The 112,194-nt window shown below is 63.0% G+C and carries 117 protein-coding genes, 1 tRNA gene and 1 riboswitch (1 of these 119 only partly in view); of the genes, 62 read left to right on the top strand and 56 right to left on the bottom strand.

The features are described from left to right. Positions 1–330, top strand: partial view of a glutamate synthase-related protein gene (locus tag P0D87_RS23830; protein WP_053858816.1) — the end only. The gene continues 4,374 nt to the left of window position 1, outside the view; 330 of the gene's 4,704 nt are visible here — the last part of the coding sequence; the start codon falls outside the window, past its left edge; the stop codon is at positions 328–330. A gap of 159 nt (positions 331–489) precedes the next feature. After that, positions 490–1,959, top strand: coding sequence for a glutamate synthase subunit beta (locus tag P0D87_RS23825; protein WP_006052252.1), 1,470 nt, complete (start codon positions 490–492; stop codon positions 1,957–1,959). A gap of 185 nt (positions 1,960–2,144) precedes the next feature. Here P0D87_RS23825 and P0D87_RS23820 read toward each other — a convergent pair whose 3' ends face one another. Together P0D87_RS23820 and P0D87_RS23815 are read right to left on the bottom strand one after the other, a co-directional pair. Beyond that, positions 2,145–3,410, bottom strand: coding sequence for a D-amino acid dehydrogenase (locus tag P0D87_RS23820; protein ID WP_053858815.1), 1,266 nt, complete (start codon positions 3,408–3,410; stop codon positions 2,145–2,147). Positions 3,411–3,478: 68 nt separating this feature from the next. Beyond that, positions 3,479–4,738, bottom strand: a complete 1,260-nt coding sequence (locus P0D87_RS23815) for an MFS transporter (RefSeq protein ID WP_006052254.1) — start codon at positions 4,736–4,738, stop codon at positions 3,479–3,481. A 417-nt stretch (positions 4,739–5,155) separates the two neighbouring features. Here P0D87_RS23815 and P0D87_RS23810 point away from each other — a divergent pair, with 417 nt between their 5' ends. Next, positions 5,156–6,040 (top strand): tyrosine-protein phosphatase, encoded by an 885-nt coding sequence (locus tag P0D87_RS23810; protein WP_053858814.1) that lies wholly within the window; start codon positions 5,156–5,158, stop codon positions 6,038–6,040. 355 nt (positions 6,041–6,395) lie between these two features. Here P0D87_RS23810 and P0D87_RS23805 read toward each other — a convergent pair whose 3' ends face one another. Then, positions 6,396–7,742, bottom strand: a complete 1,347-nt coding sequence (locus tag P0D87_RS23805; RefSeq protein ID WP_053858813.1) for an ATP-binding protein — start codon at positions 7,740–7,742, stop codon at positions 6,396–6,398. Further along, a complete protein-coding gene (locus P0D87_RS23800) occupies positions 7,739–8,479 on the bottom strand; it encodes a response regulator (protein WP_053858812.1) in 741 nt (246 codons plus the stop codon). The genes P0D87_RS23805 and P0D87_RS23800 overlap by 4 nt, the downstream gene beginning before the upstream one ends. A gap of 462 nt (positions 8,480–8,941) precedes the next feature. Between P0D87_RS23800 and P0D87_RS23795 the strand changes: the two genes are divergently transcribed. The 4 genes from P0D87_RS23795 to P0D87_RS23780 are packed head-to-tail and all read left to right on the top strand — an operon-like array spanning position 8,942 to position 10,808. Further along, positions 8,942–9,151: a hypothetical protein gene (locus P0D87_RS23795; protein ID WP_006052258.1), complete on the top strand. Its 210-nt coding sequence runs from the start codon at positions 8,942–8,944 to the stop codon at positions 9,149–9,151. A 45-nt stretch (positions 9,152–9,196) separates the two neighbouring features. Then, entirely contained in the window at positions 9,197–9,364 is a 168-nt protein-coding gene (locus P0D87_RS23790) for a DUF6726 family protein (protein WP_321175810.1), read from the top strand. A 3-nt stretch (positions 9,365–9,367) separates the two neighbouring features. Then, the gene (locus tag P0D87_RS23785; protein ID WP_171800583.1) at positions 9,368–10,087 is read left to right on the top strand and encodes a hypothetical protein; all 720 of its coding nucleotides are present in this window, start codon (positions 9,368–9,370) and stop codon (positions 10,085–10,087) included. Positions 10,088–10,139: 52 nt separating this feature from the next. After that, positions 10,140–10,808 carry a flagellar basal body L-ring protein FlgH gene (locus P0D87_RS23780; RefSeq protein ID WP_029971270.1) on the top strand — a complete coding sequence of 223 codons (669 nt, stop codon included), beginning with the start codon at positions 10,140–10,142 and terminating at the stop codon, positions 10,806–10,808. 20 nt (positions 10,809–10,828) lie between these two features. On the opposite strand, the gene P0D87_RS23775 is transcribed toward P0D87_RS23780, so the two are convergent. The 5 genes from P0D87_RS23775 to P0D87_RS23755 all read right to left on the bottom strand — a co-directional run bounded on the left by P0D87_RS23775 (position 10,829) and on the right by P0D87_RS23755 (position 15,632). Next, positions 10,829–11,572 carry a response regulator gene (locus P0D87_RS23775; RefSeq protein WP_053858810.1) on the bottom strand — a complete coding sequence of 248 codons (744 nt, stop codon included), beginning with the start codon at positions 11,570–11,572 and terminating at the stop codon, positions 10,829–10,831. Positions 11,573–11,662: 90 nt separating this feature from the next. Next, the gene (locus P0D87_RS23770; RefSeq protein ID WP_029971271.1) at positions 11,663–12,304 is read right to left on the bottom strand and encodes a hypothetical protein; all 642 of its coding nucleotides are present in this window, start codon (positions 12,302–12,304) and stop codon (positions 11,663–11,665) included. Between the two features lie 92 nt (positions 12,305–12,396). Further along, a complete protein-coding gene (locus tag P0D87_RS23765) occupies positions 12,397–12,867 on the bottom strand; it encodes a hypothetical protein (RefSeq protein ID WP_006052265.1) in 471 nt (156 codons plus the stop codon). 216 nt (positions 12,868–13,083) lie between these two features. Beyond that, complete coding sequence (locus P0D87_RS23760) at positions 13,084–13,884, bottom strand: SDR family NAD(P)-dependent oxidoreductase (protein ID WP_053858809.1); 801 nt, start codon at positions 13,882–13,884, stop codon at positions 13,084–13,086. After that, positions 13,881–15,632, bottom strand: coding sequence for an ABC transporter ATP-binding protein/permease (locus P0D87_RS23755; protein WP_006052267.1), 1,752 nt, complete (start codon positions 15,630–15,632; stop codon positions 13,881–13,883). Before P0D87_RS23755 ends, P0D87_RS23760 begins: the two co-directional genes overlap by 4 nt. 416 nt (positions 15,633–16,048) lie before the next feature. Further along, positions 16,049–16,172: riboswitch (TPP riboswitch) on the top strand. 219 nt (positions 16,173–16,391) lie between these two features. On the opposite strand from P0D87_RS23755, the gene P0D87_RS23750 reads away from it, so the two are divergent. The 29 genes from P0D87_RS23750 to tatC all read left to right on the top strand — a co-directional run bounded on the left by P0D87_RS23750 (position 16,392) and on the right by tatC (position 38,955). Continuing rightward, positions 16,392–17,522: an FAD-dependent oxidoreductase gene (locus tag P0D87_RS23750; RefSeq protein ID WP_029971275.1), complete on the top strand. Its 1,131-nt coding sequence runs from the start codon at positions 16,392–16,394 to the stop codon at positions 17,520–17,522. 69 nt (positions 17,523–17,591) lie between these two features. Next, entirely contained in the window at positions 17,592–17,789 is a 198-nt protein-coding gene (gene thiS, locus P0D87_RS23745; RefSeq protein WP_006052269.1) for a sulfur carrier protein ThiS, read from the top strand. 128 nt (positions 17,790–17,917) lie between these two features. Further along, complete coding sequence (locus P0D87_RS23740) at positions 17,918–18,733, top strand: thiazole synthase (protein WP_029971276.1); 816 nt, start codon at positions 17,918–17,920, stop codon at positions 18,731–18,733. Next, positions 18,730–19,842, top strand: coding sequence for a thiamine phosphate synthase (gene thiE, locus P0D87_RS23735; protein ID WP_082367035.1), 1,113 nt, complete (start codon positions 18,730–18,732; stop codon positions 19,840–19,842). Before P0D87_RS23740 ends, thiE begins: the two co-directional genes overlap by 4 nt. 93 nt (positions 19,843–19,935) lie before the next feature. After that, positions 19,936–20,757, top strand: coding sequence for an ABC transporter ATP-binding protein (locus tag P0D87_RS23730; RefSeq protein ID WP_053858807.1), 822 nt, complete (start codon positions 19,936–19,938; stop codon positions 20,755–20,757). A gap of 8 nt (positions 20,758–20,765) precedes the next feature. Then, the gene (gene mlaE, locus P0D87_RS23725) at positions 20,766–21,533 is read left to right on the top strand and encodes a lipid asymmetry maintenance ABC transporter permease subunit MlaE (RefSeq protein WP_053859096.1); all 768 of its coding nucleotides are present in this window, start codon (positions 20,766–20,768) and stop codon (positions 21,531–21,533) included. An 88-nt stretch (positions 21,534–21,621) separates the two neighbouring features. Continuing rightward, complete coding sequence (mlaD, locus tag P0D87_RS23720) at positions 21,622–22,176, top strand: outer membrane lipid asymmetry maintenance protein MlaD (protein ID WP_006052274.1); 555 nt, start codon at positions 21,622–21,624, stop codon at positions 22,174–22,176. Between the two features lie 11 nt (positions 22,177–22,187). Continuing rightward, complete coding sequence (locus tag P0D87_RS23715; protein ID WP_006052275.1) at positions 22,188–23,249, top strand: MlaA family lipoprotein; 1,062 nt, start codon at positions 22,188–22,190, stop codon at positions 23,247–23,249. A gap of 120 nt (positions 23,250–23,369) precedes the next feature. After that, entirely contained in the window at positions 23,370–24,002 is a 633-nt protein-coding gene (locus P0D87_RS23710; protein WP_006052276.1) for an MlaC/ttg2D family ABC transporter substrate-binding protein, read from the top strand. Then, positions 23,999–24,310: an STAS domain-containing protein gene (locus P0D87_RS23705; RefSeq protein WP_053858806.1), complete on the top strand. Its 312-nt coding sequence runs from the start codon at positions 23,999–24,001 to the stop codon at positions 24,308–24,310. The genes P0D87_RS23710 and P0D87_RS23705 overlap by 4 nt, the downstream gene beginning before the upstream one ends. Before the next feature lie 270 nt (positions 24,311–24,580). After that, positions 24,581–25,513, top strand: a complete 933-nt coding sequence (locus P0D87_RS23700; RefSeq protein ID WP_006052278.1) for an ABC transporter ATP-binding protein — start codon at positions 24,581–24,583, stop codon at positions 25,511–25,513. Further along, complete coding sequence (locus P0D87_RS23695) at positions 25,510–26,274, top strand: ABC transporter permease (RefSeq protein WP_006052279.1); 765 nt, start codon at positions 25,510–25,512, stop codon at positions 26,272–26,274. Before P0D87_RS23700 ends, P0D87_RS23695 begins: the two co-directional genes overlap by 4 nt. Positions 26,275–26,289: 15 nt before the next feature. Beyond that, positions 26,290–26,529 carry a BolA family protein gene (locus P0D87_RS23690; RefSeq protein WP_006052280.1) on the top strand — a complete coding sequence of 80 codons (240 nt, stop codon included), beginning with the start codon at positions 26,290–26,292 and terminating at the stop codon, positions 26,527–26,529. Positions 26,530–26,640: 111 nt separating this feature from the next. After that, a complete protein-coding gene (gene murA / locus P0D87_RS23685) occupies positions 26,641–27,903 on the top strand; it encodes a UDP-N-acetylglucosamine 1-carboxyvinyltransferase (RefSeq protein ID WP_006052281.1) in 1,263 nt (420 codons plus the stop codon). Beyond that, entirely contained in the window at positions 27,900–28,598 is a 699-nt protein-coding gene (gene hisG, locus P0D87_RS23680) for an ATP phosphoribosyltransferase (protein WP_053858805.1), read from the top strand. Before murA ends, hisG begins: the two co-directional genes overlap by 4 nt. Before the next feature lie 61 nt (positions 28,599–28,659). Then, a complete protein-coding gene (gene hisD / locus P0D87_RS23675; RefSeq protein WP_006052283.1) occupies positions 28,660–29,982 on the top strand; it encodes a histidinol dehydrogenase in 1,323 nt (440 codons plus the stop codon). A gap of 200 nt (positions 29,983–30,182) precedes the next feature. Then, on the top strand, positions 30,183–31,253 hold the full coding sequence (gene hisC, locus P0D87_RS23670; RefSeq protein ID WP_029971281.1) for a histidinol-phosphate transaminase: 1,071 nt from the start codon (positions 30,183–30,185) through the stop codon (positions 31,251–31,253). Between the two features lie 85 nt (positions 31,254–31,338). Then, on the top strand, positions 31,339–31,926 hold the full coding sequence (gene hisB, locus P0D87_RS23665) for an imidazoleglycerol-phosphate dehydratase HisB (RefSeq protein WP_006052285.1): 588 nt from the start codon (positions 31,339–31,341) through the stop codon (positions 31,924–31,926). A gap of 51 nt (positions 31,927–31,977) precedes the next feature. Continuing rightward, positions 31,978–32,598, top strand: a complete 621-nt coding sequence (locus P0D87_RS23660) for a YchE family NAAT transporter (protein WP_006052286.1) — start codon at positions 31,978–31,980, stop codon at positions 32,596–32,598. Next, a complete protein-coding gene (gene hisH, locus P0D87_RS23655) occupies positions 32,595–33,236 on the top strand; it encodes an imidazole glycerol phosphate synthase subunit HisH (RefSeq protein WP_006052287.1) in 642 nt (213 codons plus the stop codon). The genes P0D87_RS23660 and hisH overlap by 4 nt, the downstream gene beginning before the upstream one ends. Positions 33,237–33,450: 214 nt before the next feature. Next, complete coding sequence (gene hisA / locus P0D87_RS23650) at positions 33,451–34,203, top strand: 1-(5-phosphoribosyl)-5-[(5-phosphoribosylamino)methylideneamino]imidazole-4-carboxamide isomerase (protein WP_006052288.1); 753 nt, start codon at positions 33,451–33,453, stop codon at positions 34,201–34,203. A 306-nt stretch (positions 34,204–34,509) separates the two neighbouring features. Further along, positions 34,510–35,283, top strand: coding sequence for an imidazole glycerol phosphate synthase subunit HisF (gene hisF, locus P0D87_RS23645; protein ID WP_006052289.1), 774 nt, complete (start codon positions 34,510–34,512; stop codon positions 35,281–35,283). A gap of 1 nt (position 35,284) precedes the next feature. Beyond that, entirely contained in the window at positions 35,285–35,695 is a 411-nt protein-coding gene (hisI, locus tag P0D87_RS23640) for a phosphoribosyl-AMP cyclohydrolase (protein ID WP_006052290.1), read from the top strand. Further along, positions 35,692–36,084 carry a phosphoribosyl-ATP diphosphatase gene (locus P0D87_RS23635; RefSeq protein ID WP_006052291.1) on the top strand — a complete coding sequence of 131 codons (393 nt, stop codon included), beginning with the start codon at positions 35,692–35,694 and terminating at the stop codon, positions 36,082–36,084. Before hisI ends, P0D87_RS23635 begins: the two co-directional genes overlap by 4 nt. Positions 36,085–36,205: 121 nt before the next feature. Continuing rightward, the gene (locus tag P0D87_RS23630) at positions 36,206–36,601 is read left to right on the top strand and encodes a DUF4870 family protein (protein WP_006052292.1); all 396 of its coding nucleotides are present in this window, start codon (positions 36,206–36,208) and stop codon (positions 36,599–36,601) included. A gap of 90 nt (positions 36,602–36,691) precedes the next feature. Next, positions 36,692–37,057, top strand: coding sequence for a histidine triad nucleotide-binding protein (locus P0D87_RS23625; RefSeq protein ID WP_006052293.1), 366 nt, complete (start codon positions 36,692–36,694; stop codon positions 37,055–37,057). Between the two features lie 274 nt (positions 37,058–37,331). Then, entirely contained in the window at positions 37,332–37,574 is a 243-nt protein-coding gene (gene tatA, locus P0D87_RS23620; RefSeq protein WP_006052294.1) for a Sec-independent protein translocase subunit TatA, read from the top strand. Positions 37,575–37,613: 39 nt separating this feature from the next. Continuing rightward, entirely contained in the window at positions 37,614–38,141 is a 528-nt protein-coding gene (tatB, locus tag P0D87_RS23615) for a Sec-independent protein translocase protein TatB (RefSeq protein ID WP_006052295.1), read from the top strand. 34 nt (positions 38,142–38,175) lie between these two features. Then, positions 38,176–38,955 carry a twin-arginine translocase subunit TatC gene (gene tatC / locus P0D87_RS23610; protein ID WP_053858804.1) on the top strand — a complete coding sequence of 260 codons (780 nt, stop codon included), beginning with the start codon at positions 38,176–38,178 and terminating at the stop codon, positions 38,953–38,955. Between the two features lie 142 nt (positions 38,956–39,097). Here tatC and P0D87_RS23605 read toward each other — a convergent pair whose 3' ends face one another. Beyond that, the gene (locus P0D87_RS23605) at positions 39,098–40,312 is read right to left on the bottom strand and encodes a Do family serine endopeptidase (RefSeq protein ID WP_029971284.1); all 1,215 of its coding nucleotides are present in this window, start codon (positions 40,310–40,312) and stop codon (positions 39,098–39,100) included. Positions 40,313–40,331: 19 nt separating this feature from the next. On the opposite strand from P0D87_RS23605, the gene P0D87_RS23600 reads away from it, so the two are divergent. The 8 genes from P0D87_RS23600 to P0D87_RS23565 all read left to right on the top strand — a co-directional run bounded on the left by P0D87_RS23600 (position 40,332) and on the right by P0D87_RS23565 (position 46,439). Beyond that, positions 40,332–41,078 (top strand): Nif3-like dinuclear metal center hexameric protein, encoded by a 747-nt coding sequence (locus tag P0D87_RS23600; protein ID WP_006052298.1) that lies wholly within the window; start codon positions 40,332–40,334, stop codon positions 41,076–41,078. A gap of 230 nt (positions 41,079–41,308) precedes the next feature. Continuing rightward, entirely contained in the window at positions 41,309–41,929 is a 621-nt protein-coding gene (gene petA, locus P0D87_RS23595; RefSeq protein WP_029971285.1) for a ubiquinol-cytochrome c reductase iron-sulfur subunit, read from the top strand. Then, entirely contained in the window at positions 41,929–43,308 is a 1,380-nt protein-coding gene (locus tag P0D87_RS23590; RefSeq protein WP_006052300.1) for a cytochrome b, read from the top strand. The genes petA and P0D87_RS23590 overlap by 1 nt, the downstream gene beginning before the upstream one ends. A gap of 23 nt (positions 43,309–43,331) precedes the next feature. Beyond that, a complete protein-coding gene (locus tag P0D87_RS23585) occupies positions 43,332–44,087 on the top strand; it encodes a cytochrome c1 (protein ID WP_029971286.1) in 756 nt (251 codons plus the stop codon). A gap of 96 nt (positions 44,088–44,183) precedes the next feature. Next, complete coding sequence (locus P0D87_RS23580) at positions 44,184–44,795, top strand: glutathione S-transferase N-terminal domain-containing protein (RefSeq protein ID WP_006052302.1); 612 nt, start codon at positions 44,184–44,186, stop codon at positions 44,793–44,795. 70 nt (positions 44,796–44,865) lie between these two features. Beyond that, positions 44,866–45,414, top strand: coding sequence for a ClpXP protease specificity-enhancing factor (locus tag P0D87_RS23575; RefSeq protein ID WP_053858803.1), 549 nt, complete (start codon positions 44,866–44,868; stop codon positions 45,412–45,414). A 19-nt stretch (positions 45,415–45,433) separates the two neighbouring features. Then, a tRNA-Thr gene (locus P0D87_RS23570) sits at positions 45,434–45,509 on the top strand. 72 nt (positions 45,510–45,581) lie between these two features. Further along, positions 45,582–46,439, top strand: a complete 858-nt coding sequence (locus P0D87_RS23565) for a GIY-YIG nuclease family protein (protein ID WP_408637066.1) — start codon at positions 45,582–45,584, stop codon at positions 46,437–46,439. Positions 46,440–46,442: 3 nt separating this feature from the next. On the opposite strand, the gene P0D87_RS23560 is transcribed toward P0D87_RS23565, so the two are convergent. The 11 genes from P0D87_RS23560 to P0D87_RS23510 form a co-directional block, all read right to left on the bottom strand. After that, positions 46,443–47,618: a DNA cytosine methyltransferase gene (locus P0D87_RS23560; RefSeq protein WP_408637065.1), complete on the bottom strand. Its 1,176-nt coding sequence runs from the start codon at positions 47,616–47,618 to the stop codon at positions 46,443–46,445. A gap of 54 nt (positions 47,619–47,672) precedes the next feature. Beyond that, positions 47,673–48,083 (bottom strand): very short patch repair endonuclease, encoded by a 411-nt coding sequence (locus P0D87_RS23555; protein WP_408637064.1) that lies wholly within the window; start codon positions 48,081–48,083, stop codon positions 47,673–47,675. Positions 48,084–48,111: 28 nt separating this feature from the next. Beyond that, complete coding sequence (locus P0D87_RS23550) at positions 48,112–49,176, bottom strand: tyrosine-type recombinase/integrase (protein ID WP_408637063.1); 1,065 nt, start codon at positions 49,174–49,176, stop codon at positions 48,112–48,114. Beyond that, the gene (locus P0D87_RS23545; protein ID WP_408637062.1) at positions 49,133–49,342 is read right to left on the bottom strand and encodes a DUF4224 domain-containing protein; all 210 of its coding nucleotides are present in this window, start codon (positions 49,340–49,342) and stop codon (positions 49,133–49,135) included. Before P0D87_RS23545 ends, P0D87_RS23550 begins: the two co-directional genes overlap by 44 nt. 2 nt (positions 49,343–49,344) lie before the next feature. Further along, a complete protein-coding gene (locus P0D87_RS23540; protein ID WP_408637060.1) occupies positions 49,345–50,124 on the bottom strand; it encodes a rolling circle replication-associated protein in 780 nt (259 codons plus the stop codon). 632 nt (positions 50,125–50,756) lie between these two features. Further along, positions 50,757–51,905: a type II secretion system protein GspD gene (locus P0D87_RS23535; protein WP_408637059.1), complete on the bottom strand. Its 1,149-nt coding sequence runs from the start codon at positions 51,903–51,905 to the stop codon at positions 50,757–50,759. Between the two features lie 191 nt (positions 51,906–52,096). Then, a complete protein-coding gene (locus tag P0D87_RS23530) occupies positions 52,097–53,212 on the bottom strand; it encodes a zonular occludens toxin domain-containing protein (RefSeq protein WP_408637058.1) in 1,116 nt (371 codons plus the stop codon). Between the two features lie 3 nt (positions 53,213–53,215). Then, positions 53,216–53,509, bottom strand: a complete 294-nt coding sequence (locus tag P0D87_RS23525) for a DUF2523 family protein (protein ID WP_408637057.1) — start codon at positions 53,507–53,509, stop codon at positions 53,216–53,218. An 8-nt stretch (positions 53,510–53,517) separates the two neighbouring features. Beyond that, positions 53,518–54,567 (bottom strand): hypothetical protein, encoded by a 1,050-nt coding sequence (locus P0D87_RS23520; RefSeq protein WP_408637056.1) that lies wholly within the window; start codon positions 54,565–54,567, stop codon positions 53,518–53,520. 809 nt (positions 54,568–55,376) lie between these two features. Continuing rightward, the gene (locus P0D87_RS23515) at positions 55,377–55,616 is read right to left on the bottom strand and encodes a hypothetical protein (RefSeq protein WP_408637055.1); all 240 of its coding nucleotides are present in this window, start codon (positions 55,614–55,616) and stop codon (positions 55,377–55,379) included. 345 nt (positions 55,617–55,961) lie between these two features. After that, a complete protein-coding gene (locus tag P0D87_RS23510; RefSeq protein ID WP_408637054.1) occupies positions 55,962–56,276 on the bottom strand; it encodes a cellulose synthase in 315 nt (104 codons plus the stop codon). A 267-nt stretch (positions 56,277–56,543) separates the two neighbouring features. Here P0D87_RS23510 and P0D87_RS23505 point away from each other — a divergent pair, with 267 nt between their 5' ends. Continuing rightward, positions 56,544–57,134: a hypothetical protein gene (locus P0D87_RS23505; protein ID WP_408637053.1), complete on the top strand. Its 591-nt coding sequence runs from the start codon at positions 56,544–56,546 to the stop codon at positions 57,132–57,134. Positions 57,135–57,762: 628 nt separating this feature from the next. After that, positions 57,763–58,890, top strand: coding sequence for a methyltransferase (locus tag P0D87_RS23500; RefSeq protein ID WP_006052304.1), 1,128 nt, complete (start codon positions 57,763–57,765; stop codon positions 58,888–58,890). A 291-nt stretch (positions 58,891–59,181) separates the two neighbouring features. On the opposite strand, the gene P0D87_RS23495 is transcribed toward P0D87_RS23500, so the two are convergent. Continuing rightward, on the bottom strand, positions 59,182–60,474 hold the full coding sequence (locus P0D87_RS23495; RefSeq protein ID WP_053858802.1) for a TIGR03862 family flavoprotein: 1,293 nt from the start codon (positions 60,472–60,474) through the stop codon (positions 59,182–59,184). 413 nt (positions 60,475–60,887) lie between these two features. Here P0D87_RS23495 and P0D87_RS23490 point away from each other — a divergent pair, with 413 nt between their 5' ends. Then, positions 60,888–61,097, top strand: a complete 210-nt coding sequence (locus P0D87_RS23490) for a DUF1059 domain-containing protein (RefSeq protein ID WP_053859095.1) — start codon at positions 60,888–60,890, stop codon at positions 61,095–61,097. 152 nt (positions 61,098–61,249) lie between these two features. On the opposite strand, the gene P0D87_RS23485 is transcribed toward P0D87_RS23490, so the two are convergent. Next, positions 61,250–61,570: a type II toxin-antitoxin system HicA family toxin gene (locus P0D87_RS23485; RefSeq protein ID WP_006052307.1), complete on the bottom strand. Its 321-nt coding sequence runs from the start codon at positions 61,568–61,570 to the stop codon at positions 61,250–61,252. A 394-nt stretch (positions 61,571–61,964) separates the two neighbouring features. Between P0D87_RS23485 and P0D87_RS23480 the strand changes: the two genes are divergently transcribed. Beyond that, the gene (locus tag P0D87_RS23480; protein ID WP_053858801.1) at positions 61,965–62,807 is read left to right on the top strand and encodes a class I SAM-dependent methyltransferase; all 843 of its coding nucleotides are present in this window, start codon (positions 61,965–61,967) and stop codon (positions 62,805–62,807) included. A 1-nt stretch (position 62,808) separates the two neighbouring features. Here P0D87_RS23480 and P0D87_RS23475 read toward each other — a convergent pair whose 3' ends face one another. Together P0D87_RS23475 and P0D87_RS23470 are read right to left on the bottom strand one after the other, a co-directional pair. Beyond that, complete coding sequence (locus tag P0D87_RS23475) at positions 62,809–63,363, bottom strand: DUF1415 domain-containing protein (RefSeq protein ID WP_053858800.1); 555 nt, start codon at positions 63,361–63,363, stop codon at positions 62,809–62,811. Between the two features lie 101 nt (positions 63,364–63,464). Next, on the bottom strand, positions 63,465–64,136 hold the full coding sequence (locus P0D87_RS23470; RefSeq protein WP_053858799.1) for a TetR/AcrR family transcriptional regulator: 672 nt from the start codon (positions 64,134–64,136) through the stop codon (positions 63,465–63,467). A 160-nt stretch (positions 64,137–64,296) separates the two neighbouring features. Between P0D87_RS23470 and P0D87_RS23465 the strand changes: the two genes are divergently transcribed. Together P0D87_RS23465 and P0D87_RS23460 are read left to right on the top strand one after the other, a co-directional pair. Then, on the top strand, positions 64,297–65,580 hold the full coding sequence (locus P0D87_RS23465; RefSeq protein ID WP_053858798.1) for an MFS transporter: 1,284 nt from the start codon (positions 64,297–64,299) through the stop codon (positions 65,578–65,580). A 162-nt stretch (positions 65,581–65,742) separates the two neighbouring features. Beyond that, the gene (locus P0D87_RS23460; RefSeq protein WP_006052312.1) at positions 65,743–66,336 is read left to right on the top strand and encodes a nitroreductase family protein; all 594 of its coding nucleotides are present in this window, start codon (positions 65,743–65,745) and stop codon (positions 66,334–66,336) included. A 97-nt stretch (positions 66,337–66,433) separates the two neighbouring features. Here the strand turns inward: P0D87_RS23460 and P0D87_RS23455 are convergent, their stop codons facing one another. Continuing rightward, positions 66,434–67,912, bottom strand: a complete 1,479-nt coding sequence (locus P0D87_RS23455) for an MFS transporter (protein ID WP_029971294.1) — start codon at positions 67,910–67,912, stop codon at positions 66,434–66,436. Positions 67,913–68,097: 185 nt separating this feature from the next. On the opposite strand from P0D87_RS23455, the gene P0D87_RS23450 reads away from it, so the two are divergent. Beyond that, on the top strand, positions 68,098–69,348 hold the full coding sequence (locus P0D87_RS23450) for an Hsp70 family protein (RefSeq protein ID WP_006052314.1): 1,251 nt from the start codon (positions 68,098–68,100) through the stop codon (positions 69,346–69,348). 123 nt (positions 69,349–69,471) lie between these two features. Here P0D87_RS23450 and P0D87_RS23445 read toward each other — a convergent pair whose 3' ends face one another. Next, complete coding sequence (locus tag P0D87_RS23445) at positions 69,472–69,675, bottom strand: cold-shock protein (RefSeq protein ID WP_007180251.1); 204 nt, start codon at positions 69,673–69,675, stop codon at positions 69,472–69,474. A gap of 428 nt (positions 69,676–70,103) precedes the next feature. On the opposite strand from P0D87_RS23445, the gene P0D87_RS23440 reads away from it, so the two are divergent. After that, a complete protein-coding gene (locus P0D87_RS23440; protein WP_082367033.1) occupies positions 70,104–71,699 on the top strand; it encodes an APC family permease in 1,596 nt (531 codons plus the stop codon). Positions 71,700–71,839: 140 nt separating this feature from the next. Here the strand turns inward: P0D87_RS23440 and P0D87_RS23435 are convergent, their stop codons facing one another. From P0D87_RS23435 to P0D87_RS23405, 7 genes are all read right to left on the bottom strand, one after another. Further along, positions 71,840–72,625 carry a DODA-type extradiol aromatic ring-opening family dioxygenase gene (locus P0D87_RS23435; protein ID WP_053858796.1) on the bottom strand — a complete coding sequence of 262 codons (786 nt, stop codon included), beginning with the start codon at positions 72,623–72,625 and terminating at the stop codon, positions 71,840–71,842. Positions 72,626–72,759: 134 nt separating this feature from the next. Further along, positions 72,760–73,362, bottom strand: coding sequence for a UbiX family flavin prenyltransferase (locus P0D87_RS23430; protein WP_006052756.1), 603 nt, complete (start codon positions 73,360–73,362; stop codon positions 72,760–72,762). Between the two features lie 40 nt (positions 73,363–73,402). After that, entirely contained in the window at positions 73,403–73,714 is a 312-nt protein-coding gene (gene grxD / locus P0D87_RS23425) for a Grx4 family monothiol glutaredoxin (RefSeq protein WP_006052757.1), read from the bottom strand. A gap of 157 nt (positions 73,715–73,871) precedes the next feature. After that, positions 73,872–74,741, bottom strand: coding sequence for a peptide chain release factor N(5)-glutamine methyltransferase (gene prmC, locus P0D87_RS23420; protein ID WP_053858795.1), 870 nt, complete (start codon positions 74,739–74,741; stop codon positions 73,872–73,874). 6 nt (positions 74,742–74,747) lie between these two features. Then, positions 74,748–75,830, bottom strand: coding sequence for a peptide chain release factor 1 (prfA, locus tag P0D87_RS23415; RefSeq protein ID WP_053858794.1), 1,083 nt, complete (start codon positions 75,828–75,830; stop codon positions 74,748–74,750). Between the two features lie 128 nt (positions 75,831–75,958). Beyond that, the gene (hemA, locus tag P0D87_RS23410; protein ID WP_006052760.1) at positions 75,959–77,245 is read right to left on the bottom strand and encodes a glutamyl-tRNA reductase; all 1,287 of its coding nucleotides are present in this window, start codon (positions 77,243–77,245) and stop codon (positions 75,959–75,961) included. An 88-nt stretch (positions 77,246–77,333) separates the two neighbouring features. After that, positions 77,334–78,044, bottom strand: coding sequence for a response regulator transcription factor (locus P0D87_RS23405; RefSeq protein WP_053858793.1), 711 nt, complete (start codon positions 78,042–78,044; stop codon positions 77,334–77,336). Between the two features lie 199 nt (positions 78,045–78,243). Between P0D87_RS23405 and P0D87_RS23400 the strand changes: the two genes are divergently transcribed. Genes P0D87_RS23400 through P0D87_RS23390 form a run of 3 tightly spaced genes read left to right on the top strand, consistent with a single transcriptional unit; the run spans position 78,244 to position 81,041 of the window. Further along, positions 78,244–78,525: a hypothetical protein gene (locus tag P0D87_RS23400; protein ID WP_029971298.1), complete on the top strand. Its 282-nt coding sequence runs from the start codon at positions 78,244–78,246 to the stop codon at positions 78,523–78,525. Positions 78,526–78,544: 19 nt separating this feature from the next. After that, positions 78,545–80,359, top strand: a complete 1,815-nt coding sequence (locus P0D87_RS23395) for an aminopeptidase P family protein (RefSeq protein ID WP_053858792.1) — start codon at positions 78,545–78,547, stop codon at positions 80,357–80,359. A 58-nt stretch (positions 80,360–80,417) separates the two neighbouring features. After that, positions 80,418–81,041 (top strand): HAD family hydrolase, encoded by a 624-nt coding sequence (locus P0D87_RS23390; RefSeq protein ID WP_053858791.1) that lies wholly within the window; start codon positions 80,418–80,420, stop codon positions 81,039–81,041. Between the two features lie 76 nt (positions 81,042–81,117). On the opposite strand, the gene P0D87_RS23385 is transcribed toward P0D87_RS23390, so the two are convergent. The 8 genes from P0D87_RS23385 to ychF form a co-directional block, all read right to left on the bottom strand. Then, on the bottom strand, positions 81,118–82,242 hold the full coding sequence (locus tag P0D87_RS23385) for a DUF748 domain-containing protein (RefSeq protein WP_053858790.1): 1,125 nt from the start codon (positions 82,240–82,242) through the stop codon (positions 81,118–81,120). A gap of 336 nt (positions 82,243–82,578) precedes the next feature. After that, positions 82,579–84,246, bottom strand: a complete 1,668-nt coding sequence (gene ettA, locus P0D87_RS23380; protein WP_053858789.1) for an energy-dependent translational throttle protein EttA — start codon at positions 84,244–84,246, stop codon at positions 82,579–82,581. Positions 84,247–84,463: 217 nt separating this feature from the next. Then, positions 84,464–84,766, bottom strand: coding sequence for a DUF3761 domain-containing protein (locus P0D87_RS23375; RefSeq protein WP_006052767.1), 303 nt, complete (start codon positions 84,764–84,766; stop codon positions 84,464–84,466). A gap of 51 nt (positions 84,767–84,817) precedes the next feature. Then, positions 84,818–85,906, bottom strand: coding sequence for a sn-glycerol-3-phosphate import ATP-binding protein UgpC (locus P0D87_RS23370; RefSeq protein WP_053858788.1), 1,089 nt, complete (start codon positions 85,904–85,906; stop codon positions 84,818–84,820). Positions 85,907–85,982: 76 nt separating this feature from the next. Beyond that, positions 85,983–86,828 carry a sn-glycerol-3-phosphate ABC transporter permease UgpE gene (gene ugpE, locus P0D87_RS23365; protein WP_029971302.1) on the bottom strand — a complete coding sequence of 282 codons (846 nt, stop codon included), beginning with the start codon at positions 86,826–86,828 and terminating at the stop codon, positions 85,983–85,985. Beyond that, the gene (gene ugpA / locus P0D87_RS23360; RefSeq protein ID WP_006052770.1) at positions 86,825–87,709 is read right to left on the bottom strand and encodes a sn-glycerol-3-phosphate ABC transporter permease UgpA; all 885 of its coding nucleotides are present in this window, start codon (positions 87,707–87,709) and stop codon (positions 86,825–86,827) included. Before ugpA ends, ugpE begins: the two co-directional genes overlap by 4 nt. Before the next feature lie 75 nt (positions 87,710–87,784). Further along, positions 87,785–89,119, bottom strand: a complete 1,335-nt coding sequence (gene ugpB / locus P0D87_RS23355; RefSeq protein WP_053858787.1) for a sn-glycerol-3-phosphate ABC transporter substrate-binding protein UgpB — start codon at positions 89,117–89,119, stop codon at positions 87,785–87,787. A 223-nt stretch (positions 89,120–89,342) separates the two neighbouring features. Further along, the gene (gene ychF, locus P0D87_RS23350; protein WP_006052772.1) at positions 89,343–90,437 is read right to left on the bottom strand and encodes a redox-regulated ATPase YchF; all 1,095 of its coding nucleotides are present in this window, start codon (positions 90,435–90,437) and stop codon (positions 89,343–89,345) included. Positions 90,438–90,706: 269 nt separating this feature from the next. Here ychF and P0D87_RS23345 point away from each other — a divergent pair, with 269 nt between their 5' ends. From P0D87_RS23345 to P0D87_RS23330, 4 genes are all read left to right on the top strand, one after another. Then, positions 90,707–91,879 carry a UbiH/UbiF family hydroxylase gene (locus P0D87_RS23345; RefSeq protein ID WP_029971305.1) on the top strand — a complete coding sequence of 391 codons (1,173 nt, stop codon included), beginning with the start codon at positions 90,707–90,709 and terminating at the stop codon, positions 91,877–91,879. Between the two features lie 175 nt (positions 91,880–92,054). After that, positions 92,055–92,780 carry a DsbC family protein gene (locus P0D87_RS23340; RefSeq protein WP_006052774.1) on the top strand — a complete coding sequence of 242 codons (726 nt, stop codon included), beginning with the start codon at positions 92,055–92,057 and terminating at the stop codon, positions 92,778–92,780. A 94-nt stretch (positions 92,781–92,874) separates the two neighbouring features. Next, positions 92,875–94,665: a M61 family metallopeptidase gene (locus tag P0D87_RS23335; RefSeq protein ID WP_053858786.1), complete on the top strand. Its 1,791-nt coding sequence runs from the start codon at positions 92,875–92,877 to the stop codon at positions 94,663–94,665. Positions 94,666–94,818: 153 nt separating this feature from the next. Next, the gene (locus P0D87_RS23330) at positions 94,819–95,415 is read left to right on the top strand and encodes an FMN-dependent NADH-azoreductase (protein WP_006052776.1); all 597 of its coding nucleotides are present in this window, start codon (positions 94,819–94,821) and stop codon (positions 95,413–95,415) included. A gap of 172 nt (positions 95,416–95,587) precedes the next feature. On the opposite strand, the gene P0D87_RS23325 is transcribed toward P0D87_RS23330, so the two are convergent. From P0D87_RS23325 to rpe, 8 genes are all read right to left on the bottom strand, one after another. Then, positions 95,588–96,442: a uracil-DNA glycosylase gene (locus tag P0D87_RS23325; RefSeq protein ID WP_053858785.1), complete on the bottom strand. Its 855-nt coding sequence runs from the start codon at positions 96,440–96,442 to the stop codon at positions 95,588–95,590. 100 nt (positions 96,443–96,542) lie between these two features. Further along, positions 96,543–97,169, bottom strand: coding sequence for a CYTH domain-containing protein (locus P0D87_RS23320; protein WP_053858784.1), 627 nt, complete (start codon positions 97,167–97,169; stop codon positions 96,543–96,545). A gap of 51 nt (positions 97,170–97,220) precedes the next feature. Further along, positions 97,221–98,018, bottom strand: a complete 798-nt coding sequence (trpC, locus tag P0D87_RS23315; RefSeq protein ID WP_053858783.1) for an indole-3-glycerol phosphate synthase TrpC — start codon at positions 98,016–98,018, stop codon at positions 97,221–97,223. Between the two features lie 42 nt (positions 98,019–98,060). Beyond that, positions 98,061–99,092: an anthranilate phosphoribosyltransferase gene (gene trpD, locus P0D87_RS23310; protein ID WP_044022011.1), complete on the bottom strand. Its 1,032-nt coding sequence runs from the start codon at positions 99,090–99,092 to the stop codon at positions 98,061–98,063. 17 nt (positions 99,093–99,109) lie between these two features. Next, a complete protein-coding gene (locus P0D87_RS23305) occupies positions 99,110–99,703 on the bottom strand; it encodes an aminodeoxychorismate/anthranilate synthase component II (protein WP_006052781.1) in 594 nt (197 codons plus the stop codon). A 13-nt stretch (positions 99,704–99,716) separates the two neighbouring features. Beyond that, the gene (gene trpE, locus P0D87_RS23300; protein WP_006052782.1) at positions 99,717–101,210 is read right to left on the bottom strand and encodes an anthranilate synthase component I; all 1,494 of its coding nucleotides are present in this window, start codon (positions 101,208–101,210) and stop codon (positions 99,717–99,719) included. A gap of 366 nt (positions 101,211–101,576) precedes the next feature. Further along, positions 101,577–102,293 (bottom strand): phosphoglycolate phosphatase, encoded by a 717-nt coding sequence (locus P0D87_RS23295; RefSeq protein WP_006052783.1) that lies wholly within the window; start codon positions 102,291–102,293, stop codon positions 101,577–101,579. Between the two features lie 11 nt (positions 102,294–102,304). Then, on the bottom strand, positions 102,305–102,988 hold the full coding sequence (gene rpe / locus P0D87_RS23290) for a ribulose-phosphate 3-epimerase (protein WP_053859094.1): 684 nt from the start codon (positions 102,986–102,988) through the stop codon (positions 102,305–102,307). A gap of 351 nt (positions 102,989–103,339) precedes the next feature. Between rpe and apaG the strand changes: the two genes are divergently transcribed. Next, positions 103,340–103,714 carry a Co2+/Mg2+ efflux facilitator ApaG/CorD gene (apaG, locus tag P0D87_RS23285; RefSeq protein ID WP_006052785.1) on the top strand — a complete coding sequence of 125 codons (375 nt, stop codon included), beginning with the start codon at positions 103,340–103,342 and terminating at the stop codon, positions 103,712–103,714. Between the two features lie 104 nt (positions 103,715–103,818). On the opposite strand, the gene P0D87_RS23280 is transcribed toward apaG, so the two are convergent. After that, positions 103,819–104,064, bottom strand: a complete 246-nt coding sequence (locus tag P0D87_RS23280; protein ID WP_165919889.1) for a hypothetical protein — start codon at positions 104,062–104,064, stop codon at positions 103,819–103,821. Here P0D87_RS23280 and mltA point away from each other — a divergent pair. Continuing rightward, positions 104,009–105,133 carry a murein transglycosylase A gene (gene mltA / locus P0D87_RS23275; RefSeq protein ID WP_053858782.1) on the top strand — a complete coding sequence of 375 codons (1,125 nt, stop codon included), beginning with the start codon at positions 104,009–104,011 and terminating at the stop codon, positions 105,131–105,133. The genes P0D87_RS23280 and mltA overlap by 56 nt on opposite strands. 259 nt (positions 105,134–105,392) lie before the next feature. Here the strand turns inward: mltA and paaK are convergent, their stop codons facing one another. The 5 genes from paaK to paaN form a co-directional block, all read right to left on the bottom strand. Then, a complete protein-coding gene (paaK, locus tag P0D87_RS23270) occupies positions 105,393–106,697 on the bottom strand; it encodes a phenylacetate--CoA ligase PaaK (protein ID WP_006052788.1) in 1,305 nt (434 codons plus the stop codon). Between the two features lie 231 nt (positions 106,698–106,928). Then, the gene (paaI, locus tag P0D87_RS23265) at positions 106,929–107,408 is read right to left on the bottom strand and encodes a hydroxyphenylacetyl-CoA thioesterase PaaI (RefSeq protein ID WP_006052789.1); all 480 of its coding nucleotides are present in this window, start codon (positions 107,406–107,408) and stop codon (positions 106,929–106,931) included. Between the two features lies 1 nt (position 107,409). Beyond that, complete coding sequence (gene paaG, locus P0D87_RS23260) at positions 107,410–108,201, bottom strand: 2-(1,2-epoxy-1,2-dihydrophenyl)acetyl-CoA isomerase PaaG (protein ID WP_053858781.1); 792 nt, start codon at positions 108,199–108,201, stop codon at positions 107,410–107,412. A 45-nt stretch (positions 108,202–108,246) separates the two neighbouring features. Beyond that, complete coding sequence (gene pcaF / locus P0D87_RS23255; RefSeq protein WP_053858780.1) at positions 108,247–109,449, bottom strand: 3-oxoadipyl-CoA thiolase; 1,203 nt, start codon at positions 109,447–109,449, stop codon at positions 108,247–108,249. 124 nt (positions 109,450–109,573) lie between these two features. Next, the gene (paaN, locus tag P0D87_RS23250) at positions 109,574–111,274 is read right to left on the bottom strand and encodes a phenylacetic acid degradation protein PaaN (RefSeq protein WP_053858779.1); all 1,701 of its coding nucleotides are present in this window, start codon (positions 111,272–111,274) and stop codon (positions 109,574–109,576) included. A gap of 132 nt (positions 111,275–111,406) precedes the next feature. On the opposite strand from paaN, the gene P0D87_RS23245 reads away from it, so the two are divergent. Beyond that, a complete protein-coding gene (locus P0D87_RS23245; RefSeq protein WP_006052793.1) occupies positions 111,407–112,183 on the top strand; it encodes an enoyl-CoA hydratase in 777 nt (258 codons plus the stop codon). Positions 112,184–112,194: the final 11 nt, after the last annotated feature.

Below are 112,194 nucleotides of genomic sequence, written 5' to 3'. Positions count from 1 at the left end.
GGCGGCATCGCTTATGTGTACGACCCGGACAACACGTTCGCGGGCAAGTGCAACAAGTCGATGGTTGCGCTCGATCCGGTTCTGCAGCAGGCCGAACAGGAACGCACGGTCGACCGCGGCCTGTGGCACGCCGGCACCACCGACGAAGCGCTGCTGAAGGGTCTCGTCGAGCGTCACTTCCAGTTCACGGGCTCGCCGCGTGCAAAGGCGCTGCTCGAAAACTGGGACGCGTCGCGCCGTCAATTCGTGAAGGTGTTCCCGACCGAATACAAGCGCGCGCTCGGCGAAATGGCAGCGAAGAAAGCGAACAAGGAAGTGCTCGCCGCCTGAGCGCGGATTGAGCACTGACTGAACGCTGACTAAGCGCTGACTAAGCGCCGACCGCTCCCGCACAGTAGACGTCACCTTTAGCCGTACCCGCCGCCGCTCGACAATCCGATGCGCGGCGGGTCCAGATTACCCCTAGATACAGATAGAGAAGAGAACCACATGGGCAAGGCAACCGGTTTTCTCGAGTTCGAGCGCCGCCACGAGGCGTACGAAGCTCCGCTCACGCGTGTGAAGCACTACAAGGAATTCGTCGCGGCACTCACCGACGACGAAGCGAAGATTCAAGGCGCACGTTGCATGGACTGTGGCATCCCGTTTTGCAACAACGGCTGCCCGGTGAACAACATCATTCCGGACTTCAACGACCTGGTGTTCCATCAGGACTGGAAGACCGCGATTGAAGTGCTGCACTCCACGAACAACTTCCCGGAATTCACGGGCCGCATCTGCCCGGCGCCGTGCGAAGCAGCGTGCACGCTCGGCATCAACGACGACCCGGTCGGCATCAAGTCGCTCGAACACGCGATCATCGACAAAGCGTGGGCCGAAGGCTGGGTCGCGCCGCAGCCGCCGAAGCACAAGACCGGCAAGAAGGTCGCCGTGGTCGGTTCGGGCCCTGCTGGCCTGGCCGTCGCGCAGCAACTCGCGCGCGCGGGCCACGAGGTCACCGTGTTCGAGAAGAACGACCGCATCGGCGGCCTGCTGCGTTACGGCATTCCCGACTTCAAGCTGGAGAAGTGGCTGATCGACCGCCGCATGCGCCAGATGGAAGCGGAAGGCGTGACGTTCCGCGCCAACGTGTTCGTCGGCAAGGCGGACTCGCTGCCGCCGTACATCGGCAACACGGCGAAGGAAACCATCACGCCCGAGCAGTTGAAGGAAGACTTCGACGCGGTCGTGATCGCCGGCGGTTCGGAAACGCCGCGCGATCTGCCGGTGCCAGGACGCGAGCTGGAAGGCATTCACTATGCAATGGAATTCCTGCCGCAGCAGAACAAGGTCAACGCCGGCGACAAGGTCGCGAACCAGTTGCTCGCGAAGGGCAAGCATGTGGTCGTGATCGGCGGCGGCGATACGGGCTCGGACTGCGTGGGCACGTCGAATCGTCATGGCGCGAAGAGCGTCACGCAATTCGAACTGCTGCCGCAACCGCCGGAAGAAGAGAACAAGCCGCTCGTGTGGCCGTACTGGCCGATCAAGCTGCGCACGTCGTCGTCGCATGACGAAGGCTGCTCGCGCGATTGGGCGGTCGCCACGAAGCGCCTCGAAGGCAAGAACGGCAAGGTCGAAAAGCTGATCGCGGCACGCGTCGAATGGAAGGACGGCAAGATGGTCGAAGTGCCGGGTTCGGAGTTCGAAATGAAGGCCGACCTCGTGCTGCTCGCGATGGGCTTCACGCAGCCGGTGTCGCCGGTGCTCGAGGCGTTCGGCGTCGACAAGGATGCGCGCGGCAACGTGCGTGCTTCCACTGAGGGCGACAAGGCGTATTACACGTCGGTGGACAAGGTGTTCACGGCGGGCGACATGCGTCGCGGCCAGTCGCTCGTGGTGTGGGCGATCCGCGAAGGTCGTCAGTGCGCGCGTTCGGTCGATGCGTTCCTGATGGGTCATTCGGAACTGCCGCGTTAAACGTCTGTCTCGCCGCCAGCCAGGGTTTGCAGGAAGAGGTGGAGACGACGACGGTGCTTGCCTCGTGTTAAGCGGGCGGCACCGCCGAGAGCAGTGAGAACAAAGCCGGGCACCTGAGAAGGTGACCCGGCTTTTTAACGTGCGGTTTCTGCGTGCCTTAGTGCCTTAAATTGCGCAGAGACTAGCTACTTCCGATAACGCGCCAACGTCAGCCCGTCCAGATCGATCTCCGGTTCGCGCTGCGTGATCAGATCCGCAACCACACGCGCCGAGCCCATCGACATCGCCCAGCCCGTCGAGCCGTGGCCGAGGTTGAGCCACAGGTTGCCGATGCCCGAAGGTCCGAGCAACGGTGCGCCGTCGGGCGTCATCGGGCGGCGGCCGACCCAGAAATGCGCGGACGTCGGCGCCGCGGCGTGCGGAAACCAGTCGGCCAGCACTTTCATCAGCGTCTGCAACGCCTGCTCGCGCAGCGTCGCGTCGCGGTTGCCGAGTTCCGCCGTGCCGGCCACCCGCAGGTTGTCGCCGAAACGCGTGATCGCCGTCTTCAGCGATTCGTCCATGAGCGCGGCGCGCGGGGCCTTTTCGTCGTCGATCACAGGCAGCGTCGCCGAATAGCCTTTCACCGGATAGAGCGGCACCTTCACGCCAAGCGGCGCGAGCAACGCCGCACTGTCGACACCAAGCGCCACCACCACGCCGTCGGCCGGCACCGCCTCCGTGCCGCGCTCGCTTTCGACACGCACCGCGCGCACGACGCCGCCTTCCACGTCGAGCGATGTCACGCGCGTGTCGAAGCGAAAGCGCACGCCATGACGTTCGCAGATGGCGCGGAGTTCACGCGTGAAGCGCGCGCAGTCGCCGGCTTCGTCGTCGGGAAGATGGACGCCCGACACCGGCGTCGCGCGTGCCCAGCGCAGGCCCGGCTCGATGTCGACGCATTGCGCGGCGCTCACTTCCCGATAGGCGATGCCCGCGTCGCGCAGCACCGCGAGCGCCGGCTGCGCGAGTTCGACGTCGTACTCGCTGCGAAAGAGTTGCAGGTAGCCTTGGCTGCGGCCGTAATCGAACGGATGACGGCTGCGGAATTCGCGCAGACACTCGCGGCTGTAGTAAGCGATGCGCTGCATCCGCTGCTTGTTGACGCGAAAGCGCTCGAGCTCGCATTCGCGCAGCCAGCGCGCGATCCAGCGCCATTGAGCCGGGTCCAGCGTCGGCCGGAAAATCAGTGGCGAAGCGGGCTTGAACAGGTATTTGAGAATCTTGGCCGGCATGCCGGGCGCGGCCCACGGCGTCACATAGCCGGGCGCGATCACGCCCGCGTTGCCGAAGCTCGTGGCGAGCGCGACGTCCGGCTCGCGTTCGAGCAGCGTCACCTCGCAGCCTTGCTGGCGCAGGTAGAAGGCGGTGGCGACGCCGATCACGCCGCCTCCGAGAACAATCGTTTTCATGTGCTGTTATCAGGCAAATCAGCGGCGACGTCGGGTCGCGATCTCAGGTCGCAACTCAGGCCGCCATGTCATGCAGCAGGATGCGCCGCGCCGAGCACCTTGCCCTTCGTCTCAGGCAGGCACAAAGCGGCGACGATCACGAGCAGATAACCCGAACCGGCGACAATCCCCATTGCCTTCACGAGCGACATGCCCTGCGAAAGCGTGCCGACGAGAATCGGAAAGAACGAGCCGAAGCCGCGCCCCAGGTTGTAGCAGAAGCCCTGGCCCGATCCGCGAATCGCGTTCGGATACAGCTCCGACAGATACGCGCCCACGCCGGCGAAAATCCCTTGCACGACGATGCCGAGCGGAAAGCCGAGCGCGAGCATCATGCCGTCGGTGATCGGCAGCATCGTGTAGATCATGCCGAGCACGAACGAGCCGATCGCGAACAGGATGAACGACGCGCGCCGGCCGATCTTGTCGCACAGAATCGCGCCGACGATATAACCGGTGAACGAGCCGACGATCAGCACGATCAGATAGCCGCTCGTGTTGAACACCGACAGATGGCGCACAGTCTTCAGATAGGTCGGCAGCCAGGTGGTAATCGCGTAATAGCCGCCGAGCATGCCGGTGCATAAGGCGCTGCCGAGCAGCGTGGTGCGCAGATGAGGCAGCGAGAAAATCTGCAGGAAATGCGCGGTCTCCAGGCCGCTGTCGCGCGCGCGGCGCGTCTCGAGATAAATGTCCGGGTCGCTGACGTTGCGGCGAATGTAGATGATCCACGCCGCGGGCAGGAGGCCGATCCAGAAACAGGCGCGCCACGCGACTTGCTCCGGCAGCAACGCAAAGAACGCCCAATAGACGATGGCCGCGGCCGCCCAGCCGAACGACCAGCTGCTCTGCACGGTCCCGACGGCTTTCGCTCGATGCTGCGGCGAGCGTATCGTCTCGGCCATCATGATCGTCACGACCGACCACTCACCGCCGAAGCCGATGCCTTGCAGCGTGCGTGTCGCGAGCAGTTGCCAGAACGAATGCGTGAAGCCGGACAGAAACGTGAAGAGCGCGAAGGTCGCGATGGTCCATTGCAGCACGCGGATGCGGCCGTAGCGGTCGGCCAGAATGCCGGCGAGCCATCCGCCGAGCGCCGATGAAATCAGCGAACTCGTCGCGATCATGCCCGCTTCGCTTTTGCTCATGCCCCACGTCGCGATCAGCGTTGGAATCAGGAACGAGTAGATCATGAAGTCGAACGCGTCGACCGCGTAGCCGCCGAAACCCGCGTAGAGCGTGCGGCGTTCCCGCTGCGTCAATTCGGTGAACCATTGGAGAGAAGGCATGTTTGTTGTGTTCTCCTGGGCTTTTCTTGTGTGCGTGCGGCTCGAGGGGAGGTCTTTGTATTCTACGGGGCGAGGCGTCGTGCGGCCACTTGTGGTCAAAATTGGCAGCAGACGGTAAGCAGGGAGTAAGCAGCCGACAGGAGACGAAATGCCTAAGAGAATGGCTTAAGAAGCGCTTTTTCGCGCGTGATTGCAGCGGGCATATCGGAAGCGCGCGCGGCACGGGCAAAGACCAAGCTGACCGTTGCTTACGAACTAATACGTCGTAACCAAAAAAATATTGGAAACGTTAAACTGCGCCCGCAGCGCTCAGGCTGCACTTTTTTTACTCACCTCGCGCATGACACATCAGATCGCCTAATGCCCGCCACCGCGAAAAACTGTCCGGCAACTCGCCGCCACCTTGTTCCCCCGGCCATGCCCGCGCACTCGCTGGCGGCATGCGCGTCGCGACGGACGTTCCTGAAGCGCTCCGCCAGCGTGCTGCTGGTGTCCGGCGTGGGCAGCTCGCTGCTCTCCGCATGCGGCGGCGGCCTCGGCGACGAGCAGGGCGACACGCCGCGGCTTGCATCGGTGGACAATTTCCGCGATGTCGCGGGCGCTGCGGCCGGCTATCCGACCGTCGACGGCAAGAAGATGCGGCGCGGCCTCTTTTTCCGCGCGAATGTGCTGACGCTGAGCGTGGCCGATCAGACGGAAATGGAGCGGCTCGGCATTGCGAGCGTCTACGATTTGCGCACGCCGGGCGAGGTCGAACGAACCGCCGACATCGTTCCTCGCGGCGCGGTTTCGCAAACGCTCGATGTGCTCGGTGTGCGCGACTTCACGCCGCCGCCTTTCGATTCAGCCGCTGGCGCGACCGCGTTCATGGAGTCGCAGGCGCGCGGCTATGTGACCGGCGCGGCGCAGCGGGCGAACTTCGGCGCGCTGCTGCGCCAGCTCGCGGACGGCACGGGCCCGCAGCTCTTTCATTCCAACGCGGGTAAGGATCGCGCCGGCTGGGTTGCGGCGCTGCTGCAGAGCATCGCGAATGTGCCGCTCGATGTGATCATGCAGGACTATCTGCTGAGCAACGTCTACCGCGCGCAGGCCATCAGGTCGCTGAAGGAAACATTGCGCGCGCAGGACGGCGACGCGCTCGCCGCGATTCAGGAACCGTTGCTCGGCGTGCGGGAGAGTTTTCTGCAGGCTGGCTTCGATCAGGTGCAGACGAGCTACGGCACGATGACGCGCTATCTGACTGACGGGCTTGGCGTATCGGAGGCGGCTATCGAGAGCTTGCGGAGCCGGTTGGTTGTTTGATGTGGCGGCGAGGGAGCGGGTTAGGCGCGTGGGCTGAACGGGCTAGCTGAAAACAGCGGCTGAAGATGCGCGCCAAACGCGCGGGCCGAACACGCAGGCCGAACGCGCAGGCCGAACACGCAGGTCAAACACGCAGGCCGAACACGCAGGCCGAACACGCAGGCCGAACACGCAGTCAAAAAAAATCCGCCCCGGATACGCGGGCGGACTGAGAAGGGCGGCATCGAGGTTGCCGGGGTCGACTATAAGGCCCGCGGTCATGCGTTAGCCGATGCGGTAAGGCAGCGTAAGCGCGTGCCTTGCGCCGCGCCGCGCAGTGCGATCACGACCGCTACCGCTACCACGAGCCCACCTGTCATGTCGATGTCGACGCAGGCGCCGCCACCACCCCCACCGGCAACTCAATACACACTTCCAGACCGCCCTCGGCGTGATTGCGCACGTGGCAACGTCCGCCGCGATCGTGCGCGAGCCGTGCGACGATCGCGAGACCGAGACCGCAATGGCCTTCGCCGCCGCGCGCGGCGTCGAGCCTCACGAACGGCTTCATCGCGGCTGCGATGCGGTCGTCGGAAATGCCCGCGCCGTGGTCCCGCACGCTGATGACCCAATGTCCGTCGCTGCGTGCGGTGCGGATATCGACGGGCGGCGCGCCATGCTCGAGTGCGTTATCGACGAGGTTGGTCGCCAGCCGGTCGAGCAGCGTGCGCGGCAGCGTGAACGACGCGCCGGCACGCAGATCCAGCGCGAACAGCCGGGCTTCGCCGGCCGCGTCCTGCGAGCCCGAGCCATCGACGGCGCTGTCAATCACACTGTCACCCACACCATCACTATCCGAAAACTGCTCGCGCAGGAATTCATCGACCTGAACCGGCGGACCGGCATCGGCGGATTGACCGGCGAACTCCAGAAACTGCTGGACGATGTTAGTCAGCGAATCGACATCGCGAATCAGGCCGGCACGTTCGCTTTCCGCCACCAGCACGCTCGCGCGCAGCTTCAGGCGCGTGAGCGGCGCTTTCAGGTCGTGCGCGACGCCGGCGAGCATGACCGCCTGGTCGTCGCCGGCCTCGTTCAGGCGCCGCATCATGTCGTTGAACGAGCCGATCAGCTCGCGCAGTTCGCGCGGGCCTTGCACCGTCACCGGTTCCGGCCGGCCGCCCGAACCGAAGACGCGCGCGGCGTCGGCGACGCGCGACAGCGGACGCTGCATCTGCCACACCGCGAACAGCGACAGGATCAGCGCGGCGGCCAGCATCGAAATGGCTTCGATCAGAAAGCGCGGCGGCGGCGGCAGATCGACCGGCAGCACGACCCAGTTCGACTTGCCCGGAAACAGCACCCACAGTTGCGGCGGACGCAGATCGTCGACGGCAATCTGGGTGCCTGGCGGAAGCGTCTCACGCAGATGCTGCGTCAACTGAACAACCAGGTGCTCGGTGGGTTCGCGCAGATGGACGCTCGGCGGCATGTTCCAGGTCGGAACCAGATGCACGCGCATGGCCGGCGCGAGCGCGGCGCCCTTGATCGGCTCGCCGTTGATGGCCTGAAGCGCCAGCACGACGCCGCGCGCAAAGCCGTCGATCTCATGGCGCGGCGGCTGCATCACCACCAGCACGAACCAGCCGGCCTGAATCGCCAACAGCACCGCCGTCGAAAGCAACGCCATTCTGCCGAACAGCGTGTTCAGCGGGTTTCTCATGCGTTCGAGGCGGCCTCGTCGGAGAAAGGTGTGCCGTCGGCGTCGGGGACGAAAACATAGCCCTTGCCGCGCACCGTTTGCACGTAGCACGGATTGGACGGATCGTCCTCGATCACGCGCCGCAGACGCCAGATCGGCACGTCGAGGCTGCGATCGCGGAAGGCGAGGTTGTCGCGATGCACGAGGTCGTGAATCAGCACACGCGACAACACCTTGTACGGGTTGTTGACGAAGATCTTCAGTAGCGCGAACTCACTGTCGCGCAACGGCAGCTTCGTATCGGCGCGCGACAGCGAGCGTGTGGCGAAGTCCAGTTCGAACGGGCCGAACCTGTACGGCTTGCGGGCTTCCGGCGCGCTCGTGGTCGACGGCCCGCGACGGCGCAGCACCGTGTGGATGCGCGCGAGCAGTTCGCGCGGATCGAAGGGCTTGGTCAGATAGTCGTCCGCGCCGAGCGACAGCCCGACGATGCGGTCGGCCACCGTGCCGCGCGCCGTCACGAAGATCACCGGAATGTCGTCGCCGGCGGCGCGCAGCGCGGTGAGCGCGCGCAGGCCGTCGGTGTTCGGCATCATGATGTCGAGCACGACGACCGACGGCCGTTCGCGCTCGAGCCGGCGCTGGAGATGGGTGCCGTCATGCAGCACCGACACATCGAAGCCGTTCGACTGCAAGAACTTGCAAAGCAGATCGCGTACGACCGGATCGTCGTCGACGATAAGGACCTGTGGATTCATGGCGAAATTCTAGACCGGCGCGCGCGACGCGCGGCCGACTGTTTTCTTACCAATGCTTACCCGATGCGGTGCGAGTTTTTCGGCGCGATTCTGGCGCAATTGGGCGCAATGTTCGCACACGCGAGCGTAAGGCCCGTCAACCAAGGTTCACAGCATATTTCAGCACTGCCGCTTCTGGCAACGCGGGCGCGCGTGCGGGCCTCGCATTCGATGTGCGCACGCGGTATTTCTCGAAACAGTTTGCGCACAACGGGAAGTGCCGGAAAGCACTCGCAACGCGTCGTAAGCACCGTCGAAAAGCGCGCTTTTCTTCGTGCATCGGCGAGGCGTGGGCGGCGAGATGATTCGTCCTGCGATACGTCGCGCCGCATGCGGCAGAGCTTCGGGCTCTGATCCGGCGCACGCGGTGCGCGACCGACATCTTGCCAAACCCAGCCCAACCAGCGCCATGCGAGGCTCATCATGACTGTTCCCAGTAACCTCAATTCCACCCATTTTTCTTCGATTGCGCCCACCAAGGCGACGGAAAAACCGGCGTCCAACGGCAGTTCCGCAGCGACAAGCGGGAGCGGCAGCGGCAACGCGCAAGCCAAGGGCTCGGCGACTCAGCCGCAGCCGCAGCCGTCGGTGCCCGCGGGCCTCGTCGGCCATCACGTCAACACGACCGCCTGACGTACCGAGGCGCGCGTGTCGACATCAATAATTTCCGGGCGCCTCGTGCGCGCCGCTGCGTGGCTCGCGCTCGGCGCGGCGCTGTTGCCGCTCGACGGCTGCGCCGTTGCGGCGCTGCCTTGCCGGCTCACGTCGGCGACGCTGAAGATCATCCCGGTCGTCGGCCATGCGGCGGCCACGCCGTTCGACATCTGTTCATCCGCGATCGATTGAAACATGAGACCACAACGGATTGCCTGCGCGCTGGCGCTGCTGTGCGGCACATTCTCCCTGACCGTGCCGGCGCAGCCGGCGGCGCGCGACGCGGGCGCCGCAGCTTCGGCGCCGGCATCGAAGGACGCATTCGCCGACGCCCGCCGACGCGCGCAGGACACGCCATTCGCTTTCCGCGGCATCGCGCTCGGCATCACGCTCGATGAATTCCGCGCCGGTTCGAAAGTGCGTGCGACGCCGGTCGGCAGCGTGCCGGTCTGCGAGACGGACGTGCAGGCGGGCGCGCTCGGCATGCGGCTGAAGTCGCACGAGAGTCTGACCGTCGCGTGCCGGTGGGCGCATCGCGACGACAACGGTTGGGCGCTGTCGCAAGCGGTCGTCGACGGTGCGCCGGCGGCCGAGCATGTGCTGCGTTTCGCGCGCATCGAAGGGCAAAGCGCGCTGCGGCTCTACGAGATTTCCTTCGTGATCGACGAAGTCACCGCCGAAGATCTGCGCGACGCGCTCGCGGACCGCTACGGCCCGCCGCGTCATGCGACGCGGAACGTGTCGTCGCCGGGCGCGTTGCCGGTCTACGTGTGGGAAAACGCGGTCAGTTCGATCACGTTGTGTTTCCTGCCGGGCACGCGCAACGGCACGCTCACTTATCTGCTGAAGGGTTCGGACGCGTGGGTGAAGTCCGTCGTGCGGCAGTGGCAGGCGAGCGATGCAGAAGCCGGTTGATGCAGCGGCGCCGATGCGCGGATCAGCACCATTCAGCGAGGGAGTAAACCCGATGCCTACGCTACGTTTTTCCGTCGCGCTATGCGCGGCGGCATGTGTGTCCGCTTGCGCGAGCGGACAGAGGTCGATTGTCGAAACACCGATGGCGCCGCCGCTCGTGTCCGCGCCGCTGAACGTCAACACGCAGGGCGCGATCTATCAGGCGGGCACGCTGATGGTGCTGTACGAGACGCCGCGCGCGCAACACATCGGCGACGTGCTGACGATCCGTCTGTCCGAGTCGTATAGCGGGAACAACAGTTCGACGGCGGCCGCGAGCCGGGCGAGCAGCATCACCGCCGATGCCGCCGATAAATCGACGGGCGCCGCCGCGCGGCTCGCGAGGCTCTTCAACATCGGCTCGGCCAGCACGGAATTCAAAGGACAAGGCAGTCTCACCGACGCGAGCGCGATGACCGGCACGCTCGCCGTGACCGTGATCGGCACGATGCCGACCGGCAACCTGGTCGTGTCGGGCGAAAAGGTGATTTCGATGGGCGGCAACCGCGACCGCTTGCGGTTGTCAGGCGTGGTGAATCCTAAGGATATCGAAACAGGCAACTACGTCGCGTCGAGCAAGGTCGCGAATGCGCGCATCGAGCAGGCCGGCTCCGGCATGATCTCCGACGCGACGACGATGGGCTGGCTGCAGAGAATGTTTTTGAGCGTGCTGACTTTCTGAGGCGGCGTCAACGAACGCGCTCACTGCGCAGCCGCGCCCGCTCCGCGCTCGGCCGCGCCGATCTCGCCGTCCGGCACGAACACATAGCCGCGTCCCCACACCGTTTGCACATAGCGCGGCTCGGACGGATCGACTTCGATCAGCCGACGCAAACGCCAGATCGACACATCGAGACTGCGGTTGCGATGCGTCTCGCTATTGCCGTGCAGTTTTTCGAGCAGTTGCGCGCGAGTGAGGACGGTCATCGCGTGAGTGACGAACACTTTCAGCATTGCGAATTCGCTTGAGCGCAGCGTGATGCGTTCGCCGTCGCGGCGCAATTCACGCGCCGGGAAATTCACCTCGAAGCGGCCGAAGCGATACGGCGCGCGTTGCTCGGGCGCGCTCGGCGCAATCGAGCCGCGCCGGCGCAGCACCGTGCGAATCCGCGCGACGAGTTCACTCGGTTCGAAGGGCTTGCCGAGATAATCGTCCGCGCCGAGTTCGAGACCGATCACACGGTCGATCGGATCGGCGCGCGCGGTCAGCAGAATCACGGGAATGTCGTCGCCCGCCACGCGCAGCGCGCGCAGCGCACTGATGCCGTCGAGCTCGGGCATCATGATGTCGAGCACGACCAGCGCGGGACGCTCGTCCTGAAGTTTGCGCTGCAGCGCCATGCCATGTTCGAGCGTGGCAACCTTGAAGCCGCGCCCTTCGAGATACTGGCTGACGAGCTCACGTACGACGGGGTCGTCGTCGACGACCAGAATGGATTGGTTCATTCAGGTCATCTTAGTGATCCGCGCGCGCGCAGCAAAGCGGCTAACGCTTTCCAATCCTTTCTCGCGTAAGAGAAAGCAACCGGCATGCGGCTAGTTGACCTGCGAGGTCTGAATGGTCTGCCGTGTTTCGCGGCCGAAATCGGTCCGGTCGATCACCATCTTGTCGATCAACCCATTGAGCTTGGTCGACGCCGACGAGAAGCGGTCGCTGTTCAGGCCGCCCGTCTGGTAGCGCGCGGTGACGAGAATGCGGCCACTCTGCACGAGCGTCAGGTCGATGACCGACAGATACTGGATCGCGTCGTCGCTGAACGAGCGGCGGCCGTAGTCGATCGCCGCGTTGTAGACGAGGCGCGCCTCGCAGCCGGCGGGCGAGGTGCCGGGATTGTAGACATCCGAACGAATGCCGCGGCGATCGAGCGCGAGTTGCAGCGCCGGCACGAAATCGCCGACCGACACAGCAGTGTTCACTTCGATGCAAACGTGCCGCACATCCGCGGGACGGCCGCTCACGAAGGTCGGCGACGAATAGTTCGCGGCGATCGCGTAGCCGGCCTGGATCACGGAGCCAGTGGCGTCGGCTGCCTGGATCAGCGTCCACGCGCAGCCGTTCAGTCCGACCGTCAGCGTCGTACAGGCGACGAACCGCGCGCTCGGCCGCCGCAACCTGACCCAGGCCGCGCGAGGGGCTCGCGTCAAAGCGTTAGCGCGTGTGGTGGTCAGGAAGGTCATGAGGCGGAGCCAGGGCGATTAAGTCGATCATGGAGATCGACCGAGCGAAGCGAAATGCGGCGGAACGCGCATCGTCCTCGACGCGTCTGCATTCAGCGCGCGACGCGCAGCCGCAACTCGTTTTGCCCTTGCACGCTCGCAGTGACATTCACGCGCCGCTCGGCGGTCGTCACGATGAAATGCTGGCGCGTCGGCGTGTTCACGTCATGCACGACGTTCGGAAAGCACGCGGCGATGTCGGCGCCGATTTCCTCGAGCGGATCGTTGACGACACCGTCGGCTTGCCAGTGCGCGCGCCAGTGGCAGTCGTACGCGTGCGCGTTGGCGCGGCAGTCTTCGGCGCTCGCGACGCCCGGCAGTTGCGCGGCCGGTTGCGTGTGCAATTGCTTGTAGTCGGATGCTTCGACGATGTGCCTGAGCGCGGGGCACACGTCGGCGGGTTCGTTCGGCGGCGTGGTTTGCGCGGCGTGAGCAAGATGAGCGGCACTTCCGAGCAGCACCGCTGCGGAGAGAGCGAGGCCGAGCCGGTGAATCGAAGGATAAGAGCGGCGATCGAATGACATGAGCGAGAGTCCGTTAGCAGTGGATGGCGTGCGGGCCGCAGGGGACGGCGCGCACGACTATCGTCGCTGTTTCGGGCTCGTTTCAAAGGGCTGAAAAGCTTGCCCGCTTCGCAAATGCTTTCGAGGTGTTCTCGCGCGTTTCGGGATCTTGCCGCGGCTCGCGCGAATGTGAGTACGGGTGCGAGTGCGTTGGCGAATTGCGCGCGGCGGTGTGAATCAGCCGAGCGTCAGTCCGCCGTCGACGTGGATCACCTGGCCGGTGATGTGACGCGCCTCGTCGGAAAGCAGGAAGGCGATCAGCGCGGCAATGTCGGCGGGCTCGGCGATGTGGCCGAGCGGTGTCGATTCCGCGGCACGCGTCCACACGGCGGCGTTATCGGCGCTCGGTCCGCGGTCCTTGCGCGTATAGCCGGGCGCGACGCAATTCACGGTCACGCCATGCGGCGCGAGTTCGGCGGCTGCGGTTTTCGCGAGCGACTCGAGCGCCGCCTTGGCCGCGGCGGTCGCGGCAAACGGCGTATCCGCGCGATAACGATGCGCGACGAACGAACTCAACGCGATCACTCGGCCTCGCTTCGAGGTTTCCAACGCAGGCGTTGCGCGCTTCACGAGCGCCGCGAAGGCGGCGGGCATCGCGGCGAATGCGGCGCCGAGCACATCGGAATCGAGCGCCTGGAGCGTCTGGCGCTGCGCATGGCCCGCGTTCGCGACCAGTTGATCGAGTGCGCCGAAGTTCGCGAGCGTTTGATGCACCACGTGTTCCGCGGCGCCGCGCTCGGCGAGGTCGCCCGTCACCGTTGCGCAGGCCGCGCCGTTCGCGCTGCAGTCGGCGGCAACCTGCGTGAGACGCTCGCGCGACTCGCGCTCGGCGCCGCGTGCGTGCAGCATCAGCGCGGTGCGCGGCGCGGCGATCCGCCGGGCCAGCGCCGCGCCGATGCCGGAGCCCGCGCCGGTGATCAGCACGACGCGGTCAAAGCCCGCACTGGCTTCGCTCGCTGCGGCGCTCTCCGGGTTCATGCCGCGACCGCTTCGCCGGCGCGCTCGACTTCGAGCGTTTCGTCATGGAACGCCGCCAGCGATTCGCGATGCGCGACGCTGACGATGGCCGCCTTCGGCAGCCGCTCGGTGAAGAGGCGATAGAGACGCGCTTCGTTCTCGGCGTCGAGCGCGCTCGTCGCTTCGTCGAGGAACAGATAGTCGGGCTTGTGCAGCAGCACGCGCGCGGCGGCGAGGCGCTGTTGCTCGCCCGGCGAGAGCACGCGCGTCCAGTGCGCGGATTCCTGCAAACGGTCCGCGTATTGCGACAAGTGGCAAACGACGAGCGCCTCGCGGCATTCCTCGTCGGTATACGTGTCGGCCGCCGACGGATACGCGAGCGCCGCCTTCAGCGTGCCGATCGGCATGTAGCTCACTTGCGGAATGAACATCATGCGGGCGTTGACCGGCGCGTCGATCGCGCCATCGCCGAACGGCCACAAGCCGGCGAGCGCGCGCATCAGCGTGCTCTTGCCCGAGCCGGACGGCCCGCGCACGAGCCAGCGCGAGCCCGGATGAATCACGATGTCGCGGATGCGCGAGAGCGGGCTGCCGTTCGGAAGCGCGAGCTGGAGGCCGTCGGTGGAGAGCTTGTCGGCGTCGACGAAATGCAGGTTGATGCCGCCGTGCGCGGTGGCCGGCGAGACGGATTCCTTCAGACGCGGCGCATGCACGACCCGCTTGAATTCGCGCAGACGGTTGACCGTGGCGCGCCATTCGACCAGCGTCGAGTAACTGTTGATGAACCACGAGAACGAATCGCTGACCGTGTTGAATGCGCTGGAGATTTGCATCAGCACACCGAACGTGAAGGCGCCCGCGAAATAACGCGGCGCGGCGACGACGAGCGGAAAGATGATCGCGATCTGACCGTAGAAGCTCAGCACGAAGGTGAGCCGCTTCGTGTACTTCATGACCTGCCACCAGTTATCGCGGATGCGGCCGAACAGCGAATGGGCGTTGGTCTTCTCCGTGTCCATGCCGTTGTAGAACGCGATCTGCTCGGCGTTCTCGCGCAGACGGATCAGGCCGAAACGGAAATCGGCCTCGACTTTCTGCGCCTGATAGTTGATCGGCACGAGCGGATGACCGACTTTCTGGATCACGAGCGAGCCGACCACTGCGTACAGCGCGGCTGCCCACACCATATAGCCGGGAATGTGCAGCGGCACGCCGCCGAGCGTGATGGTCAGCGCGCCGGCCAGCGCCCACAGGATCGTGATGAACGAGACGAGCGTGACGACCGTGGACAGCAGATCGAGTGTTAGCGACAGCGTGGTGGTGGCGAACGACTGCAGGTCGTCGCTGATCCGCTGGTCGGGGTTGTCGGCGAGGCGGTCGCGCTCGATCCGGTAAAACGCGCTGTCGTGCAGCCACTCGTTCAGATAGCGCGTGGTCAGCCACTGACGCCAGCGAAAGCCGAGCATCTGGCGCATATAGCGTCCGTACACCGCGAGGATGATGTAGCCGAACGCGAGCCCGGAAAAGATCATCAGCAGATGCGGGAAGTCGCGTACGTTCTTGGTTTGCAGCGCGTTATAGAAGTCGGCGCTCCAGCGGTTCAGGCGGACGTTGATCCACACCACCGCGAGGTTCATCGCAATGATCGCGATGAGCATGCCCCACGCCGTCTTTTTTTCTTCCGACACCCAGTAAGGCTTGATGAGGCTCCATGCGGAGACTTTCTCGTCGGGCGGCAGCGCGGGGCTGACAGAAGTATTCGTTGTCATGAGCGTCCTGGGAGTGCTGTTCGATTCGGGCCGGTCCACGCGGGCCGACCCCTCGCGGGTCTTCGTATCTGTCGTGTCTTGTCTGTGCGTATCTGCGCGGTCACGGCGGCTGACGGCCGGGCGCCGCGGCGACTGCCGATTCTGGCGCGAAGCCCTTAAGCGAAAATTAATTCGCGGCGCCGGCGCGAAGCCGGCAGTCATTGCTGCCGCCTCTGCGCGAGCGCCGCCGCGACATAACCGCCGACCGTTCGCGCGATGCCGCGTTTTCCGCGTCATCTCTCGTGGCATTGTGCCAGAGCGGTGGGCCGCTCATCCGGCTAAAGCGTAAGGCGCAAAAGGTGGTGCCGGATCAAGCCGCGCGCGGCGCGATGCGCCGCTCGTTTGCGAGCGCCGCGCCTTTTATGGTCTAATGACCTTCGACGAAACAGGGGTGCTTTGCACTTGAGCGGCGTGATTCTCACGCTGCGGCTGCGAGGCTGAGAGAGACCCTTTGCACCCGATCCGGGTAATACCGGCGCGGGAAGTTTCCGGAAGCAGCCAGTCTTCCATTCCCCGCCGGGCGGCGTACTTCATTGGAGTACGCATGTTGCCTGGCCGGCCTTGCCCGCCGGTTTCGTCCTGGGTACGCGCTTTTTGTCGGCCGTACGGAAAGGACTCGATGACCGCCTATTGTTCAGTTATGTGTTTTGCTCCTTGTCGCGCCGTTCTTGACGCGCGCTGCATTGCTTTTGTCCGTCGTATCGAAGCGGAGCGCGCACGATGAGCCGCGCCGCACAACCCGATTTCGCTGTGCTCGGCGGCGGTCTGTGCGGGCGCCTCGTCGCGTGGCGGCTCGCCGGAGAAGGACATCGCGTGGCGCTTTATGAGCGCGGCGACGCCGACGGCTCGCAGGCTGCCGCGTGGGTCGCGGCCGCCATGCTCGCGCCGCTTGCCGAAGCCGCCAGCGCCGAACTTCTGATTACGCGTCTCGGCGCCGCATCGCTCGAAACCTGGCCGCAAGTGCTGGCCGGGCTGCCCGAGCCGGTGTTTTTCCAGCGCAATGGCACGCTCGTCGTCTGGCATCACGCGGATCGGACCGAGGCGCCGTTGTTCGAAAGACGGGTGCGCTCGAACGCGCCGGCCGAACTGCTGGACGGCGGCTTCGTCACGCTGGCCGGCGCGCAACTCGGTGCCGCCGAACCTGCGCTCGCGGGGCGCTTCAATCAGGGCTGGCTGCTGCCGCGCGAAGGTCAACTGGACAATCGCCAGGTGCTGCGCGCGTTGGCGGCGGGTCTCGGGCAACGCGGCGTACAAACGCATTGGAATACGCCCGTGCTCGATGGGGCGCTGCCGCCTGCGCGCATCACCATCGACTGCCGCGGTCTCGGCGCGAAACCCGTGCTGCCGACGCTGCGCGGCATCCGCGGCGAAGTCGCGCGCGTGCACGCGCCCGGCATTAATCTGACGCGGCCGGTGCGGCTGCTGCATCCGCGCTATCCGCTCTACATCGCGCCGAAGCAGGACGATTTGTATGTGATCGGCGCCACCGAGGTGGAAGGCGAGGACATGTCGCCCGTCAGCGTGCGATCCGCGCTGGAGCTGCTGAGCGCGGCGTTTTCCGTGCATCCGGGCTTCGGCGAGGCGCGCATTCTCGAACTGAATTCGCAGTGCCGTCCGACCTTGCCCGATCATCGGCCGGCGCTATTGTGGGACGGCGCGCAGACGCTGCGCGTGAACGGGCTGTACCGGCATGGCTACATGATCGTGCCCGAGGTCGCCGACGAAGCCGCGCGCTTCGCGGCGGCGCTGCTGGACGGACGCATCGGCGACGCCGACGCGTTCGCGGACTGGCGGCGCGCCGCGCGCTGGAGCGAACTGTTCCACGAGCAGCGCGCGCGGGAGCCCGCGTGAGCACCGGTTGCCGGCGCGACGCTGCGAACGCCTGCGCAATTGCCATCGACTGAACCGTATTCGAACACCATGGACATTCATATCAATCAGAAGCCGTTGTCGCTGCCCGAGGGCGCGACTGTCGCCGATGCGCTCGCCGCGTACGGCGCGCGGCCGCCGTTCGCCGTCGCGCTGAACGGCGATTTCGTCGCGCGCACGCAGCATGCGGCGCGTGCATTGCAGCCGGGCGACAAGCTGGACGTCGTGCAGCCCGTGGCCGGCGGTTGAGCGCGTTGCCGCGCCAAGCCAAGCCAGCCGTTCACGCAATCGCAGACGAGCGAACACGACCACGCACGACCACGCACGATCACGAGAATCGCCGCCCGCCCCGCCTTGCCGGAGACCAGATGATGCAAATGACTTCCCCCCAAACCGCCGACGCGCTCACGCTCTACGGCCAACCCTTCGCGAGCCGGGTGCTACTTGGCACGTCGCGCTATCCGTCGCTGCAATCGCTGTCCGATTCGATCGACGCCGCGCGCCCCGGCATGGTGACCGTCGCGCTGCGCCGGCAGATGAACGAAGGCGGCGCCGAAGCCGGCTTCTTCGATCTGCTCAAGCGCCACGGCGTGCCGCTTTTGCCGAACACGGCCGGTTGCCTGACCGTCGGCGAGGCGGTAGCGACCGCGCACATGGCGCGCGAAATCTTCGAAACCGAGTGGATCAAGCTCGAACTGATCGGCGACGACTACACGCTGCAGCCCGATCCGGTCGGCCTGATCGAGGCGGCGGCGAAGCTCGTCAAGGACGGCTTCAAGGTGCTGCCGTATTGCACCGAAGACCTGGTGATCGGCCGCCGTCTGCTGGACGCCGGCTGTGAGGCGCTGATGCCGTGGGGCGCGCCGATCGGCACCGGCAAGGGCGTGATCAATCCGTATGGCTTGCGAGTGTTGCGCGAGCGGCTGCCTGACGTGCCGCTGATCGTCGACGCAGGGCTCGGCGTGCCGTCGCACGCGGCCCAGGTGATGGAGTGGGGTTTCGACGGCGTGCTGCTGAACACGGCGGTGTCGCAGGCCACGCATCCCGACGCGATGGCGCGCGCGTTTGCGCTGGGCGTCGAAGCGGGCCGTCAGGCGTTTCTCGCCGGACCGATGGCAGAGCGCGAAAGTGCGCACGCGAGCACGCCGGTGGTCGGCATGCCGTTCTGGCATCAGGACGGGAGCGCCGCATGACGCAGACCCTGGCCCTGAAAGACCGCGACCTGTTCTGGCCGCCCGCCGACGAACTCACCGAAGCGACCGAACGCATCCGCGCCCGTCTCGGCGACTGGCCGCCGACGCACGCGCCGTGGCGCATCTGCCTGACCGCGCCGGATCAGCCGAATGGCGGCGATCTGATCGTGCTCGCCGATGCCGCGCGGCACGGCGAACAGATGGCGCGCTGGCTCGTGCAGGGCGCCGCGGTGGTCGAGGCCGCCGAGAACAAGGCGACGCTGCATCTCGGCGGTGAAAAGTACCGTCTGGAAGGTCATCTCGCGGAAGACTGGATTCCCGCGCTCGCCGCGTTCCTCGACTGCGGTTTCGATCCGCACGACGCGCTCGTGCTGGCGCTCGCGTGGCGCGACGGCGACGAAACGCGGACCAACGCCGCGGGCGACTCCTTCCCCTGCGATCTGGCTGCCTTTCCGCGTCTTGCCGGTTTGCCGCAAGCGCCGGCGCAGCCGTTCCTGCGCTGCCCCGAGCGGCTCGGACTCTATCCGGTGCTGCCGAGCGCCGAGTGGGTCGAACGCGTGGTCGGCTACGGCGTGAAAACGGTGCAACTGCGCCGCAAGTCCGCCCATCCCGCCGACGAGCTTCAGCGCGAGATTGCCCGCTGCGTGGCGGCGGGAAAGCGGCACGACGCGCAGGTTTTCATCAACGATCACTGGCAGGCCGCGCTCGATGCGGGCGCCTACGGCGTGCACCTCGGCCAGGAAGACGTGCACACGGCGGATCTGGCGGCGCTGGCCGCGGCTGGCATCCGGCTCGGTCTGTCGACGCACGGTTTCTACGAAATCCTGAAGGCGCTGCACTTCCGTCCGAGCTACATCGCGCTCGGCGCGGTGTTCCCGACCACGACGAAAGTGATGCCGACCGCGCCGCAGGGTCTGAAGCGCCTCGCGCGCTACGTCCGGCTGCTGGACGGCGTCGTGCCGCTGGTGGCGATCGGCGGAATCGATTTGCAGGTGCTGCCCGAGGTTCTCGCGACGGGCGTCGGGTGCGCGGCCGTGGTGCGCGCAGTCACCGAAGCGTCTGATCCGGCGGCCGCCGTTGCCGCACTGCAACAAGCTTTTACGCAATAATCGTCATGATTGGTTAAGGGACAGGGCGCCTCACGGCAACATTTGCATGATGGCCCTATAATTCGGCCTTCCGTGCAAAAGGATTGTCACTCAGTGTCTTCCCCATCCGAGACCTTACTCGAGCTGCGCGACGTCGACTTCGGTTACGGCGACCGGCTCGTCCTGTCGAACCTGAACCTGCGCTTTCCGCGCGGCCAGGTCGTCGCGGTCATGGGCGGTTCGGGTTGCGGCAAAACAACGGTGCTGCGGCTGATCGGCGGTCTGGTTCGCGCGCAGCGCGGCGAGATTCTGTTCCACGGCGAAAACGTCGGCGCGCAAACGCGCGACGGCCTGTACGCGCTGCGCCGCAAGATGGGCATGCTGTTCCAGTTCGGCGCGCTGTTCACGGACATGTCGGTGTTCGAAAACGTGGCGTTTGCGCTGCGCGAGCACACCGATCTCCCGGAGGAACTGATCCGCGACCTCGTGCTGATGAAGCTCAACGCGGTCGGCCTGCGCGGCGCGCGCGACCTGCTGCCGTCGGAGATTTCCGGCGGCATGGCGCGGCGCGTGGCGCTCGCGCGCGCCATCGCCCTCGACCCCGAACTGATGATGTACGACGAGCCGTTCGCCGGCCTCGACCCGATCTCGCTCGGCATCACCGCGAACCTGATTCGCGCGCTCAACCGGGCGCTCGGCGCGACGTCGATTCTGGTCACGCACGACGTGCCGGAGTCGTTCGCGATCGCGGACTACGTGTATTTCCTCGCCAACGGCGGCGTTCATGCCGAGGGCACGCCGGCGCAACTGCGCGCGTCGACTGATCCGACGGTGCGGCAGTTCATCGACGGCGCGCCGGACGGTCCGTTCAAATTCCACTATCCGAGCAGAACGCCGCTCGCGGCGGACTTCGGCGTCGGCGGAGGGCGGTCATGATCGGCACATTGATCTCCTCGGTCGGCCGCGTGGTGCTCGACGGGCTCGGCACGGCCGGCTACGCGACGCGTTTTTTTCTCCGGCTGCTGGTTGAATTCTTCCCGCTGCTGCGCCGTCCGCGGCTTGTCACGAAGCAGATCCACTTCGTAGGTAATTATTCGCTGGTGATCATTGCAGTGTCGGGGCTGTTCGTCGGCTTCGTGCTGGGCTTGCAGGGCTATTACACGCTCAATCGCTATGGTTCCGAGCAGGCGCTCGGGCTGCTGGTCGCGCTCTCGCTCGTGCGCGAACTCGGGCCGGTCGTCACGGCGCTGCTGTTCGCCGGCCGCGCGGGCACCTCGCTCACCGCCGAAATCGGCTTGATGAAAGCGGGCGAGCAGCTCACCGCGATGGAAATGATGGCGGTCGACCCGGTCAAGGTCGTGGTCGCGCCGCGTCTGTGGGCCGGCATTATCGCGATGCCGATTCTCGCGGCGATTTTCAGCGCGGTCGGTATCGCGGGCGGCTATGTGGTCGGCGTGCTGCTGATCGGCGTCGATGCCGGCGCGTTCTGGTCGCAGATGCAAGGCGGCGTGGACGTCTGGCGCGATGTCGGCGCGGGCGTCGTCAAAAGCGTGGTGTTCGGCCTTGCGGTGACGTTCGTGGCGCTCTTCCAGGGCTACGAAGCGCGGCCGACGCCCGAGGGCGTGTCGCGCGCCACGACGAAGACGGTCGTGTATGCGTCGCTCGCGGTGCTCGGCCTCGATTTTCTGCTGACCGCGCTGATGTTCAGTTAAGACTGCGTTGCCTGTTTTGCCGCTGCGGCGCGTCACTGAGCGCGCGCGGCGGCGCGACGGCGGCGCGGCGATTCACTTTGGGATGACGATGAAAAAGACTGCTCTCGACTTCTGGGTCGGCCTGTTCGTGGTGTTGGGTTTCGTGGCGCTGCTGTTTCTCGCGCTGAAGGCCGGCAACATGAGCTCGCTGTCGTTCCAGGCGACCTATCCGGTCAAGCTGAAGTTCGACAATATCGGCGGATTGAAGGCGCGCGCGCCCGTCAAAAGCGCGGGCGTGACGGTGGGCCGGGTCGCGTCGATCGGCTTCGACAGCAACGCCTATCAGGCGCAGGTGACGATCGACATCGACAAGCAGTATCAGTTTCCGAAAGACACGTCGGCGAAAATCCTGACGTCGGGGCTGCTCGGCGAGCAATACATCGGCCTCGAACCGGGCGGCGATACCGAGATGCTCAAAGCCGGCGACACCATTTCGATGACGCAATCGGCAATCGTGCTTGAAAACCTGATCGGACAGTTCCTCTACAGCAAAGCGGCCGATTCGGGCGCATCGAAGCCGGGCGCCGCATCGGTGGCACCGGCGGCAGCACCCGCTCCGGCACCCGCGGCGGCGGTGCCCGCTTCCGGCTCGGCCGGTCAATAAGGAGAACAACAATGCAGACCTTACAGGCCGGGGGCGCGCGCGTCTTCCGGATGGGTAGACTGGCGGTTGCGGCCGCGATCCTGGCCGGTTGCACGACGGTGCAGACGCCGACCAAGGGCGATCCGCTCGAAGGCCTGAACCGCACCATCTTCACGGTCAACGACAAGCTCGACCAGTACGCGCTGAAGCCCGTCGCGAAGGGCTATGTGTTCATCACGCCGCAGCCGGTGCGCGACAGCGTGACGAACTTCTTCTCGAACATCGGCGACGTCTACATTGCGGCGAACAACCTGCTGCAACTGAAGATCACCGACGGCGTGCAGGACATCATGCGGATCGTGATCAATACGATCTTCGGTGTCGGCGGATTGTTCGACGTGGCGACGCTCGCGAAGCTGCCCAAGCACGACAACGACCTCGGCCTGACGCTCGGCCACTACGGCGTGCCTGCCGGTCCGTATCTGGTGCTGCCGCTGTTCGGGCCGAGCACCGCGCGCGACGCGGTCGGCTCGATCGGCAATTACTATATCAACCCGCTCAGCTACGTCGATCCGGCGGGCTTGAGCTGGGCGCTGTACGGTCTGAACATCGTCAATACGCGTGCGAATCTGCTGAATGCGAGCGACGTGCTGGAAGGCGCCGCGCTCGACAAGTATTCGTTCGTGCGCAACGCATATCTGCAACGCCGCGAGTATCTGCTGTCGGACGGCAAGCAGTCGCAGGCGCTGCCGAACTATGGCGATGAAGCGCCGCTGCCGAAGTACGAAGACGTCGACGGCACGCCCGCCGGCGCGCCGGCCGGTGCAGTGACCGGAACCGCGGGCGCGGCGGGAACGAGCGGTGCTGCCGCCAAGGCGTCGGCTGCATCCGGTGCATCCGGTGTGAGCGCCGTGACGCCGCCGCAAGCCGCGTCAGCCGCTGCAACGGCGAACGGCGCCTCGGCGCCCGAAGCGGCTTCGGGCGCGGAAACGCCGCCGCTCGACCTCAACGGCGGTCCGGAAACCACGCAGATTCCGGCGGGTCAACTGGTGCCGCCCACGCGCTTCAACTTGCCGTCGTTCAAGTTGCGTTGAGCGTGCGGGCGCGGCCGTAACAGATCGATACGACTCTCGCAGTTTGCGCATGGATTGCCGCTGAACTCGCGTGTTAATGTCGCCTCAAACGGTTGCACTATTTTTTAAGCAAGGCTCGATATGAAAAAATTCTTTCTGATTCCGTTGTTTGCTGCGTTGTTCTCTTTCGTGAGTGTTGGAGCATCGGCGCAAGCCGTCGACAGCAGCGCGCCCGACGTGCTCGTCAAGACCGTCACCCAGCAGGTGATCGACGCGGTGCGCGCCGACAAGTCGATCCAGCAGGGCGACATTTCGCACATCACGCGTCTCGTCAACGAAAAGATCCTGCCGTACACGGACTTCCGCCGCACCACGCAACTGGCGATGGGCCGCAACTGGCGCACGGCGACGCCCGAGCAGCAGAGCCAGGTCGTCGAACAGTTCAAGATGCTGCTGATCCGCACGTATTCGGGCGCGCTCGCGCAGGTGCGCGACCAGCAGATCCAGTACAAGCCGTTCCGCATGAATCCCGACGACACGGACACGGTGGTCCGTTCGGTCGTGATGAACAACGGTTCGCCGATCGAGCTCGACTACCGTCTGTACAAGACGCCGCAAGGCTGGCGCGTGTATGACATCAACGTGCTCGGCGCGTGGCTGATCCAGGCTTATCAGCAGCAGTTCAGCGAGCAGATCCAGCAGAAGGGCGTCGACGGACTGATCCAGTTCCTCACGCAGCGCAATCAGCAACTCGCCGCGGGCAAGCAGTCGTGAGCGAAGTGCTGAGCCCCGTCGCTCAACGGTTCGCGAGCGGCGCGACGCTGACCCACGCGAGCGCAAAGGCCGCGCTCGCGGCGGGTCTCGAGCGAATCGCAGCGGGCGCGGGCGGCGTCGATTGCGCGCCGCTCACGCACTTCGATTCATCGGCGCTGGCCGTGCTTCTCGCATGGCGGCGGGCCGCTCAGGCGCGCGGCGGCGCATTCGAAGTTCTCAATCTGCCGGCCGGGCTCGCGAGTCTCGCGCAAGCCTACGGCGTCGATACGCTGATCGCCGGTTCCATCGAAGGCGGTCGTCCCGCGTGAGCGGTCCGGCGCGTTTCAGCGCCGGCTTCACGCGATTCTGCTCACGTCGTTCGCCAGCTTGCCGTCAGCGCCACACGCGCGCGCACCTGACGCGTTCATCACGCTTCCCGCTATCCCCCGACTGAGATAGGGCCGCCAGGTTTTGCCCTATAATCAAACGTTTTTTGGGCCACGGTTAGGGCAATCCCACCGGCCCCAATTCCGTTTTTTCCAGCACTTTGCGCCCGCCCAGGGCTCCTTTAAGCGCCGCGACGCACGCGGCGCACTGTCATGTCAGCCATAGAAATTCGTAACGTCAAAAAGCGCTACAAGGACTTGCAGGCGCTCAAGGGCGTCAGCCTCACGGTGGAAGAAGGCGAGTTCTTCGGGCTGCTCGGTCCGAACGGCGCGGGCAAGACAACGCTCATCAGCATTCTCGCGGGACTCGCGCGCGCGGACGAAGGCAGCATCGCGGTGCGCGGCCACGACGTCGTGGGCGACTTCCGCGCGGCGCGCCGCGCGTTGGGCGTGGTGCCGCAGGAACTCGTGTTCGATCCGTTCTTCACGGTGCGCGAAACCTTGCGCATCCAGTCCGGCTACTACGGTCTGCGCAACAACGACGCGTGGATCGACGAAATCATGGCCAATCTCGACCTCACCGAGAAAGCCGACGCCAACATGCGCGCGCTGTCGGGCGGCATGAAGCGCCGCGTGCTGGTCGCGCAGGCATTGGTGCATCGGCCGCCGGTGATCGTGCTCGACGAGCCGACCGCGGGCGTCGACGTCGAGTTGCGCCAGACGCTGTGGAAATTCATCTCGCGCCTGAACCGCGAAGGCCACACGATCGTGCTGACCACGCACTATCTCGAGGAAGCCGAATCGCTGTGCGACCGCATCGCGATGCTGCGTCGCGGCGAAGTGGTGGCGCTGGACCGTACCAGCACGCTGCTGCAGCGCTTCGCCGGCATGCAACTGTTCGTGCGTTTCGCGCAAGGCGTGCTGCCCGCCGAACTGCGCCCGCTCGAAGCCGAGGGCGGCGCGGGCAACGGCAATGGCCGCCAGCATCTGCTGCGCCTCGCGAGCTATGACGACGTCGAGAAGATTCTCGCGCAATGCCGCGCGGCGGGCTGCACATTCGAAGAAATCGAGGTCCGCAAAGCCGACCTCGAAGATGTTTTCGTTCAGGTGATGAACGGTCCGGAAGTGATCGAGGGGCTCGCATGAGCGGCTATAGCGGTTTCGGCACGCTGTTCTATAAAGAAATCCTGCGCTTCTGGAAAGTGTCGTTCCAGACCGTGCTTGCGCCCATCATCACGGCGCTGCTGTATCTGACCATTTTCGGCCACGCGCTGCGCAATCATGTGCAGGTTTATCCGGGCGTCGAATACACAAGTTTTCTGGTGCCGGGCCTCGTGATGATGAGCGTGTTGCAGAATGCGTTTGCGAACAGTTCGTCGTCGCTGATCCAGTCGAAAATCACCGGTAATCTGGTATTCGTGCTGCTGCCGCCGCTGTCGCACTACGAGATGTTCGCCGCGTATGTTCTCGCGGCGGTCGCGCGCGGTCTCGCGGTCGGTTTCGGAGTGTTCATCGTGACGATCTGGTTTGTGCCCGTCAGCTTCACCGCGCCGCTCTACATCATTCTGTTTGCGATTTTCGGCGCCGCGATTCTCGGCACGCTCGGTTTGATCGCGGGCATCTGGGCCGAGAAGTTCGACCAGCTCGCCGCATTCCAGAATTTTCTGATCATGCCGCTCACGTTTCTCTCAGGCGTGTTCTACTCGACGCATACGCTGCCGCCGGTGTGGCGGGAAATATCGCGGCTCAATCCTTTTTTCTACATGATCGACGGCTTTCGCTATGGCTTCTTCGGGATGTCGGATATCAATCCGCTCGTGAGCCTTGCGATCGTCGCCGGTTTCTTCGTGGTGCTGGCCGTGGTGGCGATGCGCATGCTCGCGTCCGGCTACAAGCTGCGCCACTGACGAGGAGCTTCTCACATGTTGCCGACTCCCGAACAGGTCAAGCAATACATCGCCGCTGGGCTCGCTTGCCAGCATCTCGAAGTCGAAGGCGACGGTCAGCATTTCTTTGCGACCATCGTTTCTCCGAGCTTCGAGGGCAAGCGTCTGATCCAGCGTCATCAACTCGTGTATGCGGCGCTCGGCGACCGCATGCGCGAAGAAATCCACGCGCTCAGCATGAAAACGCTGACGCCCGCCGAATGGCAGAACGCGTAATCTGGAAATTTAGTGCGAATTACTCAGGAAGGACGCGACGCCGGCAGCGGCGCGTCGAACACAATCAAGGCAGTTCCGGCTGAAGTCCGGATCGATCAGGAACACACAGGCATGGACAAACTCGTCATTGAAGGTGGCTACCCGCTGTCGGGTGAGGTCGTTGTCTCGGGTGCGAAGAACGCGGCGTTGCCAATTCTGTGCGCGAGTTTGCTGAGCGCGGAGCCGGTGCAGCTCGACAACGTGCCCGATTTGCAGGACGTGCGCACCATGCTCAAGCTGCTCGGGCAAATGGGCGTGCGCATCGAAAGTGCTGAAGGGCGCGTGTCGCTCGACGCGTCGAAGGTCGACAACCTCGTCGCGCCGTACGAAATGGTCAAGACCATGCGCGCGTCGATCCTCGTGCTCGGGCCGCTCGTCGCACGCTTTGGGCACGCGCGCGTGTCGCTGCCGGGTGGTTGCGCGATCGGCGCGCGTCCGGTCGATCAGCACATCAAAGGCCTGCAGGCGATGGGCGCCGAGATCACGATCGATCACGGCTTCATCGAAGCGCGTGCGGAGCGGCTGAAGGGCGCGCGCATCATCACCGACATGATCACCGTGACCGGCACCGAGAACCTGCTGATGGCAGCCGTGCTCGCCGAAGGCGAGACGGTCATCGAGAACGCGGCGCGCGAACCGGAAGTGGGCGACCTCGCGCACCTGCTCGTGCAGATGGGCGCGAAGATCGAAGGCATCGGCACCGACCGTCTCGTGATCCAGGGCGTGGACAAGCTGCACGGCGCAAAGCACACGGTGATTCCGGACCGCATCGAAGCCGGCACGTTCCTGTGCGCGGTGGCGGCGGCCGGCGGCGACGTCACGCTGAAGAACGTGCGTCCGCAGACTCTGGACGCGGTGACCGCCAAGCTGCGCGAAGCGGGCGTGACGATCGACGAAGGCGACGACTGGATGCGCGTGCGCATGGACAAGCGTCCGAGCGCGGTGTCGTTCCGCACGTCCGAATACCCGGCGTTTCCGACCGACATGCAGGCGCAGTTCATGGCGCTGAACACGGTCGCGGACGGCAAGGCGCAGGTCGTCGAGACGATCTTCGAGAACCGCTTCATGCACGTGCAGGAGCTGAACCGCCTCGGCGCCAACATCACGACCGACGGCAAGACCGCGCTCGTGACGGGCGTCGAAAACCTGTCGGGCGCGAAGGTCATGGCGACGGATCTGCGCGCGTCGGCGAGCCTCGTGATTGCCGCGTTGCGCGCGGAAGGCGAGACGCTGATCGACCGTATCTATCACCTGGATCGCGGCTACGACCGGATGGAAACCAAGCTCAACGCGATCGGCGCGAAGGTGCGGCGCATTGCCGGGAGCCAGGCATGAGTTCGATGCCGCAAACGTCGAGTTCGCCGGCGGTCAGCGCGCCGTTGACGCTGGCTTTGTCGAAGGGGCGTATCTTTGAAGAAACGCTGCCGCTGCTCGCCGCGGCCGGCATCGAAGTCGCCGAAGATCCGGAAAGCTCGCGCAAGCTGATCCTGCCGACCACCGACGCAAATCTGCGCGTGATCATCGTGCGCGCGACCGACGTGCCGACCTACGTCGAATACGGCGCGGCGGACTTCGGCGTGGCGGGCAAGGACGTGCTGCTCGAACACGGCGGCAGCGGGCTGTATCAGCCGGTGGACCTGGACATCGCGCGTTGCCGCATGTCGGTCGCCGTTGCGGCGGGTTTCGATTATGCGAACGCGGTGCGCCAGGGCGCGCGCTTGCGCGTCGCGACCAAGTACGTCGAGACCGCACGCGAGCATTTCGCCGCCAAGGGTGTGCACGTCGACCTGATCAAGCTGTATGGTTCGATGGAGCTCGCGCCGCTCGTCGGTCTCGCGGATGCGATCGTCGATCTGGTGAGTTCGGGCAATACGCTGCGCGCCAACCATCTGGTGGAGGTGGAGGAAGTCATGCAGATTTCATCGCGCCTCGTGGTGAACCAGGCGGCGCTGAAGCTCAAGCGCGCTGCATTGCGGCCGATTCTCGACGCGTTCGAACGCGCGACCAAAGCCGGCGTTGCGGCGGCCTGATATCCGCATCGAATCAGTCTGACCTCGCTTTAAAGCGCGCCTTACCGAAACGGATACCCGTATGTCTATCAAGATTCGAAAACTCGATTCCACGGCTCGCGACTTCCAGAAGTCGCTGCACGCGGTGCTCGCGTTCGAGGCGAGCGAAGACGAAGCAATCGAGCGCTCGGTCGCGCAGATCCTGAACGACGTGAAGGCGCGCGGCGACGCGGCGGTGCTGGAATACACGAACCGCTTCGACCGGCTCGACGCGAAGAGCGTCGCGGCGCTGGAGCTGCCTATCTCCGAACTGGAAGCGGCGCTCGAAAGTCTCGAGCCGAAGCGCCGCGCGGCGCTCGAAGCGGCGGCGGCGCGCGTGCGCGGCTATCACGAGAAGCAGAAGATCGAGTGCGGCAGCCATAGCTGGCAGTACACCGAAGCCGACGGCACCGTGCTCGGCCAGAAGGTCACGCCGCTCGATCGCGCGGGCATCTATGTGCCGGGCGGCAAGGCGGCGTATCCGTCGTCGGTGCTGATGAATGCGATTCCGGCGCGCGTGGCCGGCGTGCGCGAGATCGTCATGGTGGTGCCCACGCCGGACGGCGTGAAGAATCCGCTCGTGCTGGCGGCGGCGTTGCTCGGCGGCGTGGATCGCGTGTTCACGATCGGCGGCGCGCAGGCTGTCGGCGCGCTCGCGTACGGCACCGAAACCGTGCCGGCCGTCGACAAGATTTGCGGCCCCGGCAACGCGTATGTCGCGTCGGCCAAGCGGCGTGTGTTCGGCACGGTCGGCATCGACATGATCGCCGGGCCGTCGGAGATTCTCGTGCTGTGCGACGGGACGACCGATCCGCGCTGGGTCGCGATGGACCTGTTCTCGCAAGCCGAGCACGACGAACTCGCGCAGTCCATTCTGCTGTGTCCGGACGACGCGTTCATTGGCCGCGTGAAGGACGCCATCGACGAACTGCTGCCCACCATGCCGCGCCGCGACGTGATTCAGGCGTCGCTGGAAGGGCGCGGCGCGCTCGTCAAGGTGCGCGACATGGCCGAAGCCTGCGCGATTGCCAACGACATCGCGCCGGAACACCTTGAGATCTCGGCGCTGGAGCCGCATCAATGGGGGCAACTGATCCGCCATGCGGGCGCGATCTTCCTCGGCCGCTATACGAGCGAGAGCCTCGGCGACTACTGCGCGGGACCGAACCACGTTCTGCCTACGTCGCGTACCGCACGGTTCTCGTCGCCGCTCGGCGTCTATGATTTCTTCAAGCGTTCGAGCGTGATCGAAGTGAGCGCGGAAGGCGCGCAGACGCTTGGCGAAATTGCCGCCGAACTCGCTTACGGCGAAGGCTTGCAGGCCCACGCCCGCAGCGCCGAGTACCGGATGCGGCAAGGCGGTTGAGCGGATCGGGGCTCAGGCGCTCCACTGCTGCGCGCCTTGCCCCGCATAAGCCGTTCGACGAATCGCCGCCCCATAACAAGAACGAACAACAAACGCACAACACAGACCAACCCGGCGCGGCGAGCCTGCCGCGCAACGAGGCGTGTCCGCAGCGTCCCATGCGCCTTGCATGCGACGCGCGCGGCCCGGCCCACTGACTTATGACGACACCTCAAGACATCATCCGCCACGACGTGCTCGCGATGACGAGCTATCCGGTACCCGACGCCACCGGCTACATCAAGCTCGACGCAATGGAGAACCCGTTTTCGCTGCCGCCGACGCTGGCCGCGCACCTCGGCGAGCATCTGGCGGGCGTCGCGCTGAACCGCTATCCGGCGCCGCGTCCGGAAGCGCTCATCGAGAAGATCAAACGCACGATGGGCGTGCCGGCCGGTTGCGATGTGCTGCTCGGCAACGGCTCGGACGAGATCATCAGCATGCTCTCGATTGCCTGCGCGAAGCCGGGCGCCAAGGTGCTCGCGCCCGTGCCGGGCTTCGTCATGTATCAGATGTCGGCGAAGCTGGCGAACCTCGAATTCGTCGGCGTGCCGCTGAACAGCGACTTCACGCTCGACACCGAAGCGATGCTCGCGGCCATCGCCGAACACCAGCCCGCGGTTGTGTATCTCGCGTATCCGAACAATCCGACCGGCACGCTCTTTAACGACGCCGACATGGAGCGCATCATCGCCGCGGCGACGAAGAGCCTGGTCGTAATCGACGAGGCTTATCAGCCGTTTGCGCAGCGAAGCTGGCTGCCGCGCGCCGACGCGTTCGACAACGTGGTGGTGATGCGCACGGTGTCGAAGCTGGGTCTCGCCGGCATCCGCCTCGGCTATCTGGTTGGCAAGCCCGCGTGGCTTAACGAACTCGACAAGGTGCGCCCGCCGTACAACACGAACGTGCTGACCCAGGCGGCCGCGGATTTCCTGCTCGATCACGTCGACGTGCTCGACTCGCAAGCGGCGAAATTGCGCGACGAGCGTACGAAACTGGCAGATGCCGTCGCTCAATTGCCCGGTGCCGAAGTGTTTCCGAGCGCCGGCAATTTTCTGCTGGTGCGCGTGCCCGACGCGTCGATTCTGTTCGAAACCCTGCTCACGTCGCGGGTTCTGGTCAAAAACGTGAGTAAAATGCACCCATTGCTGGCGAATTGCGTGCGTTTGACCGTTGGTTCTCCCGACGAAAACGCCCAGTTGCTTGCCGCGCTGAAGCTCGTATTGCACTGAGCGTGCAATAAGCGTGCATTAAGCGGCGGCTCGCCGCTCCCCTCCCACACTACTAGCGCTTTCTAGCCAGATTCGAGGAATTACCATGCGCCTTGCGGAAGTCGTTCGCAACACCAGCGAAACGCAGATCCGTGTCAAGATCAACCTGGACGGCACCGGTCAGCAGAAGCTGGCCACCGGCGTGCCGTTCCTGGACCACATGCTCGACCAGATCGCGCGGCATGGCCTGTTCGATCTCGACATTGAAGCGCATGGCGACCTGCATATCGACGACCATCATACGGTCGAAGACACCGGCATCACGCTCGGCCAGGCCGTCGCGAAAGCAATCGGCGACCGCAAGGGCATTCGCCGCTACGGTCATTCGTATGTGCCGCTCGACGAAGCGCTGTCGCGCGTCGTGATCGACTTTTCGGGCCGTCCGGGCCTCGAGTTTCATGTGCCGTTCACGCGTGCGCGCATCGGCACGTTCGACGTCGATCTGTCGATCGAATTCTTCCGCGGCTTCGTGAACCATGCGGGCGTGACGTTGCATATCGACAATCTGCGCGGCCTGAATGCTCACCATCAAATGGAAACGGTGTTCAAGGCGTTCGGCCGCGCGCTGCGCATGGCCGTCGAACTGGACGAGCGCGCGGCGGGGCAGATTCCGTCGACCAAAGGCAGTCTTTAAGCGACTTATTTACCGGGACCGGAACCGCGCCGTGCGCGCGCCCGGTGTTCAATGGATATTCTGAAGTCGTTTATCTCGCTGCTCGCGCTGATCAATCCGGTCGGCGCGATTCCGTTTTTCATGAGCCTGACGGCGAATCAGAGCGACGTCGAACGGCGCAGGACCATTCGGATCGCGGCTATTTCGGTGTTCTGCGTGATCGCGGTGACGACGCTGCTCGGGCAGCAGATCATCAGCTTCTTCGGCATTTCGGTCGGTTCGCTCGAAGTGGGCGGCGGCATCATCATGCTGCTGATGGCGATCAACATGCTGAACGCGCAGATCGGCAACAGTCGTTCGACGCCCGAAGAGCGCGACGAAGCCGAGCAGAAGGACAACATCGCGGTCGTGCCGCTGGCCATTCCGCTGTTGACCGGCCCCGGCGCGATCAGCACGACGATCATCTATGCGGCCAGCTCGCCGCATTGGTACGACCGCATCGGTCTGATCGCGATCGGCGCGGTGCTGGCGGCGATCTGCTTTTTTTCGCTGCGCCTCGCTGAACCGATTGCACGCTGGGTCGGTCGCACCGGTATCAACATCGGCACGCGGCTCATGGGTTTGATGTTATCGGCGCTGGCGGTGGAATTCATCGTCGATGGACTGAAGGCTTTGCTGCCTACTTTGAAATGAAAACTTCGATAGCGATTGTGGATTACGGAATGGGCAACCTGCGCTCGGTGGCGCAGGCGTTGCGCAAGGCCGCGCCGGAAGCGGACGTGGCGATCGTCGACCAGCCGGAAGCGATCCGCGCGGCCGACCGCGTCGTGCTGCCCGGCCAGGGCGCGATGCCCGACTGCATGCGCAGTCTCGCTGAGTCCGGCCTGCAGGAAGCGGTCGTGGAAGCGTCGCGCACGAAGCCGCTGATGGGCGTGTGCGTGGGCGAGCAGATGCTGTTCGACTGGAGCGCCGAGGGCGGCACGCCCGGCCTCGGGCTCCTGCCGGGCAAGGTGCTGCGCTTCGACCTGGAAGGTCAGGTGCAGGACGACGGCTCGCGCTTCAAGGTCCCGCAGATGGGCTGGAACCGCGTGCGCCAGGCGCAGCCGCATCCGCTGTGGGACGGCGTGGCCGACAATGCGTTCTTCTACTTCGTGCATAGCTATTACGTGGTGCCGGATAATGCCGCGCACACGTCGGGCGAGACGGTGTACGGCGTGCCTTTTACGTCGGCGGTCGCGCGGGACAACATCTTCGCGACCCAGTTTCACCCGGAAAAGAGCGCCGAAGCCGGGCTGCGCGTGTATCGCAACTTCGTGCACTGGAACCCGTGAGCGCCTCGCTTCCTGCTGCGGCGGTGCGCTGTTTTGCCGCCGGCGGGGCATTCGCCGCGCGCTGCGGCGGCCGCATCCTGATTTCGCTTTGCGCCGCCGGTGCGCAAGAGCGTCGAAAGAGTTGTACTAAACTAGCGAGACGGCGTTTGGGCGGGCTGGCCGACCAGCCGCCGCCGCCGACCTTCAACCCATTCCCACTCAACACCCGATTGCTATGCTGCTGATCCCCGCCATCGACCTGAAAGACGGTCAGTGTGTACGCCTCAAACAGGGCGATATGGACCAGGCGACGATATTCTCCGAGGAACCGGCGGCGATGGCCCGACATTGGGTCGAGCGCGGCGCGCGCCGTCTGCACCTCGTCGACCTGAACGGCGCGTTCGCCGGCAAGCCGAGGAACGAAGACGCGATTCGCGCGATCATCGAGGAAGTGGGCGGCGAGATTCCCGTGCAGCTCGGCGGCGGCATCCGCGACCTGAACACCATCGAGCGCTATCTCGACGACGGTCTCGAGTACGTGATCATCGGCACGGCCGCGGTGAAAAATCCGGGCTTCCTGCAGGACGCGTGTACCGCGTTCGGCGGCCATATCATCGTCGGGCTGGATGCGAAAGACGGCAAGGTCGCGACCGACGGCTGGAGCAAGCTGACGGGTCACGAAGTGGCCGATCTGGCGCGCAAGTTCGAGGACTACGGCTGCGAGTCGATCATCTACACGGACATCGGCCGCGACGGCATGCTCCAGGGCATCAACATCGAGGCGACGGTGCGCCTTGCGCGCGCCGTGAAGATTCCGGTGATCGCAAGCGGCGGGCTGTCGAATCTCGCCGACATCGAATCGCTGTGCGAAGTCGAGGGCGAAGGCATTGAAGGCGTGATCTGCGGCCGGGCGATCTACTCGGGCGATCTCGACTTCACGGCTGCGCAGACTTTGGCGGACCGGCTGCGGGAATCGGACGACGCCTGAGCGGCTGCTCGGCTGCGCAGCGGGCGAGTGGGCGAGCGGTTGAACGGATGAGCGCGGCGGCGTGGTCAGCCTCGCGTCTGAGGACAACGCCCGCGGCACGCAAGCACGCGCTGCATGCCTGCTCACCTGCTCGCCTGCATGCGGCGCAATCCGAGCCGCAGTTGGCGGTGGCTTTCTAAACAAGCGCCCCAAGCGCCACGCGCCGAACCCGCCGCGAGCAACTCGGCCCGGCACCCCGGCCCATCACCGCTCGCCTGCGGTCCAGGCGAGCGGCCCCATCAGCGGTATTGGCAGAATTGCAAGATCATGGCTCTAGCTAAACGCATCATTCCCTGTCTCGACGTCACCGCCGGCCGCGTGGTCAAGGGCGTCAACTTCGTCGAACTGCGCGACGCGGGCGATCCCGTGGAAATCGCGCGCCGTTACGACGATCAGGGCGCGGACGAACTGACTTTCCTCGACATCACCGCGACTTCCGACCAGCGCGACCTGATCCTGCCGATCATCGAAGCAGTCGCCTCGCAAGTGTTCATTCCGCTGACGGTCGGCGGCGGCGTGCGCGCCGTCGAAGACGTGCGGCGCCTGCTCAACGCGGGCGCGGACAAGATCAGCATGAACTCGTCGGCGGTGGCGAATCCGCAGCTCGTCAAGGACGCCACGGACAAATACGGCTCGCAATGCATCGTGGTCGCGATCGACGCCAAGCGCGTTTCCGCGGACGGTGAGCCGCCGCGCTGGGAAGTCTTCACGCACGGCGGACGCAAGGCGACCGGCCTCGAAGCCGTCGAATGGGCGCGCAAGATGGCCGAGCTCGGCGCGGGCGAAATCCTGCTGACCAGCATGGACCGCGACGGCACGAAAAGCGGCTTTGACCTCGCGCTCACGCGTGCGGTCTCCGACGCGGTGCCGATTCCGGTGATCGCCTCGGGCGGCGTCGGCAATCTGCAGCATCTCGCCGACGGCATCAAGAACGGCCACGCCGACGCGGTACTCGCCGCCAGCATCTTCCACTACGGCGAGCACACGGTGGGCGAGGCCAAGCGCTTCATGGCCGGGCAGGGCATTTCGGTGAGGTTGTGACGTGGTGAATCCAACGGCAGTCAATTGGCTCGACAAGGTCAAGTGGGACGCGAACGGCCTTGTGCCGGTGATCGCGCAGGAAGCGTCGACGAACGACGTGCTGATGTTCGCGTGGATGAACCGCGAGGCGTTGGCGAAAACCGTCGAACTCGGCCGCGCGGTGTACTTCTCCCGCTCGCGCCAGCGCCTGTGGTTCAAGGGCGAGGAGTCCGGCCACGTTCAGCACGTGCATGAAGTGCGGCTCGATTGCGACGAAGACGTCGTGCTGCTGAAGGTGGAGCAGGTGTCCGGCATTGCGTGCCACACCGGCCGCCACTCGTGTTTTTTCCAGAAATTCGAAGGCTCGACAGATGACGGCGACTGGATTGCCGTCGATCCCGTGCTGAAAGACCCCGAACACATCTACAAATGACGCAGACCACCCAAGCCGCATCCGCCAATCCATCCACGACCGATACGTTGATGCGCCTCGCGGCGATCATCGACAGCCGCAAGGGCGGCGACCCGGACGTGTCGTATGTGTCGCGCCTGTTCCATAAGGGCGACGACGCGGTGCTGAAGAAAATCGGCGAAGAAGCCACCGAAGTCGTGCTGGCCGCCAAGGACACGCGCCACGGCGGCGAGACGAAGGCGCTCGTCGGCGAGGTCGCGGATCTGTGGTTCCATTGCCTCGTCATGCTGTCGCACTACGATCTGAGCCCCGCGGACGTGCTCGCCGAGCTGGAGCGCCGCGAAGGCATGTCGGGCATTGAGGAAAAAGCGCTGCGCAAGAGCCGCGAGCGCGAGCAGAACGGCGATTGAGCGCGCGATTTTCCCGAGTGCGATTTCTGCTGTTTCTTCGCGCGGTTTGCCTTGAAGTGGCGAGCGCCGGCGCCCACATTGCAGTGAACGCATCGCAAACCCATCGTCCGGAGGACGCAGCATGGAACAGTCGCACCAGAGTTATCCGCCGCCGGCTTACCGCCACGCGATCGAGCCGGAGCGGGAACGCAGCCTGCGCACGCTGACGCATGTGCTGTACGCGCTGTATGCGGTTCACTGGCTGACGGGCGGCCTGACGATCCTGATCGCGATCATCATCAATTACGTGAAGCGCGGCGACGCGGCGGGCACGCCGTATGAACCGCACTTCGAGTGGCAGATCCGCACCTTCTGGATCGGCCTGCTGGGTTACGCGATAGGCGGGCTGCTGGTGTTCGTCTTCATCGGCTTTGCGGTGCTGTGGGCCGTCAGCATCTGGATGTTGTACCGTATTATCAAGGGCTGGCTGTATCTGTACGATAACAAGCCGCTTGCGAATCCGCGGGCGTGGTTCTGAATTGGTGTCACGTCGTGCGGCGTCGGCGCAAAGCCGCTCTGCCGCATCGAGCCACGCTTCGCGCTTTAGCCCTACCGCGTCAGGAATACGATGAGTCACGACCCGAATTGCCTCTTCTGCAAGATCGCCGCCGGCGAGATCCCGTCGACCAAAGTCCATGAAGACGAAGAGTTTCTTGCCTTCCGCGACATCCGTCCGGCGGCCGAAACGCATGTGCTGGTCATTCCGCGCAAGCACATCGCCACGCTTACGGACTGCACCGAAAGCGATGCGCCCATGCTTGGTAGAATGCTTGTTTTGACCGCGCGTTTGGCCGATCAGTTGGGCGTGGCGTACACCGGTGGCGAAACCGGCTTCCGCACGGTCATCAATACCGGCCCGGGCGGCGGGCAAGAGGTGTATCACCTGCACGCGCACATTCTGGCGGGGCCGCGTCCGTGGCAGCGCATGGGTTAATGGGCCTGGCGCAGCCTGGCTTGGCCGGGCCGCGGAGACGTTGCCGGGTGCATAGCATTTTTGCCTCGCTGTTTTTGCCGCGCTGTAATTTTGGCGACGCGATTCTCTGGCCACAATACGGGCGAGGTCCGGCGTGCGAGGTCCTGGCGAAACAGCGGCACGCGCGGCAACGCTGCTGTAACGTATAGATGAAGCGCAAGCGCTTCGATTCACGCCGCAAGGCAGACGAGTTTTTGCCGCATTACGTGCGGCGTCGGGGTTAAGGAGAGTAGTCATGGGTTCGTTGAGTATTTGGCATTGGTTGATCGTGTTGCTGATCGTGGCGCTCGTGTTCGGCACGAAGAAGCTGCGCAACATCGGCGGCGATCTGGGTGGCGCTGTGAAGGGCTTCAAGGAAGGCATGCGCGAGAACGAAACGCCTTCGGCGGACGCGCAGCAGCAGCGCGAACTGCCGCGCAACGGCGCGGTGGATGTGGAAGCCAAGGAAAAGACCCCGCGTTCGGGCGATTACCGCTAAGCCGCGGGCCAACCGCGTTACTGACGGACATTTCCCTCCATGCTGGACCTCGGTCTAACCAAGATGGCGCTCATCGGCGTCGTCGCACTGGTCGTGCTCGGCCCTGAGCGGCTGCCGCGCGTCGCCCGCACGGCGGGCGCGCTGTTCGGCCGCGCGCAGCGCTACATCAACGACGTCAAGTCGGAAGTCACGCGGGAAATCGAACTCGACGAATTGCGTCGCATGAAAACCGAGTTCGAGACGGCGGCGAGCAACGTCGAAACGGCCGTTCAGGAAAACCTGCGCAAGCATGAGAGCGAACTGAACGACGCGTGGAACAGCGGGACGTCCGTGTCGCCGAGCATCGCCGGCGGGGCGCTCGAAGACGCCGGCAATGCCGGCAGCACTTCGTGGCAGAACAGCACGCCCGCCGCGGCGGCCAAGCGCAAGAACTGGCGCGTCAAGCAAACGGCAATGCCCACCTGGTACAAGCGCGCCACCACGCGCCGCACGCGTGTGCAGTCTGGCGCGGCACGCGTCGCGCGGCATACGCCTGCCAGCATGCGTCGTCCGACGCGGTTTTTCTGATGATCAGAACGACAATCTCTAACCGAGGGCCGGTGTGAGCGACCCCCAGAAAAGCCAGGACGAAGGCACTGAAGAGACCTTCATTTCCCACCTCGTTGAATTGCGCGACCGCATCATCCGCGCGGGCCTTGCCGTCATCGTGGTGTTTGTCGGACTCGTGTATTGGGCGCCGGACATCTTCCGGCTGCTGGCGCGCCCGCTGATGCAGAACCTGCCCAAAGACGGCAAGATGATCGTGACCGACGTCACCGGCTCGTTCTTCGTGCCGATGAAAGTGACCATGCTGGTCGCTTTCGTGATCGCGCTGCCTATCGTGCTGTATCAGATCTGGGCGTTCGTCGCGCCGGGTCTTTATCAGCATGAGAAGAAGCTGGTCGGGCCGCTCGTCGGCAGCAGCTATACGCTGTTTCTCTGCGGCATGGCGTTCGCGTATTTCGTTGTGTTTCCCACCATCTTTCGCGTGATGGCGCATTACAACGCGCCGCTCGGCGCGGAGATGACGACGGACATCGACAATTACCTGAGCTTCGTGCTGACCATGTTCATTGCGTTCGGCGTGACGTTCGAAGTGCCGATCGTCGTCGTGCTGCTCGTGCGCATGAACGTGGTGACGCTGAAGAAGCTGAAGGAAATCCGGCCGTATGTGATCGTCGGCGCGTTCGTGATTTCGGCCGTGGTCACGCCGCCGGACGTCTTCTCGCAGCTGATTCTGGCCATTCCGCTGGTCGTGCTGTACGAGGCGGGGATCATCGCGGCGCGGTTGATTGTCGGCAAGCAGCCGGCGGTGGTCGAGGACGCGAGTCCGCCGGGCTGATGCAATGCACGCCGCGTGGCGCGGCTGCAACGCGTAAGCAAACAAAGCAAAAGGGCAGTCCGCAACGGGCTGCCCTTTTTTCGTTCTACGCGTTCTACCAGCGGATTCGGCACGGGCGCTACTACCCGCACACCGCTTGCGCTCAACCGCCTTCGTCGTCCTGCTGCTCGCTGTCGTCGGCGGGCTGTTTCGGCGGAGGCGGCCGCTTGCCGATGACCACGTCGACATCCAGCTCGCGGTTCTTGCGCACCAGATGCACCTTGGCGGCCGTGCCCGGCTTGATCTGCGCGATCACGTTCAGCAGGCGCGTGGTGTCGGTGATTTCCTGACCGTTGACGCTCATCAGAATGTCGCCTGGCTTGATTCCCGCGCGGTCCGCGGGACCGTTCTTCAGCACGCCCGCGACGATTGCGCCTGACTTCTGGTCGAGCCCGAACGACTCGGCGATTTCCGGCGTCACGTCTTGCGGCTCGACGCCGATCCAGCCGCGCGTGACCGAACCCGTCGTGATGATGCTTTCGAGCACGCTGCGCGCAGTCGACACCGGAATCGCGAAGCCGATGCCGAGCGAGCCGCCCGAGCGCGAGTAAATAGCGGTGTTGATGCCGAGCAGATTGCCGTTCACGTCGACGAGCGCGCCACCCGAGTTGCCGGGATTGATCGCCGCATCGGTCTGGATGAAGTTTTCGAACGTATTGATGCCGAGGTGATTGCGGCCGAGCGCGCTGACAATGCCCATGGTGACCGTCTGCCCGACGCCGAACGGATTGCCGATGGCCAGCACCACGTCGCCCACGCGCGTCTGCTCCATGCGGCCGAGCGTGATGGTGGGCAGGTTGGTCATGTTGACCTTGAGCACGGCCAGATCCGTTTCCGGATCGATGCCGATCACCTTGGCGTTCGTGGTGCGTCCGTCGGCGAGCGCGATTTCAATCTGATCCGCACCGTCGACGACGTGCTGGTTCGTTAGAATGTACCCTTCCGAACTCACGATCACTCCGGAGCCCAGGTTCGCGGCCGGTTGTTCGCGCTGCCTGCGATTGTTCTTGTCGCCGAAGAAGTAGCGGAACAGCGGGTCTTTCGCGCGCGGGTCCGGCGGCAGTGAGCCATCTTTGCTGGAAAAGACGTTTACGACCGCGGGCATGGCCTTTTGCGCGGCGTCGGCATAAGACGCCGTTGCGGGCCCGCTGCCCATGCCAGGCGCGACTTCGCGCAGTGCGACGATCGGTTCGGCAAGTTGCTTGCCGAATTGCCCTTGACGCTGAAGCCACTGCGGTTTGAGGGTCGCGATGATGAACATCAGCGCCAACAGCACAGTCACCGCTTGGGCAAAGAACAGCCAGAAGCGTCTAAGCATCTGAAGACTAGAGGTTTATATGGATCGGATCGAACTTGAATTGTACTTGAACAATCTCCTTGAAACCGCGCGGTTCAAGGACTATTGCCCGAACGGTCTGCAAGTCGAGGGGCGCCGCAAGATCGGCAAACTCGCGACCGGCGTGACCGCGTCAGTTGCGTTTCTCGAAGCCGCGCTCGATTGGGGCGCGGACGCCGTGCTGGTCCATCACGGCTACTTCTGGCGCAACGAGGCGCCGCAGATCACCGGCCGCAAATACGGGCGCCTGAAGCTGCTGCTCGCCAACGACCTGAACTTGTTCGCCTATCACCTGCCGCTCGACGACCATCCCGAGTTCGGCAACAACGCGCAGATCGGTGCGAAGATGGGCTGGATCAGCGACGCGCGCTTCGGCGAGAACGACCTCGGCTGGCTCGCCACGTTTGCGATGCCGATCACGCTCGCGCACTTCACCGCCGAGATCGAGCAGACGCTCGGCCGCACGCCGCTCGTGTTCGGCGACCCGGATCGCAGTCTGCGCCGCGTCGCGTGGTGCACGGGCGCCGCGCAAGGCATGTTCGACGCGGCGATCAACGCCGGCGCCGACGTCTATCTGACGGGCGAGGTGTCGGAGTCGGTCATGCACACGTCGGCGGAAAGCGGCGTAGCGTTTCTCGCGGCCGGCCATCATGCGACCGAGCGCTTCGGCGTGCAGGCGGTGGGCAAGCATCTGTCGGAGCAGTTCGACATCGAGCATCTCTTTATCGATATTCCGAATCCCGTTTGAGTCGTTGAAATATCAAATGGGCATTAGCGAAGCAAAAGGCACGAATAACGGAGGGGGCACTTAAAAGCTGCTGCAAAAAAGTTTGTGATGCGTACGGAGAAACCCTGAGTTATCAAGGGCTTCGCACGGTTTTTGGCAATCGGCCCTTGTAAATGGCGACTCCATTCGAGCAAACTAGCGGCGGTAGAAGCGACGTGAAGGAAAAATCCAACTCAGAAGTGGGGCGTGTAATGCGAGACAAGGAAGATGAACGCGTCGACGGCAGCCGCCGTACCTGGCTGATAGCGACGACCGTAGCAGGTGGCATTGGAGGCGTTGCCACTGTCGTACCCTTTGTTAGTTCGTTTGCACCATCTGAAAAGGCCAAGGCAGCAGGAGCCCCGGTCGAAGTCGACATCAGCGATCTCAAGCCCGGCGACATGAAGACCGTGGCCTGGCGCGGCAAGCCCGTGTGGATCATCAACCGCACCGAGAAGATGCTCGCCGACGTCAAGAAGGCCGATAACGAAGTCGCCGATCCCGCGAGCAAGAATCCCTTTTCGTTGCCGCTGCCGGAGTACTGCAACAACGAATTCCGTTCACGCGCCGACCACAAGAACGTTTTTGTCGCCGTCGCCGTGTGCACCCATCTGGGCTGCACGCCGACGCCGCGCTTCCAGGAGGGCGCGCAGCCCAATCTTCCGGACGACTGGCCTGGCGGCTTCCTGTGCCCGTGCCACGGCTCGACCTATGACATGGCCGGCCGCGTCTTCAAGAACAAACCTGCGCCGCAGAACCTCGACATCCCGCCTTATATGTTCACGTCGGCCAATGGGCTCGTGATCGGCAAGGACGAGAAAGGAGAAGCGTAATGGCGATCGAACACGAAGTGGAGACGACCGGGCTCGTCGGCTGGATCGACCGGCGCTTTCCGTTCACGTCCACCTGGAAGAAGCACGTCTCCGAATACTACGCACCGAAGAACTTCAACTTCTGGTACTTCTTCGGCTCGCTCGCGCTGCTCGTGCTGGTGAACCAGATCGTCACCGGCATCTTCCTCACGATGAACTACAAGCCCGACGCGACGCTCGCGTTCGGCTCGGTCGAGTACATCATGCGCGAGGTGCCGTGGGGCTGGCTGATCCGCTACATGCACTCAACGGGCGCGTCGATGTTCTTCGTCGTCGTGTATCTGCATATGTTCCGCGGGCTGATGTACGGCTCGTATCGCAAGCCGCGCGAGCTCGTGTGGATCTTCGGCTGCGCGATCTTTCTGTGCCTGATGGCCGAGGCGTTTTTCGGCTACCTGCTGCCGTGGGGCCAGATGTCGTTCTGGGGCGCGCAGGTGATCGTGAACCTGTTCTCGGCGATTCCGTTCATCGGGCCGGACCTGTCGCTGTGGATTCGCGGCGACTACGTGGTGTCGGATGTGACGCTGAACCGCTTCTTCGCGTTTCACGTGATCGCGATTCCGCTGGTGCTGCTCGGGCTGGTCGTCGCGCATCTGGTCGCGCTGCACGAAGTCGGCTCGAACAACCCTGACGGCATCGAGATCAAGGCGAAGAAGGACCCGGATGGCATTCCGCTCGACGGCATTCCGTTCCACCCGTATTACTCGGTGCACGATTTCTACGGCGTGTGCATCTTCCTGATGATCTTCGCGGCGATCATCTTCTTCGCGCCTGAAATGGGCGGCTACTTCCTCGAAGCGAACAACTTCGTGCCGGCCAACCCGCTGCAGACACCGCCGGAAATCGCGCCGGTCTGGTACTTCACGGCCTTCTACGCGATGCTGCGCGCCACGACCGATCCGTTCAAGATCGTCCTGATGATCGTCATTGCGCTGCTCGGCCTGCTCGCGCTGGTGCGCGCGCGCGGCAAGTGGAAGCTCGGCTTGCCGGTGCTCGCCGTGCTCGTGATTCTGGCCATGGCGTTCACCGAATCGAAGTTCTGGGGCGTCGTGGTGATGGGCGGCGCGGTGGTTTCGCTGTTCTTCCTGCCTTGGCTCGACCGCTCGCCGGTGAAGTCGATCCGTTACCGGCCGTTCTTCCACAAGGTGTTCTACGGGATTTTCGTGCTCGCTTTCCTGACGTTGGCGTTCCTCGGCACCAAACCGCCGTCGCCGGTCGCTACGTTGATTGCGCAGGTGTGCGCGCTGATCTACTTCGCGTTTTTCCTCGGCATGCCGTTCTGGACGCGGCTTGGCACGTTCAGGCAGCCGCCTGAGCGCGTGCGCTACAAGCCCCACTAATCGAGAGCGAGGAGAACACGAAGATGAAAAAACTGCTTTCGACGTGCGCGCTGATCGGCGCGACACTGCTCGCGGTGCTGAGCGGCCCGGCGTATGCGGACGAGAATGTTCATCTCGACCGCGCGCCGGATAACGCAGACAATTTCGCTTCTTTGCAGCACGGCGCGCAATTGTTTGTAAACTACTGCCTGAATTGCCACAGCGCGAACCTGATGCGCTACAACCGGCTGACCGACCTCGGCATCGCGCCGAGCGAAATCCAGTCGAACCTGCTTTTCACCACCGACAAAATCGGCAACACGATGACCGTGGCCATGCGCCCGGACGACGCGAAAGCGTGGTTCGGCGCGAGTCCGCCGGATTTGTCGGTGGAAGCGCGGGCGCGCGGCAAGGACTGGCTGTACACGTATCTGCGCAGTTTTTATCGCGACAATACGCGGCCGACCGGCTGGAATAATCTGGTGTATGAAAACGTGAGCATGCCTCACGTGCTGTGGCAGCTTCAGGGGCAACGTACTGCGAAATTCGGTGACGAAGTCGACGAAAAAACGGGCGAGACGGTGCACAAATTTGTGGGCTTCCAGCAGGTCACGCCGGGGACGATGTCGCCGGTAGATTATGATTCTGCTGTGGCCGACCTTGTGTCGTATATGTCCTGGATGTCCGAGCCGACTCAGAAAACCCGCAAGCAGCTTGGCGTGTGGGTGCTGCTGTTCCTCGGTATTCTGAGCTTTTTCGCCTGGCGACTGAACGCCGCGTACTGGAAACATATCAAATAATCACGCCGCTATACGGCGTGGGGCCGGCGCCAGGAAAAACCTGCTGAACGGTTTTTCCGCGCGCTGGCCTTTCAGCTTTTTGAGGAAACGTAAATCATGATGGTTCTGTATTCCGGCACAACTTGCCCGTTCTCCCAGCGCTGCCGGCTGGTGTTGTTCGAAAAGGGCATGGACTTCGAGATCCGCGACGTCGACCTGTTTAACAAGCCGGAAGACATCGCCGTGATGAATCCGTATGGTCAAGTGCCGATTCTCGTCGAACGGGACCTGATTCTGTACGAATCGAACATCATCAACGAGTATATCGACGAGCGCTTCCCGCACCCGCAGCTCATGCCGGCCGATCCGGTCCAGCGTGCGCGCGCGCGCCTGTTCCTGCTGAACTTCGAGAAAGAGCTGTTCGTCCACGTCGGCACGCTCGAGAACGAAAAGGGCAAGGCTGCGGAGAAGAACCACGAGAAGGCGCGCCTCGCGATTCGCGACCGTCTGACGCAACTCGCGCCGATCTTCCTGAAGAACAAGTACATGCTCGGCGAAGAGTTTTCGATGCTTGACGTCGCCATTGCGCCGCTCTTGTGGCGTCTGGATCACTACGGCATCGAACTGTCGAAGAACGCGGCGCCGCTCATGAAGTACGCCGAGCGCATTTTCAGCCGTCCGGCTTATATCGAGGCGCTGACGCCGTCGGAAAAGGTGATGCGTCGTTGAGTTTGGCTTTGGGCAAGGGCGCCGCGCGGCCACGCGCGCGCGGTGCCCGCGCCCGGTAAGAGGACTGCTGATGCAAGAGATTTCCACCAAGCCTTATCTGTTGCGCGCGCTGTACGAATGGTGCACGGATAACGGCTACACGCCGCACATTGCAGTGCGCGTCGACAATCAGACGCGTGTGCCGCGGCAGTTTGTGCGCGACAACGAGATCGTGTTGAACATCAGCTTCGAGGCCACGAGCCAACTGCAGATGGGCAACGAGTGGGTCGAGTTCAGCGCCCGTTTCTCCGGCAAGTCGCACAAGATCGAAGTGCCTATCGCCAATATCCTCGCCATCTACGCGCGCGAAAACGGGCAGGGCATGGCGTTCCCGGTCGAGTCGACAGGCGGCGAGGCGCAGGATTCGGGCGCCGACGCCGAAACGGTCGAGCCGTCCACCGCGCCGAGTGCGCCGAGTGCGCCGAATGCGCCGAGCGTGTCGAGCGCGCCGCGTGCGGTCAACAAGGCGCCAGCAGCAGAGGATGCCGCCGCCAAAGCCGAGCGCGCGCCGCAGGGCGATCAGCCCGACGACGACGGCTCGAAAGGTGGCGGGAGGGCTCGCCTCAAGATCGTAAAATGAAGTAGAATCACGGCCTCATGCCGGCTTAGCTCATCAGGTAGAGCGCTTGACTTGTAATCATGAGGTGGCGGGTTCGAGTCCTGCAGCCGGCACCAATACCCATGCGGGTTCCAGAGATGGGACCCGCTTTTTTTGGGTCTACAAATCGCGGGCTGTTCTACAAACAGATGGAAACCAAACCAGAACAAGAGGAAATTGAGTTCCCGGAGGACGCTGAGTCTCCTGCCGCGGCCAAGGCCTCGGCGGGCAAACCGAAGCGCAAGTCGAGCCCAAAGCCGGCTGCAGCGCCGGCCAAATCGACCTCCAACGCAGCGTTCGAAACGAGGGAGCTGCGAGCCGAATTATCGAAATTTCACCGGAGCACGCCGATACCTGGCTATGAGAAGTCTGTGGGCAGCGTGAAATACGGTGTCTATGCCTTCTACGACTACGACGACGAACCGATCTATGTCGGCCAGACCCGTGAGTCGCTGAGCCAGCGCATCTCAAGGCATTTAACGAACCAGCGTTCGGACGCTGTCGCGATGAACGTGCTGGACCCTTTCGAGGTCCGCAAGATCGTCGTATACCCGCTGACCGAATATCAGGGCGTCAAGGCGAAGAAAGGTGACCCTAAATTTGGGGAAGCGCAGGCAGCACTGAACTCGCTCGAATACACGGTCTATAAGCAAGCGATTGAGAAATCGAAATTCAAGGCGATTCTCAACGAGAAGCAGCCCGTAGAGGCCCCCATTTTCGACCCGCTTCCGAAGCCATACGAAGCGACAATCGTGAGCGACGAAGTGATGAAGCTCCGGGGACACCCTGATACCCGCATTGCACGTCGGGCATCAACAATCGCTCGACTATCACAAGTAATTGCGGAACGTGAAGTTCAGGGCGGGTTACGTCGGTCACTGGTGACTCAGGCGAAGCGTCTGGTCGCGTTGGCGCAAGACCGAGCGGACGCGTTGCACGCGGAGCCCGAAGTCGGTCCGAGCGACAGGGACGAGACCGACAACGAGCTACCTGCCGCTGACTCGTGAGATTTAGGCAGCGACCGCTTGCGCACCGTCGAACGCTACTTCGTTAAACTCGAGGATTGGCTCGAGGATATGCTCGGCGAGATGCCTCACGACGGGGACGGCCACCCCGTCGCCCGCAACGTGATACGCGTCGTTATATCGCGCAGGGATCAAGTAAGTATCATCGAGCCCCATGAGCCGCATGGCTTCGCGAGGCGACAACAGGCGCGATCTTACCGAGTTGCCGTGAACAATTAGGACAGTCTGTCGCGACGATCCCCCTCCGGGCGTCCGCAGACACCCAGCGACGTCGTCGAAGCGCACTTCGGCTCGCTGCTGCTTGACACCGTTCTCGTCTGTCCGCATGCGTCTGTAAACAGTGCCAACAGCGGGAGTCCCGGAACGCATTACGGCCGAGACTTTGGCTAAGTTGACAGGAGACATCATGTCGAGAAGCCGCTGAGTCTCAGCTGCCGTATGCCACTCAACACCAGTCGGTTCGCCTTCAATCACGTCCGCGAGCTGCAGCTCACGCCGTGGCGGCTGCGGAAGATTCCACCAGATCCATTTCCGACGAGCCTCGGCACTCAAACCGGTATAGGCCTCTTGTAATGCCGGCGGATGCCACGCATCCAACGGGCCGCCTGCTTGCAGATCCTCGGGGATGTCCAGATCTCGACGGACGGCTAGCCAGAATACTCGTACTCGGGACTGCGGCAAAAAATCCTTGGCGTCTACGACAAGTGCACCATAGCGGTAGTCCTGACCCGAAAGGGCAGAGACGATATGTGCGAAGTCTTTGCCCCCGTGCGACCGCAAGGCACCATAGACGTTCTCAAGTACGATCAGCTTCGGTCCGCGCTCCTCGGCACCTAGCTGCCTCATTAGCTGCCAGAACGGCCAAAACGTGCCGGATCTTGTCTTTGCTTTGGTCCTCGTTTCATAGCCGAGACCTGCACCATTGCCGGCTAATGATAAATCTTGGCAGGGAAACGACGCCCAAGCCAAGTCTGCCTCTCCGGCAAGCTGATCAACCGTGACATCGTGGATGTCGCACACTGAAAGGTGTTCGCGCCCCCAATTGGCAGCATACGTTGCGCCCTTCATCGCATCGATATCGTTCGCGAAAAGGCATGTCCAGTCCGGTCCGAGCCCGGCACGCGCCATTCCACCACCAGCGAAAAACTCGTAGAAATTCATCGTTTAATCCTTTGCCGGTATTGTAATCAATGCCTGCAACTGGCGGGCACCGCATCATCGCTCGTCCAGGAAACTTTGTAGCCTGGACCCCAACGCAGTCTCATCCCGCATCTCACAAGTCCAAATGACCAACACCTTCCACCCGTCTCCGGCAAGTTTGGCGATCGCATCCGCATCGCGCGCAACCGTCCGCTCGAACTTCGGTCGCCAATAAGCGAGCTTGCTAGCCGGCATTGACGCGTCTTTACACCCAGCGTGGCGGTGCCAAAAACACCCGTGAACAAAAATTACTTTCCGCCTGCCACGAAAGACTATGTCTGGCCGGCCCGGCAAATCTTTGACATGAAGGCGATAACGATACCCGAGGCCGAACAGTAACCGGCGAACTCTGAGTTCGGGCGCGGTGTCCGCTGCACGAACCCTCTGCATCGTCTTACGCCGCTGTTCCGGTGTCAGATTGTCCATAAACCTTCTCGCGATGACCACGCTCATGTTACCTGGTCGGCGTGACCCGAGCGCCTCTCTTTCGAACGTAATGTTCTGTCATCGCCACACTCCCATGTCCCAACAATGCTTGCGCCTCCCGGATGCTTCCCGACAATTCCTTGTCCGTGCCGGCCTTCGCTCGTAGGTCTCGGAACTGGAAGTCCGTCTTCGTGATTCCTGCGGCCTCGCGGGCGCGATTAAACCGGAAACGGAGGCCGTCTTTGCCCAATGGCCGGCCATGCTCGTCAACCACCAATCGGGTGGAGTGCACCTTGTGGGTTACCTTCCTGAGTCGGATTCTTTCAAGAAGAACGGCGAGTTCGCCAACAACCTCGATACGGATTTGAGCCTGCGTTTTGTTCTGTCGCACTTCGAGCACGCCATCGCGAACGTCACGCTCATCAAATTTCAGCACGTCCGCCGGCCTCTGACCAGTTAAGTAAGCGAGGTCCATCGCATCTCGCAATGGCACATCGGCTTTCTCCCACAAGGACTGGTACAAGCGGTCATCGATATAGGTGTCTCGCCCCGTCTCCTTATGCTTCCGCACGCCCGCACATGGATTTGGGCGATCTGTCGCACCCCACTCACGCGCCTTGTTGAAGATGTGTGAGAACAGTGCGATCTCGCGGTTGCCTGCCACCGGATAGTCCTTTCTCCAATCTAAGTATTTCCGTACATGGATAGGTTTTATCTCGTCCAGCGGAGCCGGTGGATTATCGAAAAACGAGTAAAGCCGCCCGAGTTGGATCATGTTCGTCTGCTGTGTGGCGGGAGCTTTGCTCGGCATGACCTCTTTCACATAGCGCTCCGCAACGTGGCGGAACGTCATCATCGCAAGCGGGGTTCTGTTGCCCTGTTCGAAGTCGGCATACAACCGGAGAGCCTCGACAAAATCACCGCCGAGGCGCTTCCAAATGCGTGGTTTTCCGCCCATGTCATAGTAGTAATAAGCGTTCCCCCGTGCCGTGCGCTTAAGCCGCATCCTCGGCGGCAGATGCAAGTTTTTGGTTGGTTTTCGCCCCATCTCATTGAGCCCCGAGGATGCTTGGACTCCAGCCGGATGCAGCACGCACAGCCTTACCACCCTCAACAGCGGTACGCGTGACGACTGGTCGGCCACAAGCATTAACAAAAAACGGAAGTCCCATGCGACGCAACGCTTCCACCTGTTTCGATTTCAGCTTTCGGCCCGTAAGCACTACTAATTCTTGGTTCGAAAGAAACGTATCGCTCATTGTTAGATCTCACGGGTTGATAGCCAAAAGCAGCCAAGCTCTTGATTCCAGTACGTCTGGCATCGGTCCAACGACGAACCCACTGAGAGTGCAGCATCGAAAGCCGTTCTGAGGGCTTCTGCCGGATCATCCGACAAGAGATGCGCAATCGCATGCTGTTCAGGCACCGGAATCCCGCGACTCGTCCAATATCGCTTCTCGTTCAGCGCATGCTCGGAAAAGTCCTTAGTAATGTATTTCCCAATGTAAGACGCCAGCTTGTGACGTAGGCCCTTCTCCCTGAAGGGATTCCGCACATCGATATTCCCGTTATCCTGTCCAACGATGCCGCGCCAGATCGACCGAAGCACGCGGTAGTTCTGGCGACCTTTCACCGCAATATGCAAGTGCCACGCACCACGCTTTTGACGTTCAGCCACGGCGACATAGTGAAAGTCTTGAACCTTCCCAAGCCGCCGCCGCAGAGCGTCGAAATCCTTCTTCAGCCTTGCCTTGTCGACCATGTTCTCTCTATAGGTCAACGTGATCATTCGGTCAGCGCCGATCGCCTTGCACCGCAGCCGCACTTGCTGTTTAGCGCGTTTCGCCGCGTCGATAAGGTTCTGGTCGGTGTTTTCAGATTCACCCCGCTTGGCACGGGGCATCAGACTTAACCCTTGGGCACGCATGTACCGATCAAAGCGCGTAGCCGTTACTTCGACCTGGCCGTCACCAAAATTTCGGCCACGAACTATCCATTCCCGGCGAAAAGCCGAGAAATTTCCTATACTGTCGTCGTGCATTGCAAATAGCCCTTGTAATGCTGTTGTACGAGCCTCGAACCGTTGCCGCGGTCGAGGCTTTTTTATTGGCACCTGCTAGAAACATCAAACTGCACACTCACTTCCCGCGACGATGTGCGGGCCTCCGCCGATGCTGCCTTCGAATCGGTAGGCTCACCGGCCCCAGAAGCGCCACCGGCCTCCTACGTCGTCTAACGATAAACCTTCGCCCATCCTTCACCTGTGATACCAGCTTATAAAAGCTGCTTTTCGCTGCTGCGGCACTGATCAACTTCGGCCGCCACCTACTGACAAACCTCTTCGCTAACTTCGAGGCGAAACTCTCGCGCATAGCCTTGGCTCTTTCCGTTAAGTGTCCCTGATATAAATCTAGGCGCGCTTCGCGCGCCCGGCTGTCCTCGCTATTCGCTGCGGGCAGGCGGTCGCGCGAAGCACTCCCTTGCCACCCAAACTCTCAACCGCGTGTTCGGCATGGGTTGCGCCGCCCCTTGGTCGTCACAACCCATCCCTAGAGCGTGCGGTGGTGCAGCCTGAGTCAAGGCCACGCCGCTGCGCGGTCGGCTTCGCCGAGCCTTGACTCATGCGCAGACGGCAGCAGCTGCGATCGCGCTACAGGGCGTCTTGTCGGCACATCAAATTTTGGATACCTGCAAAACCAAGACAATGTCAGAGCTGCCGCGGACGGCATTTATTCCGTCCATGAACGAGGGAAGCCAGCGGATTCCGCTCCTTACCGTCGAGTCCTTACCCTGGCTCAGCCCGCCCATCACCACAACCTCGCCATCTCGTAGCGTCATACTCGTCTCCGACTTTCGCGTGTTTTTCGTCGGCGAGTTGTTGACCCCGGTGCTCGTTCTCTGAAAGTCGGATATTTCGACGGTCACGTCGGTGTCGATCACGTCATCCTTCACGGTCGGCAATACATCGAAAATCACGCCGGCATCTTCATACGCGACAGACTGGACTGGCGAACCGTTCGATGCCGGGTAGGAAACCGACCCGACCACCGGCACAGACTGACCAACATTAAGCCGACCGTGCTTTCCGGACGCAACGCGGAGATTGGGAGACGTTACAACGTGAAACCTGCTATCTGAGTCGAGCGCGGCTATCGCGGCATCTAGGAAGCCTGTGTGAATCCGAAGCGCGTTCGCATTTTGATCCACAGTACCCGCTCCGAGTGTGATGCCTAGTCGCCCTCCCAATATGCTTGCCGCCAATTGGAAGCCGGTTGTCTTGTCGTTCTCCGTCGAAACTTCATACACCCAAGCACGTATCGCAACTTCGCCAGGTTTGGTGTCTACCTGCGGAAGCACCGACTTGAGCACCGCGATTTCGTTTTCCGTACCGGAAAAAACCATTGTGTCAGACGACTGATCGATCATTGCCGCAGCCGACGTAAGCGGTGCATCTGAGTGAGCCCTTGATCCAGCAGGAGCGGCTATTGATCGATTCATCGTAAATTGCCCTGAAACCAGAGGCTGAACAAGCCGTGCGAGATAGTCCGCGGTGCGGTACTTGGGCGTGTACACAAACACCTGCTTTTTGGGGCTTTTAACGTCGTCATCTTTGCGCTTGAATACATAATCAACGCCGGCTTTTGTGACCACTGCGAACCCCAGCGAGTTAAGGAAGTCCGCCATCCCCTCGCGTATATCCCCTTTCGTTCTGTCGAATCGGAAAGACACCACGCGTGTATCTGCAAGCACTTCAGGCGCTATCACATACTGACCTTCAAGCATGTCCGCATAGATCAGGTCGATGACCTGGGCGACGTTCACGAATCTCAGATCGACAGTTTTTGCATTCCCCAGCTTTATAGGAGCCAACGTTGGCGAAGGTGTCAAACCAACTTGCCCTGACGCCGCCATCGCGCTTGGCAACGGCGGTAGTCCAGCTATCGATGTTGAAGCGCCCACTTCGGACGCCACCGAGCCGCAGGAGCAGCAAAGCACTAGAACCGCCGTAAGTCTCACTTGTTCACTCCACCCGTGCCTGCAGCCGATGACCCAAGAGGGACCGGCTCAACAGTTGGCTTGCTACCGGAAAACGTGGACACACGTTCGCCGTCAATCGTCCCCACTCGTACAATTCCCGCGTTCTGAAACATTGACGGACTCTCAACTCGCAACCGCCCGGTGCCGTCTGTGACTACGACCCATGCTCGTCCTGGCCCGCTATAGCTTCCAGCGATTCGCCACTTTTCCGAGAAACCTTTCGACGTTGCACCGGATGGACCACCGTCGGCAGACGATACAGCTGCGCCAGAAGTTGAAACGGGTGTTGACGACGTTGCCGTCGACTCAGCCACGCTCGCGGCCCGATGGAAGAACGACCACAAGAAGCGCACCGACGCGAACGCCATCAATAACAGGAACGTCGCGACGAGCCAGAGCCGTTTGTTCGCCAGCACGTTCTGCCGTTTGTCCACGACGGCCTCACTGCCGCCGACGCCCGCATAGCTTTTGTAGAGCGGAAACACCTCCTTGCTGTATTTGCGCACGTAAGTGCCGACACGCGTCTTGGCATTCTGCTTCCAGCCCTCGTACTGCTCGACCCGATAACCTGACGAAAGGCCAAGCGACTTTAGCTTGTGCATCCGAAACGAAAGCTCGACGACTTCCTTGAGCTTGCGATGCAAATCACCGATGCCTTGAATCATGAGCACTACGTCGCACGCAACGCCTGTTGTCGCATGTGTGAAGTGCCGATGCATGCGAAAAAACGCCATGTGCTCGTCGGATAGTTTCTTGTCGGAAGACCACAGTTTCCATGCCTCGTCTACCACGAGAAGATCGCCTGGTTGAACAAAACCGGGTGTCACAGTCGCGCCACTCGCCGACTCCGTCTCAACCGGAAAGAATGCGGGTACGGTGATATCGGTGGTTCGCACATGAACGACTGCACCGAATCTTTTCCGCTCACCTCTCCCTTTGGCTTCGAGATAGTCGTGAATCTTCGACTCGTTGATTCCATCGATATTGGTCACGACTCGCCGACCACTGGCGACCGCGTCGAGCAGCGGGCCTTGCACGACTTCGTATGATTTTCCCGAACCCATGACACCGCAATAAGCGTTGATTGCCACGGTTCATCCTATGATCGGCAAGCGCCGAATAATGAAGCGCGTTACGTAGGCCGAAAGTACCAACGGAGCGCCATAGTTAAACGCGCAAAGATCGAGGAAATACCAAACGTCATTACCAACCGACCCAAATGCACCGGCGAGTGACGCTGCAGACGGCAACAGATGCGAAGACTGAAGCAGGGAGACCGTTTCAGTCACGAAGAAATACAGAGCGAAATACAGAAAGAATTTTGCGATCACCGAACGCAAGATAAAGCCAAGTACAACATTGGCCGCCGAAACGAGGATGCCAAACATGTGACTCCTTACGCTCGCAAAACAACGATCAATGCAGCCAAGGTAAACATCGCCGCGAATGCCGCATAAATGGTCGTTCGATTCGCTTCAGCGAGATCGCATTGCGCGGACATCGTGTACGAACGACCAAGCACAGTGAACGTTGGTTGCGGGCATGCCGAGCTATGGGCTGGCACTGTCCACCCCTTCAGATCGGGAAAAAGGTTCAGCACAGGCGAGAGGATCATAGAAATGGTTGGCGTCTGTTCCAACGATGGTGCTTGCACGGATGGGTCCGTTCCAAGGTCGACTGAAACCTTGTTGACCACATTCACATTCGGCGTATTCACAACATTCACGTCGTTGCCCGGAGTGGCTACCGGACTACTGCTCGAAATGGGCGGCAACGGGTTGTTGCCGGGCTGGACAGTAGGACTGATGTTGACCATCGACGTACCCGGGTCGGACGCGGGCCTGAACAAATCGCCAACGTTAGGCACAACGGTCGGATTCGCCTGCACCCACGGCTGCACGTCTTCATAGCCGATCGGCTGAGACGCCGAGTACGGCAGCCCCTGATACCACGGCTGCTGAGCCGCCTGCTGCCATGTTTGATTAGTCAAGGCTGCCAGCGTATTCGCATCTAGCGGTTGATCGAGCGATGCTTGTGTGAGCTGCGGGTAAATCGTCGACAAGTCATTACCGAGGACGGGTGCAACTCCTTTGCCTGCTGTCCACCACGTCACCGGAAAATTGCTCGTTTCTGTAACTGTGCGACGCGAATCATCGGGGTTCAGCTCGACATGGCTGATCGTACGGCTCTCCATCAACGTCTGGCTATTGCCATTAGCGTTCGCTTGCCACCATAGGGTCACACTCTGAACGCCGGAGCACGCGTTAACGTTCGGAGGGTCGCCCACAACCCCGCTGTTGCAGTTGTACTTCTGTTCATAGAAGTCGAGCGACTGAACCATGCCAAGATTGGCCGCCACCAGGGCCAGCGAACCCGCGTTGCGCACGAAATTCAAGCCAGTGGTCGGAAGAGGAGGGTAGATCGCACACGTCGAATCGTTCGCCATGCATGCGTTCGTTCGGTACACCTGCATTCCAATCGAAGCGCCGTAGTTGAACGGGGTCTGCATCACACCCGATGCAGGCAGCGTTACTTGATACGCGGGGCCCGTATATGTGGGCAATGCTGGTACAGGCTGCTGAGCAGTTACCGTTGCGCCGTCAGATGACCGAGAGAGCGTTACGGCCCCTGCGTACAGGGCACTACCCGCAGCGAGAATGCCGAGCCCTGCGGCAACCGTTAACCAAACTGGCGCGCCTGCGAAACCGAGTCCTACGGCAGCGCCCGTGCTGACGACATTAAGTCCGGTTGAAACCTGACTCATCCCTGTGAGCGTCGCGGCTATGCGTGGATCGTTCGCAGCGAATCCGCGAGACATCGCGACTCGCGAAATGATTGCGGCCTCTGCGCGATTTATGACGAGATTTTCAGCTGGCGCAAGCAACGCTTGTGCGGACGCGCTTTGTTGCCCCAGCAGTGCGACTATGGTTATTGCGAAAGCTGCCTGTTTGAGCGCTCGGTTTGCGGCAACAGCCCGCTTTGGAGCGAAAGAGTCGATGTCAGCAGGACGAACTATCACAGCCGAATCCAGAAGTAGATCCAGGCCGCAGCTTGTAGCAGCGCTACAACGACACACGAGCATATCGTTGCGGTTACAGCAGTCATAGCTACCCCCTCGCAAATCCGGTTATCACAGCCCATGCGCACAGCATCCCGAAAGCGAACATCAGCAAATACCAAGCGCTGTTTGAATCCATGCCGTTCCCCGATAAAACGGGGGCCGCGGCCCCCGCACTTCAAAGCGCGCGTAACCGATTAAGCACCGCGGACCATGCCGATCAAAATCTTCGCGCCCTTGATGCCGACGTACACCGTGATCAGCGTCGCCGCAACAGCCAGTACACCCGTCGTCACCGTCGAAAAATCGATGCCACTCGTCAATGTCGAGAAGTCCGGCGCAGCGGTAGCTGCGTGAGCCTCCGCCGCAGCAACACCCATTGCGATCAGCGATGCACGTGCGGCCATCTTGTTCAGTTGCTTCTGCTTTTCTTTCATTTCTATGCCTTCTAAAAAGCGGTCTCACCCGCGAACAAAAGTTAGGCGCGTCGCAAGAAATTGACGATCGCGCCCGCTCCGTGGCTCACCAGCCATAACGAAATAGCCGTGGTGAAGGCCACACCCCAAAACCCAGCCGCTGCCGTGTAGTCGAACGGCTGAGCTATCGAGTCGATGTATCCCGCGCTACTAGGCGAGAGTAGATAAACCTGCTGCTGTTGGAGACGGAAGACCTGACCGTTCACAGATGGACATGCCTGCTGATCCAGTGCCGTCGTTTGATCGGATGCCGAGCCCGGCGCACACACGAGCACGGTTTGAAGAGACCCGGCAGCCATGTTCTGCCTACGCCGCTTTGGCGTCAGGCTTAGGTTGAGCTCGCACATTTCCGTACGGTATGAGCGACACAATTCGGGGCACGAGGCGACCAGCGTCCTGCCCATTACCTTGCGCGAGAGCAAACTCAGCGAGGTACTCGCCGGCAGAACGGTCGGCCAACGCTTCGGGTAGGTTGATGACACCGACGACGACGTTTTGCACGCCGTCGACCGTCTGTTCCAGAATGCATTGCGCTTCGCGAATCGTGTAAGGCCGTTGCGTTTTTTGGGACACGCCGCTGCGGGTGTTGATCGACAGAATCGTAAGTTTTTGTTTCGACATGATTTTGGGTTCCCTTTGCTAGAATTAGATGGAACTAAGTCAATAGCATTAAATAAATTCAATCGACTGTATTGCAGTCGATTGAATTTATAACAACCTGGAGGGATCATGTCAAGGAGTTTGGAAGATCGTCTGAGAATTGTTCTAAGTGCGGCTACGACTGACGCGGATGCTTACGGTCGGTGGAAGCGGCTCGAAAGCTTGACAAGCATTTCCGCCGCACGATGGAAGAATGTGAACTCGGGTACGCAACGTCCTGCGCCCGACATGATCGAGGCGCTCGCCCGGTTGATGCCGCAGTACGCGTTCTGGCTGTCGACGGGGCTTACCGACCCGAAATACGGGCATGTAGCACCGGAAAACGAGGGGTTCCCTGATCGCGGCGAGGAACAGCCGGCGAGCACGCGCTATTTCAAAGAATCTGTCAGCGCGCGAGACGCTGCCTATGCAGCGCTGGACGCGTGGATACAAGAGAAGTTTGGAATCGACGATCCAATCGAAGCCGAGCTGAGCAAGGCTGACCGTCTACTCCGAGCCATGCCAAAACTGACCAACGAGGAAAATGGTGCTCTTAACCAAGCGATGGCCCGTGTCCGCACGTCCGAAGAGATCCGGCGCGCAGAAATCGACATGCACGACGACATGCCAGAGATGGACTACGACGAAACAGAAACGGTCCTCCGGTCGATTAAGCGCGCGATGTCCAAGCTCGCAGAACGCGCCTCTGCGCACACAATGGGCGAGGAGTTTGAGTCGGTCCAGCGCAAAATCGCCCACATTGACGAGATGATCGTTCGGCATCGACGCGCGAGCGCGACTCTCGGGCAGAAGAATGACGATCGTGACACCGCGAAATAAACCCGCCAGCGGACCTGGGCAGTTGAACGCCCTCGGGACCATGCCTGCCAATGAAGCAAGGGACCTTGTCGACATAGTGCTGTGGGGATTTGGTGATCCAGTCTATTGGCTGCGCGAGATCGAAGTGGAGCAAATCGTTCATTGCTTACGCAGTCGGCCCGACGTCGACTGCATACCGATCCGCGACGCATTAGAGAACTGTGCCGATTACATCAAGTCCCGACCCCGCCCACGCGAATGACCGATCTACAAAACTTAACGGCCACCATCAACTAAGGGGCATTCAGGTACTTTTCGCAAGCAGGTTAGTAGAATAGAATTCGCGCCAACCCGTTGATTTGTCTAGATCACCGCAAAGCCTTGTAATCATGAGGTGGCGGGTTCGAGTCCTGCAGCCGGCACCAGTTGTGCGAAACGGGGTTTCTGTTCAGTCAGGAACCCCGTTTTTTATTGGCCAATCGGCGCTTTGTCACCGGCTTCGGAACGGGTCGAGGTGAGCGCGGGTGAGGGCTAAAATTGCCATATCTCTTTCACCTTGTCGATAGTGGACAAAACTGTCTACATTCGATGAGGTCTCGCCACCCGCCGCGCGCCGCGACGCGCCTTTCGCAAAACGACCCACTTCATCATGAACAGCCCTGCAAGCATCACCTGGCCGGAAGCCGACGGCCCCCGCACCGCACGTTGGCGCTCCGAAGCGGCGGTGCCGCCGCCGAAACGCGTGATCGTCGCCGACGACCGGACCACCGCGGACTCGGCCTACCGGCTCGCCTGTGAAGGCACCGCGCTGTTGTGGAACGGCGACTTTCAGAACGCGCGCCAATTGCTGCAGGCGGTCACGCGGCGGCTCGAGCGCAAACCGCGCAAGCAGGGTGAGACGCCGCTCGACGCGTTTAATCTGCATCGGCAGACGCAGTCGCAGCGCGCGCGCACGCTCGGCATGATCCTGATTCCGCTCAACGCCGAGTACGCGATTCCGCTGCGCCGCGCGCCCGACGTGCGGCAGGCGTGCATCGAAACGTACGGCCCGCCGACCGATGAGGCGTCGGTCGTGTCGCTGCGCGAGCTGCTCGGCATGATCGGCGCGCACGAGTGGCGCAAGAAGGGCGTGGAGATTCCCGCGCTCGGTGACCGGATTCATCCGCATTACGGCGTCTTTTCGCCGGTGCGCGGTGAATATGTGGATCTCGTCGCGCGCACGCCGTTGCCTTCGCTGAACAAGGCGTTCGACGTTGGCACGGGAACGGGCGTGCTGGCGGCGCTGCTCGCGAAACGCGGCGTGAAGAAGATCGTCGCGACCGACCAGGACCCGCGAGCGCTTGCATGCGCGCGCGAGAATCTGGCGCGGCTCGGATACGAGCAGCAAGTCGATGTGGTGCAAGCCGATCTGTTTCCGGAAGGGCGCGCGCCACTCGTCGTGTGCAATCCGCCGTGGGTGCCGGCGCGGCCCGCTTCGCCGATCGAATACGCGGTCTACGATCCGGACAGCCGCATGCTGCTCGGTTTCCTCAAGGGCTTGTCGGAACATCTGTCACCGGGCGGGGAGGGCTGGCTGATTCTGTCGGATTTTGCCGAGCATCTCGGGTTGCGCACGCGCGACTGGTTGCTTGCCGCGATCGCGGATGCGGGGCTGACGGTGGTGGCGCGCGAGGATATTCGTCCGCGGCATCCCAAGTCGACCGACGAGAGTGACCCGCTGCACAAGGCGCGGGCGGCGGAGATGACGTCGCTTTGGCGACTCAAGGCGCGGGGTTGACGATTGCTTGAGGGCGCGGGCTTAGAGGCGCAGTTTGGGGCGGTGGCGGCCGTTTGGCCTATCAGTCGCCTCAATGTCCGACGCCCGACGCCCGACGCCCGACGCCCAACGCCCGACGCCCGACGCCCGACGCCCAACGCCCGACGCCCAACGCCCGACGCCCAACGCCCAACGCCCAACGCCCAACGCCCAACGCCCAACGCCCGTTGGGCTCTACTCCTGCGGAGCGCCCGCCATTCGGCCGGGCTTCCGCACTCTTCGCCACCGCGGCACTCAGCCGTGCCACACACCTCACGACAACCTGTCCCGCGCTCCAACAAACGCCGCTGCCCCACGCCCCGCCACCAGCCCGCTCGCGAAGCAGGCCGTCAGCAGATAACCGCCCGTCGGCGCTTCCCAATCCAGCATTTCCCCGGCGCAGAAAACGCCCGGCAAACTTTCGATCATCAGATGCCGATCCAGCGCCTCGAACGGAATGCCGCCGGCGCTGCTGATCGCTTCCGCAATTGGCCGTGCGCGCAACAGCCGCACCGGCAGCGCCTTGATTGCGTGCGCGAGACGGGTTGAATCGGCGAAAACGTCCTTCGGCAGAATTTCGTGCAGCAGGGCCAGTTTTACACCGCTAATGCCGACCCGTCCCTGTAGATGGCTCGACATCGAACGTGAGCCGCGCGGCCTCGTCACTTCCGCGATCACCCGCTCGAGAGCCAAGCCTGGCGCCAGGTCCAGCGAGATCGTGAGTTCACCGCCAGCGAGAATCCGCTCGCGAATCGGCGCCGAAAGCGCATAGATCAGACTGCCTTCGAGGCCCGTTTCGGTCAGAAGTATTTCACCTTGTCGATTGTGGACTTTTCCGTCTACATCGGTCAGTGAAATGGCCACGGACTTCACCGGCTGACCGGCGAAACGCTCGCGCAGATAAGGGCTCCAGTCGGCGTCGAAGCCGCAGTTCGCGGGTTGCAGAGGGCGCACATCGACGCCTTGCGAGGTGATGAACGGCACCCACGCCGCGTCGGAGCCGAGCCGCGGCCAGCTTGCACCGCCCAGTGCCAGCACGACGGCGTCGCTGTCGACGAGCCGTTCGCCGTCAGGCGTCTCGAACCGCAAGCGGGCCGCCGCGTGCGCGGACGCGCTGGCTACACCGCCCGTTTGCGAGCCGTTCCAGCCGCTCCACTTGTGCCGCATGTGAAAGCGCACACCGCTTTCCTTCAACCGATGCAGCCACGCACGCAGCATCGGCGCGGCTTTCATGTCGGTTGGGAACACACGCCCCGAACTGCCGACGAACGTCTCGACGCCAAGATCATGCAGCCAGGCGCGCAACGCGTCGGGACCGAACGCGTCGAAGAGCGGCGCGATCCACGGGCGGCGCGCGCCATAGCGATCGAGAAACGGCTCGAGCGGCTCCGAATGCGTGATGTTCATGCCGCCTTTGCCCGCCATCAGGAATTTGCGGCCGACGGAGGGCATCGCGTCGTAGACGTCGACCTGCACGCCTTCCAGGCAAAGCGCCTCGGCGGCCATCAAGCCGGCGGGTCCGCCGCCGATCACGGCGACCCGGGCGGAATCGAATGAAGATGACATGCGGGCCTGTGGAGAGGGGAAAAGGCGGCGCGCCGCCGCTGTAACTCACGGCTGAAGCCGAACGGCCGCGCAAAGCGCTGACTAGAAAATCAAGCTGCCGTGTCCGCGCTGCGAAGGGCGCTATTTTCACATTGCACGCGGGCCGGAGCAAACGCGTGCACCGCCGCCACGGACGCCAGAACGCTACATTTCGGCGCGTCGATACCGCAGCGCATGCCGGCGCGCCGCTTTGTTATTCAGCATCGCGAACTATAATTTTTGGACACCTTCCATCGGGCGCAATTCGCGTCGTTCCCGCGTCGATTCCACTGATCTTCGTTGCCGCACCGCATGCCGTGGCGTGACGGGTGAGCTGCGGGTTCGCGCCTTACGGCCCGCGTGGAGGTTCACATATGTCGATCAAGGAGACTGCCATGACCCGCCATTACATCGACTGCCGCGAGTTCCCGAGCGAAATGAACTGCACGGTCGCGCTATCGGCCGATAACGAGAACGAATTGCTCGACGCGGCCGTACAGCACGCCGTCAGCGTGCACAAACATGCGGACTCACCGGAATTGCGCTCGCAACTGAGGACGCTCTTTCATGAAGGCACGCCGCCGGTAGAGGCGCCGCGCATGTGAATCGCGGATTCGAGCGTCGGATCTGAAGTCAGGCACGAGAGAACGAAGCGCCGACTCGCGGCAGAGGCGAGCGGCGCTTTGGCCGCTCGCGCGAGTCGCGGCGTGGAACGCGCGTCGTCTGCACACGCGCTGCACGCGCGATTCACGAGCTTTCAGCTCGGATAAGCCTCGTCGACCTTGAGCCCGGCCAGCTTGAAGATCACGCGCAGCGTTTGTGGTTTGATGTCGCGCCGCGAAGCGAGCGTCGTCATCACGAAGTCCAGCACTTTCGCGTACTTGAGAAGCGTCAGGCATGTTTCCATGTCGACGCTGCCGTCGCGCATCACTTCAGCGAGGCGAAGCATTTCCGTCGAGATGTCGCGCGCCATCTCCAGTTCGAGCTGCTGTTTCTCCGTCCAGGCGGGCATGGCGGTGAGCTTCGCCATCATTTCCTGGAACTTCTGTTCGACGTTTCCGTTGGGTACCGTATCCATTGCTGCCTCTTCTATTGTCCGGGCGCGCGTCCAGTTGAGCTCGCGGCGCGCCGTCGGTTACGTAACGTTCGGCCCGTGTTACCGGACCGTCCTCCCCACATGCATTTGGGCCATGCGTTCGTGACGACGGCCGACAGCTTGTTGTTATAGGCACCACGGCTTATGCCTTTGGGACCACGGCGGCGCTGAACGGTTCTGCGAGAATCCGCGTCAGGCGCCAAACGACCCAGGTCGCGCCGGAAAGAGCAGGAAGCGTTCCAGGAACGCAGCGTTTCCTGCAACTTTTGCACGCTCGCCGGTGAAAGGGCCGCCGTTTGGGTAAACTGGCAGCAACTTATGCTCTTTTCCGTCACCTGACGCACGTTCACGCTGCATTTGCCGACGGTCCCCCACGATGTCCAGCAAAACCCACGAAATCCGCCCCAACCAGTCCATCGAGCTGCTCAAGGAACTGCATATCCTGACGCGCGACGGCAAGATGAACCAGGACAGCCGCCGCAAGCTGAAGCAGGTCTACCATCTGTTCCAGTTCATCGAGCCTCTGCTCAAGGACGTGAAGGACCAGAAGGGCGCGGTCACGCTCGTCGACCACGGCGCCGGCAAGTCATATCTAGGTTTTATCCTGTATGACCTGTTCTTCAAGGAGTTTCAGGATGCCGCGGGTGGGGCGTCGCACATTTACGGCATCGAAACGCGCGAGGAACTCGTGACCCGCTCGCAGGAACTGGCGGCTCGGCTCGGCTTCAAGGGCATGTCGTTTTTGAATCTGTCGGTGGCGGAATCCATTACGTCGGACAAACTGCCGGCGCAAATCGACATTGTCACGGCGCTTCACGCGTGCAATACCGCAACCGACGACGCCATTCGCTTCGCCCTCGAAAAGAAGGCTAAATACATCGTGGTGGTGCCGTGTTGCCAGGCCGAAGTGGCGGGCGTTTTACGTCAAAACAAAAGTAAATCGCTGGGTCACGCATTAACGGAAATCTGGCGGCATCCGTTGCATACGCGCGAATTCGGCAGCCAGATTACCAACGTGCTGCGCTGCCTGCAATTGGAGGCGCACGGTTATCAGGTCAGCGTAACCGAACTGGTGGGCTGGGAGCATTCGATGAAAAACGAACTGATCATCGCCCAGTTCAAGGACTTGCCGCGCCGGCGCCCGGCCGAGCGGCTCAGCGAAGTGATGCAGACACTGGGTATCGAAGAATTGAAAGAGCGGTTTTTCGTTTCCGCCTGAATCAGATTTTCATCAATTTATTCCAGCCGGCCAATCCGATTCGCCGCAGTGTTTCCTGATTCCGCTCGTAGATTTGTTCGGCATCGGGAAACGCCTGAACCGCGCGCTCAATACTGTCTTCTCTGAGTAAATGCAGAATCGGATACGGCGCGCGATTCGTGTAATTCTCAATGTCGTCGGGATCGGCGCCTTCGAACTGATACAACGGGTGAAAACTCGCAATCTGGATAATGCCTTCGAGCCGAAGCTGCTTCAGCATTCTTTCGGCGAAGAATAGCGCGTCGTTGTAATCGAGAAAATCGCCTAGCGCTTGAGGCAGGATTAACAGCGTCGTGTCCAAGGCCGCCGCGTCCGCGGCGACTAGCGTGTTCAGTTCGTTTTCCAGATCGGCCAGCACGCCTTCCAGGCTTATCGCATCGCTCACGGCGTAGCGGATTTGCCCTTTCACATGCACGGCCTTGGCGAACGGGCACAAGTTGAGCCCGATGACGGCCTCAGTCAGCCAGTGACGGGTGGCGGCAACGACAGCATCGTGCGATTCGGCGGGCAACGGCATGGCAGGCGGCAAGCGGCGGGAGAGGCAAAGCGCCATTTTAACGGGCGCGCGTGTGTCTGCGTTGCGCCACTGCCGCAAGAAATTGGACCAGCAAACAAAGCCTAAGACGCTGGCTTCGCACCGCAAGCCGCCGCGATCAACAGCGCCGCCGCTTTCGGTGCGGCGAGTACCGGGCCCGATCCCGCGCGATACGTCTGGCTCGCCGCGTACACGCCCTCGATCAGCAAAGCGAGCGCGTTCGCCAGCATCTCCGGATCGTCGGCGCCGGCGGCCGTCGCCAGTTCCGTCAGGCGCGCGAGCAGGCGCTCCTTGTTGCGAAACACGAACTGGCGGGCCGCGTGTTCGGTATCGGAAAACTCGACGGCGACGTTCACGAACGGACAGCCGCGATAGTCTTCGAGCGACGCCCGCGCCGCGAGGTCGTCGAAATATTGCTGCAACTGCTTCGCCGGCTCGCCGGGATGTTTCGCGAAGCTCTTCTCCACGTAACCGAAGAATTGCGCGTCCTTGCGCTCGAGATAGGCCATCACGAGTTCGTCTTTCGACGAAAATTGGCGGTACAAACTCATCTTGTTCACGCCGGCCCGCTCGACAACCGCATCGACGCCGACCGCCCGCACGCCGTCGCGATAGAACAGTTCGTCCGCGGCGCGCAGTAAATGCTGCTGCGCTTCGGGGCCGGTCGTCTGCGTTGCGCGCACGCGCCGTGAGGCGGGCGCAGTCGTAGACGCAGCCCGCGAACCGGCTCGTTTGGAAGTATGGCTTTCAGACATGGACGGCCCCTTGATTCAATCGACGCCTTGACATGTTACCGACCGGTAACTAAGATCGCAACACTGATTGTGACTGATCTGTCACAAGTCCCTTACGGAAACCGTAATAGTAGGAACACGACCCGTGCGGGCAACTCGAATCCGCGCGATAGGAGAGCCGATGAACTGGGCAGCAAGACTGATAGGCAGGCGTTTTCACTACGGCTGGTTGACGGTCGCGGTGGTGTTTCTGGTGTTGCTCGCGGCCGCCGGCACGCGCGCCACGCCGAGCGTGATGATGGTGCCGCTCGAGCATCAGTTCGGCTGGAGCCGCGCGACGATTTCGCTCGCGATCTCGGTCAACATCGCGCTTTACGGGTTGATGGGGCCGTTCGCGGCGGCGGCCATGCAGCGCTTCGGCGTGCGTCCCACGCTGCTGATCGCGCTCGGCACGATGGCGGCGGGCGTCGCGCTGTCCTCGCTGATGACCCAGCCGTGGCAGATGATCCTCGTCTGGGGCGTGATGGTCGGCGGCTCGACGGGTGTGGCGGCGCTGTCGTTGTCGGCGACTGTGGTGACGCGCTGGTTCACCACGCACCGCGGGCTCGTGATGGGTATTCTCACGGCGAGTTCGGCGACCGGCCAACTCGTGTTCCTGCCGATGCTCGCGGCCATCGCCGAGCATTACGGCTGGCGCCAGGTCGTGTGGGTCGTCGCGGCGGCTGCGGCGATCGTGCTGCCGCTCGTCGCCTTTTTGCTGCCGGAGCGTCCGTCGGATGTCGCGCTGCGTCCCTACGGCGAGCCGCACGACGCACCCGCGGCCGCTACGGCCACGAAGCAGAATCCGCTCGCGATCGCGTTCGGCACGCTTGCCATGGCGAGCAAGACGCGCGATTTCTGGCTGCTGTTCTTCAGCTTCTTCATTTGCGGCGCGAGCACGAACGGTTACGTCGGCACTCACCTGATCGCGATGTGCGGCGACTACGGGATGACCGAAGTGCAGGGCGCGTCGCTGCTGGCCGCGATGGGCATCTTCGATCTGTTCGGCACGACGCTGTCCGGCTGGCTGTCCGACCGCTTCAATAGCCGTGTGCTGCTGTTCTGGTATTACGGGCTGCGCGGCTTGTCGCTGATGTATCTGCCGCACGCTTTCGGCATCGACTTTTTCGGTTTGCCGCTTTTCGCCGTGTTCTACGGGCTCGACTGGATCGCGACCGTGCCGCCGACCGTGCGTCTCGCCACGGACGTCTACGGCAAGGAGGCGGCGCCCGTGGTGTTCGGCTGGGTCGTGGCCGGGCATCAGCTCGGCGCGGCGTTCGCGGCGCTCGGCGCGGGCATGCTGCGCGCGAGCCTCGGCACGTACACGGTGGCGTCGATGATTTCGGGCGGTTTGTGTCTCGTGGCCGCGGTCATCGTGTTGCGGATCAACCGGCCCGCCAAGGCGCCGGAGCCGCAGCCGATCTGACGCCACACATGGCGTAACGCGGGCGGCGCTGCGGCGCACCCGCGTCTTGCCATCTGAGCAAAAAGAACCGCGTGCATCGGGCAGCGCGCGCGTCGAACCTTGGGTATGCTATGTGGCCTCGGGCAGCCGCCCGCGATCATGAATTTCTATTGAGAGAAGCGCATGACCCACAAACCCGCCCCTACCGAAGTTGCCATTCACGAGTTGATTGCCGGTCGCTGGAGCCCGCGCGCGTATTCGAGCGAACCGGTGAGCCGCGACAATCTGCGCGCAGTGCTCGAAGCGGCTCGCTGGGCGCCTTCGTCGTATAACGCGCAGCCCTGGCGTTTTCTGGTGTTCGACCGCAGCGCCGACGAAGTGGCGTTCAAGCAGGCGTTCGCCACGCTGGTGCCGTTCAACCAGGGCTGGAACGCGCCCGCGCCCGTGCTGATCGCCGTGACCGCGCAAACGCGCACCGCCAAGGGCGAAGTGAATCGCTGCGCGCAATACGACGCCGGCGCAGCCGCGATGGCGCTCGTGCTGCAGGCGCATGCGCTCGGCCTCGCCGCGCATCAGATGAGCGGCTTCGACCAGAACGCGTTCCGCACCGCTTTCGATCTGCCGAACGACGTCGAACCGATTGCGATGATTTCGCTTGGTCATTACGGCGAAGTCGACAAGCTCGACCCGGTTCTGCGCGAACGCGAGAAGTCGGTGCGCCAGCGTTTGCCGCTTGCGGAAATCGCCTACAGCGGCGGCTGGAAGAAGCCGTTCTGAGCTAGCTTACGTTGCTGGATACGTCGGGAAGAAACGCGCGGCGCCGACCGCGCGTTTTTTATGGGTGCGTTAAAGCGGCTTCTTTCGGGTGGCTGCGTTAAAGCGCCTCGTCATCGCTCACGCTCGAAAGCGGCGTGGCCACATGCTCGAGAGACTTGCGCTCCGCATCCACGCCCCAGATCGCCGCGATCACGGCGGCCGCGAGCATCAGCGCGGAACCGACCAGGTAACCCGAGAACACCTCGCTGCGCTGATGCGTGTCGATCAGCCGTCCGAAGAAAGCCGGGCCGGCGATCCCGCCGAGCGCCGTGCCGAACGCGTAAAACACGGCGATGGCGAGCGCGCGGATCTCCAGCGGAAACGATTCGCTCACGGTGAGATAAGCCGAACTCGCCGCAGCCGACGCGAAGAAGAAAATCACCATCCACGAGGCGGTCTGCGTGACGACCGTCAGCACATGCTGCTGGAACAGGTAGCCGCTTACCGTCAGCAAAATCGCCGAAATGCCGTAGGTCGACGCAATCATCTTGCGCCGCCCGATCACGTCGAACAGCCGGCCGAGCATCAGCGGCCCGAGAAAATTGCCGAGCGCGAAGGGCAGCAGATACCAGCCGATATGGTCGCCCGGCACGCCGTAGAAATCCGTCAGCACGAGCGCGTAGGTGAAAAAAATCGCGTTGTAGAAGAACGCCTGCGCGGTCATCAGCGAAAGGCCGACCAGCGCGCGCCGTCGGTGCAGATTGAAAAGCGTGTGGAACACCTCGCGCAGCGGCGTGTGGCCGCGCGCACGCAGACGCAGGCGCGTGAGGCCGTCGGCGGCCAGCGCGTGACCTTCGCTGCGAAAACGCGTTTCGATTCCTTCGACGATCGCGCGCGCATCGCGCTCGTGCCCGTGCGTGAGCAGCCAGCGCGGGCTTTCGGGCACCCAGATGCGCATGGGCAAGATGGTTAATGCAAGCACGGCGCCGATCAGAAAGCACGCGCGCCAGCCCCAGTCGCCCGGCAGCAGATTCGGATCGAGCAGGATCAGCGAACCAGCGGCGCCGAGACCCGCGCCGACCCAGAACGTGCCGTTGATGGCGAGATCGATCCAGCCGCGCACGCGAGGCGGCGTGAACTCCTGAATCGTCGAATTGATCGCGGTGTATTCGCCGCCGATGCCCGCGCCCGTCAGAAAGCGGAACAGCAGGAAACTGGCGAGATTCCACGACACCGCGGTCGCCGCAGTCGCCGTCAGATAGACCGCGAGCGTGATGAAGAAGAGCTTGCGCCGGCCAAGCCGGTCCGTGAGCCAGCCGAAGCCGAGTGCGCCGAGCACCGCGCCGGCAATGTAGGCGCTGCCGGCGAGCCCCACGTCCGCGTTGGTGAAATGCAGCGACGGGCTCGACTTCAGCGCGCTCGCGACCGCTCCGGCGAGCGTCACTTCGAGTCCGTCGAGAAGCCACGTCACGCCCAGCGCGACGACGATCAACGTGTGAAAGCGCCCCCACGGCAGGCGGTCGAGCCGGGACGGCAAATCCGTTTCGATGATGCCGGCGGTTTTTCGCTGGACGTCGGCGGCAGGCGGCGCGCTCATTGCTGGTGGTCTCCTGAATCGTTGAAATGCGGCGGCTCGAACTGGCCTATGCAGCAACTTCTATTCCGCGCCTCCTGTGCACCGTTGGGCACCTTCGCGCTTTTGGCAAGTTGATGCTGATCCGGCTTTCGTGATACAAAGCCGCTCCTACCTGTGCGCGCCAGCCGTGAGCGGCCATTCCTGCCATGAACTATTGCGCGATTGACTTCGGTACTTCCAACTCGGCCGTAGCCGTTCCTGACGGCGCGGCGCTCAGGCTCGCAGCCGTCGAAGGCGCCTATACGACGCTGCCTACGTCGGTGTTCTTCAATACCGACGAAGACACCCGCGAGTTCGGACGCGCGGCGCTCGCGGCGTACATCGACGGTTTCGACGGCCGGCTGATGCGCTCGATGAAAAGCATCCTCGGCTCGCCGCTTGCCGACCATTCAACCGATCTCGGCGACGGCACGGCAATCAAGTACACCGATATCATCGCGATCTTCCTCGACCATCTGAAGCGCTCGGCGGAGAAAGCCACGGGCGCGCCGATCGAGCGCGCGGTGCTGGGCCGCCCGGTATTCTTCGTCGACGACGATCCGCGCGCCGATCAGATGGCGCAAAAGCAGCTCGAAGCGGCGGCACGCGCGGTGGGCCTGCGCGACATTCACTTCCAGTATGAGCCGATCGCGGCCGCATTCGACTACGAATCGCGCCTCACGCAGGAAGGGCTCGTGCTGGTGGCCGACATCGGCGGCGGTACGTCGGACTTTTCGCTGGTGCGCGTCGGACCCGAGCGGATGAACCGCGTTGAGCGCAAGGACGACGTGCTGGCGCATCACGGCGTCCACGTCGCGGGCACGGACTTCGACCGCCGCGTCGAACTGGCGACGATTCTGCGCGAGCTTGGCTATCAGTCGCTCGACCCCGAAGGCCGCGAGCTTCCGAACCGCGTGTATTTCGATCTGGCGACGTGGCACCTGATCAATACCGTTTATGCACCGAAGCGCGTCAGCGAACTGGCGCTCATGCGGCACCTGTTCACGGAAGTTAAACACCATGATCGGCTGATGCGCGTGGTCGAGCGGCGCCTTGGTCACGCGCTGGCCGCGCATGCGGAAGAGGCGAAAATCGGCGTCGCCGCGGGCGGCGAGACGGTGATCGACCTCGACGAAGTCGAAGACGATCTGCGCCTTGCATTCGACGAGGCGCAACTCATCGAAGCGGGAGAGGACGAAACGCGCCGCATCGTGGCGGCGGCGCGCGACACCGTGCAGACAGCCGGCGTGTCGATTCGCGACGTGAGCGCGATTTACTTCACGGGCGGCTCGACCGGCCTCGCGTTTCTGTCCGGCGCGTTGGCGGCGGCATTCCCCGATGCGGAAGCGGTATTCGGCGACCGTCTCGCGAGTGTCGCAACGGGACTCGGCATTCACGCGCGGCGCGTGTTCGCGTAACTGCGAACCGCTGCTTTATATTGCGAAGATAATCGCCGCGCGCGAACTCGGCGAATTGCCGGCGCAATAAAAAACCCCGCCGAGGCGGGGTTTTTTTGCGTCCAGAAGGAAGCAGCGTAGCGCTTACACCGGCTTGATGTTAGCTGCTTGCTTGCCCTTCGGGCCCGTCTTCACTTCAAACGTAACCTTTTGGTTTTCTTGCAGCGTCTTGAAGCCTTCCGTGCGGATTTCCGAGAAATGCGCGAACAGATCTTCGCCGCCGCCGTCCGGGGTGATGAAGCCAAAGCCCTTTGCGTCATTGAACCACTTGACGGTACCGGTTTCCATATTACTTGTTCCTAAAGATGGTGAATAAGGCCGAAGCCCGTTGAGTGCATGAAAATCAAGGAAGGGGGTAATGGGACCAACCGGAGTACCGTTGATGGGCGAACTACGAAAGACCAATTCACTCGCCGCTTGAAATCCTGCCCGAACGTTATACGGCGATTTCGAGAGAAGGTCAACACTCGGCCCCCAACTTTACAAAAATTCGCGATACCGCCCGAAAAGTTGCTTACAAAGCTTGCGGAGTCGGCGGATTTTTTGCTAGGGAGAACCCTTAGTTTCACTGCAGGCGCCGGGTGCAACCGTTAAACTACGCGCCCGCGCCGGTTGCACCATTGGGATAACCGTCGCGCATACATGCGCGTCACCCGTTTTCTGCGTCATAAGCGCGATTCATGGGGTGCCGACGTGGTTCTGAAACAGGAGAAGACGTGAAAAGTTCTATACAACGGAACATCGGGCCCTTCGCACTCATGCTGACCGGCCTGGGTTCGATCATCGGCTCGGGCTGGCTGTTCGGCGCGTGGAAGGCCGCGAAAATCGCGGGCCCGGCGTCGATCTGCGCGTGGATCATCGGCGCCGTCGTGATTCTCGCGATCGCGCTGACCTACGCCGAGCTGGGCGCGATGTTCCCGGAATCGGGCGGCATGGTGCGCTACGCGCGCTATTCGCACGGCGCGCTGGTTGGCTTCATCAGCGCGTGGGCCAACTGGATCGCCATTGTTTCCGTGATTCCGATCGAGGCCGAAGCATCCATTCAATACATGAGCACGTGGCCGTATCCGTGGGCGCATGCGTTATTCGTCGATGGCTCGTTGACTACGACCGGGCTGCTACTCTCGGCGGTCCTCGTAGTTATCTATTTCCTGCTGAACTACTGGGGCGTGAAGCTGTTCGCGCGCGCCAATTCGGCCATCACGATCTTCAAGTTTCTGATTCCGGGCGCGACCATCCTCGGACTGATGCTGACGGGCTTCCACAAGGAAAACTTCGGCGAAGTGAGCACGTTTGCGCCGTATGGCTGGTCGGCGGTGCTGACGGCGGTCGCGACAAGCGGCATCGTGTTCGCATTCAACGGTTTCCAAAGCCCGATCAACCTGGCGGGTGAAGCGCGCAATCCGGCCAAAAGCGTGCCGTTCGCAGTGATCGGCTCGATCCTGCTCGCGCTCGTCATCTACGTGTTGCTGCAGGTCGCGTATATCGGCGCCGTCAGCCCGACTGACGTGATGAAGGGCTGGAGCCACTTCAATTTCGCTTCGCCGTTCGCGGAACTGGCGATCGCGCTGAACCTGAACTGGCTCGCGATTCTGCTGTACGTCGACGCCTTCGTCAGCCCGAGCGGCACCGGCACGACCTACATGGCGACCACCACGCGCATGATCTACGCGATGGAGCGCAACAACACGATGCCGAAGATTTTCGGCAGCGTGCATCCGTTCTACGGTGTGCCGCGTCCGGCGATGTGGTTCAACCTGCTGGTCTCGTTCATCTTCCTGTTCTTTTTCCGCGGATGGAGCTCCCTCGCGGCGGTGATTTCGGTTGCGACCGTGATCTCGTACCTGACCGGCCCGATCAGCCTGATGGCGCTGCGCCGCGCGGCGACGGACCTCGAGCGCCCGCTGCACATCCCCGGCATGCACGTGATCGCGCCGTTCGCGTTCGTATGCGCGTCGCTGATCCTGTACTGGGCAAAGTGGCCGCTGACGGGCGAAATCATTCTGCTGATGGTCGTCGCGCTGCCGGTGTACTTCTACTTCCAGGCGAAGTCGGGCTTCGGCGGCTGGGGCCGCGACCTGAAGGCGGCGTGGTGGCTGGTCGCTTATTTGCCGGTGATGGCGATCCTCTCGCTGATCGGCAGCAAGGAGTTCGGCGGTCGTGGCGTCCTGCCGTACGGCTGGGACATGCTGGTCGTGATCGCGTTCTCGCTCGTCTTCTATTACTGGGGCGTGAATAGCGGCTATCGCTCGGAGTATCTGGAAGAGCGTCAGACGCACGACGAAGTGCTCGAAGGAATGGGCGCGCATTGAGGTGCCGCGCCGCGCCGGGCGGTTGATGATCCGGCTGCATGCTAAAAAAGCCCGTCTGAGTTTTTGCTCAGGCGGGCTTTTGTTTTTGCTTTTTGCTTTTGCCGCGGACGCCGCGAGTCGTTCTTTGTCGGGTCCGGCGCTCAGGCCGTGCCGAACACGTAGTTCGTCATGGCGAGCGAGCGCTGATAGGTGCCGAGCGATTGAATTGCCAGCGAGTAATCGTCGTCGGCGGCACCGAGCGCTGCGAAGACCGGCAGCAGATGCTCGTCGGTCGGGTGCATCAGCACCGCATGCGGCGCTTTGTGGCGATAGTCCAGCAACGCGTCGATGTCGCGCGCGGCGAGCCGTGCTTCGAACCAGTCGGTGAATTCGGCGACGCGCGGGTCGGCATCTTCCGGCCGCGCGGAAAAATCGGCGGCGCGCAGATTGTGCGTGATCTGGCCCGAGCCGATCACCATCACGCCGTCGTCCCTCAACGCGCGCAGCGCGCGGCCGACGCGAAAGTGATGCGCGGCGTCGAGGCGCGGTTGGATCGACAACTGCGCGACGGGCACGTCCGCATCCGGAAACATCAGCAGCATCGGCACCCATGCGCCGTGGTCGAGCCCGTGCGGCTCTTCGCCGGCGTGCATGCCGCTGTCGCGAAGCAGCGCGGCGGCGCGTCGCGCGAGATCGGCCGCGCCGGGCGCCGGATACTGGATCTCATATAACTGGCGCGGAAACCCGTAGAAATCGTGGATGGTTTCCGGCTTTGTGGCGGTGCTCGCGACAGGCTGCGCGGTGCCCCAATGCGCGGATAGCATCAACACGGACTCGGGACGCGGCAATTGCGCGCTCAGCGTCGCAAACTCGGCGGACGGCAGCGACGGATCGATCGGCAGCGTCGGCGCGCCGTGGGAAAGAAAAAGCGAAGGCAAGCGGTTCATGGCAGCGACGCGCTGCGAGGCGCGGACGAAGTTCGGTTGCTGTCAATATAGAGCCGCACCGTCGTTTGATAAACGGGTGAAAGCGGAATTGATTGTCTTGCGGTGGTTGGTAATCTCGGCGGACGGACGGACGATCACTCCTGGTCACCGCCTCGTAATCCGGCCCACGCCGGCGATAGCGCCGGCCCCAACGCAAACAAGTCCAGCACGCGGGCAACCGTGTGATCGACCATGTCGTCAATCGTCGCCGGTTGGTTGTAAAACGCAGGCAAGGGCGGAAAGATCACGCCACCCATCTCCGTCACCGCCGTCATATTGCGCAGATGCGCGAGATTGAACGGCGTCTCGCGCACCAGCAGCACGAGCCGGCGGCGCTCCTTGAGGGTGACGTCGGCGGCGCGGGTGATCAGGTTGTCGGAGAAACCATGTGCGACGCTCGCGAGCGTTTTCATCGAACACGGCGCGACGACCATGCCGTCCGTCGCAAACGAACCGGACGCGATGCTCGCGCCCACGTCGCGCACCGAATGGACGACGTCCGCGAGCGGATGCACGTCTTCCTTGGACAACTGCAATTCGTGCCGGATATTGAGCCAGCCGGCGCTCGAAATCAGCAGATGACTTTCGACGCCGCCGAGCTTGCGCAACGTCTGAAGCAAGCGGATGCCGTATATGGCGCCGGTCGCGCCGGTGATGGCGACGATCAGCCGGCGTGGCGCCGCAGCGCGTGTTTCCATGACTGGCGGCGCCTCGTAGGAACAGCTTCGGACTGAACGATCAGGCCGCGGCGAACAGTTGCTGCAATTCGCCCGATTCGTACATTTCCATCATGATGTCCGAGCCGCCGACGAATTCGCCCTTCACATAGAGCTGCGGAATGGTCGGCCAGTTCGAGAACTGCTTGATGCCCTGGCGAACTTCGTCGTCTTCGAGGACGTTGACCGTCTTGAACTCGTTGACATTGCACGCCTTCAGGATCTGGATGGCGCGGCCGGAAAAGCCGCACATCGGGAACTGGGCGCTGCCCTTCATGAAGAGCACGACGTTGTTTTCGTCGACGATTTGCTTGATGCGTTGTTGCGTATCCATGACTGACCTTGCGGTTCCGAGTATGTGTAGGGAATAGGCTGAAATGATAGCGGATTTCGCCCGCACCGGCCGACGGCCGCTTTGTCCATCCGCGCGTTGCGGCTATTGCGGCGGCTTGCGTCAGCTAGCGTGCTGACGTATCAGCATGTCAGCGTGCTCAGCCGGCAAGCCGCCCGCCGCTGATTCGCTCGATGCCCGCAAGGTCGCGCTCCGATCTGACATCCACGAAGCCTTGCCCTGTCAGAAGTTCGCGGACGGCTTCGGCCTGATCGTAGCCGTGCTCCATCCACAGAACGCCGCGCGCGGCAAGACGCGCGGGCGCGCCGGCGACGATCGCGCGGATCGCGCTGAGGCCGTCGGCTTCGTCGGTGAGCGCGCCGCGCGGCTCGTAGCGCAAGTCGCCTTGCTCCAGATGCGGGTCGCCGCTCGCGATATACGGCGGGTTGCTCACGATCACGTCAAAGCGCAGCGCCGTATCCAGCGAGCCGTACCAGTCGCTTTGCGCGAACGTCACGGCGCCGCCTGGCCGTTTCGCATCCAGCAGACGCGCGGCGTTGCGCGCCGCGACCGCGAGCGCTTCCGCCGAACGGTCGAGCGCGGTCATTTGCGCGTCCGGGCGCATCGACGCGATCGCCAGTGCAATGGCGCCCGTGCCGGTGCCGAGATCGAGCACGCGCGGGCGCGGAAGATTTTCCATCGCCGTGAGCGCCGTTTCGACCAGCAATTCGGTCTCCGGACGCGGAATCAGCACATGCGGCGTCACCTCGAACTCAAGCCCGAAGAACTCGCGGACGCCGACCAGTTGCGCAATCGGTTCGCCGGCCACGCGCCGCGCCTGCAACGCGAGATAACGCTCGACGCACTCGCTGTCGAGCGCTTCGTCCGCGCGCGTGATCAACTGCGTATGGCGCCAGCCGAGCACATGCGTGAGCAAAATGCGCGCTTCGAGCGGCGGCAGCGGCGAGGCGCGCAACAACGCCGCGGGCGTGGCCGCCTGGTCGCGATTGGCCGGCGCGTTCGCGGTCATCGGCGCTTAATCCGCGTCGCCGAGCGAAGCAAGCAGCTCGGCCTGATGTTCGCTGACGAGCGCGCTGATCAGTTCGTCAAGATCGCCGTCCATGATTGCATCGAGGCGATACAGCGTCAGATTGATCCGATGATCTGTCAGACGCCCTTGCGGGAAGTTGTAGGTGCGAATCCGCTCCGAGCGATCGCCCGAGCCGATCAGACTCTTGCGCGTCGCCGCTTCTTTCGCCTGCTGCTCGTGCGACTGCTTGTCCTTGATGCGCGCCGCAAGGACCTTCAGCGCGCGGTCCTTGTTCTTGTGCTGCGAGCGGTCGTCCTGACATTCGACGACGATGCCCGTCGGCAAGTGCGTGACGCGCACGGCCGAATCCGTCTTGTTGATGTGCTGACCGCCCGCGCCCGACGCGCGGAACGTGTCGATGCGCAGATCGGCCGGACTGATTTCGACTTCGCCGATCTCGTCGGCTTCCGGCATGACCGCCACCGTGCACGCGGACGTGTGAATGCGGCCCTGCGTTTCGGTTGCCGGCACGCGCTGCACGCGATGGCCGCCGGACTCGAACTTCAGCTTCGAATATGCGGCTTCGCCCGCGATCCGCACGATCACTTCCTTATAGCCGCCCAGATCGGATTCGCTCGCCGACATCATCTCGACCTGCCAGCGGTTGCGCTCGGCGTAGCGCAAATACATGCGCAACAGGTCGCCTGCAAAAAGCGCGGACTCGTCGCCGCCGGTGCCGGCGCGAATTTCGAGGAAGATGTTGCGGTCGTCGTTCGGATCTTTCGGCAAAAGCATCTTCTGCAGTTCGCCGCCGAGCTGTTCCATGCGCTCACGCGCCGCGCGAATTTCCTCTTCGGCGAATTCGCGCATGGAGATGTCCGTCAGCAGTTCCTGCGCGGTGGCGGCGTCGTGCATGGCCTGGCGCCACAGCGCGTATTGTTCGACGACGGGCCCAAGCTCGGCGTGTTCGCGCGTGAGCTTGCGATATTGATCGAGGTTCGAGGTGATGTCCTCGCGGCTTAACAGATCGTTCAGTTCGGCCAGCCGTGTCGTCAGCTGGTCGAGCTTGCGTTGCATGCTCGTTTTCATCGGGCGGGTATCGGAGCGGGCTCCGGAAGGACAGCAACCAGGAAAATGGGCGGATGCCCGGGACAGAAGCATGTGGCGGGCCACTGCGAGGCCACCGGCGGGTGGCGCGGACGAGGCGGTGCGCGCCGCTAACGTTCCGAGGAACCGGAGTGTTTGTAGAAGCCGCCCATCAGTTCGATGAGCGTGTCGCGGTTTTCACCGCTCGCGCGGTTAAGCGCGTGAGTGGGACCGTGAATCAGCTTGTTGGTCAGCGCTTGCGAAAGCGCCTCGATCACCGCGGCAGGATCGTCGCCGCGCGCGAGCATTTTCTGCGCGCGTTCGACTTCGGCCCGGCGCAGCACGTCGGCTTGCGTATGCATGTGACGGATCACCGGCACGATGCTGCGCGCCTCGAGCCACTGCATGAAATTCTGCACGCGCGTTTCGATGATCGCTTCGGCCTGCGCAACCGCGGCCTGGCGCGACGCATTCCCTTCGCGGACAATCGCGCCGAGGTCGTCGACGGTATACAGAAACACGTCTTCCAGCTTGCCGACTTCCGGTTCGATGTCGCGCGGAACCGCCAGATCGACCATGAAGATCGGCCGATGGCGGCGCGCCTTGACCGCGCGCTCGACCGCGCCCAGGCCGATGATCGGCAACGTGGAAGCCGTGCACGATACGATGATGTCGAACTCGTGCATGCGCGTCGGCAAGTCCGACAGCGGAATGGCCCGGCCGTTGAAGCGCTCCGCGAGCCGCGTGCCGCGCTCCGCCGTGCGGTTCGCGACCACGAGTTCACGGGGCTGCTGCGCGGCGAAGTGCGTGGCGCACAGCTCGATCATTTCGCCGGCGCCGATGAACAGCACGCGCTGGTTCGACACCTTGTCGAAAATGCGCTGCGCGAGCCGCACGGCAGCGGCTGCCATCGAAACCGACTGCGCGCCGATCTCAGTCGTGCTGCGCACTTCTTTTGCGACGGCGAACGTGCGCTGGAACAACTGGTTCAGATAAGTGCCGAGCGCGCCTGCTTCGGACGCGGTGCGCACGGCGTCCTTCATTTGTCCGACGATTTGCGTTTCGCCGAGCACCATCGAATCGAGGCCCGAGGCGACGCGGAACGCGTGGCGCACGGCTTCCGACTGCGGCAGCGCGTAGACGTGCGGCGCGAGTTCCTCGATGGGCAGGTTGTGATACCGCGACAGCCATTGGATCGCGGCTTCGCGCGCGGCCTGGTCGTCGGTCGCGCAATAGAGTTCGGTGCGATTGCAGGTGGAGAGAATCGCCGCTTCAGGCGCCGAGCGGGCCGTGCCGCCGAGCCAGACGCTCTTGAAGGTGTCCAGTGCAGGCTTGATCTGTTCGAGCGGAAACGCCACGCGTTCGCGCAAGGCGACAGGCGCTGTGTGGTGATTGATTCCGATCGTTAAGAGCTGCATGCTGGGGAGCTATGGTTTAGCCCCATATTATAGCGTTTTCGCGATTCTTACTCGCTGCGCCTCGCACCCGCGCCGCTTATGCCGGCCATCAGGCCGATGCGGTAGCGCCTTCCGCCGAAAATGCGTCGAGCTGATAGCCGTAGCCGTACAGCGGCGCGAGCGAATAGCCATATTCCGGGCGCAATTCGAGCTTGGACCGCACGCGCGACGCGTGCGTGTCGACGGTGCGCGACTTTACGTCGCGGCGTCGTGCCCACACGGTTTCCATGATGTGCGCGCGCGACACGGGCCGCGACAGATTGGTGAACAGCAGCAGCGCGAAGCGGAACTCCTTCGGCGTCAGCGTGACCACGCGGTTGCGGAACGTGACGGCGAAGTTGGCGGCGTCGAACGTATAGCCGCGAATCACGTCGTGCCGTCGATTGGGCGGCCGGCGCAAGCCTGCGCGCCGCAGCAGCGCATCGACGCGCGCGAGCGTTTCGGGGCCGCGTACCGGCTTGGCGAGACAGTCGTCGGCGCCCGCGTGCAGCACGGCGACGATCTGGCTTTCGCGCGGCTCCGTCATCATCACGATGACCGGCAGGCTCGGCAGAACGGCTCGGGCACGCGCGATCACGTCTTCGGCGGAATGGTCGCCGGTCCAGTTTTCGGTAATCAGCAGATCGAAGAATTGGTCCGCGGCTTGCGCGAGGAACGGGGCGCTCGTGGCGAAGTGCTGACACACGTGGCCGCCGGCGAACATGAGCCGGGTGACCAACTGGGCGTGCCGCGGGTCCGGCTCGATAAGGGCGATTCGCATGCGCGCAATCCACTTGACGACGGCCAGGAACCAGGCTTTTCCGTAAGGCCTCCAGCTTGCCTAACATCACCCCGACCCCTAAACTCAACCGCTGTGCGGAAAGCGCCGTGCTGATTTTTTGAGAAGAGACAAAAATGCTAGCTGTCGTTGTGCCTCGCGCCCATGAGACAAATCCGAAACTGCGCGAGTCCATCCGCTGATGGGCTGGGCTGGAATCGTCGTACTCGGAGCCGCAATCGGCTTCGCGGGTTGGTGGTTGCATCCGCTGCGCCGCTTGAACAACGCCGGCCGCTCCGGCGGCTCGAAAGGCGCCCGCCTATGGGTGGCGCTGCTGGCCGGCGTGCTGGGCGCGATCGTCGCGCGCATGGCCGGCAATGTGACCGGTCTTTTCCATGACGGCGAGATACTGGAATGGCCTGTGTGCACGGCCGTCGCCATGATCGCCGTCGCCGTGACGGTCGGCTTGCTTTCCCGTCGATGAATACTTGCAGGTGACCTCCATGAATGCCCGACTTCCCCAAACTTCCTCCATCCCCGAACGGCTCGCCGGCTTGCGCAGCGCGATGGCGCGCGAAGGCGTCGCCGCTTACCTCGTGCCGTCCGCGGACCCGCATTTGTCCGAATATCTGCCGGGGCGTTGGCAGGGCCGCGAATGGCTGTCCGGCTTCACCGGCTCGGCGGGCACGCTGATCGTCACGGCCGACTTCGCGGGCGTCTGGACCGATAGCCGCTACTGGGAGCAGGCCAATGCGCAACTGGCCGGCAGCGGCGTTCAGCTCATGAAGATGACCGGCGGTCAGCAGACCGCGCCGCATTTCGAATGGCTCGCTGAAAACGTGGCGCCGGGCGGCACCGTCGGCGTGGACGGCGCCGTGCTCGGCGTGGCGGCGGCGCGGGCTCTGACTCAGGCGCTGACGGCGCGCGGCGTGAAGCTGCGCACCGACGTCGATCTGTTCGACGGCATCTGGCCGCAGCGCCCGTCGCTGCCCGATGCGGCGGTGTTCGAACACGCCGCGCCGCATGCAAGCGTCGCGCGTTCGGAAAAGCTCGCACAGGTCCGTCGCGCGATGGCGGAAAAGGGCGCGCAGTGGCACTTCATTTCCACGCTCGACGACCTTGCGTGGCTCTTCAATCTGCGCGGCGCCGACGTCAGCTTCAACCCGGTTTTCGTCGCGCACGCGTTGATCGGCGAACACGGCGCGTCGCTTTTCGTCTCCGACGGCAAGGTGCCGCCCGCGCTCGCCGAAGCGCTCGCGCGCGACGGCGTCAATGTCGAGCCCTACGCGAAAGCGGCCGATGCGCTCGCCGCGCTGCCCGCCGGCAGCACCTTGTTGATCGACCCGCGCCGCATCACGTACGGCTCGCTGCAATCGGTGCCGTCGACGGTGAAGGTGGTCGAGGCGGTCAATCCGTCCACCTTCTTCAAGTCGCGCAAGACCGAAGCCGAGGCGAAGCACGTGCGCGAGACGATGGAGCAGGACGGCGCGGCGCTCGCCGAATTCTTCGCGTGGTTCGAAAGCGCGCTCGGCCGCGAGACGATCACCGAGCTCACTATCGACGAACGTCTGACGGCCGCGCGCGCGCGTCGGCCGGGTTTCGTGTCGTTGAGCTTTGCGACCATTGCGGGCTTCAACGCGAACGGCGCGATGCCGCACTATCGCGCGACGCGGGAATCGCATTCGGTGATCGAGGGCAACGGCCTGTTGCTGATCGACTCCGGCGCGCAATATCTGAGCGGCACGACCGACATCACGCGCGTGGTGCCGATCGGCACGATCAGCGACGCACAGCGGCGCGATTTCACGATCGTGCTGAAGGGCACCATGGCGCTGTCGCGCGCGAAGTTTCCGCGCGGCATCCGCTCGCCGATGCTCGACGCCATCGCGCGCGCGCCGATCTGGGAAGCCGGTGCCGACTACGGTCACGGCACGGGCCACGGTGTCGGCTATTTCCTGAACGTTCACGAAGGCCCGCAAGTAATCGCGCACTACGCGCCGGCCGAACCGTGGACGGCGATGGAAGAAGGCATGATCACGTCGGTCGAACCGGGCGTCTACCGGCCAGGCAAGTGGGGTGTGCGGATCGAGAATCTGGTGCTGAACGTGCCTGCCGGTCAGACGGAATTCGGTGACTTCCTCGAGTTCGAAACGCTCACGCTGTGCCCGATCGACACGCGTTGCCTCGACTTGTCACTGCTGCGCGACGACGAACGCGCGTGGCTCAACAGCTATCACGAGACGGTGCGCACGCGCCTCGCGCCGCATGTTTCCGGCGACGCGAAGACGTGGCTCGAACTGCGCACGCAGCCTGTCTGAGCAGCAACCGTATAACGACGCATAACGACGTTTAACGACGCATAGCCACGGAGAGCGCATGGCCATCAAGGCAGTGGTGTTCGATTTTGGCGGCGTGCTGATCGACTGGAATCCCGAGTACCTGTACCGGCAACTGATTCCAGACGAAGCCGAGCGCCGCTGGTTTCTGACTCACGTGTGCTCGATGGATTGGGTGGTTCGCCAGGACGGCGGCCAGCCGATCGCCGAGGCCACGGCCGAACTCATCGCGCGGTTCCCCGATCACGAAGCGCTGATCCGCGCGTTTTACGAGCGCTGGCACGAAATGGTGGCCGGCGTGCTGGATGACGGCGTCGCGATCATGGAAAAGCTCGAGGCCGCCGAGGTGCCGCTCTTCGGCCTGACGAACTGGTCGGCCGAGACCTTTCCTTATGCGTGGGAAAACTACCCGGTGCTGCGGCGCTTTCGCGACATCATCGTGTCGGGGCGGGTAGGTCTGGTGAAGCCCGATCCGGCCATTTTCGCGGCGATGCTCGAGCGAATCCACGCGCAAATGCCGGGCATCGAGCCGTCCGAACTCGTCTTTATCGACGACAACCCGAAGAACGCCGCAGCCGCCACCGCGCTCGGCTGGTACGGCGTGCATCACATCAGCGCCGCGCAGACCGAAGCGAGGCTGCGCGAACTGGGGTTGCCGGTTTGACTAGACGCGCGTGGCAAACGCAGAGCGCTTGGGCGCATCCGCTCGCGCGCAGTGTTCGCCACGCGGTTTGATCCGCTCACTGCCCCAGCAAATTCTTCAACGCATTTCCCAGGCCTTTTACCGTTTCGCCCGCGCCTTTCGCCACGCCTTCCACGCTGACGCCCAGCGCTTTCGCGAAGCCAGCGGCGATGCGCGTCGTCAGCCCTTCCTGCACTGAAAATTTCGGGTCGCGCAAGTTGCCGTCGAGCACGAAGTGCAGCGTGATGTCGCCGTTGTGCGCCTTGAGCGCGGCAACCGCGGCCTTCGTCGGAATGGACATGAACGTGTCGAGCGGATTGCCGGTGTCCGCGAGTTGCAACTGATGAACCGTGATCGTGCCGGGCGCGTGCAACTGATAATTGCGCACCGACGACTCGATGCTCATGTCGATCGTGCCGCTTGTCACTTGCGCCTTCGCGCCGGCTTTCTTCACGAGATACGGATCGAGCATGACGACGTCGACGCCGCGCAGTGTGCTGGTCGTCTGCGAATCCTTGCTGGCGATTTTGATCCAGCCGCTGAACGTCACCGTGCCGGTGTGCGACGGCCCTTTGATCGAGCCTCTGACATTGACGTTGGTCGGCTCCGTGAGCGCGGGCAGACGAATGTTGTCGACGGTCGCGTTCGCGTCGCTCACCGTCACCTTGTAGGCCGGCGACCCGACCGTCATGTCGTAGAAATGAAAGCGGCCCTGCTCGAAACTGATGTGATCGACCTGCTTGTCGCGCGGCATCGAACTCGCTGATGCGGCACCTGCGTCGTCGTTAGTGCTGTTGACCGATTGACGCAGATTCGGCAGCAGACGGATCGTGCCGTTTTGCGTGCGCAGCACCGCCATGTCGAAACCGCGCACCGTCACGCTGCGGATATGCATGCGGTGCTGGAGTAGATCGCGGATGTCCGGCGTCAGGATGATCTCGTCCGCTCTCAACGGATCGCCGGCGGGCCAGCCAGGCGGCGGCTTCAACAGAACGTTGCTGAGATGCACGGAGGTCAAGCCGACGTCGATGCTTTGCGCGCTGCCAAGCGGACCGAGCGCCGCGACCACGCGCGCCTTCACTTCGCGCTGCGCGTATTGCAGCAGGCCGAATGCAATAACGACGAGCACGACCAGCACGCTGCTCGCGGCAACGATCCAGCGTTGGCTCTTCGACATTGCCATGCTTGTTCCCTCGTCACCGCAACGGTTTTGTTCCCGATGAACGCGCGCCAGCCAATACAAGTCGCGCGGACGACATATAGCACGCGCAACGGAGCAATGCGTGTGCCGTGTCGCATGTCGCCGATGTCTGGCGTAGGTGAAGGGTATCGAAGGAGGGTAGGGAGTTGCTGCGAAGAACGGTTGAGCGTGCGGCGCACGCACGCTGACCGTTTGCAAAACAGAGGGGATAACTGCGCCAAGTGCGGCCTGCTCGTCTTCCGACAAGCAGGCCGCTTTTCGCGCAGCTTCTGACGCGGTGAACCTTTAACGCCGTGTACCTTTAACGCCGCGTGAACCTTAACGCGTGATCGGCTTATACCGCAGACGCTTCGGACGCGCCGCTTCTTCACCCAGGCGTGCGCGCTTGTCCGCTTCATACTCCTGGTAATTACCGTCGAAGAACGTGATTTGCGAATCGCCTTCGAACGCGAGAATGTGCGTCGCGATCCGGTCGAGGAACCAGCGGTCGTGCGAAATCACCATCACCGAGCCGGCGAATTCGAGCAATGCGTCTTCGAGCGCGCGCAGCGTTTCGACGTCGAGATCGTTCGACGGTTCGTCGAGCAGCAGCACATTGCCGCCCGCAATCAACGTCTTCGCGAGATGCAGACGGCCGCGCTCGCCGCCCGACAGATTGCCGACCGTCTTCTGCTGATCGCCGCCCTTGAAGTTGAAGCGGCCAATGTAGGCACGCGACGGCGTCTCGTACTTGCCGACCGTCAGCACATCGGCGCCGCCGGAAATCTCTTCGAACACAGTCTTCGTCGAATCGAGCGCGTCGCGGCTCTGGTCGACGTAAGCGAGCTTCACCGTCGGTCCCATGACGATCTCGCCCGAATCCGGTTGTTCGCGGCCGGTCAGCATGCGGAACAGCGTCGACTTACCCGCGCCGTTCGGACCGATGATGCCGACAATCGCGCCCGCCGGCACCTTGAAGCTCACGTTGTCGAGCAGCAGACGGTCGCCATACGACTTGCTGACGTTCCTGAACTCGATCACTTCATTGCCGAGGCGGTCGCCGACCGGAATGAAGATTTCCTGCGTTTCATTGCGCTTCTGATAATCCTGGCTGTTCAGTTCCTCGAAGCGCGCAATACGCGCCTTCGACTTCGCCTGACGGCCCTTCGGATTCTGGCGCACCCATTCCAGTTCTTTCTTGATCGCCTTCTGACGCGCGGATTCCGACGCTTCTTCCTGCTTCAGGCGCTCTTCCTTCTGATCGAGCCAACTGCTGTAGTTGCCCTTCCACGGAATGCCGTGGCCGCGGTCGAGTTCGAGAATCCACTCGGCCGCGTTATCGAGGAAGTAGCGATCGTGCGTGACCGCGACGACGGTGCCCGGAAAGCGCGTGAGGAACTGTTCGAGCCAATCGACCGATTCCGCGTCGAGGTGGTTGGTCGGCTCGTCGAGCAGCAGCATGTCGGGCTTTTCGAGCAGCAGCTTGCACAGCGCGACGCGGCGCTTTTCGCCGCCCGACAGATGTTCGATTTTCGCGTCCCAGGCCGGCAGACGCAGCGCGTCGGCGGCGATCTCGATCTGCTGTTCGGCGCTGCCGCCGTCGGTGGTCGCGAGAATCGCTTCGTACTTCGCCTGCTCGGCGGCGAGCGCGTCGAAGTCCGCGTCGGGTTCCGCGTAGGCCGCGTAGATTTCATCGAGTTTCTTCTGCGCGTTGAACACGTCGCCGAGACCTTCTTCGACGGTTTCGCGCACCGTCTTGTTCGGATCGAGCTGCGGTTCCTGCGGCAGATAGCCGATGTTCAGATTCGGCATCGGCGTGGCTTCGCCTTCGATGTCCTTGTCCACGCCGGCCATGATGCGGATCAGCGTCGACTTGCCCGAGCCGTTCAGGCCGAGCAGGCCGATCTTCGCGCCGGGGAAAAACGACAGCGAGATGTCTTTCAGGATTTGACGCTTGGGCGGCACGATCTTGCCAACCCGGTTCATGGTGAAGACGTATTGGGCCATTTGCTTGTGTGCTTGATAGACGTTGACGACGCCGGCCGCGTTCGGGCGGGCAGCCGTGGGTGGATCGGTAATCGGTGTGTGCCGGGGCGGCGTCGAACACGCTGTCAGCGCAACGACGCGAGCACGCCGGGTGCAAATCGCATTGTACTTCGGCAGGGGAGTGCGGGCGGTAGCGCGGCTTGCGGCTTGTGTCAGTTCGCGCGCAGCGGCGGTGAAATCACAGCCAGCTTGCTACGCCGCCGTGCCGCGAGCAGGTGCCGCTGTGGTGCCGGCTGAAGCTGTAGGTGCCGTCGCGGCAGCGGGCGGTCGCGCCGTCGGGCGCCTTGCCTGAGAGTGAGCGGGCCGGCGCGTGTACCGTGTTGCCGTCGCGATTCGTGTAGGTGTTGTGATTGCTGAGGTCGGCTTCGTCGGGCGTTGTGCCTGGCGCGACGTACGCGAATGCCGGCGAGATGCTCAACGATAGCGTCAGCAACAGCGCAACCGATGCGCCACGGGCGGTTCTAAGACCAATACCTTGCATGGCGTTAGAGATCGTTCTTGTAGTTGTGAGTATTGTTATGAGGCGCTCAACTTAGTTCACCCGCCGGCCACTCGTCGAATCGAAGAAATGCAGATGACGCGCGGGCAACGCGACCTGCAATGCCTCGCCAGCCGCGGGCCGATGCGCGTGCGGCAAACGCACGGTCACGTCATGCTTGCCCCATCGTCCGTGCGCGAGATTGTCGGCACCGAGCAGCTCGCATGAATCGACGGTGAGCGTTGCGTGCGGCGCATCCGCTTGCCCCGGACTCATATGCTCCGGACGAATACCTAGCGTGTATTCACGCCCCTTGGCGATTTCGCCGCCGATCGACGCCACGCCCGTGAGCGGCAGTTGCGGCCCGTTGCCGGCGATGTCGAACGTGGAGCCGTCGTCCGACACGCGGCCTTGCAGCAGATTCATTCCCGGCGAGCCGATGAAGCCCGCGACGAACACCGTCGCCGGCCGTTCATAGACTTCGGTCGGTGCGCCGATCTGCTCGGCGTGGCCCTTGTTCATCACGATCACGCGTTGCGCGAGCGTCATCGCTTCGATCTGATCGTGCGTGACGTACAGGCTCGTCGTAGAGAGCCGCGCATGCAGACGCTGAATCTCGAGCCGCATTTGCACGCGCAGACGTGCGTCGAGATTCGACAACGGTTCGTCGAAGAGAAACACGGCCGGTTCTCGCACGATCGCGCGGCCCATTGCCACGCGCTGACGCTGCCCGCCCGACAGTTCGCGCGGCTTGCGCTGCAACAGCGCTTCCAGTTCGAGAATCTGCGCGGCGGCGTTCACGCGCTGCGCGATCTGCGCCCGCTCGACGCCCGCGATCTTCAGCGCATAGCCCATGTTTTCAGCCACGCTCATATGCGGATAGAGCGCGTAGTTCTGAAACACCATCGCGATGTTGCGGTCCTTCGGCTCGAGTTCGTTCACCACTTTGCCGGCGATCGAAATGCTGCCCTCGGAGATGCGCTCGAGTCCTGCCACCATCCGCAGCAACGTCGATTTGCCGCAACCGGACGGCCCGACCATCACGACGAATTCGCCGTCGTTCACATCGACGTCGATGCCGTGCAACACGAACTGTTTGCCGTCGTAGGTTTTTTTAACGCCTTGCAGTGTCAATGCAGCCATGCGGTTTTAGCCCTTCGTTTGCGTGTCTTTTGTCATTCGTGCGTGCTTGCCTCGTGCGCGGTTTGCGCCGCGCGGATCATTTCTCGGCATCCACGAGACCGCGCACGAACCAGCGCTGCATGGTCAGCACGACGGCGAGCGGCGGCAGCATCGCGAGCAGCGTGGCCGTCATCACGAGATGCCATTCGGTGGCCGTGTCGCCCGAAGCGATCATGCTCTTGATACCGACGACGGCGGTTGTCAGCGACTGCTGGCTCGTGATCAGAATCGGCCACAAATACTGGTTCCAGCCGTAAATAAACGTGATGACGAAGAGCGCCGCCATGTTCGTTTTCGACAGCGGCAACACGACGTCCCAGAAGAAACGCATCGCACCCGCGCCGTCGATGCGCGCCGCTTCCATCAACTCGTCGGGCAGCGTCATGAAGAACTGGCGAAACAGGAACGTGGCCGTTGCGGACGCAATCAGCGGCAACGTCAAACCGCTATACGTATTGCTCAGATTCATCGACGACACGACTTGCACGGTCGGGAAGATACGCACTTCGACCGGCAGCATCAGCGTGATGAAGATCAGCCAGAACGACAGGTTGCGAAACGGAAAGCGGAAGAACACGATCGCATACGCGGAGATCATCGACACGGCGATCTTGCCGATCGAAATGGCGAGCGCCATCACGAGGCTGTTGAACAGCATGCGGCCGAACGGCGCTGCCGCGTTGCCGCTGCCGTGCGCCCACACGGTCGCGATGTTGTCGAACAGATGCGAGCTCGGCACCAGCGACAGCGGCACGGTGAAGATCTGCTGTTCGTTCATGGTCGCCGCGCAGAACGCGACGTACACCGGAAACACGACCAGCACGACGCCGAGTATCAGCACCGCGTGGCAGAAGAGGTCGAAACCGCGGCGGTTCTCGATCATGAGTATTGAACCCTGCGTTCGATGAAGCGGAATTGCACGACCGTCAACGCGACGACGATCACCATCAGCACGACGGATTGCGCGCCCGAGCTGCCAATGTCGAGTCCCTGGAAACCTTCGGCGAAAATCTTGTAGATCAGCGTGCGCGTCGATTGAGCGGGGCCGCCGCCCGTCGCTGCGTCGATCACCGGGAAGGTGTCGAAGAACGCGTAAGTGATGTTGATGACCAGCAGGAAAAAGCTCGTCGGCGACAGCAGCGGTAGCGCGATGCCGAAGAAGCGTCGCACGGGACCGGCGCCGTCGATGGCCGCGGCTTCGATCAGCGAGCGCGGAATCGCCTGCAAGCCCGCGTAGAAGAACAGGAAGTTATAGCTGACCTGCTTCCACACCGACGCAAGCACGACAAGAAACATCGCTTGTCCCGCGTTCAAAGCGTGATTCCACACAATGCCTTGCTTCGCGAGCGCGAACGTCACGAGGCCGATGCTCGGGTTGAACAGAAACGACCACAGCACGGCGGCGATGGCCGGCGCGACTGCATACGGCCAGATCAGCAGCGTCTGATACGCCTTTGCGCCGCGCGTCACGCGGTCCGCGCACACCGCGAGCAGCAGCGAAATCACGAGGCCCGATACGGTGACGAGCGCGCAGAAAATAATCGTCGTGTTGAACGACGACAGGTAGAGCGGATCGGCGAAGAGCTGCTTGAAGTTCGCGAGCCCGACAAATTCGCTCGACGTGCCGAACGCGTCCTGACTTTGCGTGGATTGCCACAGCGCTTCGCCGGCGGGCCACAGAAAGAAGAGCGCCGTGATCGCGAGTTGCGGCGCGACGAGCAGATAGGGCAGCAGGCTGGTGCCGAAGCGGGAGCGCTTTTCCATCGAGGAATCTCAAGAGTTTTGCTGCAAGCGGGTTCCGGCGCGAGTGCGCCGGAACCGACGATGCCGACGCGGGAATTAACTGCCCGCTTTCTCGAAACGCCGCAGCAGTTCGTCGCCGCGCGAGACCGCCGAGTCGAGCGCCTGTTGCGGCGTCTTCTTTTCACCCCACACCTGCTCGAGCTCTTCGTCGATGATCGTGCGGATCTGCGGCATATTGCCAAGGCGCAAGCCCTTCGTGTACGGCAGCGGCGGCTTGTTGAGCATCTGCTTGATCGCCGTATCGCTGCCGGGATTCTTGTCGTAGAAGCCCTGTTGCTGCGTCAACTGATACGCGGCGGTCGTGACCGGCAAATAGCCGGTGTCCTGATGCCACTTCGCGGCGACTTCGGGCGAGCTCAGATACGACAGGAATTTCGCCACGCCCTTGTAGACGGCCGGGTCCTTGCCCGCCAGCACCCACAAGCTCGCTCCGCCGATAATCGCGTTCTGCGGCGCGCCCTTCACGTTCGCGTCGTAAGGCATCATGCCCGTGCCGAAGTTGAACTTCGCGTACTTCTTGATCGTGGCAAGCGAGCCCGACGAGTTCGTGATGATGCCGCAGTCGCCGCTATAGAACTTCGAGATCGGTTCGTCCTTGCGGCCAACGTACGTGAACGTGCCGTCTTTCTGCATGCTCTGCAGGAACTGGATGTGCGCGACCTGCAGCGGCTTGTTGAATTCGAGTTGCGCATCGGCGCCGTCAAAACCGTTGTTCTTCGATGCGAACGGCGCGCCGTGCCACGCGCTGTAGTTCTCCAACTGAATCCAGCTTTGCCAGCCCGACGAATAACCGCACGCCATGCCCGACGCTTTCAGCTTCTGCGCGTCGGCCTGAAGCTCGGCCCAGGTTTTCGGCGGCTGGTTCGGATCGAGACCGGCTTTCTTGAACGCGTCCTTGTTGTAATAGAGGACGGGCGTCGAGCTGTTGAAGGGCATCGAAATCAGATGGCCCGTTTTCGCGTCGCTGTAATAGCTTGCGATGGTCGGCACAAACGCCTTTTCGTCGAGCGGCACGCCGGCTTGCTTGAATACGTCCGAGACGGGAACGACGGCTTTTTTGGCCTGCATCATCGTCGCGGTGCCGACTTCGTACACTTGCAGGATGGACGGCGCGTTGCCGCTGCGATAAGCGGCGATGCCGGCCGCGAGCGTCTGGTCGTAAGTGCCCTTGAACACCGGCACGATCTTGTAGTCCGACTGCGACGCGTTGAACGCGTTGGCGATGTCGTTCAGACGTTCGCCCAACGCGGCTTCCATGGCGTGCCAGAACTGGATTTCAGTGGCGGCCTGGGCCGTCTGGCTCATGCCGACGGTGCCCACACTCAGTACAGCGGCGACGGAAAGCGAACGGAACAGCGGCTTGAAACTCATCGATTTGTCTCCTCATCGGAAGGTGCGCGAATGCGAATCGCGCGATTCTATTTGTGTTCGATGACAGTCCGGCGTCGGCCGGCGGATGCCGCAATTTAACATCGGCTGTGAGGAAACTGGAATAGCTGGGTTCTCTAATGCAAAAAGCCCGCGCGAGGCGGGCTTTTCAAAACGCCGGCGTGAGCCGCCAGGCGGTGCTGCGAATATTGCGGCTTTAAAGGCCTTACACGTTGAACAGGAAGTTCATCACATCCCCGTCGTGCACCACATATTCCTTGCCTTCCGCGCGCATCTTGCCGGCTTCTTTCGCGCCTTGCTCACCCTTGTAGGTGATGTAGTCGTTAAACGAAATGGTCTGCGCGCGGATAAAGCCGCGCTCGAAGTCGGTGTGAATCGCGCCCGCGGCTTGCGGCGCGGTATCGCCGACATGAATGGTCCACGCGCGCACTTCCTTCACGCCTGCGGTGAAGTAGGTTTGCAGGCCGAGTAGCTTGAAGCCCGCGCGAATCACGCGGTTCAGGCCCGGCTCTTCCATGCCCATGTCGGCGAGGAACACTTCCATGTCGGCTTCGTCGAGGTCGGCGATTTCCGCTTCAATTGCTGCGCACACCGCGACGACCGGCGCATTTTCCGACGCCGCGAACTTCGCGACCGCGTCCAGATGCGGATTATTCTGGAAGCCGTCTTCCTTGACGTTCGCCACATACATGGTCGGTTTCGCGGTGATCAGGCAGAACGGCTTAAGCGTCGCCTTCTCTTCGTCCGACAGATCGAGCGCGCGCACGGGCTTGGCCTGATCCAGTTGAGCGCGCACCTTTTCCAGCACGGCGGCGTTCTTGATGGCTTCCTTGTCGTTGCCCGACTTGGCGGCCTTCGAATAACGCGCGAGCGCTTTTTCAACCGTTGCCAGGTCGGCCAGCGCGAGTTCGGTGTTGATGACTTCGATGTCCGACAGCGGATCGATCTTGTTCGCGACGTGAATCACGTTCTCGTCTTCGAAGCAGCGCACGACGTGCGTGATCGCGTCCGTTTCGCGGATGTTGGCGAGGAACTGGTTGCCGAGACCTTCGCCCTTGCTTGCGCCCGCCACCAGACCGGCGATGTCGACGAATTCCACGACCGCCGGAAGGATGCGCTCGGGCTTGACGATTTCCGCGAGCGCCTTCAGGCGCGCGTCCGGCACTTCCACGATGCCGACGTTCGGCTCGATCGTGCAGAACGGATAGTTTTCGGCGGCGATGCCCGCCTTGGTCAGCGCATTGAACAGAGTGGACTTGCCGACGTTAGGCAAGCCGACGATGCCGCATTTGAGGCTCATGGAAATCCTTCAGTGATTCAGTAAATTGCGTGATGCGCTCGACGCCGTATTGCAGGATTCGTGAGCCTTCGGCTTGGGCCGGCAAGAAAAACGCAGCGGAGCGGGACACGACACCAGAGCGGGCGTTGGCTCGACGGTTCTGGGCGGTTTTGTCACGGAAAGCGTAATTGTAACCCGTCTTGTAACCCGTCCCACCGGCTCCTTGACGTGGCTTCAGGAAGCTGCGCGCCCGGTCCGTCCCCCACAACCCCCACGGCTATAATGCGCGGATGAACGCACACCATCAGACTTTCGATGCCGCGGTGATCGGCGGCGGGCTGGTCGGCAAGACCGCCGCGCTCGCGCTCACGCAAGGCGGACTGCGCGTCGCGCTGCTCGCGCAAGCCTGCGCGCCGCTGGCCGCCGGCGCTTCGTTCGACTCGCGGGTGTACGCGTTGTCGTCCAGTTCGCAGGCGCTGCTCGAGCGTTTGCGCGTGTGGCAGGCGCTGGATCTGTCGCGGCTTGGCCCCGTCTACGACATGCGGGTCTATGGCGACGCTCACGCGGAGCTGCATTTCTCCGCGTTTCAGGCGTCGGTGCCGCAACTGGCGTGGATCGTGGAGTCGTCGGTGATCGAGCGCGCGCTCGACGCGGCGTTGCGCTTTCAGCCGAATCTCACGTGGATCGACAGCCGCGCCCAGGCGCTCGATTTCACCGCCGAAAGCGCGAGCGTCGGTCTCGCGAACGGCAACGTGCTGGTGGCGGATCTCGTCGTCGGAGCGGACGGCGCGCATTCGTGGGTGCGCGCGCAGATCGGCTCGAAGATGAACCGGCGCGACTATCGGCAGACGGGCGTCGTCGCCAATTTCAAGGCGGAAAAGCCGCACGGCGAAACCGCGTTCCAATGGTTTAAAGACGGCGAAATCATTGCGCTGCTGCCTATGCCGGACGGCCACGTGTCGCTCGTCTGGTCGGCGCGCACCGAGCACGCCGAGCAACTGATCGCGCTCGATCCCGCGCAACTCGCGGCTGAAGTGGAGCGCGTGACGGGCGGGCAGCTCGGCGGACTCGATTGCGTGACGCCGGCGCAGGGTTTTCCGCTCGCGCTGCAGACCGTGGACCGCCTCGTCGCGCCGCGCGTGGCGCTGGTCGGCGACGCCGCGCATCTGATCCATCCGCTCGCGGGCCAGGGCATGAACCTGGGCCTGCGCGACGTCGCGGCGCTGGCCGATACGGTCGCAGGCAAGGAGTCGTTCCGCGATCTCGGCGACATGGTGCTGCTGCGGCGCTACGAACGCGCGCGCCGCGAAGACATTCGCGCGCTGATGATCGCCACCGACGGCCTGCAAAAACTCTTCTCGGTGCCCGGACCGTTGGCGAAGATCGTGCGCAATAGCGGGATGGCTTTCGTCGGCGCGCAGCCGTTCATCAAGCGCTGGCTGGTGTCGGCCGCGCTTGGCTGAAGCGGCCGTCGAACTCCCTTCAAAATGCCCGCGAAAACGCCCGCTGAAATACCGCGCGGCATTTGCGGCCGATGACACGGGTATCATGAACGCACAGAGGCGGTTCGCGTCAAACCGGCAACCTCGCAAAACGCCAACGCGTGCCCAATGCGCACGATTGAACCAGGAATTCAGCATGAAAAAAACCTTCCGCATGGCGGCTGCCGTGCTCGCGATTGCCGCTGTCACGATCGGCTGCTCCGCGCAGGCCGACCAGACCACCGACAAACTCAAGGCCACGCTGCAAACGCGTCTTGCCGACGTGACGATCAAGAGCGTGACGAAGTCGCCGATCGCCGGCCTTTACGAAGTGAACCTCGGCAGCCAGATCGTCTATAGCGACGCCAACGGCGACTATGTGCTGCTTGGCGACATGGTCGATACGAAGACGCGCAAGAATCTGACGGACGCGCGTCTGTCGGAGACCAATCGCATCGACTTCGCGAGCCTGCCGTTTGCGAACGCGGTCAAAGTGGTGAAGGGCAACGGCGCGCGCAAGATCGCCGTGTTCTCCGATCCGAACTGCCCGTACTGCAAGCAGCTCGAAACCACGCTGAAGTCGATCGACAACGTGACCGTCTACACCTTCCTGTATCCGGTTTTGTCGCCGGATTCGACCGCCAAGTCGAAGTCGATCTGGTGTTCGGCGGACCGCGCGAAAGCATGGGAATCGTGGATGCAGAACCATCAGGCGCCCACCGCCGCCGGCACCTGCGACACCGCCGCGATCGACAAGAATCTCGCGCTCGGCCACGCGATGAACGTGGAAGGCACGCCGACCGTGTTCCTCGCCGACGGCCGCCGCCTGCCCGGCGCCGTGCCGGCCGACCGGCTCGACAAGGAAATGGCCGCGGTGCACTGAGCACGCGGCTCACACCTGACAAAGGAGGCGCGAGAGGCGCCTCCTTTCGCATCAAGCTCCCAAACAATCACACAGAAAAATCCACTCGCCGCCGATGAAGCCGATCCGCTACACCATCGTTCCCAAGCAGCCCGCCGCCCATCTGTTCGAAGTCACCGTGACCGTCGCCGATCCCGATCCAGCCGGCCAGCGTTTCATGCTGCCCGTGTGGATTCCGGGCAGCTACATGGTCCGCGAGTTCGCGCGCAACATCGTCACGCTGCGCGCTTTCAACGACGCGGGCCGCAAGGTGCGCGTCGAGAAAACCGACAAGCACACGTGGCAGGCCGCGCCGGTGAAGGGCGCGCTGACGCTGCGCTACGAGGTCTATGCGTGGGATCTGTCGGTGCGCGCCGCGCATCTCGATGACACGACGGGTTTTTTCAACGGCACGAGCGTGTTCCTGGCGCCGCTCGGTCACGAGGACGCGCAATGCGTCGTCGACATTCAGAAGCCGCAGGGCGCGGCGTATCGCGGCTGGCGCGTCGCGACCGCGCTGCCGGAAGCGCGCGGCACCAAGCGCTATGGCTTCGGCGAATATCGCGCGCAGAATTACGATGAGCTGATCGACCATCCGGTGACGCTCGGCGAATTCGAACTCGCGACATTCAACGCGCACGGCGTGCCGCACGACGTCGTGATCGCTGGGCGCGTGATCGCGCTCGACATGGCGCGGCTTTGCGCGGACCTCAAGCGCATCTGCGAAGCGCAGATCGCGCTGTTCGAGCCGAAGTCGAAAAAAGCGCCGGTGGATCGCTATGTGTTCATGACGCAAGCCGTCACCGACGGTTATGGCGGGCTCGAACATCGCGCGTCGACGGCGCTCATCTGCAATCGCGGCGATCTGCCGGTGCAGGGCCGCGATGCGCTCACCGAAGGCTATCGGACTTACCTCGGCCTGTGCAGCCACGAATATTTCCACACGTGGAACGTGAAGCGCATCAAGCCGGCGGTGTTCGCGCCGTATGACCTTTCCGTCGAAAACTACACGTCGCTGCTGTGGCTGTTCGAAGGCTTCACCTCTTATTACGACGACCTGATTCTCGTGCGCAGCGGCCTGATTTCCGCCGACGATTACTTCGGCATGCTCGGCAAGGTGATCGGCGGCGTGCAGCGCGGCAGCGGGCGCACGAAGCAGACCGTCGCCGAAAGCTCGTTCGACGCGTGGGTCAAATACTATCGGCAGGACGAGAACGCGCCGAACGCGATCGTCAGCTATTACACAAAGGGCTCGCTCGTCGCGCTTTCCTTCGACCTGGCGATTCGTGCGCAAACCGGTCATCGCAAGTCGCTCGATGATGTGATGCGTCTGCTGTGGCAGCGCTTTGGCCGCGACTTCTATCGCGGCAAGCCGGTTGGCGTGGAGGAGGGCGAAGTCGAGGCGCTCATCGCCGAGGCGACCGGTGTGCAACTCGGTGAGCTGTTCGCGCAAGCCGTGCACGGCACGCGCGATCTGCCGCTGGAGACGTTGCTCGAACCGTTCGGTGTGACGATCGCGCCGGAGCCTGACAAGAACGGCAAGCCGTCGCTCGGCGCGCGTGTGCGCGGCGGCGCCGATTGCACGCTGGCCGCGGTCCACGAAGGCAGCGCAGCGCAGAAAGCCGGGCTCTCGGCCGGCGACGTGCTGATCGCGCTCGACGGCCTGCGCGTGACGGGCACGAATCTGGACGCGCTGCTCGCGCGCTATCAGCCGGGCGCGAAGGTCGAAGTGCACGCGTTTCGCCGCGACGAGCTGCGCACCGCGCAACTCAAGCTGGACGGGCCGGAAGTGTCGCGCTACAAGCTCGCCGCCACCGACAAGCGGCCCGCTGCCCGCAAGGCGCGCGAACGCTGGCTCGCAAGCTGATTGTAATTGTCGCCGGGTTTAATTGACGTGCTCAGCGGCGGATTGTTCTACCAGTGCAACAATCCGTCGCCGCGGGATGGCTTTTTCCGCAGTCGGTAAAAAAACACAATGACTCCACTCGCGCAAAACTGCGCGCCCACTACTGGAGTCACCATGACCACGATCCTGCAAATCAACTCGGCAGCCCGCTCGCAAGGCGCGAATTCCACGTTGCTCGTCAACGAACTGACCGAAAAGCTGCAACAGTCGAATCCGGGCGCACAAGTCGTCGTCCGCAACCTGCAAGCCGAACCGCTGCCGCACCTGGACGACGCTGTCCTCGGCGCGTTCTTCACGCCGGCCGACCAGCGGACCGCCGAGCAAGCGGCCATCGCCGCCCGCAGCGAAGCGCTGATCGCTGAACTGCAAGCCGCCGACATCGTCGTGATCGGTGCGCCGATGTACAACTTCGGCATCTCGTCGCAACTGAAGACGTACTTCGACTTCATCGCGCGCGCCGGCATCACGTTCAGCTATACCGCGAACGGTCCGCAAGGTCTGGTGACGGGCAAGAAGGTCTACGTCGTGTCGGCTCGCGGCGGCAAGTATGTCGGCACGCCGAACGACAGCCAGACCCCGTATCTGAAGAGCTTCCTCGGCTTCCTCGGCATGACCGACGTGAACTTCATCTACGCTGAAGGCCTGAACATGGGCCCGGACGCAGCGAGCGCCGCGCTGGCCGCCGCGCGCGAAGCGATTGCTGTTGCTTGAGGTTGAGATGTCGGCTTCGGGCCGACTGTTCGGGGCTGGTGACGCCGCTTGACTGCGGCGCCTGGTTTCTCGATGCAATTGGAAACGCCACGGGGTGTGAGCCACGTGGCGTTTTTGTTTTGGGCGGCGTGGGGCGTGAGAGCGACGGTAATGCCGAAGCCCGAAGCCGCGCCTACGCCAGCATCTGCGCCTGATCGGGCAAACGCCAGTCGATCGGTGTGCGGCCGTGCTGCACGAGATACTCGTTGGCCTTCGCGAAATGCCCGCAGCCGAGAAAACCGCGATGCGCCGACAACGGCGAAGGATGCGGCGCCTCCAGCACGTAATGCGATTTGCCGCCGAGCAGCGCGCGCTTGGCTTGCGCGTGCGCCCCCCACAGCATGAACACGAGATGCTCGTGGCGCATGGCCAGTTCGTGAATCAGCGTATCGGTGCATTTTTCCCAGCCGCGTTTCGCGTGGCTGGCCGCCGAATTGCGCTCGACCGTCAGCACGGTGTTCAGCAGCAGCACGCCTTGCTTGGCCCAGGTGTCGAGGCAACCGTGGCGCGGCGGCTCGTGGCCGAGGCTCGTCGCGATTTCCTTGAAGATGTTGCGCAGCGACGGCGGCGTGCGTACATTCGGCGCCACTGAAAACGCGAGCCCGTGCGCTTGCGGCGTGCCGCGATCTTCGCCGTGATACGGGTCCTGGCCGAGGATGACGACCTTCACATCATCGGGACTCGTGAGACGCAACGCGCGGAAGACGTCGGTGGGATAAACGGTTTTACCGGCCGCGCGCTCACCGTCGACGAAACGGCAAAGCGGCGCGTAGGCATCGCTTTCAATGAAGGGTTTCAGGTGCACGCGCCAGGCAGCCGGCAATGCGGCGAACTGCGCTTCGAGCGTGAGCGTGCCGTGGGCGTGTTGCTGCGATGACGACGGCGATGGCGTTTCGGTTGCGCCGGATGTGTCGCTCGCGGGCGCGGCAGCGTCGCCGAATAGCGAGGCCTGCGACGGCGTCGAGCGGGTACGTGATGAGGAAGTCATGGCGCAGAAGTGTCGCAGCAAATGCGGTGTGACTCAAGTTGAGGCGGATGCCAGCGTTGGCTACGTCAAGGCCCGCTTGGCCGGCGACGTATTCAACCCCTCACCCCGCCCGCAACCGATACCCGCGCTGCGCCTTGCTCACATTTTCCGGCGCAAGCCCCGCGACCTGCTTGCCGAGCTCGACAGAAAGCGCATGCAGCGCGGCTTCGTCGCCGGATTTCAGCTCAAGCTCGATCTCCGAAATCGGCGCGCGGCGCAGTTCGCTGTTCACTTCGGCGAGCACGTTGCCTTGATCGATCGCGGCTTCCACTTGCGAACCGTCGACGCTCACATTCCACAGCGTGCGCGTGAAATCCGTGCGAAACAGTTCGATCAACCGCGGCGCCGCTTCGCGCAACGCTTCGGCAGCGGCCGGCTCGTCGCACTCACGCAGCAGCGCATCGATTTCAAGCGCTTCGCCCGCGACCGGCATTTCCCATTCGTGACGGCTATGCAAACCATTGCTCGCGTTGCCCACCGTCTTGAAGGTTTGCAGCCAGCCGTCGGGCGTGTGACGCAAACGCAGCGCGCTCTTCGACGCTGCGAGCGCAAGTTGCGGCGTGTCGAAATAAATATTCGACAGCTTGATCGCGCGGCCTTCGTCGCCGGTGCGCGCGACGAACCACGCCGACGCCGCCTCGACTTGCGCCACCGGCAGCAGCAACTTGATTTCGCGTTCCATGCCCATGATCTGCTCCGCTATGTTCCGCCAGATGCCGTTAAACGCGACGCGTTGTCGTCACGCCGCGCCTGGAAAGAACATGCGCGCAAGCTCCACGCCCGGTTCGGCGGCGCGCATGAACGCCTCGCCGACGAGGAACGTGTTCACGTCCACCGCGCGTAGCCGCTCGACATCGGCGCGCGACAGAATGCCCGATTCGGTGACGACGATGCGGTCGTCGGGAATCGCGTCGAGCATGCCGATTGTCGTTTCGATCGACGTCTCGAACGTGCGCAAATTGCGATTGTTGATGCCGATCAGCGGCGTTTTTAGCGTGAGCGCCTGCGTCAACTCTTTGTCGTCGTGTACTTCGACCAACACTGCAAGACCGAGCGAATGCGCGAGCGCTTCGAGATCCTGCATTTCCGAAGTGTCGAGCGCGGCGGCGATCAGCAGGATCGCGTCGGCGCCCATCGCGCGTGCCTCGACGATCTGATACGGATCGACGATGAAATCCTTGCGCAGCACCGGCAACTGACAGGCGGCGCGCGCCTGCTCGAGATACGCGACGCTGCCCTGGAAGAACTGCACGTCGGTCAGCACGGACAGGCAAGCCGCGCCATGCTTTTCATACGAACGCGCGATTTGCGCCGGCACGAAGTCTTCGCGCAACACGCCTTTCGACGGGCTCGCTTTCTTCACTTCCGCGATCACCGCGGCGAGACCCGCCGCATGCTTCGCACGCAATGCGCCGACGAAATCGCGAAGGTCGCGCGACGACGCTTCGAGGCGCAGCTCTTCCAGCGGCGCGCTTTGTTCGGCCGCGCGGACTTCTTCGCGTTTGACCGCGATGATGCGGTCGAGGATGTCGCTCATAAGTGTCTCGTTACGTTGGTTGCTGCTAATCAGTGCTTGAATTCAGTGCTTGAATTGCTGCGTGAAGCGAATGAGTTCGTCGACTTTCGCGCGCGCCTTGCCGCTTGCAATGGCTTCGCGCGCAAGCTGAATACCGTCCGCAATCGACGATGCCACGTTCGCCGAATAGAGCGCCGTGCCCGCGTTCAGCGTGACGATCTCGCGCGCGACGCCCGGCTTGTTGTCGAGCGCCTCGAGCAGCATCGCTTTTGACTCAGCGGCATCCGCCACTTTCAGCGTGCGGTTCGACACCATCTGCATGCCGAAGTCTTCCGGATGAATCTCGTACTCGTGCACTTCGCCGTCGCGCAACTCGCCGACTTGCGTCGCTGCGCCGAGCGAGACTTCGTCCATGCCGTCCATACCGTACACCACGAGCACGTGCTTTGCGCCGAGGCGCTGCATCACGCGAACCTGAATGCCGACGAGGTCCGCATGGAACACGCCCATCAGTTGATTCGGCGCGCTGGCCGGGTTCGTCAACGGACCGAGAATGTTGAAGATGGTCCGCACGCCGAGTTCGCGGCGCACCGGCGCGATGTTCTTCATCGCAGGGTGATGATTCGGCGCGAACATGAAGCCCATGCCGGTTTCGGCAATCGACGCGGCCACTTGTTCCGGCTGCAAGTCGATATTCACGCCGAGCGCTTCGAGCACGTCTGCGCTGCCCGACTTGCTCGACACGCCGCGATTGCCGTGCTTCGCGACTTTCGCGCCCGCCGCCGCCGACACGAACATGGTCGCCGTGGAAATGTTGAAGGTGTGCGAACCGTCGCCGCCGGTGCCGACGATATCGACGAAGTTCGAGTTGTCCTGCACCTCGACGTGCCGGGCAAATTCACGCATCACCGTGGCGGCTGCGGTGATTTCGCCGATGGTCTCTTTTTTGACGCGCAAGCCGGTGATGATCGCGGCCGACATCACGGGCGACAGCTCGCCGCGCATGATGAGCCGCATCAAATGCAGCATTTCGTCGTGGAAAATCTCGCGGTGCTCGATGGTTCGTTGCAGCGCTTCCTGCGGCGTGATGGTCATGATGTTGTCTCGCTTCATCAGGCGGTGCGTTGGGCCGTCTTCGCTTTCGACTGCTTCACGAAGTTTTCGAGCAATGCGTGACCGTGTTCCGACAAGATCGATTCCGGATGGAACTGCACGCCTTCGACGGCAAGCTCCTTGTGACGCACGCCCATGATCTCGCCGTCGTCGGTCCATGCGGACACTTCGAGGCAATCGGGCAGCGACTCGCGTTCGATCGCGAGCGAGTGATAGCGCGTCACGACGAAATGCTTCGGCAGGTCGGCGAATACGCCTTTGCAGTCGGTTTCGATCGTGCTGACCTTGCCGTGCATGATGGTTTGCGCGCGCACCACGCGTCCGCCGAATGCTTCGCCAATCGCCTGATGGCCGAGGCACACGCCGAGAATCGGCGTCTTGCCGGAGAACTCGCGCAGCACGTCGAGCGTGATGCCCGCGTGTTGCGGATTGCTCGGGCCGGGCGACAGGCAGATGCGCTCGGGGTTGAGCTTCGCGATTTCGTCGAGTGTGATTTCGTCGTTCCGATAGGTGCGGACGTCTTCGCCGAGTTCGCCGAAGTACTGCACCAGGTTGTAGGTGAACGAGTCGTAGTTGTCGATCATGAGCAGCATGGTGTGTCTCCGGTCAGAAGTCGCTATCGAGGCCGTCTTGAACCTGTTCGGCCGCGCGCAACACGGCGCGCGCCTTGTTCTCGGTCTCTTGCCATTCGGATTCGGGCACCGAATCCGCGACGACACCCGCTGCCGCCTGCACATACAGATTGCCGTTCGCGATCACGCCGGTGCGGATCGTGATGGCGAGATCCATTTCGCCGGTGAACGACAGGTAGCCCACGGCGCCGCCGTACAGGCCGCGCTTCACGGGTTCGAGTTCGTCGATCAGTTCCATCGCGCGAACTTTCGGCGCACCCGACAGCGTGCCGGCCGGGAAGGTGGCGCGCAGCACGTCGAAATTGGTCGTGCCGGGCTTGAGCTTGCCTTCCACCGAACTCACGATGTGCTGCACATGCGAGTACTTTTCGATGACCATCTTGTCGGTCACGATCACCGAGCCGATCTGCGCGATGCGGCCCACGTCGTTGCGCGCGAGGTCGATCAGCATCACGTGTTCGGCGATTTCCTTCGGGTCGTTCAGCAGTTCGGTGGCGAGTTCGGCGTCGCGCTCGGGCGTATTGCCGCGCGGACGCGTGCCGGCGAGCGGCCGAATCGTCACGATACGATCTTCGCCGCGCTTTTCCTGGCGCACCAGAATTTCCGGCGATGCACCGACCACATGAAACTCGCCGAAGTTGTAGTAGTACATGTACGGCGACGGATTCAGCGACCGCAGCGCGCGATACAGCGACAGCGGATTGTCGCGATACGGCTTCGTCAGACGCTGGCCGACCTGCACCTGCATCAGTTCGCCTGCGGCAATGTACTCCTTGGCCTTGCGCACGGCGGCAAGGTAATCGTCTTTAGCGAACTCGCGATACGTCTCGGTGCGCACGCTCGCCGACGTGACCGGCGGCTCGACCGTCGAGCGCAAACGCTGGCGCAATTCGCGCAGACGCTGCTTTGCTTTCGTGTATGCCTCGGGTTGCGTCGGATCGGCGTAGATCACGAGGTACAGCTTGCCCGCGAGATTGTCGATCACAGCGACTTCTTCTGTCAGAAGCAACTGAATGTCCGGCAGATTCAGATCGTCTTTCGGTGCGGTGTGCGCGAGCTTTTTCTCGATGTAACGCACCGCGTCGTAGCCGAAATAACCGGCGAGTCCACCGGCAAAACGCGGCAAACCCGGACGCTGCGCGACCTTGAAACGGCCCTGGAATTGCTGGATGAACTCGAGCGGATCGCCTTCGTGCGTTTCGACGACCTTGCCGTCGCGCACGACTTCCGACACGCCATTGCGAGTGCGCAACAACGTACGCGCCGGCAGGCCGATGAACGAATAGCGCCCGAAGCGCTCGCCGCCCACCACGGATTCCAGCAGGAACGAGTTAGCGCCGTTGCGCTCGGTCTGCGCCAGTTTCAGATACAGCGAGAGCGGCGTTTCGAGATCGGCGAGCGCCTCGGCGATCAGCGGAATGCGGTTGAAGCCCTCGTTGGCGAGGGACTGGAATTCGAGTTCGGTCATGTTCCGATCCTGTTCGTAGGTCCGGCGGCAGCGTGCGTCGGACAAAGCGGGGCATGCGCAGCCGGTCAGCCGTTCATTCGACATTGACGATGATGAACCGACCGGCGCGATTTTCCCATCGACGCAAGCACGGAGTTCCGGCGCGCAGTTGTACTTTGCAAGTACACGCGGGCCGAATCAGGCGATGCAGCGAAACGAGACGATGGAAAAACGCGTGAGCGCAGCGAAGTAAAAAACGGTTGCCGAAGACGAGCTTCAGCGTACCTCAGGCGAGGTTAGCGCGACCAGCGACGCCAGGGCCAAGCTCCCCGGTCGATGCTAATCAGACTCCGTTTTTTATTCAGAAACATGAGGATGAAGGACTTTTCAAGTCGTGGAATGGTGCGCTGCGATCGCCTTGGCGGCGTCCAGCAGCGAGGCAACTATACCATCGGATTTTATTGTTTGTATAGCTTGGCCGTGGTTGTAGCCGTAGGGCACCGTGAGCGTCGACATGCCCGCCGCGCGGCCCGCCAGCGCGTCGTTTTCCGAATCGCCGATGGCCACCGTGGCGCGCGGTTCGACGCCCAGTTGCGCGGCGGCCGTGAGCATGGGCAGCGGGTCCGGCTTCTTTTTTGGCAGACTGTCGCCGCCGAGCACGACGCTGAAATATTGCGCGAGCCTGTATTGTTCCAGCAGTTCGACCGCGAAGCGATGCGGCTTGTTGGTGACGCACGCGAGCTTGAGGCCCGCGTCGCGCAGGGCCGCGAGGCCGGCTTCGACGTCGGGATAAAGACGCGTGTGCAAGCCGTTGATTTTTGCGTACTCCGCCTGATAGATGGCGAGCGCTTCGTCGAAACGGTCTTGCGCGTGCTCCGCTTCGAAGCGCGGCGCGAGCACGCTGCGGATCAGATGCTCAGAGCCCTTGCCGACATAGCCGACCACTTCCTCGCGCGAGGTCTCCTCGGCGTCGAGTTGCGCGAGCATGCCGTTCAGGCCCGCGGTGAAGTCGTCGGCGGTGTCGATCATCGTGCCGTCGAGGTCGATGATCGCGGCTTGCAGGCGGGAGCCGGTGAAGGTCGGGGCGGGGAAGGTGGACGTCATCGGGCGCGGTTTCAGTGCTGAATGTTGGCGAGCGCGGCGCGCATCTTGTCGATCACGACCTTGTGGTCCGGCTGGCCGAAGATCGCCGAGCCCGCGACGAATGTATCGGCGCCGGCGGCGGCGATTTCCGCGATGTTGTCGACCTTCACGCCGCCGTCCACTTCCAGATGAATCTCGCGGCCGGTGCGCTCCTTGTACGCGTCGATCCGTTTGCGCGCCTCGCGCAGCTTGTTAAGCGCTTCGGGAATGAACGACTGGCCGCCGAAGCCCGGATTCACCGACATGATCAGCACGAGATCGAGCTTGTCCATCACGTGATCGAGATAATTCAGCGAGGTGGCCGGGTTGAACACGAGGCCGGCCTTGCAGCCGTGATCGCGGATCAGCGACAGCGTGCGGTCGATGTGGTCCGAGCCTTCCGGGTGAAAGCTGATCAGATTCGCGCCCGCCTTCGCGAAGTCCGGCACGATGCGGTCGACCGGACGCACCATCAGATGCACGTCGATGGGCACGCCGACATGCGGACGAATGGCTTCGCACACGAGCGGACCGATGGTCAGGTTCGGCACGTAGTGGTTGTCCATGACGTCGAAATGGATCCAGTCGGCGCCGGCGGCGACGACATTGCGGACTTCTTCGCCGAGGCGGGCGAAGTCGGCGGAGAGAATGCTGGGAGCGATGCGGAATTGCGTCATGGCGGCGGGCGGAGGCAAGCGGAAAAGCGCCATTTTACCGTTTTGTGCGCGTGGCCAGCGGCTGGACGGCGGCGTGGCGTTGCGTCGGTGCTCTGGTGTGCCGCTGCGCGTCGTGGTCCCTGGAACAGGCAGCCGTCGCGCTTTTTCGGCTTCCAGGCGCGAAACGGGTGTGGCGCCTGCGCCCTTCGCGCCCTAAGCGTGCTTGTCCAGAAGATATGTCCGGTTGCGGGCGCCTCGCGCATGACGCAGAATGCCAAACCATGGCGCTGCGTCGCCAATGGGCCGTGAAGCCGTTGGCGCTCGGGCCTTCCAGCGATCTTGTCGCCCCCGTTTCAGCAGATTGGAATCAGGATGAGCCAGTATGAATTCAGCGTGTCGGCGCAGGTGCAGTTCCTGCCCGAAGAATCGGACCCGGAGCGCCGCCAGTACGCGTTCGCTTATACGCTGACCATCCGCAACACCGGTCAGGTGCCCGCGCAATTGATCGCGCGGCATTGGGTGATCACGGACAGCGAAAAGACCGTGCAGGAAGTGAAGGGCCTCGGCGTGGTGGGGCACCAGCCGCTGCTCAAACCCGGCGAGCAGTTCGAATATACGAGTTGGGCGGTTATCGCCACACCGGTCGGCACGATGCGGGGCGAGTACTTCTGCGTGGCTGAGGACGGCGAGCGTTTCGACGCGCCCGTGCCGGAGTTCATTCTGCGCATGCCGCGTACGTTGCATTGAACCGTGAGCGCCTCGCGCGGTCTTTAACGGTTCGATATAGCAGGTTCGATAAGCGGTTCGATAACGATCGATGCGCGCGGTGCAATGCGTGAATCGGCGCCGCGTCAGTGCGGTTTTTGTGGCGTCTTCGTTTCCCGGCTGTCGGCGCGCGCTGCTTTCTTTTTACCGGACGACGTCCACACGACGATGAACACGAGCAGGAACAGCGCCAGAAGCGATTCCAGCGCGAAGACAAGCATTGGGTATTCGTCGAATAGATCAGACATGGCGGTTTCCATCAAGAACGAACATTGTATGCGTTTTGTCGGCGCGGCCGGAGCCTGGCTCGGCGCGCTTTCGATGGCGGCCATACTCGCCGCCTGCGGCGGCGGCGGCGCGGTGCGGCCAGTCGCTTCGCCACCCACGGGGGCCGCGATCATCCCCGGCCAGATCGCGGCGACGCGGCTTACGGCGGTAGCGTGGCAGCAGGTTCCGGGCTGGCAGGACGATTCGCTGATCGGCGCGACAGCCGCCTTGCGGCAAAATTGTCTGAGGCTCGCGCGTCAGGCGAACTGGGCACGCGCCTGTGCGGCAGCGGCGCAGCTTGACGATCTCGACGTGACCGGCGCCCGGGCTTTTTTTGAAGCCTATTTCACGCCCTTCCAGCTCGCGAACAACGACGGCACGCTCGACGGTCTCGTCACCGGTTACTACGAGCCGTTATTGCGCGGCTCGCGCACGCGGCATGGTGTTTATCAGACGGCGCTGTATCGTTGGCCGTCGAGTTATCGCCCTGGCGCCGCGTTGCCGCCGCGCGCGCAACTCGAACGGACGGGCGTGCTGAACGGCAACGAGCTTGTCTGGGTCGACGACCCCATCGAAGCATTTTTCCTGCAAGTGCAAGGCTCGGGCCGGATCGTGATGGAAGACGGCAGCGTGATGCGCGTCGGCTTCGGCGGCACGAACAACCAGCCGTACAAATCCATCGGACGGTGGCTGCTGGATCGCGGCGAGCTCACGCCTGCGCAAGCCACGATGCAAGGCATCAAGGCCTGGGCGCGCGCGAACCCGAATCGTGTGGATGCGCTGCTCGATACCAATCCGCGCTTCGTGTTTTTCCGCGAAATGCCGTCGGTGGAAAGCATGGCGAAGGGCACCGCCGATGGTCCGATCGGCGCGCTCGGCGTGCCGTTGACGCCGGAGCGCTCGATCGCCGTCGATCCCACCTCGATTCCGCTCGGCACGCCGGTGTTTTTGCAGACCACGAGGCCGCTGACGAATTCGCCGATGAACCGTCTGGTGTTTGCGCAGGACACGGGCTCGGCGATCAAGGGTGGTGTGCGCGCCGACTACTTCTGGGGTCTCGGCGATGACGCAGGGGATCTCGCTGGCAAGATGAAGCAGGGCGGTCGGATGTGGGTGCTGTTGCCGAATTCTTGAAGGTGGTCTCGGGCGCGTCTGGGGCTTCTGGCGGCCGTGAGTGTCGCTGCGGGGCATTGGGTGTGGCTTGTGGCCGGTTTACCGCAGACGCACGCACAAGCGCTGGTGCTGAAACCGTTGCCGGCGTTTGTGGGGCTGTTCGTCTTGGGCGGCGCGGTATTGGTGGCATGAGAGCCACTGGAGCCACTAAGGCCACCAGCGGCGTTAGCGCCAAATTTTCGCGCGCCCATTTGCAGGGCGCCTGCAACTTCTTCCGGCCTTACAACCCCGACTTGCGCTTGTCGACTACGCGCCTCGCCTTCCCCACCGAACGTTCGATTCCATTCACCGCCAGCACATTCACCACCGCGCTAACGCCGATCAGCGCCTTGATGTCATAGGCCAGCGCCTGCTTCGCCAGATTGAGCGCGGCAGTGTCGGGCGCGGTTTCGGGACACGGTTCGACGTTTAGCGTCAACACGTCGAGCGGACCTTCCCTGGTCAGCACGATCTGATAGTGAGGCGCGAGAGTGTGCTGCTTGAGCAGCAGTTCCTCGATCTGCGTCGGGAACACGTTAACGCCGCGCACGATCATCATGTCGTCCGAGCGGCCGGTGATTTTTTCCATGCGGCGCATCGTGCGGGCGCTGCCTGGCAGCAGGCGCGTGAGGTCGCGCGTGCGGTAACGAATGATCGGCAACGCTTCCTTGGTGAGCGACGTAAACACCAGCTCACCGAGTTCTCCGTCCGGAAGAACTTCGCCCGTTTCCGGGTCGATGATCTCGGGGTAGAAATGGTCTTCCCAGATCGTCGGGCCGTCTTTCGTTTCAACGCATTCCGACGCCACGCCTGGTCCCATCACTTCCGACAGACCGTAAATGTCGACCGCGTCGATGCCCATGCGCTTTTCGATCGCCTGACGCATGTCGTTGGTCCACGGCTCCGCGCCGAAGATGCCGATGCGCAGCGAGCAACCGGCAGGGTCGATGCCCTGGCGCTCCAACTCGTCGGCGATCGACAGCATGTAGCTCGGCGTCACCATGATGATGTCGGGCCGGAAGTCCTGGATCAATTGCACCTGCTTTTCTGTCTGGCCGCCGCCGAACGGAATAACGGTGAGGCCCGCACGCTCCGCGCCGTAGTGCGCGCCGAGACCGCCAGTGAAGAGGCCGTAACCATAGCTCACATGCACCTTGTCGCCAGGCTTGGCGCCGGCCGCGCGGATCGAGCGCGCGACGAGATTCGCCCACGTGTCGATATCGCGAGCGGTGTAGCCCACCACAGTCGGCTTGCCCGTCGTACCCGACGAAGCGTGAATCCGCGAGATTCGTTCCTGCGGCACGGCGAACATCCCGAACGGGTAGTTGTCGCGCAAGTCCTTCTTGGTCGTGAACGGGAAGCGTGCAAGGTCCGCAAGCGTCGTCAGGTCGTTCGGATGAATGCCCGCTTCGTCGAACTTGCGACGATAGACCGGCGAGTTTTCGTAAGCGTGGTTCAGGGACCACTTGAGCCGTTCAAGCTGGAGCGCCGCAAGTTCGTCGCGGCTGGCGGTCTCGATAGGATCGAGCGGAAGGGCGGGGCTCATCGAATGTCTCCTTACTGCCTCAATGCTGGGTCTGTTATAGATTGCGCTCGCGCGTAAAACTTCGAACGGCGGCGCTGAAACTGCGGACGGCCGCCATTGCGGTGAATTGCTGGCCGGTCTCACCGCTCACGACTGTCACGGACTGGCGACTCTCGCGTGGAGCGCTTGCCGTGTGCCTTTTGTTTTGGCTGGTCTTTTCGCTCTGCGCTGCGGATGCTGTAGCGCTTCGCGTTACTCCGGTCCCGTGTGCGATGGTGTCTGCGGAATCACGCTGCCCTTGATTTGCGCCGATTTGCCGCGAAACATTGCCACCGTATCGCCGGCGCGATTGGTCACGCGAATATCGTAGATGCCGGTTCGGCCGTTCAATGTCTGTTCGACCGCTTCTGCGGTGAGCACATCGCCGCCATGCACAGGACGCAGGAACTCGATCGAGCAGCCGGATGCCACCGTATTGACGTTGCGCGAGTTGCACGCAAACGCAAAGCTCGAATCAGCGAGCGTGAATATCAGGCCGCCATGACAAATCTGATGGCCGTTCAGAAAGTCTTCGCGCACAGCCATTCGCAGACGCGCATACCCGGCGCGCACTTCCACGATCTCGAGGCCGAGCGCGCGGCTGCACGCATCGTTTTCATACATCGCGGCGGCGGTTGCGCGGGCCAGTTCGTCGGGCGTCATTTCCGCGGGATAGAGAGGTTGCGTCGACATATCAGCGGCCCTCGAAGCGCGGCGCGCGCTTTTCGACGAAGGCGCGAACGCCTTCCGCATAGTCGTGTGACGCACCCAGCTCGCGTTGCAGGTCGCGTTCAAGGTCGAGTTGCTGATCGACCGTTTGTGTGGCGCCGGCACGCATGGCGCGCTTGATCCCGGCGATCGCGCGCGTGGGTTGCTGCGCGAGTTGTGCCGCCAGGGTGGCCGCGGCTGCCGCGAGTTCCTGATCGTCGACCGCTTGCCAGATGAGGCCCCAGCTTTCGGCTTTCTCCGCGCTGAGTTTGTCGCCGGTGATGGCAAGTCCCAACGCGCGCGCCATGCCGACGCGCTGCGGCAAGAACCACGTGCCGCCCGAATCCGGCACGAGGCCGATCTTCACGAAAGCCTGAATAAAGCTGGCGGAACGCGCCGCGAGCACGATGTCGCACGCGAGCGCGAGATTCGCGCCGGCGCCCGCAGCCGTGCCGTTGACAGCCGCAATCACCGGCAACGGCAATGCTTGCAGGCGGCGAATCAGAGGATTGAAATGCGCGTCGATCAGGTCGCCGAGATCTGTCATCGCGCCGGGCGTGAAATCCAGATCGGCGAGGTCCTGTCCTGCACAGAAACCGCGGCCCGAGCCGGTCAGAATGAGCGCGCGCGCGCCGGACTTTTCTACTTCGCCGAGCGCCGCCGCCAGTTCCTCATGCATCGCGCGGGTGAAGCTGTTCAGCTTGTCGGGGCGGCTCAGCGTGATGGTGGCTACGCGGCTCGACGTGTCGATGTCGAGGCGGATCGCTTCATACGACATTGGGTGTCTCCTCAAAGTCTCGTTCGCGGAACTGCAGTGCCTATTTCACAGCCTTTCGATGACGAGTGCGATGCCTTGGCCCACGCCGATGCACATCGTGCAAAGCGCGAAGCGTCCGTTGCAGCGTTCCAGTTGGTACAGCGCAGTCGTGATAAGGCGCGCACCGGATGCGCCGAGCGGATGTCCGAGTGCGATCGCTCCGCCGTTGGGATTGACGCGCGGATCGTCGTCGCGCAGGCCGAGCGTGCGCAAAACCGCGAGTCCTTGCGACGCGAACGCCTCGTTCAGCTCGATCACGTCGAACTGCTCGAGCTTCATGCCGAGTTGCCTGAGCAGCTTTTGCGTGGCCGGCGCGGGACCGATACCCATGATGCGCGGCTCGACGCCCGCCGTCGCCATGCTCACCACGCGCGCGCGGCGACGCAGACCGTACTGGTCGGCCGCCTGCTGGTTCGCGAGCAGTAGGGCGCAGGCGCCGTCGTTCACACCCGATGCATTGCCGGCAGTCACACTGCCGTCCGGACGAACGACACCCTTGAGCCTCGCCAGGCTTTCGAGCGACGTCTCGCGCGGATGCTCGTCAAGCGTCACACGAATCGGATCGCCTTTTTTCTGCGCGATTTCCACACCGACAATTTCCTGCGCCAGCGTGCCGTCCTGCTGCGCGCGCGCGGCCTTCTGCTGGCTCGCCAACGCGAACGCGTCCTGATCGGCGCGGCTGATTCCGAACTCGACGGCCACGTTCTCCGCGGTTTCCGGCATCGAATCGACGCCGTACTGTCGCTTCATTAGCGGATTGACGAAGCGCCAGCCAATCGTCGTGTCGTAGATATCCGCTTGCCGAGCAAACGCGCTCGCCGCCTTGCCCATCACGAACGGCGCGCGAGTCATGCTTTCGACGCCGCCAGCGATCATCAGGCGGGCTTCGCCTGCCTTGATGGCGCGCGCTGCTGTTCCGACGGCGTCCATGCCCGAGCCGCACAGACGGTTGATCGTGGAACCGGGGACGTCGGTAGGCAACCCCGCGAGCAATGCCGACATGCGCGCTACGTTGCGATTGTCTTCGCCGGCCTGATTGGCGCAACCGTAGATCACGTCGTCCACGGCGCGCCAGTCCACGCCGGCATTGCGCTCGATCAGTGCCTTGATCGGCACGGCGCCGAGGTCGTCGGCCCGCACGTCTTTCAGGGCGCCGCCGTAACGGCCGATGGGGGTGCGAATCGCGTCGCAGATAAAGGCGTCGTTCATATCCGTTCCTGCTGAGGCGGACCGGCGTTCAATGCCGATCCGATGTCATGTTAGTTGGCGCGCACGGCGTGGTCCATTCGGCCAAAAGGCATAGGACGATCGACGTGCTTTCGTCTTATGACTTTCAGCCAGCTACCGCTGGGGCCGCTTTCGGTTCAACATGAACGCGGCTTTGGACTACGCGGAAGCGATTGGCGACGAAGGCCGCGTCGGTGAGCGCCGCGTTGGCCGCGGGGTTGGCGCCCGTGCCGTGGAAGTCGGAGAACGCTGCCGACTGATTCACGAACACACCGCCCGTCAGGTTGATCGACAAAGCGACGCCGCCGCGGAGCGACGCCTCGTGCGCGTCGTCGAGCACGGCGTCGTCGGTGCTGTAGACGGACAGCGTTAGTGCACCGTGGTCGGCCGCGATCGCGCCAGCAAGTTCGAGAGACTGCGCAGTCGAGTCGGTAGCGATCACGAACGAGATCGGACCGAACCATTCCCTCGTGAACTGCGCGCGGTCGGTTGCGGCGTCGAACTGCACGAGCAGCGGCGTGCGCACGCGGGCAACCGGAAAGGCCGGATGCTCGAGCGCTTGGCTTTCGACCAGAACACGGCCGAGTTTCGTCGCTTCGTCGATGCGCTGGGTGACGCCTTCGTTTTGAATGGCGCCGAGGAGTTCGACTGCGCGAGCGGGGTCCGCGACGAGTTTTTGCACGGCGCCGGCGATTGCCTGCGCGACTTCGTCAAACGTGAGCGCACCTTCTGCAGTACGGATGCCGCCGCGCGGCACGTAGATGTTTTGTGGCGCTGTGCACATCTGCCCGGAGTAGAGCGCGAGCGAGAACGCGATGTTGCGGGCGGCGGCTTTGATGTCGTCCACCGAGTCGATCACGATCTGGTTCACGCCGGCTTTTTCGGTGTAGACCTGCGCCTGGTGCGCGTTGCGCTCGAGCCAGGTGCCGTTTTGCGTGCTGCCTGTGAAGTCGATCAGCTTGATCTCGGGGCGCACGGCGAGGCTTTGGACAATCGCGCCGTCGTTCGGCTCAGTGGCGAGCAGCGTGACGACGTTCGGGTCGAAGCCGGCCTCGCGTAGAACGTCGCGCGCAATTCGCACCGTTATGGCGAGCGGCAGAATCGCGCCCGGATGCGGCTTGACGATCACGGCGTTGCCCGTCGCGAGGTCGGCGAAAAGGCCCGGATAGCCGTTCCATGTCGGAAACGTGCAGCAGCCGAGTACCAGACCAGTGCCGCGGGGCACGATGGTGTAGCGCTTGTGCATGGCGAGCGGCGGGTTCTTGCCTTGCGGTTTTTCCCAGTGAGCGTCGGCGGGAATGCGGCGCAACTGGTCCCACGCATACACGACGGCTTCCAGTGCCCGGTCTTGCGCGTGTGGCCCGCCTGCCTGGAAGGCCATCATGAAGGCCTGGCCGGTCGTGTGCATTACGCTGTAACCGATCTCGAAGCTCGCGCGATTAAGCCGTGCCAGGATTTCGAGCGATACGCCAACCCAGGCCTCGCGACCCGCGGCGCGCCAGCCCTGTTGTGCGATCGCGGCGGCGGCGATCAGTGCGTCGGGATCGGATCTGGGATAACGGATAGCGAGCGGGAAGCCAAATGGCGACACTTCGGCGCCAACGGTTTCTCCAGTAGAGGGCTGGTCGAGTTCGAAGGCGGCGTCAAGATGCGCTTTGAAGGCGGCTTCGCCGTCCGCGTTGGCGGTTTCCCCGTACACTTTCGGACTGGGCATTTCGACGAACGGGCTCCAGTAACCGCGCGTCTCGGCCGCGGCGAGCGCCTTTTGCAGCGTGTCTTCGTGCTTGGTGAATAACGGATGTGTCATGGCAGAGGCTTGGCTGTACGTTGGGGGGAAGCCCGTCTAATAATTGACCGACCGGTTGGTTGGTGAATGTTAGCATTATTAAGATGGGCGCGCGAAGCGTTTTTCGCGCTCGGTCAATCACAAGGAGGCGGCATGGTTTACGAGAACATTCTGGTTGAAACGCGGGGACGGGTCGGACTCGTTACGTTGAATCGTCCCAAGGCGCTGAACGCGCTGAACGATGCCTTGATGGACGAGCTAGGCGCGGCGCTGCGCGAGTTTGACGCCGACGACGGCATCGGCGCAATCGTGGTGACGGGCAGCGAAAAAGCGTTCGCGGCCGGTGCCGACATCGGCATGATGGCGACCTATTCCTATATGGACGTCTACAAGGGCGACTACATCACGCGTAACTGGGAGACGGTGCGTTCCATCCGCAAGCCGATCATTGCGGCGGTAGCGGGCTTCGCGCTCGGCGGCGGCTGCGAACTGGCGATGATGTGCGACATGATCTTCGCCGCGGACACGGCGAAGTTCGGCCAGCCGGAAATCAAGCTCGGCATCATGCCGGGCGCTGGCGGCACACAGCGCCTCCCGCGCGCTGTGTCGAAGGCCAAAGCGATGGACTTGTGCCTGACCGCGCGTTTCATGGATGCGGCGGAAGCGGAGCGGGCCGGGTTGGTGTCGCGTGTGATTCCGGCGGGCTCGCTGATAGAGGAGGCGATTGCCGCGGCAGCGACGATAGCGGAGTTCCCGCTGCCGGCAGTCATGATGGTGAAGGAGTCCGTCAACCGGGCGTACGAAACGACGCTCGCCGAGGGCGTGCATTTCGAGCGCCGTCTCTTTCATTCGCTGTTCGCAACGGAGGATCAGAAAGAGGGCATGGCGGCGTTCGTGGAAAAGCGCAAACCGGTTTTCAAGCACCGTTAATAGGCTCGTCA

Origin of the sequence: Paraburkholderia sp. RL17-368-BIF-A (genome assembly GCF_046054045.1) — a bacterium.
GTDB classification, from domain to species: Bacteria; Pseudomonadota; Gammaproteobacteria; order Burkholderiales; family Burkholderiaceae; genus Paraburkholderia; species Paraburkholderia graminis.
The sequence above is the reverse complement of the archived record's forward strand: the minus strand, read 5'-3'. Positions and strand labels throughout refer to the sequence as shown.

Coding starts and splice junctions, on each gene's coding strand:
- P0D87_RS23475 (WP_053858800.1), bottom strand. CDS start 63,363: ATGCCGTTGCCCGCCGAATCGCACGATGCTGTCGTTGCCGCCACCCGT.
- P0D87_RS23305 (WP_006052781.1), bottom strand. CDS start 99,703: ATGCTGCTCATGATCGACAACTACGACTCGTTCACCTACAACCTGGTG.
- P0D87_RS23455 (WP_029971294.1), bottom strand. CDS start 67,912: ATGAGCGCGCCGCCTGCCGCCGACGTCCAGCGAAAAACCGCCGGCATC.
- P0D87_RS23605 (WP_029971284.1), bottom strand. CDS start 40,312: ATGCTTAGACGCTTCTGGCTGTTCTTTGCCCAAGCGGTGACTGTGCTG.
- hisA (WP_006052288.1), top strand. CDS start 33,451: ATGCTGCTGATCCCCGCCATCGACCTGAAAGACGGTCAGTGTGTACGC.
- P0D87_RS23770 (WP_029971271.1), bottom strand. CDS start 12,304: ATGACCTTCCTGACCACCACACGCGCTAACGCTTTGACGCGAGCCCCT.
- P0D87_RS23325 (WP_053858785.1), bottom strand. CDS start 96,442: ATGACTTCCTCATCACGTACCCGCTCGACGCCGTCGCAGGCCTCGCTA.
- P0D87_RS23810 (WP_053858814.1), top strand. CDS start 5,156: ATGCCCGCGCACTCGCTGGCGGCATGCGCGTCGCGACGGACGTTCCTG.
- P0D87_RS23445 (WP_007180251.1), bottom strand. CDS start 69,675: ATGGAAACCGGTACCGTCAAGTGGTTCAATGACGCAAAGGGCTTTGGC.
- P0D87_RS23690 (WP_006052280.1), top strand. CDS start 26,290: ATGTTGCCGACTCCCGAACAGGTCAAGCAATACATCGCCGCTGGGCTC.
- trpC (WP_053858783.1), bottom strand. CDS start 98,018: ATGAGCGACATCCTCGACCGCATCATCGCGGTCAAACGCGAAGAAGTC.
- ugpA (WP_006052770.1), bottom strand. CDS start 87,709: ATGGAAAAGCGCTCCCGCTTCGGCACCAGCCTGCTGCCCTATCTGCTC.
- pcaF (WP_053858780.1), bottom strand. CDS start 109,449: ATGAACGACGCCTTTATCTGCGACGCGATTCGCACCCCCATCGGCCGT.
- P0D87_RS23330 (WP_006052776.1), top strand. CDS start 94,819: ATGACCACGATCCTGCAAATCAACTCGGCAGCCCGCTCGCAAGGCGCG.
- P0D87_RS23540 (WP_408637060.1), bottom strand. CDS start 50,124: ATGCACGACGACAGTATAGGAAATTTCTCGGCTTTTCGCCGGGAATGG.
- P0D87_RS23630 (WP_006052292.1), top strand. CDS start 36,206: ATGGAACAGTCGCACCAGAGTTATCCGCCGCCGGCTTACCGCCACGCG.
- P0D87_RS23700 (WP_006052278.1), top strand. CDS start 24,581: ATGTCAGCCATAGAAATTCGTAACGTCAAAAAGCGCTACAAGGACTTG.
- prmC (WP_053858795.1), bottom strand. CDS start 74,741: ATGACCGCGAACGCGCCGGCCAATCGCGACCAGGCGGCCACGCCCGCG.
- P0D87_RS23280 (WP_165919889.1), bottom strand. CDS start 104,064: ATGGCCGCCATCGAAAGCGCGCCGAGCCAGGCTCCGGCCGCGCCGACA.
- P0D87_RS23375 (WP_006052767.1), bottom strand. CDS start 84,766: ATGCAAGGTATTGGTCTTAGAACCGCCCGTGGCGCATCGGTTGCGCTG.
- trpE (WP_006052782.1), bottom strand. CDS start 101,210: ATGACCGAACTCGAATTCCAGTCCCTCGCCAACGAGGGCTTCAACCGC.
- P0D87_RS23740 (WP_029971276.1), top strand. CDS start 17,918: ATGACTTCCCCCCAAACCGCCGACGCGCTCACGCTCTACGGCCAACCC.
- murA (WP_006052281.1), top strand. CDS start 26,641: ATGGACAAACTCGTCATTGAAGGTGGCTACCCGCTGTCGGGTGAGGTC.
- paaK (WP_006052788.1), bottom strand. CDS start 106,697: ATGAGCCCCGCCCTTCCGCTCGATCCTATCGAGACCGCCAGCCGCGAC.
- P0D87_RS23575 (WP_053858803.1), top strand. CDS start 44,866: ATGCAAGAGATTTCCACCAAGCCTTATCTGTTGCGCGCGCTGTACGAA.
- tatB (WP_006052295.1), top strand. CDS start 37,614: ATGCTGGACCTCGGTCTAACCAAGATGGCGCTCATCGGCGTCGTCGCA.
- P0D87_RS23495 (WP_053858802.1), bottom strand. CDS start 60,474: ATGTCATCTTCATTCGATTCCGCCCGGGTCGCCGTGATCGGCGGCGGA.
- trpD (WP_044022011.1), bottom strand. CDS start 99,092: ATGACCATCACGCCGCAGGAAGCGCTGCAACGAACCATCGAGCACCGC.
- P0D87_RS23795 (WP_006052258.1), top strand. CDS start 8,942: ATGACTGTTCCCAGTAACCTCAATTCCACCCATTTTTCTTCGATTGCG.
- petA (WP_029971285.1), top strand. CDS start 41,309: ATGCGAGACAAGGAAGATGAACGCGTCGACGGCAGCCGCCGTACCTGG.
- P0D87_RS23585 (WP_029971286.1), top strand. CDS start 43,332: ATGAAAAAACTGCTTTCGACGTGCGCGCTGATCGGCGCGACACTGCTC.
- P0D87_RS23555 (WP_408637064.1), bottom strand. CDS start 48,083: ATGGACAATCTGACACCGGAACAGCGGCGTAAGACGATGCAGAGGGTT.
- P0D87_RS23545 (WP_408637062.1), bottom strand. CDS start 49,342: ATGAGCGATACGTTTCTTTCGAACCAAGAATTAGTAGTGCTTACGGGC.
- P0D87_RS23785 (WP_171800583.1), top strand. CDS start 9,368: ATGAGACCACAACGGATTGCCTGCGCGCTGGCGCTGCTGTGCGGCACA.
- P0D87_RS23760 (WP_053858809.1), bottom strand. CDS start 13,884: ATGAACCCGGAGAGCGCCGCAGCGAGCGAAGCCAGTGCGGGCTTTGAC.
- P0D87_RS23800 (WP_053858812.1), bottom strand. CDS start 8,479: ATGAATCCACAGGTCCTTATCGTCGACGACGATCCGGTCGTACGCGAT.
- hisH (WP_006052287.1), top strand. CDS start 32,595: ATGAAAACTTCGATAGCGATTGTGGATTACGGAATGGGCAACCTGCGC.
- paaI (WP_006052789.1), bottom strand. CDS start 107,408: ATGTCGACGCAACCTCTCTATCCCGCGGAAATGACGCCCGACGAACTG.
- P0D87_RS23600 (WP_006052298.1), top strand. CDS start 40,332: ATGGATCGGATCGAACTTGAATTGTACTTGAACAATCTCCTTGAAACC.
- P0D87_RS23390 (WP_053858791.1), top strand. CDS start 80,418: ATGGCCATCAAGGCAGTGGTGTTCGATTTTGGCGGCGTGCTGATCGAC.
- P0D87_RS23435 (WP_053858796.1), bottom strand. CDS start 72,625: ATGAACCGCTTGCCTTCGCTTTTTCTTTCCCACGGCGCGCCGACGCTG.
- rpe (WP_053859094.1), bottom strand. CDS start 102,988: ATGACGCAATTCCGCATCGCTCCCAGCATTCTCTCCGCCGACTTCGCC.
- P0D87_RS23320 (WP_053858784.1), bottom strand. CDS start 97,169: ATGGGCATGGAACGCGAAATCAAGTTGCTGCTGCCGGTGGCGCAAGTC.
- P0D87_RS23295 (WP_006052783.1), bottom strand. CDS start 102,293: ATGACGTCCACCTTCCCCGCCCCGACCTTCACCGGCTCCCGCCTGCAA.
- P0D87_RS23660 (WP_006052286.1), top strand. CDS start 31,978: ATGGATATTCTGAAGTCGTTTATCTCGCTGCTCGCGCTGATCAATCCG.
- P0D87_RS23635 (WP_006052291.1), top strand. CDS start 35,692: ATGACGCAGACCACCCAAGCCGCATCCGCCAATCCATCCACGACCGAT.
- P0D87_RS23485 (WP_006052307.1), bottom strand. CDS start 61,570: ATGGATACGGTACCCAACGGAAACGTCGAACAGAAGTTCCAGGAAATG.
- P0D87_RS23370 (WP_053858788.1), bottom strand. CDS start 85,906: ATGGCTGCATTGACACTGCAAGGCGTTAAAAAAACCTACGACGGCAAA.
- P0D87_RS23335 (WP_053858786.1), top strand. CDS start 92,875: ATGAAGCCGATCCGCTACACCATCGTTCCCAAGCAGCCCGCCGCCCAT.
- P0D87_RS23450 (WP_006052314.1), top strand. CDS start 68,098: ATGAACTATTGCGCGATTGACTTCGGTACTTCCAACTCGGCCGTAGCC.
- hisC (WP_029971281.1), top strand. CDS start 30,183: ATGACGACACCTCAAGACATCATCCGCCACGACGTGCTCGCGATGACG.
- P0D87_RS23780 (WP_029971270.1), top strand. CDS start 10,140: ATGCCTACGCTACGTTTTTCCGTCGCGCTATGCGCGGCGGCATGTGTG.
- hisB (WP_006052285.1), top strand. CDS start 31,339: ATGCGCCTTGCGGAAGTCGTTCGCAACACCAGCGAAACGCAGATCCGT.
- P0D87_RS23520 (WP_408637056.1), bottom strand. CDS start 54,567: ATGGCGAACGATTCGACGTGTGCGATCTACCCTCCTCTTCCGACCACT.
- P0D87_RS23395 (WP_053858792.1), top strand. CDS start 78,545: ATGAATGCCCGACTTCCCCAAACTTCCTCCATCCCCGAACGGCTCGCC.
- P0D87_RS23465 (WP_053858798.1), top strand. CDS start 64,297: ATGAACTGGGCAGCAAGACTGATAGGCAGGCGTTTTCACTACGGCTGG.
- P0D87_RS23820 (WP_053858815.1), bottom strand. CDS start 3,410: ATGAAAACGATTGTTCTCGGAGGCGGCGTGATCGGCGTCGCCACCGCC.
- ychF (WP_006052772.1), bottom strand. CDS start 90,437: ATGAGCCTCAAATGCGGCATCGTCGGCTTGCCTAACGTCGGCAAGTCC.
- thiS (WP_006052269.1), top strand. CDS start 17,592: ATGGACATTCATATCAATCAGAAGCCGTTGTCGCTGCCCGAGGGCGCG.
- hemA (WP_006052760.1), bottom strand. CDS start 77,245: ATGCAGCTCTTAACGATCGGAATCAATCACCACACAGCGCCTGTCGCC.
- P0D87_RS23340 (WP_006052774.1), top strand. CDS start 92,055: ATGAAAAAAACCTTCCGCATGGCGGCTGCCGTGCTCGCGATTGCCGCT.
- mlaD (WP_006052274.1), top strand. CDS start 21,622: ATGAAAAAGACTGCTCTCGACTTCTGGGTCGGCCTGTTCGTGGTGTTG.
- grxD (WP_006052757.1), bottom strand. CDS start 73,714: ATGGATACGCAACAACGCATCAAGCAAATCGTCGACGAAAACAACGTC.
- P0D87_RS23400 (WP_029971298.1), top strand. CDS start 78,244: ATGGGCTGGGCTGGAATCGTCGTACTCGGAGCCGCAATCGGCTTCGCG.
- P0D87_RS23710 (WP_006052276.1), top strand. CDS start 23,370: ATGAAAAAATTCTTTCTGATTCCGTTGTTTGCTGCGTTGTTCTCTTTC.
- paaN (WP_053858779.1), bottom strand. CDS start 111,274: ATGACACATCCGTTATTCACCAAGCACGAAGACACGCTGCAAAAGGCG.
- P0D87_RS23480 (WP_053858801.1), top strand. CDS start 61,965: ATGTCCAGCAAAACCCACGAAATCCGCCCCAACCAGTCCATCGAGCTG.
- P0D87_RS23805 (WP_053858813.1), bottom strand. CDS start 7,742: ATGAGAAACCCGCTGAACACGCTGTTCGGCAGAATGGCGTTGCTTTCG.
- P0D87_RS23500 (WP_006052304.1), top strand. CDS start 57,763: ATGAACAGCCCTGCAAGCATCACCTGGCCGGAAGCCGACGGCCCCCGC.
- P0D87_RS23515 (WP_408637055.1), bottom strand. CDS start 55,616: ATGAAAGAAAAGCAGAAGCAACTGAACAAGATGGCCGCACGTGCATCG.
- P0D87_RS23510 (WP_408637054.1), bottom strand. CDS start 56,276: ATGTCGAAACAAAAACTTACGATTCTGTCGATCAACACCCGCAGCGGC.
- P0D87_RS23765 (WP_006052265.1), bottom strand. CDS start 12,867: ATGTCATTCGATCGCCGCTCTTATCCTTCGATTCACCGGCTCGGCCTC.
- P0D87_RS23505 (WP_408637053.1), top strand. CDS start 56,544: ATGATCGAGGCGCTCGCCCGGTTGATGCCGCAGTACGCGTTCTGGCTG.
- P0D87_RS23750 (WP_029971275.1), top strand. CDS start 16,392: ATGAGCCGCGCCGCACAACCCGATTTCGCTGTGCTCGGCGGCGGTCTG.
- hisF (WP_006052289.1), top strand. CDS start 34,510: ATGGCTCTAGCTAAACGCATCATTCCCTGTCTCGACGTCACCGCCGGC.
- P0D87_RS23460 (WP_006052312.1), top strand. CDS start 65,743: ATGACCCACAAACCCGCCCCTACCGAAGTTGCCATTCACGAGTTGATT.
- P0D87_RS23490 (WP_053859095.1), top strand. CDS start 60,888: ATGACCCGCCATTACATCGACTGCCGCGAGTTCCCGAGCGAAATGAAC.
- P0D87_RS23560 (WP_408637065.1), bottom strand. CDS start 47,618: ATGAATTTCTACGAGTTTTTCGCTGGTGGTGGAATGGCGCGTGCCGGG.
- P0D87_RS23590 (WP_006052300.1), top strand. CDS start 41,929: ATGGCGATCGAACACGAAGTGGAGACGACCGGGCTCGTCGGCTGGATC.
- P0D87_RS23345 (WP_029971305.1), top strand. CDS start 90,707: ATGAACGCACACCATCAGACTTTCGATGCCGCGGTGATCGGCGGCGGG.
- P0D87_RS23385 (WP_053858790.1), bottom strand. CDS start 82,242: ATGGCAATGTCGAAGAGCCAACGCTGGATCGTTGCCGCGAGCAGCGTG.
- hisG (WP_053858805.1), top strand. CDS start 27,900: ATGAGTTCGATGCCGCAAACGTCGAGTTCGCCGGCGGTCAGCGCGCCG.
- P0D87_RS23470 (WP_053858799.1), bottom strand. CDS start 64,136: ATGTCTGAAAGCCATACTTCCAAACGAGCCGGTTCGCGGGCTGCGTCT.
- tatA (WP_006052294.1), top strand. CDS start 37,332: ATGGGTTCGTTGAGTATTTGGCATTGGTTGATCGTGTTGCTGATCGTG.
- apaG (WP_006052785.1), top strand. CDS start 103,340: ATGAGCCAGTATGAATTCAGCGTGTCGGCGCAGGTGCAGTTCCTGCCC.
- P0D87_RS23580 (WP_006052302.1), top strand. CDS start 44,184: ATGATGGTTCTGTATTCCGGCACAACTTGCCCGTTCTCCCAGCGCTGC.
- ugpB (WP_053858787.1), bottom strand. CDS start 89,119: ATGAGTTTCAAGCCGCTGTTCCGTTCGCTTTCCGTCGCCGCTGTACTG.
- paaG (WP_053858781.1), bottom strand. CDS start 108,201: ATGTCGTATGAAGCGATCCGCCTCGACATCGACACGTCGAGCCGCGTA.
- ettA (WP_053858789.1), bottom strand. CDS start 84,246: ATGGCCCAATACGTCTTCACCATGAACCGGGTTGGCAAGATCGTGCCG.
- hisD (WP_006052283.1), top strand. CDS start 28,660: ATGTCTATCAAGATTCGAAAACTCGATTCCACGGCTCGCGACTTCCAG.
- P0D87_RS23625 (WP_006052293.1), top strand. CDS start 36,692: ATGAGTCACGACCCGAATTGCCTCTTCTGCAAGATCGCCGCCGGCGAG.
- P0D87_RS23695 (WP_006052279.1), top strand. CDS start 25,510: ATGAGCGGCTATAGCGGTTTCGGCACGCTGTTCTATAAAGAAATCCTG.
- ugpE (WP_029971302.1), bottom strand. CDS start 86,828: ATGATCGAGAACCGCCGCGGTTTCGACCTCTTCTGCCACGCGGTGCTG.
- P0D87_RS23525 (WP_408637057.1), bottom strand. CDS start 53,509: ATGTTTGGCATCCTCGTTTCGGCGGCCAATGTTGTACTTGGCTTTATC.
- P0D87_RS23405 (WP_053858793.1), bottom strand. CDS start 78,044: ATGCGAATCGCCCTTATCGAGCCGGACCCGCGGCACGCCCAGTTGGTC.
- prfA (WP_053858794.1), bottom strand. CDS start 75,830: ATGAAAACGAGCATGCAACGCAAGCTCGACCAGCTGACGACACGGCTG.
- P0D87_RS23715 (WP_006052275.1), top strand. CDS start 22,188: ATGCAGACCTTACAGGCCGGGGGCGCGCGCGTCTTCCGGATGGGTAGA.
- mltA (WP_053858782.1), top strand. CDS start 104,009: ATGCGTTTTGTCGGCGCGGCCGGAGCCTGGCTCGGCGCGCTTTCGATG.
- P0D87_RS23245 (WP_006052793.1), top strand. CDS start 111,407: ATGGTTTACGAGAACATTCTGGTTGAAACGCGGGGACGGGTCGGACTC.
- P0D87_RS23755 (WP_006052267.1), bottom strand. CDS start 15,632: ATGACAACGAATACTTCTGTCAGCCCCGCGCTGCCGCCCGACGAGAAA.
- P0D87_RS23430 (WP_006052756.1), bottom strand. CDS start 73,362: ATGGAAACACGCGCTGCGGCGCCACGCCGGCTGATCGTCGCCATCACC.
- P0D87_RS23775 (WP_053858810.1), bottom strand. CDS start 11,572: ATGAACCAATCCATTCTGGTCGTCGACGACGACCCCGTCGTACGTGAG.
- thiE (WP_082367035.1), top strand. CDS start 18,730: ATGACGCAGACCCTGGCCCTGAAAGACCGCGACCTGTTCTGGCCGCCC.
- P0D87_RS23815 (WP_006052254.1), bottom strand. CDS start 4,738: ATGCCTTCTCTCCAATGGTTCACCGAATTGACGCAGCGGGAACGCCGC.
- P0D87_RS23565 (WP_408637066.1), top strand. CDS start 45,582: ATGGAAACCAAACCAGAACAAGAGGAAATTGAGTTCCCGGAGGACGCT.
- P0D87_RS23825 (WP_006052252.1), top strand. CDS start 490: ATGGGCAAGGCAACCGGTTTTCTCGAGTTCGAGCGCCGCCACGAGGCG.